Genomic DNA, 110,801 nt, shown 5'->3' with positions numbered 1-110,801 from the left:
CGCCGCGATCCGAAATTCCCGCCGCGTTCTCGTAGTAGTAGGTGGTGCTGAGCTCGACGAGCATGCGAAAGAGCGCAGACACAGCAAGCGGAGTGTCACGGGTTTTCAGCTTCCGCAGTTCAGCCAGGATGTTCGTAACCTTGACTTCGCTCTTCGGCACGGAGAATCCGGGAGAGCCACCTCGAAAGAGCTTGTCTCGATCCCAAGTCGGCTTGGGCGGGGCGCGTGGGCGAGGTGGGGCCGTTGTGGGTGCATCTGCGGAGTCGCCAGGCTCCGTGTCGGGCGCTGTTGGTGTCGCTGGGGCTGGGCTGGTGGGCTTGCCTGGGCCTGCCTTGGGAGGCTTGGGTGCAACCGGTGGGGGCTGTGGCGTACTTTCCGGCACCTGGTCCAAACCAAGCGACACCCGCACCTGGGCGATGTAGGCATCGGCCAGCTTGCTGTTGAAGACGTCGTTCACTTGCTTGGGGCCGCCCGGGCGGAAGTCATCTGCTAGGCGTTGGGCAACCTCGATGGCCTTTTCCAACGGAATGCGTGGCTCCATACCATCGCTCGTTTCCTCGAAGCCGAGCCGCAGCAGGTTTTCCTTGGTCAGAAAACGCATGATGGTGGTGATTGGAAAATCATCGGGTAGACTTACGCCATAATCATCGGCCCAGAGAAACAGTGCGGCAGCGCGGCGGTTTTGCTCGGGCAAGCCATGCGAGGTCATGAAAAAGGTTCGCATCAGCGCGCTCCAGTCCAACTGGCCAGCGCCCTTCAGGCCGCCACCATGACGCGAAACGACCTCCCTGACCAGCGCCCCTTCATCTTGGGACTGGAGCAGATCGATCTGAGTGGCTGCGGCCGGAAAGCGAGCATTGATAGCCTCAATACGCCTCCGAAGAGCCGAACTGGGGGCGAGCGAGGGGTTATCTAGGAGCTTCAGCGCTGTCACGCGTCGATTTCCGTCCCATACGACGTAGCGGCCATCATCCTGGCGCTTTGCAAGGATGGGGGCCGTCGAGAGTCCATGCTCGGCGATGTCGGATGCCAGTGCGACCAGCTGCTCCTCCTGGCCGCTCGCGATGCGGCTAATGCAGTCCGCCTGATCCGCTCCCGAGCGAATTCGGGCATTGCGCACATCTAGCAGCAAGTCCTTTACTGGCACGCTAGTGACTAATTCGAACTTGCTGCGCGTCATGGCTACCCCCTGCGTCCTTGTGGTGGGTGATTCTACAATGAAGGTTGCTTTGCGTGACGGTGGCTGCCAGTTGGGCGGGCTAACGGCGATGGAACCCAGGGCCTAACCCGTGAAGGAGCAGGAACTTCCGTTTTTTCGATCTGCGGCCTCCGCAGGTGCGCGTCGATCCGGATTTCGTCACTGACGGAAGTCGCTTCCGAGGTGCCATCGAGCTCCCCGGTCCTTGAGCATGCGCTAGCAGGTGCGACCCAGCGTGAGAGTGGGTATCTGCCCGTTGCCATCGGCGTAACCAGCGTTACCAGTTGTAACCAGTAGGTCGACCGATGCCCGCGAGGCCGTAAGTATTTGCTTTATATGGAATGTTTTGCTGGTGTAACCAATGTTACCGCCGTAACCAGCGGAGACAACGAGTCAAGAATACTCTTCAGGCGCAGGCGGCAGCAGTGGGCCGCAAATGTCCCGAAGAGCTTTGCGAGACAGGGCTTTCAGGCTTTTCAGAAAGCCCGGTCAGAGGTGCCGTCGTTGTAACCAGAAATGCGTTCCCGTCCATCAATTCATGGCCTCCCCTAAAACACTGTAAGTAGTGGGATTCTTCTTCTTAGACGCTGTTGGACAAATCGTTTTGCCCTTTCTCTGGTCACAGTAAATTTCGCCTCCACCCACCCTCCAATCTCGGTGGCAGATACCGCCTTCGCTGCAGGGATCCGCAGGTAATGTAATGCTGCTCTGATGCCCGCACCCGCCTTTCTGGGTCTGCTCTGAACCCGCGTGCAGGTGGTGCAGAAAAAGCACCCTACGAAGTGAGCAGGCGTGGCGGGGAGACGAGTGCGCTCGCGGATGCTTGAGGACGTTGAAGCGGTGACAACATACGATCTGTCGCCGTAGCGTACGTCTCGCTGGTGGGGCACGATGTTCCATGGGTCGAGGGCTTCTCTGCCGTGCTCTTCGATATGCTCTGCGGCATCCAACCAAGGACAAGGGAAGGAGTTGTGGATGAGCTACCCATTGCGTGCCTTCAAGACCGTCTTGGCATCCCAAGCGGCCCCAGGCTCACTGTTCCGGTGTAAGGGAAGGTGGTCGATCAAGGTGGACGCCGAGCACATTGCTGACCAAGAAGTTGGTCAGATGCTCATGCTGGACGGTCCGGATGCCGGCGCCCTGGCACTCGCTCCCAAGGAGGAGGCCCTGGTCGTGGCTGACGGCTTCGACTGGGCTATCTTTGTGGATGACATTGCAGGCGCCGATATCGTCGAGCACCTGCCGGCAGTTCGCATCAGCCGTGACGGCGCATTGTTGTATGGCCATTTGTGGGGCCACCGGGACGAGTTGCAGGCCGTAACGTCCTTGGGCCAGCCAGTGAAAGACGATGGCGACCGCTTCTACATCCAAGATTTCAGCATATGGCTGGTTGACGAAGCCAAGCACCAGGTAGGTAGCCAGCCCTTGCTGCGGGTATCACGCCCCGCATAGCTTCCGGCCTGACGGTCCCGCCAAACGCAAGAAAGCCGCCCGTAGGCGGCTTTCTTGCAACAGGGCGAACAGACCATTCGCTTATGCGGGAGGCAGTCGGCCCTGTGCCACATCTAAGTAGTGCCCGGTCATCTCAATGCCGGTCCATTGGTAGCCTTCCAGATCCGCGGCTACCGGCGTGGTGTCTGCGCCAGCGAACGGGTCGAGGATGTGGTCGCCTTCTTCGCAGATCCCCACCAACTGGCGCACAAGGTCGGTTGGCTTGCTGGTCATATCGAGCGTGTCGGCCAAAGCTCCGTGTCACGGCCGAGTCACATCGGTGGGCTTCACCAAATCGCACATGCTGTAGGTGCATCAGATGAGGTCGATTAGATACTGTTCGTCTTCTCTTGCTGCGTGCAGACCCAATGCAGCATTCAGAGCGTCGATGGTTGTCCATATCCCACCTTGGCCATCGTACTTGTACCGGATGCCTTGTGATTGGGCCCAACGCTCCATCGTAGACAATCGCGGCGACGGACCATTAGGCGCACACAGTTTGCGTAGATCCTCGAATGTCAGCACTTGTGTGCTCATACTCCCCTGTTCACGGGCCCGCATTGTCGTCTCCTAAAGGAACTCTTGATGGCGGTAACTTTGGCGGTAACAGGAGTGAAGGCTAATCGCGAAAGCATTGCAGGACAATGAATGACGTGTGGTATATCAGTCCTGGTGGGCACCATAAAAAACAGGCACTTAGGCTTTAGCCCAAGTGCCTTTTTTGTGCCGGTGGGAAAATTGCCGGGAAAATTCAACGCTTGCGCGGTGGTTTCACGACTGGCACGTCGTGATCGTAGCGGCCCGTAGTGGTGGGCGATTTGTGCCCGGCCGCATCTTGCTTGTCGCCACGGTTGCCCTCGGTGTCGGTAATGCCTCGGTGCTTAAGTCCGTGCATCGAGAACCGCTCTTCCTCCGCGATCACCCCCTCGCTCATCGCCATGCAGCGATAGCCCAGCTTCTCTGACCGAGAGGCAATCTCTACTTTAGAGGCGGATAGCTCCCAAGAGTCCTGGGACGGTGTGACTTACGAGGTCTTCGCTGCCGAGCGGCAATGCCTGCCTGAGGATTTCGAAGGCCGGATGCAAGTGGCTGCCGCTGCGATTGGCGCCCCTTGGAGGGCCTACGACCTCCACGACGGGCGCTGCCCTGCCTGGACGGGCAGACACTGCCAGTGCGGCCTAGTTAGCTGTTTCAGCAACGCCCGGTGGGTGGCCGAGGTGGACATGTTCCATAGCCTGCAGGCAGTCCACTTGATGCACTAGGGGACGGCAATGGCTGCACGCCACCTACAAATCTGATATACCAGCGAAACCACCGGATTAAGACCTATGTCGGATTACCCAGAACAAGACGCGAATGGCTCGCAAGCTGGGTCGGAAGAGTTCATTCGTATGCGGCTGGCAGGCGGACGATTTGACACTCATCTAGTCCCGTTCGATGTGCTATCAGACCTCGCCGCGTATCGTGAGCTAGTCGTCGATCTGGCGCGCGTGTTGTTTAAGCGATCCCACCCCAATAGGAGAAAGGTCCCCAGCGGCTTCACGGACTCGTTCCAGTTGGGAATCGAGTCCTTAACGCCTGGGAATAGCGTCACACTAGCGAGTCGAACCTTTAGCAATGAAGCATACGCGCCGTTGGAGGACCAGCCATCGTTTCCCTTCCCCGCGCACACGGAGTTCGTCGCTGCGCGGGAGATGATTTTTGAAGTAATCGCGTGTGCGAACAGCGGTCTGCCACTACCTGAGGGCTTTCCGAGAGATCTAGCGTCGAAGTTTAATAGGTTTGGGCGGAACTTTAGGCAGAGTGAGTTTTTAGAGCTGTCCGAAGGTGGCCGGACCCCCGTTCGATATGGGGGTAAGACCCGAAAGGCTATCGTCCTGGAGGTGGGCAACTCCTACGAAGGTCACGTAGATGGCGACTTTAGATTTGATGGCGGGCGCTGCACGGAGGGCTTGATTCACCTAATTGCAGATGACGCTAGAACCATAGACATGGTGGTGTCGAACCGTGATGAGTGGAGCTTTCTGAACTCGAAGGTCGGGCAGACTGCGCGAATTACCGGGCTGGGCCTGTTTGATCGTCAAGATCGTCTGCTGAAAATTACGGAGTATGAAGAAATTCCGTTCGGCCCTTCAGAGCCCATCGCGTCCACTGCAGCCAGACTGCGTGAGATAGAAGGCACCCCGGCCGGTTGGTATAGCGACGGTAATCCGGCGCCGGCATCAAGTGCGGTTGCCTCTATGAGAACCCTACTTGAGGCCATGGAGAGTGCAGGGATTCCTAGGCCGTATATCTACCCGCTTCCGGAGGGCGGGGTTGTAGCGGAGTGGTCTTGGGGAGGGTGGGAAATATCGGCTACTGTGGAGCCTGGCTCTGACGCTGCAGAATTCCTCGCTGTGAATATTGATGGCCCAGGCGAGGTTGAAGACTTCATCTATTTCAATGCAGAAGACTTGGCAGCGACAGCGCTTCGGGTGTGGTCCCAAGTAAACATGGAGGAGTCGCGATAATGCCGGTGGACGAGGCGTCGAAGCTTTCGCACGTCGACGAAATCATGCTTAGACAAGTTCTGCCTCTCTGGATTCAGGAAGGCCGCCCATCTTCGGTGGCCTTCAGTCCCAATAGCAATGATGAAGGGAGCTTGTCTGTAGATCGTCGGACGATCATTGACCCTAAGCTGGCTTTCGAAGCCTACCTCCAGAGAGGCTTGAAATCAGGGGGGGTCTGGGGAGTTTCGGTTGGTGAGTGTCAAAAAGAGGGACTCGACTGCTACAGCGACCCGCTGGACGACAATGCAGCGCATGCATTAGTTAATTTCGGCAGTGCCTCGAGGAATGAGAGCAGGCGGATTGGAAGCCGGTTGCGTGACAAGGCTCATAGTCGGGGTTGTTTGCATCCCGCCCCGGAATCTGCATAGCCAGAATCGCTGCGCCCAGTTTGGACCTGCGTATCAGAGAGTGCAGGATAGCGTTGCAACCTCCAGGAGGATGTATGCGAAAGTTTATGCTCGTGTTCTTCTTATGCTGCTCTTTCCCTGCATTCGCTGACAAGGGGGTTGTGGTCAAAGAGGATGTCTGTGGTTCGGGCAACGCCATTATTGAAACTGCTGACGGTTGGTACATCGCCGCAGAGCACTACTCCGGGGTCTACCTTTATGAGGGCGACGTCGTATACGGGAAGCTAAAGACTTATGGCTCCGAGGAGCTGACCCGCTCAGATGGGCAATCCGGGCGCTTCTACATCGAGAATTGGGTGTCGGACATTGAGGAGGCGCTCGAGGAACTCTGCAGCTAGATCGCATCCCTGAAGGATGTCTCGTTGGTCCGGCACCACACCCTACATTGGGCGAGCTCTTTCGTACCGCTTCTTAGGCCCCTCCCGCCGCAGTCTTCCACCGTGACGTAACGTGTGACGTTATGGTGACGCCTGTCCACGGCTATCAAACTGCGGTTCGCTTCACTTCACGCCTGGCGACCCGCGTGTTCTCCAATGCATTCGTCATGCTCGGAAGATGCGCTCGCAATACGGACGCATTACGAACGCATGCGGTCGTGGACATGATGCGGCAAGCGATCCTTCTGGCTGCCCAGGTGGCTTCTGGACCGTATGGCTAAAGCCAGCCAGTTGCATGCCGATATAGGTCGCTGACTTCGAAAAGGAACTTCATTTATGAATGGGAAACTTGAGAAATCTGCACGGCTGACCATTCTCGCTGGCCTTCTCAGTCAGGGGCACGCTCGTGTCCTAATCGGTTTGGAGCCTGATGACTCCACGTATGTCCAGCCACAGTACCTCGCACAATTGCTGCACTTCAGCTCTCCTCTGGGTACTGCTGTTCTTTACTGGGCGCGCTCGTGTGGCATCGAAGTTGCCACGGATGCCCCGAGTGTGAAGTGGGAAGAGCATCCTTTCACCGACCCAGTGCGTCAACGTGCAGATGAGCTGAAGAAGACTGGCGTGCTTACAGACCGGGCATTCCCTCCGCTCAGCATAGAGGCGGAAGAGCTTCTTCACGCGGTGACGTCGGCGCAAACGGAAGTATCGGTCTGCACGGTGGCATCTAATGACGATCCTGAAAACGACGGCGGCAGTGCCCACGGGATGTAGGCATGGCCGGCAGGCGAAGCGCTACGCCGAGCGTTGGTGCGCTGCCCGGCTGTATCCCGAGCTGCCGCTGCGTGAGGGCGTTGCCCGGCTGACCGACAGCACGCCGATCCAGTTGCCCCCGCCACTGCCCAGCCTGCCGCCTACCCGAGAGCAGCAGCAACAGGCACGGCGTCTGGCCGAGGCCGGGACTGTGGAACTGGCGCGAATCAAGGAAGCGCTGGAACCACGCCGGCCGCCGAAGGAGACCAAGCCCAGGGCGGGGGATCCCATGAAGGCGTGGGTCAGGGCAGGTAGAGAGCAGCTGTCCCGCGCTCGAATCTGATCCCCCGTTCAGGGGAGGCGGTCGCCGCTGATTGCTTGCCACACTTGCCCTTTCACTAGAGAGAGCAACGATGAGCGCCAGCAATCGCAAGACCGCCAGCTTCGGAGTGCCGTGGGAGTCGGCCTATGGGTATGTCCAAGCCGTCCGCGTTAACAACACGATCTTCGTGTCCGGACAGCTGTCCCATACGCCGGAGGGGCAGCTGGTCGCACCCGCAGAGCTGGGGGCGAATGGTAAGCCCGCCAATTTCGACACCATGGAAGCCCAGATGCGGCGCACCTACGAGAACGCGCAGGTGCTGCTGGCAGAGCTGGGTGGGTCCCTCGCGGACGTGGTCGAGGAAACGCTGTTCGTCATCGACGTTCCGGCAGCTTTCGCGGCCAGTGGCAAGGTGCGACCGGTCGTTTACGGCCAGCCTGTGCCGCAGGTTGCCAGCAACCTGATCGGAGTCTCGGCGTTGGCATTCCCCGAGCAGCTGATTGAGATCGCCTTCCGGGCCGAGGTCCAAGACTAGGCGTATACGGGCGCGGCCTTCAGGATTGCCGGACCTTGCTGGCGTTTTGCAGCTCTTCGCTCAGCGTCGGCGGGGGCCCGTCTTGCCCTTAGCACTGATTCCCAGCCTCTTCTCGATTCTCGCCTCCGCCGTATCAAGTGGTGGCGGGGGAATATCACGTATAGATATTCTGGGAGCTGCTACAGGTCGCAGGCGGCATTGGTTCCACCAAGCCTCCAAGTCTTCTCTATGTATGCGATCCGACTTGGCGCTCTGCCCGAGTCTCACTGCGGCGAGTTGCCCGCCATCAATGGCTCTGCGTAGGGTTCTGGTTGAGCAGGCTGAAAGCTCTGCTGCCTCCATCAAGGTCAGCAGCTTGTTGCTCAATTCCATTGCAGCAGCTCCTTCTGATTTGCTGGACAGATTCTTGGTGGCTAGAACCTCAAAGTAGCCACCGCTGCGGCATCTCCATCCGAAGACAAATGCGCGTAGTACTTCTCGGTAGTTGCGTAATCAGCATGCCCGGCCAGGAGCTGCACGCGGCGCAATGGCACGCCAGCCATGACCATGTGGGCGCAGAACGTGTGCCTCAGGCGGTGAAGACTCCCGCCAACACCCGCTGTCGTCGCATCATCCTTGAACCAGTCGCTCACGGTGTCCTTGTGGACGCTCACCAGTGGATCGGGGAGGGAGGCTAGAGCAGCGGCGGCATGGGTGTTCAATGGAACCTCCCGCCACTTCCCTGACTTCGTGCGTCCATCGCCATCCTCGTCGGGATCGCTCTCGACCAGCAGGCGACCAGCAACTACGTTCTCGTGCCTGAGGTGCATCAGCTCGCCGCGCCGGATCCCGGTGTGCGCCATGAACCGCCATAGGTTGGCCCGGGCGGCATTGGCCGCGTAGAGTTGCTGCATTGCATCGGCGGTATAGAACCGGACGGCAACGCTCCGCACCCCTCTTGGCGCCTGGATCCCCTCAAATGGGTTCGTATCCAGTTCCTTCCACTGCACCCCGCACCTCAACGCGGCCTGCAGGCGCCGAACCTCCTTCCCAACTGTCTCCGGCGCCATCTTGTCCTTTACCAGGCGCTGGGTCTTATACGCCTCCAGTTCGATAGGGCGCAGGGTATCGATTGGCCGGTGACCCAGGCTATCCAAGATTAGGCGCAGCTCACTCTTAGCCTTGCCATGCGTGGTCGGGTGTTCGGCCTTGTACCAATCCAGCCAGACGCCTAGAAAGTCGCGCAACAGTGGCGCACGGGAGATGATCCTTACGCCGTGCCTCAGCTCCGCTTCGCGCGCTGATCGTATCTCCTCAGCCTCGCGAGCGCTGACACGACCGATGGATGGGCGGAATCTCTTGCCGCCATCGCGCCAGTTGAGGTAGGCGACCCCGTCCCGCCAGTAGATTGTGACCTTGACCATTGAAGCACATCCCCGTCCGTTGCCATGTTGCTAGCTTGCAGGTAATTATTACGGGCTATGTGCACAACTCCCCACGAATGGAGTCAGGGCTTTGAACGATTCACTGCTAAATTGCGTGTACTGCTTGCCAGGAGATGTCTCGACGTTTCCCGTGGGCAAGGGGTCTGAAGAACATGTTCTGATCGCAGCGCTTGGAGGCAAGAAGGTTACGAGAAATCTCTGCTGCCAAGGCTGTAATAATCGACTTGGTACGGAGCTGGATGCGGAGTTCGCAGAGGTCTTCGCGCCAATTGCGAACATGTTTAACGCCAAGCGTGCGCGGAAAGGCGATGCGCCAACTTTGGCTACCGAAGAGAAGCTAGATGGGCATCCGCTGCAGATCCTTCCGGGATTAAAGTTCTCTCTGCGTGGATCGAAGGTTCAAGAGACGGAGCTTGCCGACGGTAATATAGGCCTGACAGTTAGCGCTAATACTCGAGAAGATGTCGAGAAGCTAATGGCAAATTACCTCAAAAAATTTCCGGATAAGAAATTTTCAATAGAGGGTACTCGCTTCGTTAGCAAGTCTACGGCCGCGCCTCTGTATTCGGCGAGGCTGAAGGTGGGCGAAATTGAAAAGCGATGTGCAGCGAAGATGATGCTGGCGCTGCTAGCAACCTCAGTCGCGCCGGAAAGGCTTCGTTCCGATAGTCTTCGGGACATCGTCTGCTACATCAATGGATCATTGGAGATAGGAGGAAATTTCCAACCTTGGCTTAATATGTCGCTCCCCGAGCGCAAGCCGGAGTACGAGTTCGGGCATGCTCTGATGGTAGTGGCCGATAGAGAACGCTCACTCTTGATTGGTGTGCTGCAGATCTATGGGACGATAGCGATAACCGGGATCATGTCTGAATGTTGGGATGGTCCAGATATCGGAATTGTCTATTGGGTAGATCCGGTTGCAGGGGCTTCTGAAACGATCAAATTTGCCCCGCATGAGATTAGCCGATCCTACCCGCGTCGACGCTCTCCATCGGATCACGAACATAGAGAGTCTCTGATGAGAATGATGCAAGAGATTCAGCGCAGACATCGAGATGCCCGAACGGAGGAGTTTATCGATGGTCTAGTGGCGCTTAAGGAGTCGAGCTTGCCAGATGACCAGAAGAAGAAGGCAGCGGATCAACTGATTGAGAGTTATGTGATGGAAGTGCTGCGCATAGATCACGAACGCGAGTTTCCCTGATGCGTTCCAGGGCCACGGGCTGGCCCTGGCGTGCCTGGAGAAATGTGAGTCCGATTGTGAGTCGTGTTCACGTCATACTCTTATATTTCTCATATAAATCAGTTACTTAAGTTTGTGGTGCGGTTGTTGGTGGGCTCCATCGAATCAGGCACTTTGGATCATCCGCAGTGCCTCCTTCGTCAAACCGACGCGGCCCGATGACCGCTCGGTGAGCGTCCACGCCCCGCTACCGTTGCCGTTGGTCGCGGGCTGCCCCTGCGTCCTGGGGCGTTCACTGCTAAGCGCCCCTGGGTGCGCGAATCCAACGCCTCCAACCTTGCGCTTGGGCGGGAAGATGCCCTTCTCTCTCCCGCGATGGATGTCGATGGGCCTCCTGAGCCGGCATGGCAGGTGCAGGGTGAGCGCTAAAGGGAAGGGCCGGCCGCCTCAAGGTTCACGCGGACATTCTCGATGGAACTGCTGGGGGGCACCGGCGCAGGTGACTCAGGGATTCCGTACCCGGCTGAAGTGCGCGATTATCTGCCCGCGGGACTTCCGCAACCCGACATTGCGTTCCAGCCTTTCCAAACGAATAGAGTCCAGGGGGATCTATGCTTCGTTTAGTGATTGCTGTAGCCGTGCTGCTGTTGCTCGTCACTCCTACCCGAGCCCAGCCTGGGCCAGTGTGGTTCCAGGTCAACATGAGCTGCACCTACACACCCGTTCAAGCGCGATGCGTGATCGTCAACAGCAGCAGCCTGCCCATGTATTGTGACCTGCGCGCAGATGCCAAGCTGATCACGGGCCATTTCCTGTATGCGTACATGAAAGACTGGGTTCAACCGCAGGATTGGCGCCACGTGTTCGTGTACTCGAATCCGCCGAATCCGCCGATACAGGCCGTGGTGGGTGGCGGGATGTGCCGGCACTAGCGCATCGGGGCCATTGATGCGATTGACGCAATCAGAGGCAACAATGGCCCCGTCCGCTTGGATGTTTGCCAAGCGTGATTGACTGCATGCAAGCATCGGGCGCGTCCAGCGAGCGCGATGGCGATACACCGAAGCGGGTGCATTCCAAGTTCTATTGGGGACATCCAGAATGGGCGGAGCGATCAGTGGAGCATGAGGCCGGGTACGATCCGCTCCAGGAGACGCGCGGCGGATACGCCCGATGGGCTCCTGTGCAGACGGTGGTTGTGCAGAAGGTGGCAAGATGCGACATCCGCCGACCCGTACGACAAGGAGCCCGCATGAAGCGCATTGCCTGCACGTTCGTCGTCCTGACTGCTCTTGCGGCATTGCCTGCCGCTGCAGCAGAGCCTTCCGACTCACCCAAGCGCCCGTCCGTTGAAACCCTGCAACGCCTGATCGTCGACAGGGCACCACAGACGCGCGTGGAAGCACCCGACCACGAGCGCATCACTGCACGGCGCATCGACATCGTCGATGACACGGGCGTGATCCGCATGACGCTGTCCGGCAAGACGCCGGCGCCGATCATCGATGGCCTGCAGTACAAGCGCGCCTTCAACGTGGCCGGCATGGTGCTGTACGATGACACGGGCAGCGAGCGTGGTGGCTTCGGTACTGCCGATGTTGACGGTGGCATGGCGGTGCTGGCGCTGGATCACCCGGCGATGGATGCGATTGGCTGGCGGGTATCGCCGGACGGTGCGGTGAGCTTTTCGATCAACCAGGCGCCGAAGCTGATCCGCGAGCCTGCGCTGGGCAACAAGCTGATTCCCGGCGTGCAGGCACCGACCCGAATCGGCCTGGTGGTCGGCTCTGACGGCACGCCGGCCATCGCGTTGAATGACACGGCCGACCGCACGCGCCTGCGCCTGACCATCACGGCCGAGGGTTACGGCGCCATCGAGTTCCTGGATGCGCAGGGAAGAGTGATCCACACGCTGGCGCCGGAGGCCGGACTTCGCCGCTAGCGCGTACGCACCACGGATCGAGGCTTACCCGCGCCGCCCACGCCCATCAATGCTGTAGCGCCCCGCCCCGGTGCAGGCCAGCAGCAGGAACCCGCCGGCCAGCCCCAGATTCTTCAGGAACATGATCTGCTGGGTCTGGTCGGCGAAGTTGTGGTGGAAGATGAACGCGGTGACCAGGCTGAAGCCGGCCAGTACGACCGACACCAGCCGGGTCTGGAAGCCGAGCAGGAGGCACAGGCCGCTGCCGATTTCGAAGGCGATGGTCGGCCACAACAGGATGCCGGGCACGCCCATCGCTTCCATGTAGCCCTGGGTGCCGTTGAGATCGCCGAGCTTGCCCAGCCCGGACACCAGGAACAGCGCCATCAGCAGGAGGCGTGCAAGCAGGTAGGCGAGCGAATGCGATGAGGTGCTCACAGGGATGTCCTCGGGGATGGCCGACGAAGGCGATCGGAGCCCACCGGCAGTGAAGCCCGTGTCTACGCGGAAGGCAAGGCGCCTTGACAGGCGCCGCGCGGCAGTAGACCTTTCCCGCATGACGATCGATATTGAATCGCTCAGCCTTCGGGAGCTGAGCGCCTTGGTGGTTGCCGCTGAACAGCGGAAACAGCTCATTTCAAGCCGGCGTCCGGCCAGCGCCGTGCGGCGGATGCTGAAAGCCGCTGCGGCCGAAGCTGGCTACACCCTTGAAGAACTCTTTGGCGCAGAGGCCATCGAAGCGGCCGCACCCAGCCGCAAACCCGCACGGCGCAGGGCCGGCAAGGTGGCGGCCAAGTACCGCGACCCGGAGTACAAGCAACTGACCTGGTCCGGCCGTGGGCGCATGCCGCGCTGGCTGGCGTCCAAGGTGCAGAAGGGCCACAAGGTTACCGACTTCCTGATTCCCGGGCTGGCACGGCCGACGGCGCGCAAGAGCAGCCCGATCGGCAAGCGCACGGTATTCAAGAAGGATTGACCCTGCCGCGTTGCTACCCTGGCTGGGTCTTTGAACGAAGGAGCGCTGCGTGGCACACGATGGCAGCATGACAATCCCGACCAGAATGCTCTATATCGCAGCAGGCGCCGCGGTGCTGGTCAGCTTGCTGGCCTGGGTGGTGGAATGGAGCGGGATGGCTTATGTCTGCCCGTACTGCCGCGTGCAGCGCACGGGCATCGGCGTGCTGGGCCTGCTGACGCTGTTCGCGCGCCCGGGCGGTCTCATCGTGCCCTGGTTGTCCTACACCGCAGGTGGGTTCGCGTTCGTGGTCGCGGCGATGCAGCACTTCAACGGCTGGAAGCGCATTTCCGCCGGCGACTTCAGCTTCAACACGCAGTGGTACATCGATCCGTGGTTGCTGTCAGGCTGCGCGATGCTGATCCTGGTGGCACAGCTGATGCTGGTGCAGGCCGCCTGCCGGCGTGGTCTACGCTGAGGCCTGCCCACAGGGCGTAGCATCAGGCGTTCTGGAACACGGCCAGCTGCGCAGCGAAGGCGCGCTGGTAGGCGGGGCGCTGTGTTGCACGGCCCACATAGGCGACCACCTGCGGGTGTTCGTCGAGCAGGCCACTGCTCTTCAGGCGCAGCAGTACCGAAACCATCATCAGGTCGCCGGCGCTGAATTCACCATCCAGCCACGACGCCGAGCCCAACCAGGCGGACAGTTGTGACAGCCGCATACGCACACGCTCTTCGAGCATCGGCAGGCGCTGTGCATACCAGGGCTGCTCGCGCTCCAGCACCCAGGCCATCGAGCGCTCGACGATGGGGGGCTCCACCGTATTCAATGCAGCGAACACCCACATGATTGCGCGCATGCGTGCATCCGGATCAGCAGGAAGCAGGCCGGCATGCTGCTCGGCCAGGTGCAGGACGATCGCGCCGGATTCGAACAGGATCTGGCCGCCGTCCTGCCAGGTGGGAATCTGCCCGAAGGGATTGCGCGACAGATGTGCAGGCTGCTTCAGCTCGGCGAAGCTGAGCAACTGCACGTCATAGGGCACGGCCAGCTCCTCCAGCGCCCAGCGTACGCGCATGTCACGGGCCAGGCCCTGGCTGCGGTCCGGGGAAGTGGCGAATGCAGTGAGGATCGGGCGCATCGGGATACTCCTGCGGGCCGAAGGGCCCGCCTTTTCCCCTTCGACGAACGACGGGGCGGGAAATCGACAGCTTTCCCGGGCCACCGGGCGATACACTGTCCATTACCTGTCAACCCTATACCTCCCCATGTGGCAGCGCCGCGCCTCCCTGGCCGAACTGCAGCAGCAACGCGATGTGCTCCAGGCTGAAATGGATGCGGACGCTCTGCGGCTGGTGTCGCAGCTTCCGCCGGATGACCTCGTGGCGGCGCTGATGCCGCAGGCGCGCCGCCTGCAGGAACTCAATCAGCAGATCATGCGGGCTACACCGCCACGCGAACTGATGAAACGCCTGCAAGCGCTTGAACGGCAGCTGCTCGAGCCCGGTGCACAGAGCGCTGGCGTGCGGCAGGGGCTGGAAAGTGAACTGCGCGACCTGCGTCTGTACTTCGGCAATCCGCGCCGTCGCCCATTGACGGCGAAGGTGCTACTGATCCTGTTGGCGGGCGTTGCGGCAGCGTTGTTGCTGCCGAAGCTGCTCGTGGACCTGCTGGTCGCTCTCTAGGCCTTCCTCACCCCGCTCGATGCAGCTTCCGATACTGGTCGGGCGTGCACTGCGCATGCCGCTTGAACATCTCGGCGAAGGCGCTGACCCCTGAGTACCCCAGCTCCTCGGCGATGCGGCTGATCGGCCGTCGCGTGCACAGCGCTTCGGTGGCCCTGACGAACCGCATCCGTCCGCGCCAGTCACCCAACGACATGCCCAGCTCGCTGCGCGCCAGGCGCTCCAGTTTGCGCACGCTCATGTGGTGCCGTTGCGCGATGTCGGCGACCGTTTCGGCGGCGTGCAGATGCTTTTCCATGTATGTCATCACCTGCTTCAATGCGTCGCTGCTGGCGATCGGCAGGAAGCTGGGCAGTACGGCGGCGTTGACGATCTGGTCGATCACTACGGCCGCCATCCGGCGTTGTGCCGGTGATTGCGGATCAGTCACGCCCTGGCGCGCCAGTTCGTGCAGCAGTTCGCGCAGAAGGGGCGTGACCTCCAGCGCCCGGCACCGCGCGGGCAAGCGGCGTGACAATGCTGGTGACAGATAGGCCGATCGATAGGCCAGCACCGAGCGGTTGCGCGAGTAATGGGCCACGCCGGGTGGAATCCAAAGCGCGTAGTGCGGTGGCGACACCATCCACTCGCCCTCGATCTTCATTTCCATCACGCCCTGCGCAACGAAGTTGAACTGACCCCAGGGATGGCTGTGCGTACCCCAGTCGTTGGGTTCCATTGCGCCTTGCCGGAAGTAGATCGGGCCGGGCAGCTGGCGGAAGGTGGGGATGGGTTCCATCGGTTGCCGCAAGCCCGGGTCGGAGTGGCGCATTTTCAGGATGTCCTTGATATGCGCCAAGCCTACGCTGGGCAACCTCCCACGTACACCCACATTCCGTGAACTATCTTTTTCCGATCCTCGCCTGCCTGTTGTGGGGCGCGAACACCATCGTCACCAAGCTTGCCTCGGGCTCGGTCGGCCCCATCGACATCGGCTTCTTCCGCTGGCTGGTTGCTGCCGTTGTCCTGTTGCCGTTCGCGCTGCCGAAACTGCGCCACAACCTGCAGACCGTGCGTGCCAACCTCGGGCGCTTCCTGGTGCTGGGCTGCCTGGGCGGTGTGATGTACCAGTGCCTGGCCTATTACGCGGCGCATTTCACCTCGGCCACCAACATGGGGGTGATCCAGGCCCTGATTCCGCTGATCGCGCTGGCGCTGTCACGCGTGTTCATGGGCCACCCGGTGCGTGGCGCCGCTATCGTCGGTGCGTTGATCTCCACGGCCGGCGTGGTGGCGGTGGTATCGCAGGGCGACCTGGCACGGCTGGCGGCGCAGGGCCTGAACCGCGGCGATGCGATCATGCTGATCGGTGCGTTGGCCTTTGCCGCCTACAACGTGCTGATGCAGCGCTGGAAGATTCCGCTGTCGATGCTGGAGTCGCTGTTTCTGCAGGCCACGGCGGCGTCGCTGATCCTGCTGCCAGTACAGCTGATGGCCGGCACCGGGGTGAACAACCTGACCGCGGTGGGCTGTATCGGTTTCGCCGCGGTGTGCGCGTCGATCCTGGCGCCGCTGACCTGGATGACGGGGCTTTCGCGGCTGGGAGCCGCACGTGTATCCGGCTTCTTCAACCTGGTGCCGATCGTGACCGCTGCACTAGCCGTGCTGCTGCTGGGCGAATCGCTCAGTGGCTGGGTATTGGCCGGCGGCGTGCTCGCAGTGTCTGGTGTAATATTCGCCGAGTACAGCGCCAAGCGTGCGACGGTTGTGAGTGAGGCCGAACCGGTGTGATGCTCCACCTCCCGCGACGGCGCTGTCTGTGAATGCGGCGTCTTCGCGTGCCTGCGGCGACCGCCCTACACGGGGAGTGCACATGCCGTCCACGTTGTGCGATGCGCTTGCGCTTCAGTCTGGCAGCTCCTTTCCCGGCACACACAGGAGGCCGCCGATGAACACGCCTGGCAAGCCGAAACCCAGCTGGAAGCAATGGCACGTGCTGCTGGTGATCCTGGCGATTGCGCTGCTGGTCAGCCTGATCATCGTCATCGCGCCCTGGTGACGTTCGCACTGCACGCTCAGATGCCGTGAAGGCAGGTGGTGCTGGCGATGAAGAAGTCAGCACGTGTTCTGCAGGGTGATGCGCGAATCAATTCGTACTCACCCGACAGGCACATTCGAACCTCCACAGTGGTGTCGAAGGCAACGCACCCGCGCTGCCATTCCCCGCAGAATTCCGAGCAAACAGGAGCGACGCCATGAGCACCCAGTCCACCATCGAACATCGCCTCAACGACCTGATCGAGATCGCCCGTGATGGCAAGTCGTTCTATGAAGAGGCAGCGACCAAGGTAAAGGACGCCGAGCTGTCGGCGCTGTTCACCCGCATTGCCGGCGTCAAGGGCCGCATCGTGGCGGCGCTGAGCGGCTCGGTGGCCGCCAGCGGCGGCAAGCCGGCCGAGCACGGCACTGTGGTTGGTTCCATGCAGCAGTTTTACGGCAAGGTCCGTGCAGCCTTCGGTGACACCAACTATGGCTACGTGGCTGAACTTGAAGAATCCGAAGACCGCCTGCTGGGCGCGTTCAAGGATGTGCTGCAGGACAACGAGCTGCCGCCCGCCGTGCGCCAGGAAGTGACCCAGCTGCTGCCGGAAGTGCAGGAGTGTCACAACGTGATGCGTGCGCGCAAGCATGCGATGAAGGCGGCCTGACGGTTCAAGGCGACCTTCTCCCCGGGGCGCCACGGCCGGGGCAGTATGCTGCCCCGGCCATCTTCTGCGCTCGTTGTGGACACACGTAAAAAAGGGGCGGCCGCGAGGCCGCCCCAATCCGTCAAGCACATGCTGCTTTGGAATCAGAAACGTACTGACCAGCGTGCATTCGCACCATGGTCACGACTCTCGCTGCCGAACTGGCCGCTGTAGCCCAGCTCCAGCTGCTGTCGCGGGGTCAGCCAGGCCGACAGGCCCAGTTCGGCCACCACCGCGTTGTCGGCAATCGGTGCGCCGTTGACCGCGAATGTGGTGCTGCCGTTGGCGAAGGCAAGGTTGGCGACCTGGCTGCGATCCCCCGAGGCACGGCGATAGCCGACGCCACCGCGCAGGTGCAGCCAGCTTTCCTGCTGGAACGAAGCCTTCAACCCCTTGTCGAAGCGCACGCCGGCGGTGGCGATCGTGGTTCCGGTGTCGTCCACCTTGCCCTGCAGCGCCGCTGCTCCACCGCGTTCGTTGATGCGCTTGAGGTCCACTTCCACGCGCGCCACCTGCACGTACGGTTCCAGCCCCGCTTCCGGGCCACCGAAGCGGTAACCGGCTTCGATGAAGGCCTGGCGGGTACGGGCGTCGTAGCGCGCGCTCAGGCTGTCGCTGAAACCTGCGAAGGCGACGTCACGTGTACTCTTCACCTCGTGCTTGCTCCACGCCACGCCACCGCGCAGGCCGAAGCCGCCCCAGGTGTGGCTGGCATAGGCGCCGAAGTGCGTGTTGTCGATCTTCGACTTGGCGCGGCGGTCCTGCTGCTTGACGTCGGTACGGCCGGTGCCGGCCAGCACGCCGACCTGCCAGCCGGACAACTCGCGGTCGATGCCGACCAGCAGGCCGTTGCTGTTGGCTTCGGTACGGGCGGTGTTGAAATCACCATCCAGCTTGCTGTTGCCACCGATGGCCTGCACCCATGCACCCGTCGCATCACCCGCGTCGGTGCCGGGTGCCGCAGCGCCGGCACGGCGTGACAGTGCGGCATCGCGCACGTAGCGGCTGCCCTCGACCAGGGCGATGGCCGTGGCCGGATGCAGCTCGCCGCTGAGACCGTCGAGCACGCCGCCGACCTGCTGCGGGAACAGCTGCGTCAGCGGCTTGGGCAGGCCCTGGGCGATCGGCAGCAGGTCGGCCGCCGCCGCCACTGCGCGCTGGTTGGGGGTGCTGGCAGCCGTGGTCAGCGAGGCGCCACGGGCGACATCGATGCGCGTGCCATTGGCGCCGTAGGCCAGGCTGAACTGCAGGAAGGGCGAGAACGCGCTGAAGTCGGTCTTGGCGAACTGGCCGCTGATGCCTCCGTCGGCACGCAGGAAGTTGAACTGTTCGCCGAGGTAGTACACGCCCGGTTCCGGCAGCGCGACCAGGGTGCCGCCGAGAGTGGCGGTGCCAGTCACGTGCAGCTGGTCACTGCGGCCACCCGGTGCCAGCTCCGCCGCATAGACGCCGGTAGCGCCCTGCACGTAGTTGCCGTTGATGGTCAGCGTGCCGATCGAGTTGCCCGGCGCAATGATGCCGTCCACGCGGGTGTTGCCGAGCGTGCCGACGCCCTTCAGCAGGCCATTGGCGCCGACCGTGGTGGTGCCACCGGTCTGCGTGCCGTTGAAGGACACCACGCCGCCGTTGACCACCAGATTGCTGTTGTTCAGCACGCCGCTGGAACTGACCGTGCTGACGCCACCGGTGGTGGTCAAGGCGGTGGAGACCAGGCCGCCGTTGAGCAGGAACCGGCCGCCCTGGACCTCGACCGCCGACGTGAGCGTGTTCGCACCGTTCAATTCCAGCGTGCCGTCCTGCACCACGGCGCCGTTGAAGCTGTTGTTGCCGCTCAAGCGCAGCCAGCCGATACCGGATTTGGTCAACTTGCCGGGGCCGCCGATGTCATTGGTCCAGTTGTCCCAGGCGTCGCCTTCCCAGACCTTCAGGCCGCCGGCCTTCTGGTTCATCACCACGTTGGTATCCACGCGCAGCGAACCGTAGCCTTCGATGGCCTTGCGCAGGTCGACCATGCCCCAGCCGTAGATTGCGTCGATACCCGGCGCGCCGAGATCGCGTGCGGTGGTCAGCAGCACGTCGCGGACCTGGGCGTTGTCCAGATACGGGAAGCGCTCCATCAGCAGGCCGAGAGCGCCCGTGATGTGCGGCGCGGCCATCGACGTGCCGGTCTTGGTGCCGTAGACGTAGTTGGTGTTCTCGCTGTCGATGATCAGCCGCACGTAGGCGGAGGTGTTCTCGATGCGGCCCTGGATATCGCCGGAGACGATGGTGCTGAGGATGTCGGTGCCGGGAGCCGAGATGCACCAGTTGGCGGCAACGCCGCAGATGCTGGAGCTGCCATCGATCACGTAATCGGTTTCGCCTGCGGCGGCATTGGGACGGCGGACATTGGCGACCGCCAGCCAGTACGGTTCCAGTTCGGGCTTCCAGCGCGGCATCGAGGCGGTGATGCCGGCAACCGCACCGCTACCGTTGCCGGCCGACCACACCTGGATGAGGGTGGAGCCTGGGGTACCGTCGTTGCTGGCGTAGATGCTGCCGTACACGCCGTAGTCGGCACCGATGCTGGCGTACTGCTGGTCCAGCGCGGCGGCGGTCATGTTGCGGGTGGAAATGCCCCAGCTGTGGTTGATGGCGCGTACACCCTGCGCCTGGATCTGCGCATACATGTCCAGCGTAGCGGCATCATCCGGATCGGTGCGGTACACCGCGCGCGGGCGGTAGTAGCCATCCGGGTCGAGGCGCCATTCGTAGTACGTGTCGCCGAATACGCGGGCGGCGGTGAGGTCCGCACCAAAGGCTACGCCGTGCATTCCCGTGCCATCACGGTTGGCGCCGATGGTGCCGAGTACGTGGGTCCCATGATCGGCATAGCTGAAGCCATAGGGCAGGCCAGCCGCGATCAGGCGTGCCGCCAGTGAGGCCGGAACGCCGGCGCCGAGTCCGTAGTAGTTGAAGCCTGGCTGTTCGCCGCGGGTCTGCCCGCAGGCGCCGGTACCTGCGACGACACCCGGCGTCGCGCAGTCGGCGCCAATGGTGATGCTGGAGGTATTGCGTCCTGCAAACTCTGGATGCGCCAGTGCGGAGCCCGAGTCGAACAGCGCCAGGCGCACGCCCTTGCCGGTCAGGCCGCGCGCATAGGCGTAGTCGGCGCCCATCGCACCCAGGCCCCAATCGGCGTTGAATTCATCGCTGCGCCAGCTGGCCGGATCGCCTGGGCTGCCAAGAACGGCGGTGCTGCTGGCGGCTGGTGCAGTGGCCGTGGCTGCAGGTGCCGTGCTGGCAGCGGGCTGCGCCCACGCTGCCTGCAATTGGCGCTGCTGCTGCCAGGCATCAAGTGATTCGCCGGCCATGGCCGGCAATGCGGCGGCCAGCAGCAGCGAACTGGCGACGGCAAGCGCCAGCGGACGGTGCGACAGGGAGCGGGACGAACGGCCGTACAGCGGGTGATTCATCGGACAACTTCCTTGGTTGACGGACAACAAGGCCGTTAACGTCAAGGCGTGGCGGTATCCCCCAGTGATGTGAAGGGAATTTTATGAACGCGTTAATTATGTGTGACGCACACGTTCACCTGGTTTCCCCTTGGCCCCTTTACCGTGGCCGGGCCTGGGCTCACCAGGCTTATCAAGGAGCGATGTCGATGCGTACTTTCAGGAAAGTGATCGCCGGTGCCGTGTTCGCGTTGGCCTGCAGTGGCTCGGTGGCCGTGGCCGGGCCGGTTCAGCCCTGCGATCTGCCCTGCTGGAAGGCCTACCAGGCGTGTGTATCCGGTGGTGGTGATGCCATGGAATGCCAGTACGAATACGATCGATGCATCATGGAGCGCTGCGGCGCGGTGTAACCCCTGCCGTGAACGGCTGAGGGCGGGCCCCGTCTGTGACGGGGCTCTTCTGTTTGTGCGCAGGGTCGGGCAGTCTCGACGCATTCTTCCTGCTGGAGTGGTACATGGCCGTCAAGCGTGTCGTTGCCAACATCGCCACCCCCGACCCCGCGTGTGCCGCAGCGTTCTACGGCGAACTGCTCGGCATGCCGGTGGTGATGGACCATGGCTGGATCGTCACCCATGGCGGGCAGGGCAGTGCGCTGGCACAGGTCAGCTTCGCCAGCGAAGGGGGTTCCGGAGCACCGGTGCCGGACCTCTCGATCGAGGTGGACAACCTGCAGGAGGTGCTGGAGCGCATGCGCGCGGCCGGCGTTGCGCTGGAATATGGTCCGGCTGACGAACCCTGGGGCGTGCGGCGCTTCTTCGTCCGCGATCCATTCGGTCGGTTGTTGAACATCCTCGCCCACGCCTGAGCGACGGCGAGGGCTTTAGCGGCCCGTACCGCCACACTTCGGGGCCGGCGGCACGCCGACCATGCGCAGGCAATCGGCCACCACCGCCGCAATGAAGGTCTCGGCGTCCTGTGCCGGTGCCGCGATCAGATCGTCGGTGGCGCCGTGCACGCCGGCATAGATCAGCGAGGCCGTGACCTGCGGTGCCGGCAGCTGCCACAGGCCTGCACGGGTGCCCGCCTCGAGGATGTTGAGCAGCTGCTGCTGGATGGCGTTGCGCTCGGCATTGCCGCGCTGGTGGTGGTGATGGTTGGCGTAGACGACGTCGTGCAGCGCGTGCGTGCGTACATAGATCTCGATGTTGGCGCGGATCCAGGCGCGCAGGCGCGCCACGTCATCGTGGGCAGGCTGCTGCTGCACGGCGTGGTCGACCTCGGCCATGAACTGCTGCGTGTAGCGCTGTGCCAGCGCCTGCAGGATCTCGGTGCGCGAGGCGAAGTAGGTATAGAACGTGCCCTTGGCCACGTCGGCGGCGGCCACGATGTCGCTGATGGTGGTCGCTTCCACGCCCTGTGACAGGAACAGCGCCTGCGCGGCGTCCATCAGCTCTTCCTGGCGGGTTTCAGCGGGTTTGGTACGGGGCCTAGCGGCAGCGGGGATCTGCATGGGGCGGGGTCCGGGTGCGACGGTGCTCATTCTAGCCGTCCTCCCGCATTGACTGACCGCCAGTCATTGACCGACGGTCAGTCAGTCAACTACGATGCGCCCACATCCTCCCCCGGGATCCGTACATGCAACGCTTCCGACGGCCGGCTTTGGTGCTAGCGGCTTATCTGGGCACCTTCCTTGCCTCGCTGGACATCAGCATCGTCAACGTCGCGCTGCCGACACTGCAGCAGGCACTGCACACCGACATGGCGGGGCTGCAGTGGGTGATCAATGCCTATGCCATCGCCCTGTCGGCGGTGATGCTGTCGGCGGGACCGCTGGGTGACCGCTACGGCCACCGCCGCATGTGGCTGCTCAGCGTGGCGATCTTCACCGTGGGCTCGCTGCTGTGTGCCTGCGCTGGCAGCCTGCCGGCACTGGTGGCGGGGCGGGCGGTGCAGGGCGTGGCCGGTGCCCTGCTGATTCCCAGTGCGATGCCGGTCCTCAGCCATGCGTTTCCCGAAGCACGCCCGCGTGCACGCGCGATCGGTGGCTGGTCGGCGTTCAGCGCGCTGGCGCTGGTGCTGGGGCCGCTGCTGGGCGGTGAACTGGTGCAGCGCGCCGGTTGGCCCAGCATCTTCCTGATCAACCTGCCGCTGGGCCTGCTTGCCCTGGCGTTGGGGGCCTGGGGCATTCCGGAGCGGCGGCATCCGCAGCAGGCCGCGCTGGACCCGGTCGGGCAGCTGCTCAGCATTGTTGCGCTGGGTGCGCTGAGCTACGGCCTGATCGCGATCGGCGAGCACGGCCCGCTGGCACTTGCAACGCTGCTGGCACTCGGCATCGCGGCATTCGGCCTGGCGCTGTTTGCGTGGGTCGAGCGTCGCGTGGCGCGGCCGCTGCTGCCGGTGGACCTGTTGGCGATGCCTGGCTTTGGCATGCTCAACCTGGCCTCGTTCGTCCTTGGATTCACCGCCTATGCCAGCCTGTTCTTCCTGTCGTTGTTCTTCCAGCAGGCGCAGGGCCACGATGCGGCGCAGGCGGGTTCGCAGCTGGTACCGCAGTTCCTGCTGATGGGCGTGGTGTCATTGTTGTTCGGCCGCCTGGTGGCACGCATCGGGCTGCATACCGCGCTGGTGTCGGGGTATGCACTGACCGGCGTGGCCCTGTGTGCGATCGCCACGTTTGCGCCGGGCACGGGGCGTGGCCACGCCAGCGCCCTGCTGACGCTGCTGGGCGTTGGCATGGGCCTGGCGGTGCCGGCGACCGGTATGGCGGTGATGGCCTGTGTCCCCGTGGAGCGGGCTGGCATTGCGTCGGCCACGATGAACGCGCTGCGCCAGGCGGGCATGAGCCTGGGCATCGCGCTGCTGGGCAGCCTGATGGGCCTGCGCGCGGTGCGGCAGTTCGCTGCGACCGCGCAGGCGGCAGGGCAACCCGCAGTGGCCGCACAGGCGCGCGCGCTGATCCTGCAGCCGTCGGCATTGCTGCCAGGGGCGCAGACGCTGGCCTGGTACCGCGGCGCAATCGCCAGCGGTTTCGGCTGGGCGATGGCCGTCGCCGGCGTGCTGGCCCTGCTGGCAGCGCTGGGCCTGTACCGCCAGCGCCAGCGCGCTTGAGTGCGCTGCAGTCAGCCCTGCTGGCGTTGCGGCCCCTCCTCCGTGGTTGGCGAAGGTTCGGCCACGTGCTGCTGTTGCTGCTGCCGTGCATTGGCGTGGCGCGCGTGCCCGCCTTCGCGGCCGATCGCCGCCATGTGCTGGCGATTGCGGCTGATTGCCTCGCCGCCCTTGCGTCCCGCCACGCGTGCCTCGGCCGGGCTGAACTCATGTGCATTGCCGGACGCATGGGCGGCGCGTCCGCCCTTTGCAGCGATCGCGCGCTGCTTGTCCTGGTCCATCGAAGCGAAGCCACGAGGGGAGGTGCCGTGATGCTGGTCAGCCATGTGAAGGCTCCCGTTGCATGGAAGGGACGCTCATCCTTGCCGGAGCCCGGCTAAGGAAGTGTCCGCACCGGCATCGCTGCCTTCACGCCCCACCGCACTGGCATTCACGGCGCAGCTACGCTGCTGCGCGGATTGCGCGGCTTGGCGAGCATGGGCCGTCATGCGCGATGGCCACGCAGAGAGGACAGAACAGCATGAGCACATTCGGGTGGCTCGCACTGCTGGGCTGTGCAGTGCCACACGCTGCAGCTGCGCGTGGCAGATGGCAGCTGGATCTTCCTCAGCGAAGTCGAGATGGCCGCTGAGCAGCAACGCCTCAGCGCCGACGGGCGTCCTGCAGGCGCTGTGCGAAGGGCCGCTGTTCGAGCACCACCAGTGCTTCGCGCAGTACCTGCTCCAGCGACTGGCCGAGATCCGCATCGAGGCTGCGCGCTGCCTGTGCGGTGGCCTGCCACTGTGCCTGCAGCGCAGGCAACGCCCGTCGCGCGCGTGGGCTCAAGTGCAGGATGCGTTCGCGCCCGTCATCGCCGCTGGCTGCGAGCAGCCAGCCAGCGCGCATCATCGCCGCCACTGTCTGGCTGAGCGCCGAGTGGCTGAGCCCGCAGGCCAGCGCCAGGTCCTTGATCCGGCAGGGGCCCTGCGCCATCAGCGTGCGCAGTACTGGCGTGTAGCGGGGCCGGTAGTCCAGTTGCAGATCCTGGTAGGCCTGCTCCACAGCCGGGTCCAGCTGGTCGAGCAGGGCGCGCAGCAGGGTGCCCAGCGTGGCGTGTTGGAGATCCATGACCAGAATGATATATAAGCACTTATATATCTTCAATGCGGGGGTGGATGATGGCGGTCTCCTGGATGCTCGGCGTGCTGCTGGCGGCAGCCTGCCCCGCGCAGGACGGGGTCCTGCAGGCGGCGGCCAGCGCCGTGCAGGCGCAGTACCTGGACGAGGCGGAGGGCGCCCGCATCGCCGACGCCCTGCGCAGCTGGTCGACGCAGCAGCGCTATGCGGGCAGTTGTGCAGATTCTGTTGCGTTCAGCGCACGCCTGAACCAGGACCTGGACACGTTCGATGGCCACTTCCACGTTGAACGCGTAGACGTGGCGGCCGGCCAGGACGACTGGTTGATGGCCTGGCGCGCCGATGCCCGCAGCAATGGCGCCGGCGTGCGCGAGGTGCGGGTGCTGGAGGGCAACGTTGGCTACCTGCGGCTGAGTACCTTCTATCCGCTGGATCTGGCACGGCCGAAGCTGGCGGCGGCCTTCATGCTGCTGGCCGACACTGATGGCCTGGTGCTGGACCTGCGCCAGAACGGGGGAGGTGATGATGCAAGTGCCGATCTGCTGGTACGCACGCTGCTGGACGCGAAGATCGACACAGTGCAGCAGCTGGACCAGCGCGGCCGGCGCACGCCGGTACCGCTGCCACCGGCGAACCTGCCCGCCTACCTGAAACCGCTGGTGGTGCTGATCGACCGCCGCACCGGCTCGGCGGCCGAGTTCGTCGCCTACTCGCTGCAGGCCTTGGGGCGCGCGCGCATTGTCGGCACGCGCAGCGGCGGCGCAGCGCATATGTTCGGCGATCCTGTGCTGCTGCCCGATGGCTATCAGATCAGTATTCCCGATCGGCAACCGATCAACCTGCGCACCGGCGGCAACTGGGAACGTACCGGCGTGAGGCCTGATGTGGCCGGTGGCGACGATCCGCTGTTCATCGCGCGGCAACTGCTGGCGCCTGCGAAGTCGTCAAGATGAACGCACGATTGCATGGCTGTCCTATCGCAGATGCGCGATTGCATGCCTAGAATCGAAGCATCCCGGTAGTTCCCGGGCGCTTCGAGTGAATGGACTCAATGAAGATTCTGTTGACCGGCAGTTCCGGGCGCATCGGGCGCGCGATCTTCGGTGCGCTGGCGGCCGCCCACGAAGTGGTGGGGCTGGATCGCAGTCCGTTCGCCACCACGCGCATCATTGCCGATGTCACCGATCGCCAGGCGGTCACGCGTGCGGTGCAGGGCGTCGACGCGGTCATCCATACCGCGGCCCTGCATGCCCCGCATGTCGGGCTGGTGCCGGACGCGGTGTTCCAGCAGATCAACGTGGAGGCAACCGCGCACCTGCTGCAGGCCGCGCGCGAAGCCGGCGCACGGCGTTTCGTGCTGACCAGCACCACGGCGCTGTACGGTCATGCCGTGGTAGCCGGTGGCTGCCGTTGGATCGACGAAGACACCGAGCCGCTGCCGCGCACGATCTACCATCGCACCAAGCTGCAGGCCGAGACCCTGGCTGAAGCTGCCGCCACGCCGGGCTTCAGCGTTCGCGTGCTGCGCATGGGCCGGTGCTTCCCGGAACCGCCCGAACGGATGGCGATGTTCCGCCTGCACCGCGGCATTGACGCCCGCGATGTGGCCAGCGCACATGCTGCACTGCTGCTCGACGAAGGCGCCCGATTCGCCCGCTACCTCGCCTGCGCACCGACGCCGTTCCGGCGCGAGGACTGCCTGGAACTGGCCACTCACCCGCGCAGCGTGCTGGCCCGTCGCGCGCCGCAGCTGCTGGCCGAGTTCGAACGCCGTGGGTGGCCGCTGCCATTGAGCATCGACCGTGTCTACGACAGTGCCCGCCTGCGCAGCGAGCTGGGCTGGCAACCCTGCTTCGGGCCGGACGACGTGCTGCAGCAGTACGCCGTCGGGAGCATCGAGGTCCTGCCGCGCGCGCAGTGGATCAAGGACCGCGTGGCCGAGTGAGGCCGACGCAAAAGATGGGTAGCTGCCCCGACCCTGAGCGGATTCAGGAATGTGCAGGCCAGCCGCCTCAACCTCGTTGGCGGGCGGCCGCTAACCCGGTGCGCTTCCAGCGCCGGGCCCGTCCCGGCGGCCGGTGGCCTGCGCGGTGCCCTGGTGGCGCCGGTCGTCCTGAACTGCCTTGCGGACCCTCCCATGCCTTCTTCCCGTTCCGCCGCTGCCCGCCGCCCGGGCAGCATCGCCCACAAGCTGATGCTGGGCACCGCCGTGATCGCGCTGCTGTGCTTCGGCCTGACCGCGTTCCTGATCTACCGACAGGCCAGCGCCAGCCTGATCAGCGCATCGCGCCAGACCATGACCAGCGAGGCCACCGCCGAAGCACGCCGGGTTGCGGCCGATCTTGGTACGGCCTTCGCCAGCAACGATGCCATGGTCGAAAGCGTATTGGCCCAGCGCGCCCGTGGTGATGTCACCGATCGCGCCAGCCTGGCCGCCGTGCTGGGTGAGCAGCTGCGCGCCCATCCGGAATGGCTGGGCAAGAGCACCATGTGGGAGGCCGATGCCTTCGATGGCAGGGATGCCGAGTTCGTCAACACCGAAGCGCACGATGCCACCGGCCGCTACATGAGCTACTGGGCCTGGCATGACGGCAAGCCACAGCAGTCGGTGATGACCGACTACACCGAGACTGCCAGCGGTTCCGGTGACTGGTACATGGCGCCCAGCCGCGACAAGCTGCCGAAAGTCAGCGAACCGTACGCCTATGACATCGCCGGGCAGCAGGTGCTGATGAGTACGTTGAGCACGCCGATCGTCGAGAACGGCAGGTTCCTGGGCGTGTTCACCGTGGACTTCTCGCTGGCGGCACTGCAGAAGCACCTGGCCACGCTGAAGCCGATGGGGGCCGGCCGGGTGGAACTGCTGTCGCCGAAGGGCGTGGTGCTGGCCTCGGCCAATGCCACCGAGATCGGCAAGCCGCGCAACGATGCACTGACCCGCAGCATGCTGGCCGACATCGCCGCCGATCGTCCGTTCGAGGCCTTCAGCCCCGATGCGGCCGGCAACGTGCGCGTGTACGTGCCGTTGCGCGTGGGCAACGCCCCGCAGCGCTTTGCGCTGGGCGTGGTGATGCCGCATGCGGTGATCGTGGCCGAAGCGCGCCAGCTGTTGTGGCTGACCCTGCTGGTCGGCGTGATCGCGGCGCTGACCCTCAGCGCCGGTGTCTATGTACTGCTGCGCCGCCTGGCGATCCGCCCGCTCGCCGAAGCGGTGCGAGTGGCCGGCGACGTCGCCGCCGGCAAGCTGGACAGTACGCTGCCGGCGCGCAGCAACGACGAAGTAGGGCGCCTGCTGGATGCAATGCAGGGCATGCGTGGCCAGCTGCAAGCGGTGATGGCCGCGCAGGCCGAAATGGCGCGCCGCCACGATGCCGGTGAACTCAGCTACCGCATGGATGCCGCGGCGTTCCCGGGCGAGTACGGCCGCATGGTGGCCGACAGCAACCAGCTGGTGGCCTCCAGCAACGCGGTCACCCAGCGCCTGGTTGAAGTGATGCAGCGTTATGCCGTGGGCGACCTCAGCGTGGACATGGAAGCACTGCCGGGCGAGAAGGCGGAGTTCACCGCTGCGATGGCGACCACCAAGCACAACCTGGCTGCGATCAACGAGCAGATCCAGCAGCTGGCCGCCGCTGCCGCCGCCGGTGACTTCGCCGTGCGCGGTGATGCACTGCGCTTCGACCATGATTTCCGCCGCATGGTGGAGACCCTGAACAAGATGATGCAGGTCAGCGACCACAACCTGGCTGCGCTGTCGACGCTGCTGCGCGCGATCGCCGCCGGTGACCTCACTGCCCGCATGCAGGGCGACTTCCACGGCGTGTTCGCGGTGATGCGCGACGATGCCAACAGCACCGTGCAGCAGCTGACCCGGATCGTCGGCCAGATCCAGCAGTCGGCAGCCAGCATCCGCCTGGCCGCTGGCGAGATCGCTGCGGGCAACAGTGACCTGTCGCGGCGCACCGAACAGCAGGCCGCCAACCTGGAAGAAACGGCCGCGTCGATGGAGGAACTGACATCCACCGTGCGCCAGAATGCCGACCATGCGCTGCAGGCCAACGCGCTGGCCGGTTCCGCAGCGGGCGTGGCCAGCGAAGGCGGCGAGGTGGTCGGCCAGGTGGTGCACACCATGGAACAGATCGAGGCGTCGTCGCAGCGTATCGCCGAGATCATCTCGGTGATCGATGGTATTGCCTTCCAGACCAACATCCTGGCGCTGAACGCGGCAGTGGAAGCGGCACGCGCCGGTGAGCAGGGCCGTGGTTTCGCCGTGGTCGCCAGTGAAGTGCGCGCGCTGGCACAGCGGTCGGCCGGTGCGGCCAAGGAGATCAAGGCACTGATCGACGCCTCGGTGGCGCAGGTCGGTGCCGGTGCACAGCTGGTGCACGGCGCGGGCCGCACCATGCAGGAAATCGTCGGTCAGGTTGGCCGGGTCAACGAGATCATGGCCGAGATCTCAGCGGCCTCGCGCGAGCAGTCGGCCGGCATCGAGCAGGTCAACCAGACCGTGGTGCAGATGGACGAAACCACCCAGCAGAACGCCGCACTGGTGGAGGAAGCCAGCGCCGCCGCCCGCGCGATGGAGGAGCAGGCCGAGCAGCTGGCGGTGGCGGTGTCGCGCTTCCGCCTGCAGGCCGAGCCGGAGGCCACCGCCCGCCGCGCGGCGTGATCCCGGAAACGAAGACGCCCGGCGGGGGCCGGGCGTCGGGTGCATCCTCGCCGCGCATCCGGCGCAGGTCGGTTGGCTCAGAACATTCCTTCAAACGGGTTCCAGCTGGTGCGTCCTTCCACCTTCTCCAGGTAGTAGCTGTAGTTGGTGCTGGAGGCGACAAGGAGGTTCATGGCGATGAACAGCATGCGCCCGACGATGTCCGGAAGGAACATGGTGACGATGGCCAGCACGATGTTGATGCCGATCACCACCAGGGCTTTGCGCCACATGCCGAGGATCAACAGGTAGATGGCGCCGAAGAACAACGCGAAGAAGTTCAGGTTGATCTTCAGGCGGTCACCAAAGGACAGCGCCTTCCAGGCCTGCTTGAAGCCGGGATTCTTGGGGGCGCCGTGCTGGCGGAAGAAATTGAAGCGGAACTGCCACTTCGGGCTGAATTGGGACAGGTCAGTAGTATTCATTGGGGAAACATCCCTGTGAGAAAACGTTTTCATGATAGGACAAGTCCCATTCAGGATCCATGCTTCACCGTCAAAAATGTGACGCCTACCTTGTTCCGGATGCTGTGGCCGGATGCCGCACCGTCACCCGCCCGCCTTGTTTTTAGGATAGGGTGCGCAGTTCCGCTCTCGTCCCGGTTGGACCCGGACGTCGGCGGGATGTCCATGGAGGTTGCATGACCACACCTGCTACACCGGAAAACGCACCGGGACCGGTGCTCCTGCCGACACCTGAAGTGGTGCAGGCACAACAACTGCTCGCGCGCCAGCAACTGGCGGTGGCGATGGACCGTGCACGCACGGCCGCCACGCGGGATGCGGCACCGGCCGCGCTGGAAAGCGAGTAATCCGCAACACCGTCGATCGCGCTGGCCTGCCGCCAGCGCGATCATGGCGCGCGCCGCCGGTCAGAACCGCGCGGTCATGCTGAGGAAGTAGCTGCGCCCGGCCACGAAGTAGTCGGTGGAGCCTTCGGCATACAGCTTCTTGTCGGCCAGGTTGCTGACGCCGCCACGCAGGGTCAGCACCTCGTTGACGTTCCATGCCGCGGTCAGGTCATACAGGGTGTAGGCCTTGAGGAAGGTCGTGGCGGTGCCGGTCTGCTTGCCGGTGTACTGCGCCGACAGGCTGCTGGAGAACACCGTGTCCGGTGTCCAGTCCAGCGACGAGTAGCCGGAGAATTCCGGCGTATCGATCAGGTTGCGGCCGGTGGTCAGGTTCCTGGCTTCCTTCATCCAGGTGGCCGAGGTGCGCCAGCGCCACTGCTCGCCGAAGCGGACATTGAAGTTGCCTTCCATGCCGCTGGTGCGCGCGCGCTGCACGTTGCTCATGCGCGTCCACCAGATGCCATTGAACCTGCCCAGCGGTGCGTATTCGATCTTGTTCCGGAAGTCGGTATGGAAGTAGGTCACGCCGGCATCGATCAGGTCATTGTCGAAGCTGATGCCGATCTCGCGGTTGGTGCTGGTTTCCGGATCCAGGTCCGGGTTGCCGGCCATGTAGCAGCCGCCGCGGGTATAGCCCAGCGGGATCAGCGAGGTGCAGCCGCGGCCGCCGGACTGGGTGGCCGCAGTGGCCGAATTCTCGGTCAGGCTGGGGGCGCGGAAGCCCTTGGAGACGCCGCCGCGGATCGTCCACTGTTCGGCTGGATGCCAGACCAGGTACGCACGCGGGCTGACGTGGCCGCCGAACTTCTCATGGTGGTCCAGGCGCGCGCCCACGGTCAGGGCCAGGGTGCGGTGCAGCTTCAGTTCGTCTTCCACGAACAGCGCCCACGTATCCACTTCCAGACTGGAGCCGCTGACCGCGTTGCCGGCGTAGTCGATGGGCGCGCGGCCGATGGTGTCGGTGTTGGTCAGCTGCTGCCGCTTCCACTGCCCACCCACGGCGAACTGGTGTTCAACGCCCAGCGTGAACGGTGTGGTCAGGCTGCCTTCGATGATCGTATCGGTGGCCTCGGAACGGCCGGTGGCGCCGATATCGTTCTTGTATTCGGTCCAGTACGCACTGAGCCTGGAGGTGCCGAAGCTCCACTGGCCGTCGTGGTTGAGCGCCAACGAGCTGCGCTTGAGCTCACTGGCGCCCCAGGCGCCTTCGTCCTGCTTTTCCAGCGCGGCATCGATGAAGGCTTGCTGCACGCCATGGCCGGCTTCCAATGACAGTTGCTGGGCGTCGCTCAGCTTCCACTGCAGCAGCGCATCGATATTGCGGTCCTTCTCGCCGGCATAGGCATTGCCATAGACACCGCCATTGGACTGGTCCGAATCGCGGCGCATGCTGTTGGCTCCGATGCGCAGGCCGAAGCGTTCGCCCAGCGGGCCGGAGAAGGTCGCGCCGATCTGCTGGGTGTCGCCACGCTTGCCATCACCGGGACGGGTGTAGCTGTGGGTGGCGCTGCCGTTCCAGTCGTCGCCGATGCGCTTGGTGATGATGTTGATTACCCCGCCCATCGCATCGGAGCCGTACAGCGAGGACATCGGTCCGCGCACTACTTCGATGCGTTCGATCTGGTCGGGCGAGATCCAGTTCAGGTCCTGGCGGCCGAGGTCGGGGCGATAGTTGGTCGCCGCCGAGCTGCCCATGCGCTTGCCGTCCACCAGCACCAGCGTGTAGTTGGAGGGCATGCCGCGCAGCTTGATCTTGGACTGTTCGCCGACCGCGCTGAGGCCACCGGTCACGCCCGGCACGCGGCTGAGCAGGGTGGCCAGGTCGGGCACCGGCTGGCGCTCGATGTCCTCACGGCTGATCACGCTGATGCTGGCCGGCGCATCCTTGATCCACTGCTGGTTGCCCGAGGCGGTGACCACCACGGTATCCAGGTCCTTGGTGGAGGCATCGGCGCTGGCCTCTGCGGCGGCCAGGCTGGGCAGGGCCAGCACGCAGGCGGTGGCCAGGGCATGAGCCAGGCGGGTGCGCGGCAGGCGCGCGGAACGGTAACGGGACGACAGGGACATGACGGCTTCCATGGGAGGTGGGGAGACCCTGTGGAAGCAGCAGGCGCAGGCAGACAGCAGGCAGCCACCCTTCCGTGGGTCGTCGGGCGCGCGGCGTGGGCCGGCGCAGCTGGGTGGGTCGCGGCCGTGCGAGAACGGAGACCTGCCTGGTTAATGAAATGATAACCGTTCGCGTTTGTTACGATCCAGTGCCGGGGGAGATGCAGTGACATCTGGCCATTCCCCGGCGTGATCGCCCGCTATTTGCTGAATGGGGATAAATCCCGGCGTAGACCTTCGCGCGCGGCTTACATTCAGCGCCCTAGACTGGGCCGCATTTTCGATTCCGCCCCGTTGGAGATCGTGTGGGTTCCGGTAGTGACAGACATCGACTGTGCGGCCTGAAGCCGACACAGCCAGGACAAGTGCGGGCGCCGGGAAAGCGCGCCGGGAACCTTGGTGCATGCAGCCCGGCCGGGATGGCCGGCCGTGCCGGCGGCGCGGAGTAGGCGACGATGGGGGTGCAGACCATCCATGCGGAAGCAGAAACGCCCCGGCTCGATGCCGGCTGGGCGCTGTTGCCCACTGAATCACCCTTGCAGATGCCCGAGCAGACCCTGCGCGAAGGCGCACTGAAGGTCCGGCGGCATCGCACGTCGCCGCGCCTGATCGGCCTGCGCCGGCTGTATATCTTCGGTGGCACGCTCGGCATGACCGCCGTGGCCACGCGGATGATGTGGCGGGTGCTGTCGGCCAATGGCATCAGCGTGCTCGAAGCCTGCCTGCTGGTCCTGTTCGTCGGCCTGTTTGCCTGGATCGCCCTGTCTTTCGCCAGCGCACTGGCCGGCTTCCTGACCGCGGTGTTCGACCGTGGCTATCGCCTCGGCATCGATCCGGACAAGCCGTTGCCGGCCGTGCACAGCCGTACCGCGCTGCTGATGCCGACCTACAACGAAGACCCGCGCCGCCTGCTGGCGGGCCTGCAGGCCATCTACGAGTCGGTAGCAGCGACCGGCCAGCTGGAGCGCTTCGACTTCTTCGTGCTCAGCGACACCCGCCGCGAGGACATCGCGCGCGCCGAGGAACAGGTGTTCGCCGAGCTGCGCGAGCGTGTGCCGGACGGCCGGGTGCGCCTGTTCTACCGTCGCCGTGGCGACAACAGCGGGCGCAAGGCCGGCAACATTGCCGACTGGGTCCGCCGCTTTGGCGGTGCCTACCCGCAGATGCTGATCCTCGACGCCGACAGCCTGATGACCGGCGACAGCATCGTGCGCCTGGTGGCCGGCATGGAGCACAACGCCGACGTCGGCCTGATCCAGACCCTGCCGTCGGTGATCGGCGGCCGCACCCTGTTCGCGCGCATGCAGCAGTTCGGTGGTCGCGTGTATGGGCCGGTAATTGCCCGTGGCGTGGCCTGGTGGCATGGCGCCGAGAGCAATTACTGGGGCCACAACGCGATCATCCGTACCCGCGCCTTCGCCGACCACGCCGGCCTGCCGGCGCTGCCGGGGCGCAAGCCGTTCGGCGGCCACGTGCTCAGCCATGATTTCGTCGAAGCGGCGTTGATGCGGCGTGGCGGCTGGGCCGCGCACATGGTCCCCTACCTGGGCGGCAGCTATGAAGAGGGCCCGCCAACGCTGACCGACCTGCTGGTGCGCGACCGCCGCTGGTGCCAGGGCAACCTGCAGCACGGCAAGGTGGTCGGCAGCCGCGGGCTGCACTGGATCAGCCGCACCCACATGCTGATCGGCATCGGCCACTATTTCACCGCACCGATGTGGGCAATGCTGATGCTGATCGGCATCGCCATCCCGCTGTTCCAGGAAGGTATCGATTTCAATGCCCTGCTGCACCTGTCGCCCAGCGTTTACTGGCGCGCCCAGGACGAAGAGCAGGTGGTGCGCCTGTTCGCCGCCACCATGGCGGTACTGCTGCTGCCCAAGGTGCTCGGCTACCTGGCGATGCTGCTGGATCCGGTCGACCGCCGTGGCTGTGGCGGTGCGATCCGTGCGTTCGTCTCGATGCTGGTGGAAACCGTGCTGGCCGCGCTGATGGCGCCGGTGGTGATGTACGTGCAGTCGCGCGGCGTGGCCGAAGTGTTGTCCGGCCGCGATTCCGGCTGGGACGCGCAGCAGCGTGACGACGGTGGCATCTCCTGGCTGGCGCTGATCCGTGGCTATGGCGGCCTGGGCGTCTTCGGTGCCTTCATGGGCGTGCTGGCCTGGGCGGTGTCGCCGTCGCTGGCCGCGTGGATGGCGCCGGTGGTGATCGGCATGGTGTTGGCGGTGCCGGTGGTGGCGCTGACGTCCTCGCGTGGCCCGGGCGCCTTCCTGCACCGTCTTGGCCTGCTCGATATCCCCGAGGAGAACATCCCGCCGCCAGTGCTGGTGCGTGCCGCGCAGCTGCGGCGGGAAGCGGCCGAGCAGCCGCCGCTGTACTGATTGCCCCGCGCCAGCGGCATAATGCGGCTCGAACTTGAAGGAGCCGCATCATGCTGCAAACGGTGGAACAGGAAACCGGCGCGTCGCCGCAGTGGTCGGTGATCTGGCTGCACGGCCTCGGCGCCGACGGCCATGATTTCGCACCGATCGTGCCGGAGCTGGTGCGGCCGCATTGGCCGGCGCTGCGCTTCGTGTTCCCGCACGCACCGGTGCGGCCGATCACGATCAACAACGGCGTGCCGATGCGCGGCTGGTACGACATCGTCGGCATGGACTTCCGTTCACGCGCCGACATGGCCGGCGTGCAGGAATCAGTGGTGCAGCTGGATGCACTGATCGCGCGTGAGATCGAGCGTGGCATTCCTGCGCAGAACATCTTCCTGGCCGGCTTCTCGCAGGGTGGCGCGATCATCCTGAGCGCCGCGCTGTCGCGTACCGCGCCGCTGGCCGGCCTGGTCGCGCTGTCCACCTACCTGCCCGAAGCTGAAAGCGCCAAGCGTGTTGACGGTGCCGTGCAGGTGCCGGTGTTCATGGCCCATGGCAGCGGCGACCCGGTGATTCCGCAGGCGGTAGCCGTACACAGCGCGCAGGCGCTGCAGGCGCTGGGCCTGGAGGTGGAATGGCACAGCTACCCGATGGCCCATCAGGTCTGTGCCGAAGAGATCCAGGCACTGGGTGACTGGCTGCAGGAACGCCTGGGCGCGGGCTGAGCCATGTCCCCGGCCAGTACACCGCCATGGATGCCGGAACTGTGCCGCCTGCCGCGGCTGGCGGCGATGCTGGGCCTGGCCGAGCTGGTGGTGGTGGTGCTGGCCCTGGCCCCGGATGGTAGCCGCCACTGGACCCTCGGCGAGCTGCTGTCGGCCAGTGGCTTCGCCTTGTGGCTGGCGCTGGCGGTGACCGCTAGCCTGTGCCTGCTGCGGCGGGCGCTGTCCAGGCTGCCGCAGGTGCTGGGGGCGGTTGCTGCGATTGCACTGGCGACCCTGATCGCGGTGGTCTGTGCCGGCATCGTGCACGCGTTGTACGCGGTCCTGGGTGACAGCTTCGCCAGTGGCATCAGCTTCTGGCGCTTCACGCTCGGCAGTGCAGCAACCACGGCGCTGATCACCGCGCTGGCACTGCGTTACTTCTATGTCAGCGACCGCTGGGCCGCACAGGTGCAGGCCAATGCACGGGCCCAGGCCGATGCGCTGCAGGCGCGGATCCGCCCGCATTTCCTGTTCAACAGCATGAACCTGATCGCCAGCCTGCTGCATCGTGATCCTTCTGTGGCCGAACGTGCGGTACTCGATCTGTCCGACCTGTTCCGTGCCGCGCTCGGTGCAGGCGAGGGCGATTCCACCCTGCGCGACGAATGCGAACTGGCCGAGCGCTACCTGTCAATCGAATCGCTGCGCCTGGGCGAACGCCTGCAGGTGCGCTGGCAGCGCGACGAGCCGCTGCCGTGGGACCTGCCATTGCCGAGGCTGGTACTGCAGCCGCTGGTGGAAAATGCCGTGCTGCACGGCATCTCGCGCCTGCCAGACGGCGGCATCATCGAGCTGCACCTGCTGCGCGAAGGCAACGAGCTGCAGATCCGCGTGCGCAATCCCGCGCCTGATCCGCAGGCGCCCGGGCTGGCCTTGGCGCGGGGGGCTGGCCATGCCCAGCACAGCATCGGCCATCGGCTGGCCTGGCGCTTCGGCAGCGCCGCGCGGATGACGGCTGGCTGGAGCGAGGGCTACTATGCCTGCCAGGTGACAGTGCCGATCCAGTGAGGGAACGATCGTGAGGGTAGTCATCGCCGATGACGAACCGCTGGCGCGCGAGCGCCTGCGCAGCCTGCTGGCGGCGCAGGACGGCGTGGACGTGGTGGCCGAGGCCGGCAACGGCGAGCAGGCCCTGCACGCATGCGCGGAGCTGCAGCCGGACCTGGTCCTGCTGGATATCGCGATGCCCGGGCTGGATGGCCTGGAAGCAGCCCGCCACCTGGCCAGCTTCGAACCGCGGCCGGCGGTGGTCTTCTGCACTGCCTACGATGCACATGCGCTGTCGGCGTTCGAGGCCGCAGCGATCGACTACCTGATGAAGCCGGTACGCGCAGAGCGCCTGGCCGCGGCGATCGCGCGCGCACGCACGTTTTTGGCCGGCCGCGACGGCCAGCCGCAGGCGCACGGCGGGCAGCAGGCGCGCAGCGTGCTGTGCGCACGCCTGCGTGGCAGCCTGCGGCTGATTCCGCTGGACGATATCCACTACCTGCAGGCCGAAGAGAAGTACGTAGTGGTACACCACGCGCGTGGCGAGGACCTGATCGAGGAATCGCTGAAGTCGCTGGAAGAAGAGTTCGCCAGCCGTTTCATCCGCATCCATCGCAACTGCCTGGTGGCACGCCACGAACTGGTGGAACTGCGCCGTGGCTCGGGCGGGCAGGTGCAGGCAGTGCTGCGGCATGGCCGGCAGCCGCTGGAAGTCAGCCGCCGCTGCGTGGCGACGCTGAAGCAGGAACTGCGGCATCTGTGAGTGGTCCCGCGCGGCCTGCGGCCGCGACTGCTATGAAATCAACAGCAACAGCAACAGCAACAGCGGGTCATGGCTCGTTGTTTCTACGTGCTGGGTTGGGCCGGGGTGGGGCGGCGGGACACGCTGCAAGTACATCCATGTAAGCTCGATGGCGCCATCCATGGCGCCAACGGTCCCGCCGCCCCACCCCGGCCCAACCCTCACATTCGTCCAGCGTCGGACGGCAAAGGCATTGTTGTTATCGGGCGGGGGAAGAAGGGTCAGATCCCTTTTCCTGCGGAAAAGGGATCTGACCCCGGAAGCCTTCATCGGGTGGGGAAAAAGGGATCTGACCCCGGAAGCCGTGGGCTGTTGCTTTTGCTTCTGCTTTTTTCTTTTGATCTTCCGTGGCTGGCGCACACGGAAACTGTCAGAGGCCGGGCGGGGTGGGCTGCGTAGGGGCGTGAGCCGCATGGATGCGGCGACCGAGCTTACATGGACGTACTTGCAGCGGCCCCTGCGTGGTCCACACCGCCCGGCCAAGCGCGGCTGTTGCTTTCACGATCCCCCAGCCACGAGGGGCTCCGCCGTTGGCCGTATCCGCGCCGAAGGCGCGATAATGACCGGATGGAAACCGTCCGCATCGCCACCCGCAAGAGCCCGCTCGCCCTCTGGCAGAGCGAACACGTCGCCGACCGCCTGCGCCAGGCCCATCCCGGCCTGCATGTGGAACTGGTGCCGATGAGCACCCGCGGCGACGAGGTGCTGGACCGCTCGCTCGCCGCCATCGGTGGCAAGGGCCTGTTCCTGAAGGAGCTGGAGCTGGCCATGCTGCGAGGCGAGGCCGACTGCGCCGTGCACTCGCTGAAGGATGTGCCGATGGAACTGGACGAACCCTTCGCACTGCCCGCGATGCTGACCCGCCACGATCCGGCCGATGGCTTCGTCTCCAACCTGTATGCCTCGCTGGACGCGCTGCCGATCGGCGCGCGGGTCGGTACGTCGTCGCTGCGTCGTCAGGCCCAGCTGCGCGCGCTGCGCCCGGACCTGGAGCTGCTGGACCTGCGCGGCAACGTCAACACCCGTCTGGCCAAGCTCGACAACGGTGGCTACGACGCCATCGTGTTGGCCGTGGCCGGCCTGGAGCGCCTCGGCCTGGGCGAGCGCATCGTCGCGCGCCTGCAACCGCCGCAGTGGCTGCCGGCACCGGCGCAGGGCGCGGTGGCGGTGGAGTGCGATGGCGGCAATGCGGGCCTGATGGCATTGTTCGCCCAGCTTGATGACGCGGCCACGCGTGCCTGCGTGGAGGCCGAGCGGGCGATGAACCGTGCGTTGCATGGCAGCTGCCACGTGCCGGTGGCCGCGATCGCGCAGTGGCAGGGTGACGACCTGCACCTGCAGGGCCTGGTTGGCAGCGCCAGCGATGGCCGTGCGGTACGTGCCGAGGCAGTCGGCCCCGCCAGTGATCCGGAAGCGCTGGGCCAGCGCGTGGCGACGATGCTGCTGGATGCCGGTGCCGGTGAACTGCTGAACGTCTGAGCATTGCAGCAGGTGCTGCCGGCCAGCGGCCGGCACTACCCAGAAGCAGAACGGGCGCCTTGGCGCCCGTTCTGTTTATTTGAACTTGTAGACCACGTTCATCGTGGTCAGCGTATCGGTCTTGCGCTTGTCCTCGGCCACGTCACTGTTGTAACGCGCCTGCCAGCCGGCCTTCAGTGCCAGGTGCTCGTTCATGCTCACCGAAACGCCGAAGTCGTTCTGGCCGAAGGTGTTGTAGGAACCCGATTCGACCAGCAGCGTGTTGACTAGGTCGGTGTTGTCGGTCAGCGAGTACTTCATGTCGAACAGGCCGCGGCCGATCATGCCGGTGCGGGTGCGGTCGTCCTCGGTGCTGTGGGTGCGGCGCACACCCGGGCCGATCTGCGCGTCGAACGAGAAGCGCTCGGTGTTCCACAGCCGGGTGCCGTAACCCAGACCGAACGAACTCTGGCGGTCGTAGGTGGCGAAGTCATCGCGCTCGGTACGCACCGTGGCCGTCAGCTGGCGGTGCTCGCCCAGCTGCAGCGCGCTGCCGGCACTGCCGGTGTAGCGGTTGGCGGTGGTGTTGTTGCGGCGGCTGGTGGAGCCGTCGTCGCGGGTCTCGATCACCTTGGAGCTGGAACGCAGGCCGGCCAGGTCCATGCTGTGCACCCAGTCGCCATCGGTGTAACGCAGGCGCAGGCGGCCGTTGAAGCTTTCGGTGCTGCTGTTGCCGCGTGCCGACGCGAAGCCGAGCTCGCCGCCGCTGCCGCTCCACGGCGAGGACATCGCCGCCAGTTCGGAGGCATCCTGCGCATGCGCGAGCGGTGCGCACAGCAGCAGGGGGATCAGCAGGGACACGCGCAGGGACATCGAGGCTTCTCCGAAACGGTTAACAGCCGGTGATGATACTGGAAGCGTGATGGCGGTCCGAATCGATCCAATGCGTGCTTCAGCGAACGTTGCCACGATCGCCTATTCAGGGCAGATCGATACGCAATGCGGGGTCGTTGAAGCGCGAATAGCGCAGGCGCAGCTGGAAGCTGCGGCCATTGCTGCTGCCACTGCGCACGATCTGGCGTGGCAGGCCCTGGGCATCCACCCAGTATTCCAGGCGTTCGCCGGGCTGGGCACCGCGCAGCCGGTAGTGCCGGGTCTGGACCCCGTCCAGCGCCTGGCTGCCAAGGTCTTCAGCCTTCAGGTCGGCGGGCAGGGCATCGGCCGGCAGCGGGTTGCGCCACTGCTCGAGCAGGCCGGGCGGGGTTGGCACCTGGCGGATCGCGCCGTCGCCCTGCAGGAACAGGGTGTCGCCGATGATGGTCTGCGGACCCGCCGGCGTATCCACCCGGAAACGATCGGGCGCCACGAAGTCCATGGCGCTGCGCACCGGCTGCGGTGCGCCCAGCACCTCCAGTTCGGCGTGGAAGCTGCGCAGGGCCGCGAAACGCTGGCTGGCGCCCAGCACCGCCTGCGCCGGATCGGCGACGGGCACCGGGGCGTTGGTGGCGGCCGGCGCTGGCGCGCGATCACAGGCGGCCAGCAGCAGGCAGGCCAGCAGGGACAGGGCGGGCAACCGGCGCATCGGGCATTCCATGGGGGTGGGGGCGACCACGATAGCCCAAACGTCCCACACAAGACCCGCGACTCGGACATAATCGGGGGTATGGACCGATACGAACGCATCACCGCCCTGCATCGTCTGCTCAAGTCCGCGCGCTATCCGGTGACGGTGGCGACCCTGCAGGACAAGCTCGGTTGTTCCCGCGCCACCGTCTACCGCGACCTGGCCTTCCTGCGCGATGCGCTGATGGCACCGATCGAGGGCGACGGCGAGGCGGGCTTCCGCTACCAGGCTGACGAGAGCGACCGTTTCGAGCTGCCAGGCCTGTGGCTCAGCTCGGAGGAGCTGCACGCCCTGCTGGCCTCGCAGCACCTGCTGGCGCGTACCGGCGGCGGTGTGCTGTCGTCGGTGCTGGCGCCGCTGCAGCAACGCATCGAAAGCCTGCTGGCGGCCCAGGCCGGCGTATCCAGCTGGCCGGTCGACCGCGTGCGGGTGATCCCGCACCGTGGCCGCAAGTTCGACGAGGGCAGCTTCCGCAGCGTCGCTTCGGCTGTGCTGGAGCGCCGTCAGCTGGCGTTCGAGTACCGCGCCCGCTCCACCGACGAGCCGACCAAGCGCACCGTCTCGCCGCAGCGCCTGACCCACTATCGCGACAACTGGTACCTGGATGCCTGGGACCATGACCGCGAAGCCCTGCGCAGTTTTGCGGTGGACCGCATCCACAAGGCGCGGGTGGTCGACAGCACCGCGCGCGATGTCGCCGACAGCGAGCTGGATGAGCAGCTTGGTGCCAGCTACGGCATCTTCTCCGGCGCGCCGAAGGGTTGGGCGACCATCCTGTTCAGCGCCAAGGCCGCGCGCTGGGTGGCCGACGAGCACTGGCATTCCAAGCAGCAGGGCCGCTTCCTGGCCGACGGCCGCTATGAGCTGAAGGTGCCGTACAGCGTCTCGCGCGAGCTGCTGATGGATGTGCTGCATTACGGCTCGGATGCCGAGATCGTCGAGCCGATGATGCTGCGCGAGCAGGCCAAGGCGTTGCTTGAGCTGGCCCTGAGCAACTACGAAAAATCCTGACACTCCCCCCGAGAACCCAATCCCCCATGAAGAAGACCCTGTTGCTGCCCCTGCTCGCCGCTGCGCTGGCCCTGACCGCCTGCGGCTCGTCTGGCGAGCCCTCGCAGAAGCTGGTGGTGGCCGCCACGGCCGTGCCGCATGCCGAGATCCTCGAGGTGGTCAAGCCGATCCTCAAGCAGGAAGGCGTGGACCTGGACGTGCGCGTGTTCAATGACTACGTGCAGCCCAACGACCAGCTGGTGCAGAAGCAGGTGGACGCCAACTACTTCCAGACCGAGCCGTACCTGGATGCCTACAACCGCGACCGCAAGACCGACCTGGTGAAAGTGATCGGCGTCCACATCGAGCCGTTCGGTGCGTACTCGCGCAAGGTCAAGTCGCTGGCCGAGCTGCGTGAAGGCGCCGACGTGGTGATCCCGAACGACCCGAGCAACAACAGCCGTGCGCTGATCCTGCTGCACAAGGCTGGCGTGATCGAGCTGAAGGACCCGACCAACGCGCTGTCGACCCAGCGCGACATCAGCGCCAACCCGAAGAACCTGAAGTTCCGCGAGCTGGACTCGGCGATGCTGCCGCGCGTTCTGGACCAGGTCGATCTGGCCCTGATCAATACCAACTACGCGCTGGACGCCGGCCTCAACCCGACCCAGGATGCGCTGGCGATCGAGAGCAAGGACTCGCCGTACGTGAATTTCCTGGTCGCGCGCCCGGACAACAAGGACGACGCTCGCGTGCAGAAGCTGGCCAAGGCGCTGACCAGCCCGCAGGTGAAGGCCTTCATCGAGACCAAGTACAAGGGCGCGGTGCTGCCGGCGTTCTGACCGCGCCGATCCGCTGACGATGCCTGTGGTGGGTGTCGACCTTGGTCGACACCGCCTTAATCCACGTGGAAGGCGAGGGTAGCGGCAACGGCCTGCTGCCATCCGGCATACAGTTTCTCGCGCCAGGCCACCTCCATCTGCGGCTCGAAGCGCCGGTCCAGGCCCCACTGCGCGGCGATCTGTTCGCGGCTGGTCCAGAACCCCACCGCCAGGCCGGCCAGGTAGGCCGCGCCCAGTGCGGTGGTCTCGGTCAGCCGAGGCCGCAGCAGCGGCACGCCGAGGATGTCGGCCTGGAACCCGGCCAGGAAGTCGTTGCCGATCGCACCGCCGTCGGCGCGCAGCTCGGTCAGCGCGATGCCCGCGTCGGACTGCATCGCATCGAGCACATCACGGGTCTGGTAGGCCATCGCTTCCAGCGCGGCGCGCACGAAGTGCGCCTTGCGGGTGCCACGGGTCAACCCGAACATCGCACCGCGTACATCGCTGCGCCAATAGGGCGCGCCGAGGCCGACGAACGCGGGCACCAGGTAAGCGCCGCCACTGTCGGGCACCTGCGTGGCCAGTGCCTGGCTGTCGCTGGCGCGTTCGATCATCCGCAGACCGTCGCGCAGCCACTGCACCACCGAGCCGGCGATGAAGATCGAGCCTTCCAGCGCGTATTCCACGCGCCCGTCCAGGCCCCAGGCGATGGTGGTCAGCAGGCCGTTGCGCGAGCGCACCGCCTGCGCACCGGTATGCATCAGCATGAAACAGCCGGTGCCATAGGTGTTCTTGACCATGCCCGGCCGGAAGCAGGCCTGGCCGAACAGCGCCGCCTGCTGGTCACCGGCGATGCCGGCGATCGGGATCGGGTGGTCGAAGAAGAACTGCGGCCGGGTATGTGCGTAGACTGCGCTGGAGTCGCGCACCTGCGGCAGCATCGCGCGCGGGATGTCGAGCAGCGCCAGCAGGTCGTCATCCCAGTCCAGGGTGTGGATGTTGAACAGCAGGGTGCGCGCGGCGTTGCTGTAGTCGGTCACATGCGTCTGGCCACCGCTCAGGTTCCACACCAGCCAGCTGTCGATGGTGCCGAACAGCAGCTCGCCACGTTCGGCGCGCTGCTGCGCGCCCTCCACGTGGTCGAGGATCCAGCGCACCTTGGTGGCGGAGAAATAGGCATCGATCAGCAGGCCGGTCCGCTCGCGGATCAGCGCTTCATGCCCCTCGGATTTGAGCCGCTCGCAGATGGCGTGGCTCTGCCGCGATTGCCAGACGATGGCGTTGTGGATCGGCTGGCCGGTGGCGCGGTCCCAGACCACGGTGGTTTCGCGCTGGTTGGTGATGCCCAGTGCGGCGATATGGCGCGGGTCGATCTGCCCGCGGCTGAGCAGCTCGGTCAGCGTGGCATAGACGCTGGTAAGGATCTCGCGCGGGTCATGCTCGACCCAGCCGGGCTGCGGGAAGATCTGCGCGAACTCGCGCTGCGCGCTGCCGACGATGTTGCCGGCACGGTCGAACAGGATCGCGCGCGAACTGGTGGTGCCCTGGTCGATGGCCAGCACGTAGCGGGGCGTCATGCAGCGTCTCCGGTAGAGCGGTCAGGGTAATTTACCTTGCTCTCTGTACAGCCGGGCCATGCTCGGCTGCGTTGCATGATGTCCGCCGGGCATGGCCCGGCGCTACCGTTGCGACATCCACGCCTGCAGCCGTGCCACCTGCGCAGCATCCAGCCGCAACCCCAGCTTGCTCCGCCGCCACAGGATATCGTCGGTGCTGTATGCCCACTCGTGTTCGCGCAGGAAGTCCACTTCGCGCGCATGCAGGCCGTCGCCAAACTCCTCGCCAAGATCGTGCACGCCCTGTACACCCTGCAGCAGTTCCGCGCTGCGACTGCCATAGGCCCCGGCCCAGCGTCGCGCGATACCTGCGGGCAACCACGGTGCCAGCGCCAGCAAGCGCGAGCCTGCCTGTGCGGCGTCACCCCAGTCGCTGCCCGGCAGCGGGTCTCCGCGTGCCGTCCACGCCGGTCCCATCTGTGGCAGGGCAGGACGCAGCAGGTCCACTGCCTCTTCGGCCAGCACCCGATAGGTGGTCAGCTTGCCGCCCAGCACATGCAGCGCCGGTGCCGGGTCCGCCTGCAACTGCAGGCGGTAGTCGCGGCTGAGTTTTGCCGCGCGCGGATCCGGGTCAGCCAGCAGCGGACGGACGCCGGCGAACGCCCAGACCACCTCCTCCGGTGCGATGGGTTCGCGCAGGTAGCGATTGGCCGCTTCGCACAGGTACGCCACCTCGGAAGGCAGCACGCTGCAGCGCGCCGGGTCACCGCGATAGTCGGTGTCGGTCGTGCCAACCAGCAGGTGGTCGTGCGCGAAGGGCAGCAGGAACACCACGCGTCCGTCGGGTTGCTGCAGCAGGCAGGCGCTGTCATCGGGCCAGGGCCGGCGCAGCACGATGTGGCTGCCTTGCACCAGGCGCAGTGCGGGGCCGCCGCTGCGCGTCTGCATCCGTTCCAGCAGGCCCCCGGCCCACGGCCCTGCCGCATTGACCACGGCGCGCGCATTCACATGGTGCGACTGGCCATCGGCGGACTCCAGAACAGCCTGCCATCGGCCCTGCGTGGGGCACAGGTCGATGCAGCGACTGCGCACCCGCACCTGTGCGCCTCGCTGCGCGGCATCCAGGGCGATGAGCAGTACCAATCGCGCGTCATCGACCTGCGCATCGGCGTAGCTGAAGGCCTGCCGCAGCGTCGGGGAGAGCCAGTGGCCAAGCGGGTCGCGTTGCAGGTCCAGCGCGCGTGACGCGGGGAAGGCGGGGCCGCGCCGGCCCAGATGGTCGTACAGCCACAGCCCCATGCGCAGCATCCATCGCGGGCGCAGGTGTGGCTCCCAGGGCAGTACGAAGCGCAGCGGATGGACCAGATGGGGCGCCTGCCGGCGCACCACCTCACGTTCGCCGAGCGCCTTGCGCACCAGCCCGAACTGGCCCTGTTCCAGGTAGCGCAGGCCGCCATGGATCAGTTTGCTGCTGGCACTGGAGGTGTGCGCGGCCAGGTCGTGCTGTTCGCACAGCAGCACGCGCAGGCCGCGGCCACTGGCGTCACGGGCAATGCCGGCGCCGTTGATGCCGCCACCGATCACCAGCAGGTCGATTTCGTGCATGGGGCCCCTCGCATCCGCCGGTAGAGTCGAGCCACAGCCGACTCTACACGGGCCTGCGGTGACGGAAACGACGACGGGCCCCGAAGGGCCCGTCGCGTTACATCAGTGAAGCAGCGTTGCCTGGATCAGAAGCGGGCGCCGATGCCGAAGCCGACGGTCCACGGGTCCATCTTGGCTTCGCCGATCTTCTCGCCGCCGACCTTGATGTCCGGGCGGGCGCGCATGTAGCGGGCGTCAGCACGGGCGAACCAGGTGGAGTTGATGTTCATGTCAACGCCGACGGTGCCGATCACGCCCTTGGCATCCTTGAAGCGGATGTCGCTGTCAGCGCCGTTGCCCAGCTTCTCGTTGCTGAAGCTGGACTGGTAGTAGCCGACGCCCACGAACGGGCGGAACACGTTGTCAGCCTGGCCGAAGTGGTACTGGCCGCTCAGCGCGACCGGCTGCTGCTCGACCGAGCCCAGGCGGGCGTTGTTCGGGCCCTTGAACTTGTTGTCGAACTTGTCGGCAGCGCCCCACAGCTCAACGGCCCAGTTGTCGTTGATGTAGTAGCTGAAGCTGACGGTCGGCGCCGGGCCACCGTCGGTCTTCTTCACGCCGGTGATCGGGTCGTTCTTCGGTTCCAGCAGCGAGATGCCGCCAACAACGGCAAAATGCTTGCCCGAAGCGGTATCGGTGGTGCTGCTGTCCTGGGCGAAAGCGGCCGGCGCGAAGGCGGCGGAGGTCAGCAGGGCGAGACTCAGGATACGGATGGAGCGCATGGGGGTATCTCCTAATGTTTCTTGTTTTGGGCCCCCGGTTGCGGGGCGAGCACACCGTAGTCGCCCCAACATGAATCGAATCCGACGCACGTTAAAAAATAGTTTTCCTTGTTCAGCGACCGGAGCGGAAAGCCTGTTTTCATGGGCCTTTCGGCCTTCGGCGACATTCATGCAGTTGGAGGAGATGTGAGCGAGGCAACGATGTGCGTGGGTTTGCAAGCGCAGGTGAACGCGGAGTGCCGGGTGCTGCTGCTGGGCTCGATGCCAGGCGTGGCGTCCCTGCAGGAGCAGCGCTACTACGCGCATCCGCGCAATCGTTTCTGGCCGCTGATGGCGGACATCTGCGGTTTCGATCCAGGTCTGGCCTACGCGCAGCGGCTGCAGGCGTTGGGCGCTGCGGGCATCGGCCTGTGGGATGTGATCGGTCGCTGCGAGCGTCGTGGCAGCCTGGATGCGGGCATCGTGCGTGGCACGGAAGTGGCCAATGCGCTGCCGGAACTGATCGCCACGCTGCCTGAGCTGAAGCTGATCGGCTGCAATGGCGGTGCCTCGCTGCAGGCATTCCAGCGTTGGGTGCTGCCACGGCTGCAGGCCCCGCCAAAGGTGGTCGCACTGCCATCGACCAGCCCGGCCAATGCAGGGTGGTCGCTGCCGCGCCTGCGCCAGGCCTGGCAGCCGGTAGCCGACGTACTGGCGACATCAAGCGGACATCGTCCGGACAATACGCTACCGACTGGTCGCGGCCGCAGCCCATGAGCAACAGCGTGTCCCGGCTGCGTGCGTACTGAAAACACCTGTAACGGTTGGCGCTGGCCCCCGCTGGCCGCACAATAGACGTTTCCCTACACCAGATTGCCGGAGTTATCCCCATGGCCGAAATCAAGGAAGCACTTGTCCCCGATATCGGTGACTACAGCGATATCCCGGTAATCGAGGTGCTTGTCGCCGTCGGCGACACGGTCAAGAAGGACCAGGGCCTGGTGACGCTGGAAAGCGACAAGGCGACCATGGAAGTGCCGTCCTCGGTGGCCGGCGTGGTCAAGGAACTCAAGGTCAAGGTGGGCGACAGCCTGTCCGAAGGCAAGGTCGTGGCGCTGATCGAAGTGGCCGAAGGCGAAGCCGAAGCCGCCAAGCCGGCCGCTGCCGCGCCGGCACCGGCCAAGGCCGCAGCTCCGGCTGCCGCCACCCAGAGCGCGCCGGCCCCGGCCGCGGCTGCGCCGGCCGCTCCGGCTGCCAGCGGTGGTGCGGTTGAAGCCCTGGTGCCGGATATCGGCGACTATTCCGGCATTCCGGTCATCGAAGTGCTGGTCGCCGTCGGTGACACGGTCAAGAAGGACCAGGGCCTGGTCACGCTGGAAAGCGACAAGGCGACCATGGAAGTGCCGTCGTCGGTGGCTGGCGTGGTGAAGGAACTGAAGGTCAAGGTCGGCGACACTCTGTCGCAGGGCAATGTGGTCGCCATCATCGAAGCCGAGGGCGCTGCCGCGCCGGCGCCGACCAAGGCTGCCGCTGCTGCCGCTCCGGCTGCCGCCGAGACCGCCACCAAGGTCGAGCCGGTCGCCGTGCCGGCGCAGCCGGACAAGCTGGCGGCCCGCGAGATCGCCTCGGCCGGTACCCCGTCCAGCCCGCCGGTGCAGTTCAACGCCGATGGCGTGCTGCCGGCCAAGGTGCCGTATGCCACCCCGGCGGTGCGCGTGTTCGCCCGCGAACTGGGCGTGGACCTGCTGCAGATCAACGGCACCGAGAAGGGTGGCCGCATCACCAAGGGTGATGTGCAGAAGTTCGTCAAGGCCGCACTCAGCGGCGGCGTGCCGGCTGCCGGCGGTGCTGCTGTCGCTGCCGGTGGTGGCCTGAACCTGCTGCCGTGGCCGAAGGTCGACTTCAGCAAGTTTGGCGAGACCGAAGTCCAGCCGCTGTCGCGCATCAAGAAGATCTCGGGTGCGAACCTGGCGCGCAACTGGGCCATGATCCCGCACGTCACCCAGTTCGAACAGGCCGACATCACCGACCTGGAAGGCCTGCGGGTGGCGCTGAACAAGGAAAACGAGAAGGCCGGCATCAAGCTGACCATGCTCGCCTTCCTGATCAAGGCCAGTGCCGCGGCGCTGAAGAAGTTCCCGGAATTCAACGCCTCGCTCGATGCCAGCGGTGAAAACCTGACCCTGAAGAAGTACTTCCACATCGGCTTCGCCGCCGACACGCCGAACGGCCTGGTCGTGCCGGTCATCCGCGACGTGGACAAGAAGGGCGTGGTGCAGATCGCGCAGGAAACCGGCGAACTGGCCAAGAAGGCGCGCGACGGCAAGCTGGGCCCGGCCGACATGAGCGGCGGCTGCTTCTCGATCAGCTCGCTGGGTGGCATCGGCGGCACCGCGTTCACCCCGATCGTCAATGCACCGGAAGTGGCCATCCTCGGCGTTTCCAAGTCGTCCATCCAGCCGGTCTGGAACGGCAAGGAATTCGCACCGAAGCTGATGCTGCCGCTGTCGCTGAGCTACGACCACCGCGTCATCGACGGCGCACTGGCCGCACGCTTCACCACGTACCTGTCGCAGGTACTGGCCGACATGCGCCGCGTGCTGCTGTAAGGCACCGCTTCGCCCCCACCGTGCGGCCGCCGCCCCTGGCGCGGCCGCGTGAACAGATGCAGTGACAGCCCGCCGGCGCCGCCGGGCGGGCACGAGGAAACCCCACCATGGCCACGATTGAAGTCAAGGTTCCCGACATCGGCGATTACAGCGATGTGCCGGTGATCGAAGTGTTGGTCGCCGTCGGCGACACGGTGAAGAAGGATCAGGGTCTGGTGACCCTGGAGTCGGACAAGGCCACCCTGGAAGTGCCGTCCTCGGCCGCCGGCGTGGTCAAGGAAATCAAGGTCAAGCTGGGCGACACCCTGTCCGAAGGCGCCGTGGTCGTGGTGCTGGACGCTGAAGGCGCCGCCGCCGCGCCGGCCAAGGCCGCCGCGCCGGCTCCCGCTGCGGCCGCCCCAGCCAGCAAGCCGCCGGTGACCCCGTCGCATCGCGCCCCGGCTGAACCGGCGGCACCGAAGCCGGCGCTGTCCAGCGGCAAGCCGGCCGATATCGAATGCGAGATGGTCGTGCTGGGTTCCGGCCCGGGCGGCTACACCGCCGCCTTCCGCGCCGCCGACGTCGGCCTGGATACGGTGCTGGTCGAGCGCTACGCCAGCCTCGGCGGCGTCTGCCTCAACGTGGGCTGCATTCCGTCCAAGGCGCTGCTGCATGCTGCTGCGGTGATCGACGAAGTGGCCCACGCCGGTGATTTCGGCGTCGCGTTCGGCAAGCCGACCATCACCCTGGACAAGCTGCGCGAGTACAAGGAAAAAGTCGTCAACCAGCTGACCAAGGGCCTGGCCGGCATGGCCAAGCAGCGCAAGGTCCGCAATGTGCAAGGCGTCGGCAAGTTCCTGTCGGCCAACGAGCTGGAAATCACCGCCGCGGACGGCAGTACCCAGCTGCTGCGTTTCCAGAAGTGCATCATCGCCGCCGGTTCGCAGGCAGTGAAGTTGCCGAACTTCCCGTGGGACGACAAGCGCGTGATGGACTCCACCGACGCGCTGGAGCTGGCCGAAGTGCCGGGCTCGCTGCTGGTCGTCGGCGGCGGCATCATCGGTCTGGAAATGGCCACCGTGTACAGCGCACTGGGCAGCAAGGTCACCGTGGTCGAGTTCATGGACCAGCTGATGCCGGGCGCCGACAAGGACCTGGTCAAGCCGCTGGCCGACCGCCTGAAGAAGCAGGGCATCGAAGTCCACCTGAAGACCAAGGCCTCGGGCGTCACCGCCGATGCCAAGGGCATCACCGTGAGCTTCGACGCCGCCGAGGAAGGCCAGGCGCCTGCGCTGGCGCAGGGCACCTTCGACCGCGTGCTGGTGGCCGTGGGTCGCTCGCCGAACGGAAAGAAGATCGATGCCGAAAAGGCCGGCGTGCAGGTCACCGACCGTGGCTTCATCCCGGTCGATCGCCAGATGCGCACCAACGTGCCGCACATCTTTGCCATCGGCGACATCGTCGGCAACCCGATGCTGGCCCACAAGGCCACGCATGAGGGCAAGCTGGCGGCCGAAGTGGCTGCCGGCCACAAGAAGGAGTGGGTGGCCCGCGTGATTCCGTCGGTGGCCTATACCAACCCGGAAATCGCCTGGGTTGGCGTCACCGAAACCGAAGCCAAGGCCAAGGGCCTGAAGGTGGGCGTGGCCAAGTTCCCGTGGGCCGCCAGTGGCCGCGCGATCGGCATCGGCCGCACCGAGGGCTTCACCAAGCTGATCTTCGACGAAGAGACCCACCGCATCATCGGTGGTGCCATCGTTGGCGTGCATGCCGGTGACCTGCTGGCCGAGATCGGCCTGGCGATCGAGATGGGTGCGGAAGCCGAGGACATCGGCCACACTATCCATGCGCACCCGACGCTGAGCGAATCGGTGGCGATGGCCTCGGAAATCTACGACGGCACGATCACCGATCTGTACATGCCGAAGAAGAAGTAAGGCGTTCGCGCCATTCCGTACAAAAAGCCCCGGCCTCTGCCGGGGTTTTTTGTTGGCTGCGGGGATACCTTCGGCAGCACATCGCGAGGGTCTGGGCCGCTGCGCGGGTGGCAGGCGTTTGGACAAATGTCCCCCGCCGTCCGCCTGCGGCGGTCGCCTCCGCCTTTACTTTGTCCAAACGCCTGCCACCCGCGCAGCGGCTCGGCTTGCGGATAGCCGGGAGCTACCGCCTGGATGCCTGAAACGCGGAGGGAGCGGGGGCTGGGGGCGAAGCAAAGGAGGAGGTGCCGGCCGCAGGCCGGCGCCGGGGGACATTCGCGCCCAGCCCCCGCTCCCTCAAGCGCTCGACCCAGCTGCACTTGCTCCTGCACGCAGGGAAAAACAGCACAAAAAAGCGCGGCCCCGATGTTCCGGAGGCCGCGCCAGGAGAGAGTGCCGTGGAAGGGGTGGGGGATCAGAACACGAAGCTGACGCCGGCCACCGGGCCCTTGAATTCCTGCTTCAGGCCGATGGTGCCGTCGCTGCCCTTCTTGTCCGCGTCGAGCTTGAACCAGTCGTAGCCGGCGAACACGCCGAAGTTCTTGGTGAAGCGGTAATCGACGATGGCGTTGGCGCGGCTCAGGTCGCCCTTGTAGTCATCGAAGCTGCCCCAGCGCGTGTTGAGGTACTGGCCCTGCAGCGTGATCATCCACTTCTCCGACGGGGTGAAGCTCAGCCGCGCACCGACCACCGGCGCCACGCCGTCGGTCTTCTCGTTGAGGAACTGGCCTTCGTAGACGGTACCCAGATCGGCGTAGGCCTTGGTGCTGACCTTGGCGTACTCGGCGCCCAGCTGCAGGCCGAGGTCGAAGGTATCGGTGTCCACCACCGAGTAGTCATAGACCAGGCTGGCGACCTGGTACTTCAGCTCGCCCTTGACGAAGCTGCCCGACGGCACGTTGACGTCACCGAAGGAGATGTCCTGGCCGAGGGTCTCGCGGCGGTCCTTGTCGTACTTGAAGTAGTTGAACAGCAGGCGCTGGCGGTTGCTGATGCGGAACATGCCGTCGATGCGCGGCTCCCATTCCTTGCCACCCAGCTTGAAGTCCTCGGAGAAGCCGATGTCCTGGCCGGCCACGTTGGTCTTGCCGCGGAGGGTATTGTCCGAGTCGATGTTCATTGCACCCAGGCGCAGGGCGAAGCGGTCATCGCCTTCGGCGGCATGGGCGGCAGTGGCGAACGAGGCCCCGGCGGCGAGCAGGGAGAGGGCGAGCAGGGTGGGTACGGAGCGCATCGAAGAGTCCTTGCAGTGGTTCATCAGAATGAAGATCACTGTGCAGGACAGGCCCGTCCACCATCCGTGAACGTATGGTCCACAGGGTGTGCACGGTTCAGCGCTGTCGCGATGATGCAAAGAGATGGCCCCGGAGCCGGGCTTCGGGGCCATCGTGGGACCTGCGGGGCGGAGCGTCGACGAGGTTGCTGCAGGCAGGTCGAAAGATCGGACCGGCGCCTGCGGCGAAAGTTCCGCGGCCTGCGACCAAAGTTCAATACTGCAGTGCAGCATCATGCGGACGTCATTGTCCCCTGGGTGGCACGCAAAAATGTAACCGTTACCGCAACTTGCGGCCTCCTGGGATGAACAGGGAGCGGTTGTCTCGCAAATTGTCCCATTGCTATAATTTGGCGGCTCGATGAGGCCCCCCTGCTGTAGCCGCCTCAGCCCTCCACTTGCAACCACGCGGGACGTCCTGTGCTGAACTCCGTTGATGCGGGTCGGCGACTGATGCTGCGCGCCGCGGTCTACCCGCTGGCCGCAGTGGCTGTCCTGGCCCTGGCCTTCCTGCTGGTGGGTCCGAAATATGCCCTCGGCGCGCTGGCGTCCGGTGTGGCCATTTCGGCCGGTGGTTGGGTGGCGGCACGGATGGCACTGGGCGGAGGGGCGGTGGCCGCAGGATCGGCGATGGCGCGCCTGATCATTGCGATCGTGGCCAAGTGGGTGGTGGTTTTCGGCGTCCTGCTGGTGGGGTTCCTGGTCTTCAAGCTGCCTGCACTGGCGCTGTTGGCCGGTATCGCCGTCGGCTTGATGTTCCAGGTCCTGGCCATGGCCAGGCGTTGACAGAATTCAATTAACTGAAGGTTCCGGACACATGGCGGGCGAGGCTCTAACCCCTACCAGCTACATCCAGCATCACCTGCACAACCTGACCGCACCGGTCGGCAAGGGTGAGGGTATGTTCTGGCATATCCACGTCGATACCTTCCTCACCGCGGTCCTGATGGGCCTGGTGATCGTTGTCGCGTTCTGGCTGGGGACCCGCAAGGCCACTGCCGGCGTGCCGGGCAAGTGGCAGGCCTTCGTCGAGATCTGCCTGGAGTTCGTCGACCGCCAGGCCAAGGACACCTATCACGGCAAGAGCAAGCTGGTCACGCCGATCGCCATCACGATCTTCTTCTGGATCCTGATGATGAACCTGATCAAGATGATCCCGGCCGACTTCATCGCCAAGCCGCTGGAATGGGCGGGCATCCACTACTGGAAGCCGGTGCCGACCGCTGACGTCAATGCCACCCTCGGCATGGCCATCAGCGTGTTCTTCCTGATGCTGTTCTTCGCGCTCAAGTCCAAGGGCCTGCTTGGCTTCATCAAGGAATTCCTGACGGCGCCGTTCGGCAAGTGGATGATGCCGTTCAACCTGATCCTCAACATCGTCGAGTGGCTGAGCAAGCCGATCTCGCTGGCGATGCGACTGTTCGGCAACATGTTCGGCGGCGAAATCGTGTTCCTGCTGATCTGGGTGCTGGGTGGTGCCGGTTTCTTCGGTGCCATTGCCGGTGGTGCGTTCGGCCTTGGCTGGATGCTGTTCCACCTGCTGGTGATCCCGCTGCAGGCCTTCATCTTCATGATGCTGTCGATCGTGTACCTGAGCCTGTCGGAAGACGCTCACTGAGTTTCAAGCTTCAACGCGTTTCAACCTTCATCCGTTTCATCACCCTTAGCAACTTAAGTTCCTGGAGATAACCATGTACTTCGCCGTCCTGACCAACTTCGCGCAGATTCAGAGCTCCACCGCCCTTGCCGTCGGCATCATGATCGGCCTGGCCGCGCTGGGCGCCGGTCTGGGTCTGGCCATCATGGCTGGTAAGTTCCTGGAGTCGGCCGCCCGCCAGCCGGAACTGATCCCGGTCCTGCAGGTCCGCATGTTCATCACCGCCGGCCTGATCGACGCCGCGTTCATCATCTCGGTCGCCGTTGGCCTGCTGCTGGCCTTCGCCAACCCGCTGTCGGCTGCCTTTGCTGGCGCCGTCACCAAGGCTCTGGCCGGCTGATACAGCGGTTTGAGACGACCGGGTGCTGCTGCACCCGGTTTCGGATGAAGGCCGGATGCGCCGCTACGGCGGCGCGTCCACCCCGAAACCAGCGATCGAGCTAACCATGAATATCAATTTCACCCTTCTTGCGCAGGCGCTGGCCTTCGCTGGTCTGATCTGGATCATCGCGACCAAGATCTGGCCGCCGCTGATGAACGCGATCGAAGAGCGCCAGCAGAAGATTGCTGAAGGCCTCGCTGCTGCCGACCGCAGCCAGAAAGATCTGGCCCAGGCGCAGGAGAAGGTCAACGAAGCGCTGAAGGAAGCCCGCACCAAGGCCAACGAGATCATCGATCAGGCCCACGCGCGTGCCAACCAGATCGTTGATGCTGCCCGTAACGAAGCAATCACCGAAGCCACCCGTCAGAAGGAGCTGGCCCAGGCTGAAATCGACGCCGCCGCCAACCGTGCCCGTGAAGATCTGCGCAAGCAGGTGTCCGCGCTGGCCGTGACCGGTGCCGAAAAGCTGCTCAAGCGCGAAATCGACGCCAACGCCCACAAGGCGCTGCTCGACGAGCTGGCCTCGGAGATCTAAGGATGAGCCAGGCCCTCACGCTTGCCCGCCCGTACGCCCGCGCCGCGTTCGCGACCGCGCGCGACGAAGGCGCGTTCGCGCCGTGGTCGGACGCCCTGGCGTTCTCCGCCCACGTCGCCGCCGACCCGCGCGTGGCGGCCCTGCTCGCCAACCCGGAGCTGGGTCGTGACGACGCCGTCGCCCTGCTGGCGCCGGTGTCCCACGGCGAGACCTACTCGCGCTTCCTGGCCATCCTGGCCGAATCGCATCGTCTGCCGCTGCTGCCGGAAATCTCCGGCATGTTCGACGCCCTGCGCGCCGAAGCCGAGCACGTGGTCAAGGCCACGGTGACCTCGGCGGCCGATCTGTCGGCCGGTGAACTGGACGCGATCAAGGCTGCGCTGCGCAAGCGCTTCAACCGCGAGGTCGAAGTGACCACCGCGGTCGATGCCTCGCTGATCGGCGGCGCCGTGATCGATGCCGGCGACGTGGTCATCGATGGTTCGCTGAAGGGCAAGCTGGCCCGTCTGCAGACCGCGCTCGCTAACTGAATTCATTTAACGTCCGGCCCCGCTGCCGGCACTAGGACTTGACGATGGCAACCACGCTCAACCCCTCCGAAATCAGCGAACTGATCAAGAACCGCATCGAGAAGGTCAAGCTGGCCGCGGAATCGCGCAACGAAGGCACCGTGACCAGCGTGTCCGACGGCATCGTGCGCATCTTCGGTCTGGCCGACGTGATGCAGGGCGAAATGATCGAACTGCCGAACAACACCTTCGCACTGGCCCTGAACCTGGAGCGCGACTCGGTCGGCGCCGTGGTCCTGGGTGACTACGAGCACCTGCGCGAAGGCGACGTCGCCAAGACCACCGGCCGCATCCTGGAAGTGCCGGTCGGTCCGGAACTGCTGGGCCGCGTCGTGAACGCGCTGGGCGAGCCGATCGACGGCAAGGGCCCGCTGGGCACCGACCTGACCGCTCCGGTGGAGCGCGTTGCTCCGGGCGTGATCTGGCGCAAGTCGGTCGACCAGCCGGTGCAGACCGGTTACAAGTCGGTCGACTCGATGATCCCGATCGGCCGTGGCCAGCGCGAGCTGATCATCGGCGACCGCCAGACCGGCAAGACTGCCATGGCGATCGATGCGGTGATCAACCAGAAGGGCACCGGCATCAAGTGCGTGTACGTTGCGATCGGCCAGAAGGCTTCGACCATCGCCAACATCGTGCGCAAGCTGGAAGAGAACGGCGCTCTGGCCCACACCATCGTTGTGGCCGCGACTGCTTCCGAATCGGCTGCCATGCAGTACATCAGCGCCTACTCGGGCTGCACCATGGGTGAGTACTTCATGGACCGCGGCGAAGACGCGCTGATCGTGTACGACGATCTGTCCAAGCAGGCCGTCGCCTACCGCCAGATCTCGCTGCTGCTGAAGCGCCCGCCGGGCCGCGAAGCCTACCCGGGTGACGTGTTCTACCTGCACTCGCGCCTGCTGGAACGCGCTGCGCGCGTGTCCGAGGAATACGTCGAGAAGTTCACCGAAGGCAAGGTCACCGGCAAGACCGGTTCGCTGACCGCGCTGCCGATCATCGAAACCCAGGCTGGCGACGTGTCCGCCTTCGTTCCGACCAACGTGATCTCGATCACCGACGGCCAGATCTTCCTGGAAACCGACCTGTTCAACGCCGGCATCCGCCCGGCCGTGAACGCCGGTATCTCGGTGTCGCGCGTCGGTGGCTCGGCCCAGACCAAGATCATCAAGAAGCTGTCGGGCGGCATCCGCATCTCGCTGGCCCAGTACCGTGAGCTGGCTGCGTTCGCGCAGTTCGCCTCGGATCTGGACGAAGCGACCCGCAAGCAGCTGGAGCGTGGCCAGCGCGTCACCGAGCTGATGAAGCAGAAGCAGTACGCGCCGATGTCGATCGCCAACCAGGCGCTGTCGATCTACGCCGTCAACGAGGGTTACCTCGACGACGTGCCGGTCAACAAGCTGCTGGCGTTCGAGGAGGGCCTGCACGCCCACTTCGCCAACACCCAGGGCGAGCTGGTCAGCAAGGTCAACGCCACCGGCGGTTGGGACAACGACATCGAAGGTGCCTTCAAGAAGGGCATCGCCGAGTTCAAGACCACCGGCAGCTGGTAATCGCGGTCCTGTAGAGCGGAGCGCTGGCTCCGCTGGACCAGATGACAAACGGTTGAACAACGCGGGGCATCTGCCCCGCGCCACGGGAAACAAGAGATGGCAAGCGGACGCGAAATCAAAACCAAGATCAAGAGTGTGCAGAACACCCGCAAGGTGACGCGCGCCCTGGAAATGGTCTCGGCCTCCAAGATCCGCAAGGCGCAGGATCGGATGAAGACCTCGCGTCCGTACGCGCAGGCGATGAAGCAGGTGATTGGGCACCTGGCCCAGGCCAGTACCGATTACCAGCATCCGTTCCTGGTCGAGCGCGAGCAGGTCAAGCGGGTCGGCTTCATCGTGATCTCCTCCGATCGCGGCCTGGCCGGTGGCCTGAACAACAACCTGTTCCGCAAGATGCTGGGCGAAGCCAAGGCATGGCAGGACAAGGGTGCGGAAGTTGACCTGGTGACCATCGGCCAGAAGGCGTCGACCTTCTTCCGCCGCGTGAAGGTCAACATGGTCGGCAGCGTGACCCACATCGGCGACGTGCCGAAGCTGGAGTCGCTGATCGGTGTGATCAAGGTGATGCTCGACGCCTTCACCGAGGGCAAGATCGACCGCGTGTACCTGGTCTACAACCGCTTCGTGAACACCATGGTGCAGAAGGCCAGCTTCGATCAGCTGCTGCCGCTGCCGCCGGCTGAGAAGCAGGTCGCTCACCACGACTGGGACTACCTGTACGAACCCGATGCCGCGACCGTGCTCGAGCACGTGATGACGCGTTACATCGAGTCGCTGGTGTACCAGGCACTGCTGGAAAACGTCGCCTCCGAGCATGCGGCACGCATGGTTGCGATGAAGGCGGCGAGCGACAACGCCAACAAGCTGATCGGCACCCTGCAGCTCGTCTACAACAAGGCGCGCCAGGCAGCGATCACCCAGGAAATCTCCGAAATCGTCGGCGGCGCGGCAGCAGTCTGACCGCGTTCGTTCAAAGCACACATTTAGAGGATGCAGCAATGAGTCAGGGCAAGATCGTTCAGATCATCGGCGCGGTCGTCGACGTCGAATTCCCGCGTGAGTCGGTGCCGAAGGTGTACGACGCACTGAAGGTCGACAACACCGAAATTACCCTTGAAGTCCAGCAGCAGCTGGGCGACGGCGTGGTGCGTACCATCGCCCTCGGTTCCACCGACGGCCTGAAGCGCAACCTGGTTGCCACCAACACCAACCGCGGCATCTCCGTGCCGGTCGGTGCTGGCACCCTGGGCCGCATCATGGACGTGCTGGGCCGCCCGATCGACGAAGCCGGCCCGGTGGCCGCCAGCGACAGCTGGGAAATCCACCGTGCGGCTCCGTCGTACGAAGACCAGTCCCCGGCCACCGAGCTGCTGGAAACCGGCATCAAGGTCATCGACCTGATGTGCCCGTTCGCCAAGGGCGGCAAGGTCGGCCTGTTCGGCGGCGCCGGCGTCGGCAAGACCGTCAACATGATGGAACTGATCAACAACATCGCCAAGGCGCACAGCGGCCTGTCCGTGTTCGCCGGCGTGGGTGAGCGTACCCGTGAGGGCAACGACTTCTACCACGAAATGAAGGACTCCAACGTCCTGGACAAGGTGGCGATGGTGTACGGCCAGATGAACGAGCCGCCGGGCAACCGTCTGCGCGTCGCCCTGACCGGCCTGACCATGGCCGAGTACTTCCGCGACGAGAAGGACGAAAACGGCAAGGGCAAGGACGTCCTGCTGTTCGTCGACAACATCTACCGCTACACCCTGGCCGGTACCGAAGTGTCGGCACTGCTGGGCCGCATGCCGTCCGCCGTGGGTTACCAGCCGACCCTGGCCGAGGAAATGGGCGTCCTGCAGGAACGCATCACCTCGACCAAGAACGGTTCGATCACCTCGATCCAGGCCGTCTACGTTCCCGCGGACGACCTGACTGACCCGTCGCCGGCGACCACCTTCGCCCACCTGGACTCGACCGTGACCCTGTCGCGTTCGATCGCCTCGCTGGGTATCTACCCGGCCGTCGATCCGCTGGACTCCACCAGCCGCCAGATGGACCCGCTGGTCATCGGCCACGAGCACTACGACACCGCCCAGCGCGTCCAGCAGACCCTGCAGAAGTACAAGGAACTGAAGGACATCATCGCGATCCTGGGCATGGACGAGCTGTCCGAAGAGGACAAGCAGGCCGTGTCGCGCGCCCGTAAGATCGAGCGCTTCTTCAGCCAGCCGTTCCACGTGGCCGAAGTGTTCACCGGTTCGCCGGGCAAGTACGTGCCGCTGAAGGACACCATCCGTGGCTTCAAGGCCATCGTCGATGGCGAGTACGACCACCTGCCGGAGCAGGCGTTCTACATGGTCGGCGGCATCGAAGAAGCGGTCGAGAAGGCCAAGAAGATGGCCGAGAAGGCCTGATCCGGGACGGGCGGGAGCGATCCTGCCCGACCTGACGCCGGCGCCGGGCAACCGCCCGCGCCGGTGGACCCCCACGGTGGCATTGCGCCGCCGCGAACAGCGAAGAGATTTGCATGAGCACGATCCGTTGCGACATCGTCAGCGCCGAGCAGGAAATCTTCCGTGGCGAAGCGACCCTGGTCGTGGCCACCGGTGAGCTGGGCGAACTGGGCATCGCGCCCAAGCACGCGCCGCTGATCACCCGCCTGAAGCCGGGCAAGGTGGTGGTGACCACGCCGAACGGCGAGCAGCTGGATTTCGCCATTTCCGGCGGCATCCTGGAAGTGCAGCCGCAGGTGGTGACCGTGCTGGCCGACACCGCGATCCGCGCACAGGACATCGACGAAGCCTCGGTCCGCAAGGCCAAGGAAGAAGCCGAGCGCATCCTGGCCAACCGCGGCGAAGCGATGGAAGTGGCTGAAGCCCAGCAGAAGCTGGCCGAAGCCGTCGTCCAGCTGCAGGCGCTGGAGCGCCTGCGCAAGGCCCTCAAGCACTGAGGTTCGCGCGTCATCAAGCAGAAACGCCGGCTTGCATGCCGGCGTTTTTGTTTGTTCTCCACAGGAGCAGGGAATGCAGCAGTATTCGACAACGATAGAGGGCGGCAGCTGGCAGCGGCAGTGGCGCACACCGGCGGGCGCATTCCTGGTTGCCTGGATGGTCCTGTGCCTACCATGGCTCAGTGGCATCAAGACCATTCCCTTCGACGCCGTGCAGCAGTTCTTCCCGGCTGTCAGCTTCAGTGCCGAGCAGCTGCGTCATCTGCAGGCCCCCTGGTGGAATCCCTATCTCTACGGTGGCTACCCGCAGGTGGCCGACCCGCAGATGATGACGCTGCAGCCGACGATGCTGCTGCCGATGCTGCTGGCACCCAGCTCCCTGCACCTGTTTACGGTGGTGGTGCTGCTGCATGTGCTGGCAGGCGGCCTGGGTGCGCTGCGGCTGGGCCGCCTGCAGGGCATGGCGCCGCCCGCGCAGCTGCTGTTCGCACTCACGTTGATGTTCGGGGGCGTGGCCGCTTCGCGCCTGCAGCACACGCCGATGATCATCAGTTACTGCCTGCTGCCCTGGCTGTGGCTGGGCCTGGAGCAGGTCCGCCGGCGGGGACGGATGCGCGACATTCTGCTGGCCGGTGTGGCCGGCGGCCTGTGTGCGCTGCAACTGACCCAGGTCACCTATTTCATCATCCTCGCGTGCGCGATCTACGCCGTGGGTGCTGTCCTGCTGGCACAGGGGCAGCGCGTGCGCCTGCTGTGGCAGCTGGGCGTGGTGGCCATTCTCGCCGGCGCTGTGAGTGCGCCGCAGTGGCTGTCCACGCTGGCCTGGCTGGACCAGACCAATCGCAATGGCTTGTCGCTGGAAGCCGCGCTGCCCGGTGCCATCCACTGGCAGACACTGGTGACACTGCTGTCGGGCAACGTGTTCTCGCAGGGGCGCGGCGATAGCTGGGCCTTCGGTGACATCAGCGCCGACTACCTCTATCTGGGGGCAGTGCCGCTGGCGCTGTGGCTGCTCTGGGGCGGTGAGGTGCTGCGGCGCAGGCCGGCGGCGGCCCGCATCGCGCTGTGTGCGCTGACGCTGGCGATCCTGGTCGCGGTGGGTGGCGCGACGCCGCTGTTCCCCTGGCTGTTTGGCTGGCTTCCGGGGCTGGACCTGTTCCGGCGCCCATCCGATGCGCTGTTCCTTACCGTGCCCGCGGCGGCGTGGTTGGGTGCCAATGCGCTGCAGGTTGCCCTGCAGCGGCAACCGTTGCGATTGCACTGGGTGTCTGTGTCGGCCGTCGCGATGCTGGCTGCGTGTGCCGCATGGCTGGCGATCGATCATGGCCATCCGCTCGCCTTCGCCTGGCTTGCCGTCAGCGCCGCGCTGGGCGTGGCCGCAGTGCAGGTGCTGCGCCGCCACCCGGCGCCTGCGCGCTGGGTGCTGGCACTGGTGCTGCTGGACCTGCTGTTGTTCAACGTCGGCACCAGCTTCAACGCGGGCAGCGGCACCAAATCGGTGCTCACCGCCGATCGTGCGGGTCCTGCGCAGCGCGCCTATGCGTTGCTGGCGGCAGAGCGGCATATCGGCATACCCGAGCGCGCGGTGGTCTTCGGCATCGGTGGACTCACCAACGGTGCGGCGGTGCATGCCATTGCGCTGGCAAATGGCTACAACCCCCTGCTGGCAAGCGACTATCTGCAGATGACCGGGATGCCGGGCGAACCGGTCGATACCTTCCAGCAGAAAGCTCCCACTGCCTGGATGCCAGACACCGCTGCTCCCCTGTACGACCTGCTGGGCGTGCGTTGGCTGCTGGCCCAGGAGCCATTCCCGGGCTCCAGTGCGCAGGGCAACCAGGTGGAACTTGCGCGGCGCGGCAGCGTGCTGCCACGCGTACTGAATCCGCGGCAGGTGCGCCGCCATGACGAGCGTCTACCGCCTGCACCGCTGTTCAACCAGACCGATTTCAAACGGCAGCTGTGGCTGCCCGCCGCCGCCAGCAGCCTCTGCGCCGAACAGGATGCTGGTGAGGCCACGGTGCAGGTGCTGCAGTACCTGCCCGGACGCATCGAGCTGACGGTGGTGGCCGACCGTGCGGCGTGGGTGGTGATCAACGAAACCACCGGCCGTGGCTGGCAGGCGCAGCTCGAGGATGGCCAGGTGCTGCCGCTGCTGCGCGGTAATGGCCTCTTCCATGCGTTGTGCGTGCCGGCCGGGCAGCATCAGGTGCGGTTGCGCTACAGCGCGCTGCAGCTGTGGCGTGAGGGAGTGAGCGCGCGCCTGCACGGCGCCGGTGATCGCTGACCCCGATCAGCGGTACACAAGGTAGCGCATCAACAGGAACGACACGCACGCCAGCCCGCCTTCCACCAGCGGCTTGGCCAACCAGGCGTACTGCAGGCCAAGCGCGTGGTCGACCACGCTCACCAGCAACGTGCTTGCCGCGGTCAGCAGCAGCCACAGCGCGAAAAAGCGTGCGAAACGCCTCCAGCCCAGCTTGTGGGCGCCGGCCTCGGCAAAGGTGTAGCGGCCATTGAGCCAGAAGCCCAGCAGCATGCCCGCCAGGCGTCCGGCGACGTTGGCCGGTGCCACCGCCATGCCCAGCGCGGTGGCGACCACGAACACCAGCCAATCGACGAGCAGCTGCACGAGCCCGATGAGGAGGTAGGCGCTTCCCTGGCGGACAAGGCTCATCGGCATGGTGAAGGAGGAGGGATGCCCATGTTAACGGCCCACGCTCTAGAATCACCGGCAACGAACCACGGACCGCCGCTCCTATGACCCAAGCCCTGCACGTCATCATCCTCGCCGCCGGCGCCGGCAAGCGCATGAAGTCGGCGCTGCCGAAGGTGCTGCAGCCGATCGCCGGCCAGCCGATGCTGGCGCACGTGATCGATGCAGCCCGCGAGCTGCAGTCGGCTGCCATCCACGTGGTCTATGGCCATGGCGGTGAGGCAGTGCGGCAGCAGTTCGCCGACCAGCCCGACCTGCAGTGGGCTGAACAGGCGCAGCAGCTGGGTACGGGCCACGCGGTGGCGCAGGCAATGCCGCAGGTGCCGGATGCCGTACAGGTGCTGGTGCTGTACGGCGATGTACCGCTGATCCGCGCGCAGACCCTGCGCGACCTGCTGGCGCAGCCGGGGCGGTTGGCGGTGCTGGTCGCCGAGGTTGATGACCCGACCGGTTACGGCCGCGTGCTGCGCGATGCCGAAGGCAAGGTGGGTGCGATCGTGGAGCAGAAGGACGCCACCGACGACCAGCTGCGCGTGCGTACGATCAACACCGGCATCATCGCTGCGGAGTCGACCGCGCTGCGCCGCTGGCTGTCGCAGCTCTCCAACCGCAATGCACAGGGCGAGTACTACCTGACCGACGTGTTCGCGTTTGCCGCGCATGAGTACACCCCGGCCGAAATGGCGCTGGTGGCCGACGCGCAGGAAGCCGAGGGGGCGAACGATCCCTGGCAGCTGTCGCAGCTGGAACGCGCCTGGCAGCGCCGCGCGGTGCGGGCGCTGTGCGCACAGGGCGCACGCGTGCGCGACCCGGCACGACTCGACATCCGTGGCACCGTCACCGTGGGCAGTGACGTGCTGATCGATGTCGATGTCGTTCTTGAAGGCAATATCGTGCTCGGCGACGGCGTCACCGTTGGCCCGTTCAATCGCCTGAAGGACGTCACTCTCGGTCCGGGTACCGAAGTGCGCGCGCATTGTGACCTGGAAGGCGTGGTCACCGAAGGCGCGGCACTGGTCGGTCCGTTCGCGCGCCTGCGCCCAGGCACTGTGCTGGCCGATGGCGTGCACGTCGGCAACTTCGTTGAAACCAAGAAGGTCACCCTCGGCGTCGGCAGCAAGGCCAATCACCTCACCTATCTGGGCGATGCGGTGATCGGCAGCAAGGTGAACATCGGTGCCGGCACCATCACCTGCAACTACGACGGCGTGAACAAGTCGACCACCACCATCGGCGACAACGCGTTCATCGGCTCCAACAGCTCACTGGTGGCGCCGCTGACGATCGGCGAGGGCGCGACCATCGCCGCAGGCTCGGTCATCACCCGCACCGCCCCGGACGGCAAGCTGACACTGGCACGTGCACGACAGGAAACCATCGATGGCTGGAAGCGCCCGGTCAAGAAATCCTGAGCCACGCCTTCCGCACGCCGACGAGCTCGGCGTGCTGCCGGCGATCGAACAACGCGCCGGTGAACTGCTGAAGGGTCACCAGGCCTACCCGGTGTTTGCCGGGCACGGCCTGGACCTGCAGACGCTGCAGGACGGCCTTCGGCGTGGCCAGTTGTGGGTGGTCGATGCCGCCGAAGGCGGTATTGCGGGCTACCTGCTGGCTGGCGAGTTGTGCGGCGAGTTCCATGTCCTGCAGATGGATGTGGACCCGGCGCGTGCGCGTCGCGGCCATGGCCGTGCATTGCTGCGCCATGCCTTGGCACAGGCCAGGGCCGCCGGCTTCGCTGCAGCGGTGCTGACCACGTTGAGCGATGTGCCGTGGAATGCGGCCTTCTATGCCAGCGAGGGCTTCGTTGAAGTGCCGGAGGCAGAGTGGGGCGACGGCCTGCGCGCAGTCATGGCCGAAGAGGCTGCGCTTGGGTTTCCGATGCACCTGCGGGTCGCGATGCGGCGATCCATCTCTTCGCTGGGTGGCTGAAGGTCGGCCACCGGTCATGGGCGTTACTTTTCTTTGTGCGCAAAGAAAAGTAACCAAAAGAAACGCTCCGCCGGTCGCGAGCCGATGCTGCGCATCGGTGCCCTGCGCTTCTCGGTGAATCAGGGGACGGCGCCGAACTCGCTGCGCTCAAACATCGGCGCCTCTGCGCCCCGGATTCCCCTGCGATGCTCGGCTCGCTCAAGGCGGAACCAACATCCAGAGCCACAGCTGCACCCAGTCGATTCAAACTACGCGTGGATCTCGTTGCATTTGCTCTTGATGCTCCCGTTCCCCTGGAGCGCAGGATGCCGATGCCGCAGCTTTGGCAGGTGCCAACCTTGATCGGCACATCCACGCATGGCGTGGATCTACCTGATCGACCTACTCAACCCACCGGCAACAGGATCGACACGCACAACCCGCCATCACCGCGGTTCTGCAGCGACACGCGCCCGCCATGTGCCTCCACGATCTCGCGGGTCAGCGCCAGCCCCAGCCCGGTGCCGTTGCGCTTGGTCGAATAGAACGGCATCAGCGCGTTCTGCAGCACCTGTTCGTTCATGCCCTTGCCGCGGTCCAGCACATCCAGGCGCAGCCACTGCGGCAACCGCGTCAGCTGTACCTGCACGTCATCGTTGGGTGGATCGGCTTCGGCGCAGGCTTCATGGGCGTTCTTCAACAGGTTCAACAGTGCCTGCCCGAACTGCGCGATGTCGATGCGGCTGCTCAGTTCCTCGTCCGGCTCGCGCTCCATGGTGAACGGGATCTGCTGGCGGAGGCTGGACAGGAACGGCGCCCAGTGCACGGTCTGCAGTTGCGGCTGCGGCAGCTTGGCGAAGCGTGCATAGCCACGGATGAAGCCTTCCAGGTGGCGTGCGCGATCCTCGATGGTGGTGAAGATCTCCGGCAGCCGGTCAAAGCGTTCACGCTGCACCAGTACACCGCCGGAGTGGGCCAGCGAGGCAATCGGCGCCAGCGAATTGTTCAGTTCGTGGCTGATCACCCGGATCACCTTCTTCCAGGTCTGTACTTCCTGGCGGCGCAGCTCGGCGGTCAGCAGGCGCACCAGCAGCAGATCGTGCGGACGACCATTGAGCTGGAAGGCGCGGCGCGAGAGGTGGTAGACCTGTTCGTCATCCTCATCGCCGTCTTCGCCTTCGGCATGCACCGCGAACAGGCTGTCACCGCCGCGGGCGATCGCGTCGCGCAGCTCCACCGGCACCTGTTCGAGGACATCCTCCAAGCGCTGGCCCTCCAGCTTCCAGCCCCCGTGCAGCAGCTTGCGCGCAGCCAGATTGGAGAACACTACGCGGGCGATGCCATCACCACCCGAGGCGATCAGCAGCATCGCCACCGGCGTGTTCTGCACCATCGTGTCCAGAAGCAGTTCGCGTTGCACCAGGCCCTGCCGCTGTGCACGCAGCACATCGCCCAGTTCGCGGTGTGCCTGCACCAGGTCGCCGAGCTCGTCATTGCCGGGCCAGTGCACGCCGAAGTTGTATTCGCCGTCGCGATAGCTGCTGGTGGTGCCCGCCAGGGCCCGCATCAGTGACCGCACCGGGGCGGTAGCCCGACGCAGGGTCCACCACATCAGCGATAGCAGGATCAACGCCGACACCGTGGTCACCACCCAGCCATGGTTCATCCAGTACGCCAGCAACCACGGCAACGCGGCGGCCAGCGCCAGCACCGGCAGCAGGCGCAGGAACAGGCGGAAAGTGAACGAGCGCCGTTTCATTCGCGCGGAATGCCGTGGCGGTCCATGCGCCGGTACAGGGCCTGGCGGCTCAGGCCCAGTTCGGCGGCCGCCTGGGCGATGACGCCGTGATTGCGTGCCAGCACATCCTCGATGCGCTCGCGGTCGGGATCGTTGCCAGCACTCGGTGCCGGTCGCGGCGTCGGTGCAGCCCGCGGCAGGTTCAGGTCGGCCACCTCGATGCGATTGCCGGCCGCCAGCAGTTCTGCACGCTGGATCACGTTGCGCAGTTCGCGCACGTTGCCCGGCCACGGGTGCCGTTGCAGGGCCGCGCTGGCAGCGCTGGACAATGGCTTGCCGGCCGTCAGGAAGCGCTCGGCCAAGGGCAGGATGTCGCCCGCGCGCTCGGCCAATGGTGGCAGCACCAGTTCCACCGTATTGAGGCGGTAATAGAGATCTTCGCGGAACGTGCCGTCGCGGATCATCGCCGGCAGGTCGGCATTGGTCGCGCTGACCACGCGGACCTTGACCTGGCGTTCGCGATTGGAGCCCAGGCGCTCGAAGCGGCCGGTTTCCAGCACGCGCAGCAGCTTCATCTGCCCGCCGAGTGACAGGTTGCCGATCTCATCCAGGAACAGCGTGCCTCCGTCGGCAGCTTCGAACTTGCCCTCGCGCGCCTTGTTGGCGCCGGTGTAGGCGCCGGCATCGGCACCGAACAATTCGGCCTCGATCAGTTCCGACGGCAGCGCGCCACAGTTGACCGTGACGAATGGGCCCTTGGCCACCAGCGAGTTGGCCTGGATGATCTGCGCGATCTTTTCCTTGCCGGCGCCATTGGGGCCGGTGATCAGCACCGGCAGCTCGGAGCGCGCGACCTGGCAGGCCAGGGCGATGACGCGCTCGCTGGCCGGATCGGCGAACACCGCACCGCACAGGTCGTACTTTTCTTCCAGCGCATTGCGCTGGCGCAGCTCACGGCTGCGGCGGCGGTCCAGTTCGCGCCGCGCCTCGGACAACTCCAGCAGGTTGTTGACCGTGGTCAGCAGCTTGCGGTCGTCCCACGGCTTGGCCAGGTAGTCGGCGGCGCCGGCCTTGACCAGGTCCACCGCGCTGCTCAGGTGGGTCCAGGCGGTCAGCAGGATCACCGGCAGGTCCGGGTGGCGCGCGCGGATCTGCGCGAACAGGTCTTCGCCTTCCTCGCCGGAGGTGGTGTCCTCGCTGAAGTTCATGTCCTGGATCACCAGGTCGACCGGCTGCGACTCGAGCAACGCCAGCCCCTCGGCCGGGCTCTGCGCCTGCAGGGTGTCGATGTCGTGCAGGGAGAACAGCACATCCAGCGCGGTGCCCACGCTGGCGTTGTCGTCGATGATCAGGATCGAAGGCATCAAGCGGTTCTGCAGAAAGGGATGGGCGGCGCCGATGGAGCCGTGTTCGTGTCCATACGCCGGGAGAGCCCGGCGCCACCCATCAAGCATAGCCAAACCCGTAGCCGTAGGGGCAGCGGGCTCAGCTTCGGGGCGGAGGCGGTGGTGCCGGAGGCGGCGGGGTGACCAGGGCCAGGCGCCAGGCAGCCGCATTCACCGGAACAGTCAATTCACGTCTGTCGCGGCGCAGCAACAGATAGACGGTTCGGCCCGTGGAGTGGCGAAGGGCATCGACAAGATGCTCGACCCGGCGCACGGCGGTGTCGTCCATGCGCAGGATGCGATCGCCGCTGCGCACGCCGAAGCGGGCTTCGGGACTGGCAGCCTCCACATGCACCTGTCCCTCGGTCGAGCGCAACGCCAGTCGCGCATCATCCTGGCGCCATTCCAGTGCCTGCGAGCTGCCACCGCCGGCCTGTGCCGGCAGTGGCAGGAGCACCATCATCAGCAGCATCCAGCGGATGCGCATCTCACGCGCCCCGCGTGGCAACCGCAGGCGGTACCGCTGCTGCACGCCGGGCCGGTCCGAACACCGCGATCTGGCCGAGCACCCACAGCAGCAGCGCGCCCAGCGGCAGGTAGTGCAGCGGCATGCGCGGCAGCTCGTACATGTTCATCAGTGCCAGGTTGATCGCGTAGGCGGCCAGCATGCCCAGCACGATGCCCAGCGTGGCCAGCAGGAAGTTCTCGGTCTGGAAGTAGCGCAGGATCTGCCCACGCGTGGCACCCAGCGCACGGCGGATGCCGATCTGCTTGCTGCGCTGCTGCACCCAGAAGCTGGCCAGGCCGATGATGCCCAGTGCGGTAACCACCAGCAACGAGATGCTGACCGTGATCAGCAGGCCGACCATTGCGCGGTCGTTCTTGAAGAAGTCCTTGCGCTGGTCTTCATAGGTCAGCTTGTCGCGCATCAGACGGTTTGGATCATTGCGCTCCAGTGCGGCGGCGGCGGCATCGAGCACTTCCTTGCGGCGCGCCGGGTCGGTGCGCAGCACATAGGTGCCACCTTTATCGAACGTGCTCCGGGTGGGCAGCAGCATCGAGTTGGTCCAGTTGTCGTTCCAGCCATTGGGCGTGCTGAGCGTGTCGACGATGCCGACTACGTGCAGCGACTGCTTGCCCATGTAGTAGGACTTGCCCAGTGCGCTGCCATCGGGTTCCATCTTGGCGGCGGTGGCCTGGGTGAGGAGAATCGGGATGGCCTTTTCCTTGCCGCCGCCCGTGCTGACGTCCTCGAAGTTCTGGTACTCGTCGGGCAGGAAATCGCGGCCTGCAATCAGGTTGATGCCCATCGTGGCCAGCCCGTTCTCGGACAGGTTGTACATCGAGGCGTTGGTGGTCGGCCGTTCCTGGTCGATCACGCGCGAGATGCTGCTGCTGGAGGAGCCGTTGCGGAAGGGGACCTGGTTGATGATGGTGACGTTGCTGACGCCGGGGATGGCGCGCAGCGATGCCAGGTCCTCGCGGGTGCGGGCCAGGGCGTCGGTCTGCTTGCCGATGCCACTGACGCGCAGCATCACCAGTTCGTTCTCGGCGATGCCACTGGGCATGCTGATCTTCTCCACGCGCTGGCTGACCAGGAACAGCGCGTTGCAGACGATGGCGCAGGTCAGTGCGACTTCCAGCACGATCAGGGCAGCGGCGGTCTTGTGCCGGCGCAGCGTGCTGAGGATGGGGCGGATGTCCATGGGAGTCCTCGTTCGGATGCTTACTGCGACTTGAGCTGGATGGCCGGTGTGACCTGCATCGCGCGCCAGGCGGGCAGGAAACCGGCGGCGAGGCTGGCGAACAGGGTCAGGCCCAATGCGAGCAGCAGCATGCTGCCGTCCAGGTGGGCGAGCTTGGCGTACTCCACCGGCTGCTGGCGCACCGCGAACAGGCCGAGCAGGGCCAGGCCGATGCCCAGCACGCCACCGACCACGCCGACCGCGCCGGCTTCGACCAGGCACTGCAGGAAGATCTGCCCGCGGCTGGCACCCAGTGCACGGCGCACACCGATTTCACCACTGCGACGCAGGAACTTGGCCAGCAGCAGGCCCACCGTATTGACCAGGCAGACGCCGAGAAAGCCCAGCGCCAGCCACAGCTGCAGGCGGACATCGCTGGGTACTGCGCCGTTGAAGTCCAGCCATTCCATCACGGTGCGCAGGCGAACGTTCGGCGGGTGCTTGAAGCGGCCGGCTTCACGTTGCTGCGTCGAATAGTTCTCCAGGTAGCGGCGATAGTCGGCGGCCTTGGCCGGGTCCAGTTCCACCCAGTACTGCAGCCACGCGCACGGTGCATTGAGCGAGTAGCTGTTGCCGTCGGGGTTCTCGCCGAAGCAGTTCATGTTGCCGTTATTGCCAAGCTTGAGATCGAAGGAGGTCGAGATCGGCAGCAGCAGGTCTTCGTCCTTGCCGTAGCTGCCTGTGGTCAGGTCGTAGAAGTGCGGCTCTGGGCTCCACTCCTTCATCACACCGACGATGCGGAAGCTCTGGCCTTCCATGCGCAGGTCGCGGCCCACGCTGTTGGCGCCCTGGAACAGCTTGTCGTTGAGTGCCTTGGAGATGACCACCACGCGGGCACGGGCTTCGTCATCCTCGTGGCTCCACGGGCGGCCGTACTGCATGGGCACCTCGAACATGGGGAAGAAGTCGGCCGACGTCCAGCGGGTATCAATGCTGAAGGGCTTGAGGGTGCTGCTGGCGGGCTCAATGGTCCCACCGCCACCGCTCATCAGCGCCTGGCGCTCACCCTTGGCTTCGCGCAGCAGTGCTTCACCATCGAAGCGGGTCAACTGGGTTTCCGGCTCTTCGCCGGCGACGTAGGCACCGGTCGCGGCGTCGAGCTGCACGTAGAACAGGCGGCCGCTCTTGCTGGGAATCGGGTCGCCGGACAGCACATGGAACACGGTCAACGTGGTCATCGATGCGCCGATGCCCAGCGCGATGGCGATCACCATCAGCGCGGTCAGTACCTTGTTGCGGCGGAAGCTGCGCACCGCCAATCGGGCGTAGTAGGCGAACATGGTCGGGCCCTCACTCGTTGACGGCGACGATGTGGCGCGGCGGGGTGGCCAGCACCGGCTCGCGCACCAGGTCGGTCACCTGGCCGTCGACGATGTGCACGTTGCGCTGCGCGCGCGCGGCCAGTTCCGGGTCATGGGTGACCATCACGATGGTGGTGCCGGCGGCATTGATCTCCTCCAGCAGTTCCATCACGCCGCGGGCCATCTGCGTATCCAGGTTGCCGGTCGGTTCGTCGGCCAGCAGCAGGCGCGGGCTGCCGGCCAGGGCACGCGCGATCGCGGCGCGCTGCTGCTGGCCACCGGACAGCTCATTCGGGTAGTGCTTCATGCGCGAGCCCAGGCCGACCTGGGTCAGCGCCTTCTCGATGCGCTCGCGGCGCTCGTTGGCGCTCATCTTGCGGTAGCGCAGCGGCACGTCGACGTTGTCGAACAGGTTCAGGTCGGGGATCAGGTTGAAGCCCTGGAAGATGAAGCCGATCTTCTGGTTGCGCAGTCGGCTGCGGGCATCGTCGCCCAGCGTGCTCACGTCCTGGCCGTCGAGCATGTAGGTGCCGCTGGTGAAGGTTTCCAGCAGGCCGGCGATGTTGAGGAAGGTGGTCTTGCCGGAGCCGGACGGACCGGTGACGGCGACGAACTCGCCTTCCTTGACCTGCAGTTCCAGCGAGCGCAGTGCGTGGGTTTCCACCTGTTCGGTGCGGAAGACCTTGGCGACCGAGCGCATTTCGAGCATGTACATGGGGTGTCCTCTCTCCAGGATTCAGGTATCAGGTATCAGTTGACGGAGACGCGTTCGGCGTCCTTGAACAGGTCGCTGCCGGAGACCACGATGCGGTCGCCCGGCTGCACGCCCGACTTGATTTCCACTTCGCCCAGGCTGCTGACGCCCAGTTCCACCGGACGCCGTACCGCAGTGCGGCCATCCATTACGTAGGCGATGCCGTTGCCCTGTTCGACGAACGGGCCGCGCTCGACCTTCAGCACGTCCTTACGGGTATCGAGCAGCACGCGCACCGACATCCGCTGGCTCTGGCGCAGGCCTTCCGGCTGCGCGCTGGCGAAGCGCACGCGGGCGTTGACCTCGCCGTTGACCACTTCCGGCGACACCGCACTGATCTCGCCCGGGAACGGCTTGCCGTTGCCGCCGGTCAGCTGCGCCGGCATGCCGATCGCCAGGTCACGGGCGAAGCTCTCCGGTACCTTGATCTCGACCTCGAACTTGGACAGGTCGACCACGCCCAGCACTGGCGCATTGGCGGCCAGGTTGGTGGACTGGACGGCCTGCACCTGGCCGACCTGGCCGTCGAACGGCGCGCGCAGGGTCAGCGCGTCCACCTGGCGCTGCACCTCGGCCACCACCGCCTTCTGGCGGTCGGCCAGCAGGCGCTTGTTGCGGGCGTCCAGGTCAGCGCCCTGGCTCTGCAGGCGTGCATCGGTGGTGGCGTTGGCCAGGGTGATGTCGGCCTTCTTCAGCGAGTCCTTGGCCTTGGCCAGATCGATCTGCGGCACCGCGCCGCCGTCGTAGCCACGCTGGTAACGCTGCAGGTCGCGGTCGGCGGCCTGGCGCTCGATGGTGGCTTGGTCGGTTTCCTTGCGCGACTTGGCGCGGGCCAGGGTGGCGTCCAGCGCGGCGCGGCTGGCCTCGGCTTCCAGGCCGGCCAGGGTGGCCTGTTCCTGGGCCAGCTTGCTGCGCAGTTCCGGGCTGTCGATGACCGCCAGTTCCTGGCCCTTCTTGACCACGTCGCCGGCGACCACCTTCAGGTCCACGGTGCCGGCCGAGATGGCGTACAGGATCGGGCTGTTGGCGGCGATCACGCGGCCGTCGGCGGCGATGTCGCGGACCAGGTCCCCGCGCTTCACTTCGGCGATGCGCACGCGGCTGCTGTCGTAGGAGCGGCTGGCGTTGGACCAGGCGTACACGGCCCAGCCGATGCCGGCCAGCAGCGCGATGGCGCCCAGTGCCGGCCAGCGGTAACGCTGCCAGTTGGCGCGGGTGGTGCCGGACGGGGCGGAGGAAACGATCTGGTCCTGTGCGGAGGTGTCGCGGATCATCGGGTGCGTGCCTGACGGTGGTAGTGGGTACCAAGCACGTAGCGTGCCAACTTTATTTCCTTGTGGGTCAATGGGTTGGGAAGCACCCTGGAGTGTCCGGGTGTCCGCGGACACCTTTCCGGACACTTTCATTAAGCGGACAGGAGGGGGAAGCGGGGCACGCAGGCTAGAATGCGCCGATCGTCTTCAAGGAATCGCGTGACATGTGTGGAATCGTGGGTGCAATCGCCGATCGCGACGTAGTGCCGGTGCTGATCGAGGGTCTGAAGCGCCTTGAGTACCGCGGTTACGATTCCTCCGGCATCGCGGTGATCGACCACGCCGAGCGCCCTGAGGTACGCCGGGTGCGTCGCACGGGTCGCGTGTCGGAAATGGCCACGGCGGCCGAGGCCGAAGGCTTCAATGCGGTGCTGGGCATCGGCCACACCCGCTGGGCCACCCACGGGGGCGTCACCGAGGCCAACGCGCATCCGCACATCAGCCACGGCGTGGCGCTGGTGCACAACGGCATCATCGAGAACCACGAAGCGCAGCGCGAGAGGCTGCGCGCGATGGGCTACACCTTCGAATCGCAGACCGATACCGAAGTGATCGCGCACCTCATCCATCACCACCTGAAGGACGGCGACGACCTGCTGGTGGCGCTGCAGCACACGGTGAAGGAGCTGACCGGCGCCTACGCGCTGGCCGTGGTCAGCCGCGCCGAGCCGGAGCGCTTCGTCTGCGCGCGCATGGGCTGCCCGTTGCTGGTGGGCCTGGGCGAGGGCGAGAACTTCGTCGCCTCCGACGTTTCGGCGGTGATTTCGGCCACCCGCAAGGTGATCTTCCTGGAAGAGGGCGACACCGCCGAGATCCGCCGCGAGGGCGTGCGCATCTTCGACGAGCATGACCAGCCGATCGAGCGCGAGGTGCACCTGTCCGACGTATCGCTGGCATCGCTGGAGCTGGGCCCGTACCGCCACTTCATGCAGAAGGAAATCCACGAGCAGCCGCGCGCGCTGGGCGACACCATCGAGGCGGCGATCGACGCCGGTGGTTTCCCGGCCGAGCTGTTCGGCAAGAATGCCGAGGCCGTGCTGTCAGGCATCGAAGGCGTGCAGATCATCGCTTGCGGCACCAGCTATTACGCCGGCCTGACCGCGCGTTACTGGATCGAAGCCATCGCCGGCCTGCCGTGCAGCGTGGAGATCGCCAGCGAGTACCGCTACCGCGCCGCCTATGCGAACCCGAAGCACCTGATCGTCACCATCTCCCAGTCCGGCGAAACGCTGGATACGATGGAAGCGCTGAAGTACGCCAAGTCGCTGGGCCACACGCACACGCTGTCGATCTGCAACGTGCCGGAGAGCGCGATTCCGCGCGCCAGTGAGCTGGTCTGCTACACCCGTGCCGGTGCCGAGATCGGCGTGGCGTCGACCAAGGCCTTCACCACCCAGCTGGCCGCACTGTTCCAGCTGACCGTGGTGCTGGGCAAGCTGCATGGACGTATCGACGCGGCGCAGGAAGCGGACTACCTGGAGCAGCTGCGCTTCCTGCCGGGCAGCGTGCAGCACGCGCTGAACATGGAGCCGCAGATCGCCGCCTGGGCCGAGCGTTTCGCGCGCAAGAGCAGCGCGCTGTTCCTGGGGCGTGGCCTGCATTACCCGATCGCGCTGGAAGGCGCGCTCAAGCTCAAGGAAATCTCCTACATCCACGCCGAGGCCTACCCGGCGGGCGAGCTGAAGCACGGCCCGCTGGCGCTGGTGGACGAGGACATGCCGGTGGTGGTGATCGCGCCCAACGACAGCCTGCTGGAGAAGGTGAAGTCGAACATGCAGGAAGTGCGTGCGCGCGGAGGCGAGCTGTTCGTGTTCGCCGACCAGGACAGCAACTTCAACGAGTCCGAAGGCGTGCATGTGATCCGTACGCCGCGCCATGCCGGCGTGCTCAGCCCCATCGTGCACACCATCCCGGTGCAGTTGCTGGCTTACCACACCGCGCTGGCGCGCGGCACTGACGTGGACAAGCCGCGTAACCTGGCCAAGAGCGTGACGGTGGAGTAAGCCCGTCGGATCCATTGGATGCTGCATGCGAAAGGGGCCCACGTGGCCCCTTTCGTTTGTGCCGACGGGAGTGCGAAGTGGGACAGCCGCCAGGTGTTCTGTCCGCCATCGGCAGCAGGCAATCAATCTTTAATGCATGGCATCGGCTGTATTCAGCGGCGGTTTCAGCCGCGGTGCCATTCTCTGGATCGTCAGTTGGTTCCCACGACGAACTGTCCTATCGATGCCGGTAGTGACCGATGGTCGCAGTCGTAGAATCGATTTGTCCGAGGTCCGGGTTGAGCGGTTGAGCCCACCTCGTTCGCGTTGCAGCACATCGTCTGCCGATCCGTTCCAAGCGGCAGCCGGGTGCGCCAGACGTGCGCTGAAAGGTCTGTTCCCGGGGAGGGGGCGTATCGGAAGAGCACACTTTTTGACTTCAGTGACCTGCACCAGGAAACAAGAATGAACGTCCGCGAACTCCTGCAATCCAAGAAAGAAGCTGTCATCACCATCGACGCCGAAGACACCATCGGTGCCGCCGCCCACAAGATGAGCGCGAACAAGATCGCTGCGCTGGTGGTGATGAAGGACGATGCCCCGGTCGGCATCATTTCCGAAAAGGACATCGTGCGCACCCTGGCCGACGACGGCCCGCAGGCCGGCCGCCGGGTGATCTCCAGCCTGCCGTCCACCGGCCTGGAAGGCATTGCGCCGGACGCCACGCTGAAGCAGGCCATGTCGCTGATGACATACTCGCGGCGCCGTCATCTGATGGTTACCGAAGGCACCCGACTGGTTGGCATCCTCAGCCTGGGTGACATCGTGAAGAACCTGCTGGGCGAGCTGGAACTGGAAAAGGCCGTGCTGCAGGACATCTACATGGCCGCCCACTGAGGGCTTGACCCTTGGATGCAGAGAAGCCGGGCATTGCCCGGCTTCTTCGTTCACGGTTTCGGTGATATCAGAAAGTGACCTTCACCGAGTCGGCGCTGTAGTTCGCTGGGCCGTGGTAGACCACTTCGATGTTGTTGCCATCCGGATCAATCACGAACGCGCCGTAGTAGCCCGGATGGTAAGGGCGTTCGCCCGGCGCGCCGTTGTCGGTGCCGCCGGCGGCGATCGCGGCGGTATGGAAGGCGTCGACGGTGGCGCGGTCGCGCGCCTGGAAGGCCAGATGGTGGCGGCCGGTCAACTGGCCGGCGGCGGCCTCGCTGCTGGCGTTGGAAATGAACAGCTCGTCGGCCCAGAAGTAATCATCACCTTCGCCGGCGATCGGGATGCCGATCGTCTCGAACACCGCCTGGTAGAAGCGGCGGCTGGCGGCCAGGTCGCGTACGACCAGCTGGATGTGGTCGATCAGTCGTCCGCGGTGCAGTTCCATCGTTTCCATACCAACCTCGCAAAAAAAGGGGACGGAGGGGATTAAGTCGCTTGCGGCCTAATAGTGCCAGAAACGGCTTAATCCCCTCCGTCCCCTTTTTGTCAGTTGGCGATGATCTCGACCCAGTAGCCGTCCGGGTCCTTGATGAAGGCCAGGTTCTTCATGCGGCCGTCGGTCAGGCGCTTCTGGAAGGCCACGCCGAGGTCTTCGAAGCGCTGGCAGGCGGCCTCGATGTCCGGCACCGACACGCAGATGTGGCCGAAGCCGCGCGGATCGCTGTTGCCGTCGTGGTAGACCGCGCCGTCCTGGCTCTCGGTACCGTGGTTGTGGGTCAGTTCCAGGACGCCCGGCAGGCCGGCCATCCACACGCGGCGCTGGTTGTCGTCTTCCGGTACGACCGCACCGGCCGGCATGTAGGCCAGGAAGTACAGGCTGAACCGGGCGTCCGGGAAGTCGCGCTTGTCGATCAGCTGGTAGCCGAGCACGCGGGTGTAGAAGTCCAGCGAGGCGGTGATGTCCTTCACCCGCAGCATGGTGTGGTTGAACACGAAGCCAGTGGTTTCGGCCGGGGCTTGGGCGGCGACGCCAGGGACATCGCGCAGGGCGGGAATGGTCATGGGGGAGGTCCTTCAGACGGGGCCGTTGCCGGCCGGATGGGGCTATTCTACCGGCCGTCAGCTGACGGCACCGCGACGTACAATGGGCGGATCGCACCGTTCCGTTCTGAGCATTGCCCGCCATGTCGCAGCGTGAATGGGTGGCCGCCGCCATCCGCAAGATCGAAGCCGATTTCAACCGTTCCGCCGATACCCACCTGATCCCGCTGGCGCTGCCCGGGTTCGAGGGCATCGATCTGTACCTCAAGGACGAATCGAGCCATCCCACCGGCAGCCTCAAGCACCGGTTGGCACGCTCGCTGTTCCTGTATGCGTTGACCAACGGCTGGTTGCGCGAGGGCCGGCCAGTGATCGAGGCTTCCAGCGGCTCGACCGCGGTGTCCGAAGCCTATTTCGCGCGCCTGCTCGGCCTGCCATTCATTGCCGTGATCCCGGCGACCACCTCGCCGGAAAAGATCGCCGCGATTGAGTTCCACGGGGGACGCTGCCACCTGGTCGAGCGTGCCTGCGAACTCAACTGTGAATCGGAGAAGCTGGCCCGCGAAACCGGTGGCCACTTCATGGACCAGTTCACCTATGCCGAGCGCGCTACCGACTGGCGTGCCAACAACAACATCGCTGAATCCATCTTCAAGCAGATGGCCGAAGAACCCAGCCCGGTTCCCGAATGGATCGTGTGCAGCCCCGGTACCGGCGGTACCGCAGCCACGCTGGGCCGTTATGTCAGCTACCGCCGGCATGACACCCGCATCCTGTGCGCGGACCCGGAAGTGTCGGTGTTCTTCGACGGCTACAAGGCGGCCGTGGCCGGTGAACTGGACTGGCGTGGACTGACCTGCAGCGGCGGTTCGCGCGTGGAAGGCATCGGACGGCCACGGGTGGAGCCGAGTTTCATCCCGACCAGTGTCGATGCGATGGTGAAGGTGCCTGACGCGCTGAGCCTGGCCGCGATGCGTCATGTCAGCCGCCAGCTCGGCCGCCGTGTCGGCGGCTCTACCGGCACCAACTTCATCGGCGTGCTGCAGGCCGCGCAGTGGATGCGTGAGGCTGGCCACCAGGGCAGCATCGTCAGCATCCTGTGCGACAGCGGCGAGCGCTACGCGCAGAGCTACTACGATCCGGCGTGGTACGCGCGGCAAGGGATCGATGTCGACGGCGCCGATGCGCAGCTGGCGGCGGCGGTGGCCGGGCAGGGGCTGCCGGAACTGCCGTGGTGCAGCCTGGAAGCGCTGTAGCCGGCTGGCATTTCCGCCGGGCCATGCCCGGCGGCGGCCGCGGCGGTGTGTCGTACCCCCGATCAATACCCTGCTGCGGTGAACGCGTCCAGCACCACATCGCGCAGTGCATCGGGCAAGGCCTCGATGTCCATCGCACGGTCATCCAGGTGCAGGCTCGGGTCCAGGATGCTGGCGCGGCCCTGGGCCAGGGCCTGCAGCCACAGCAGCACGCAGATCACGAACTCGCGCTCGTGGCCCAGCTGCAGTTGGCTGGCGCCGCGCTCGACCACTTCGAACGGGTACCACTCCTGGGCGTCATTGAACGTGCCGCCCTGCTGCAGCACCGCCTGCAGCTGTTGCAGGTGGCGCGGGGCGTCATCGCCGGCATCGCACAGCGCGGCGATCCAGGTCAGTTCGGCCGGGCTGGCAGACAGCGCCAGCGACCGCGCCGGTGAGGCGGATGCAACTTCAGCCAGACCTTCCATGTGGGGCCTCGTTCGGTACCTGCTGCTGCGGACTCCCCCGCAGCCAGAGCTTCGGTGCGCGACCGTAAGGCCGATGTGAATGCCGTGCCCCCTTGTCAGTCACGCCTGCCAGCGCCATATCTACAGGGCTGCCCGCCTGCCGGGCCCGTTCCCTGGAGATCTGCCGTGACCGTTGCCAACCCCCTGCTCGATTTTTCCGGCCTGCCGCGCTTCGAGGCGATCCGCCCCGAGCATGTCGCACCGGCGCTGGATGTGCTGCTGGCCGAGGCCGAAGCCGCCGTCAGCAAGGCCGAGCAGGTGCAGTCGGTGCGCTGGGAGACCTTCGTCGCCCCGCTGGACGATGCCACCGAGCGCCTGTGGCGCGCCTGGGGCCTGGTCGGCCACCTGCAGGCCGTGGTCAACACCCCGGAGCTGCGCGAGGCCTACAACAGCAACCTGCCGCGGGTGACCCGCTTCGCCAGTGCGCTGGGCCAGAACCTGGCGCTGTACCGCCAGTACCAGGCACTGGCCGCAAGCCCCGAGGCTGCGGATTTCGACGAGGCCCAGCGCAAGGTACTGGACAACACGCTGCGTGATTTCCGCCTGGGCGGTGCCGAGCTGGCGCCCGAGGCGCAGCAGCGCTTTGCTGCGATCAAGGAAGAACTGTCGGCGCTGTCGGCGAAGTTCTCGCAGAACGTGCTCGACGCTACCGATGCCTGGTCGCTGATCATCGAGGACGAAGCGCGACTGAAGGGCGTGCCGGAAGACGTGAAGGCCGCCGCGCACGCCGCAGCACAGAAGGACGGCCAGACCGGTTGGAAGCTGACCCTGCAGATGCCGTGCTACCTGCCGGTGCAGACCTGGGCCGAAGACCGCGACCTGCGCGAGATCCTGTACCGCGCCAGCGCGCAGCGAGCCTCCGAATTCGGCGATGACGCGCTGGACAACAGCGGCAACATCGACCGCATCCTCGCCTTGCGCGCGGAACTGGCAACGCTGCTCGGCTTCGCTTCGTACGGCGATTATTCGGTGGCGACCAAGATGGCGCAGGACCCGGCCGAAGTGCTGGGTTTCCTGCGCGACCTGGCCTCGCGCGCCAAGCCGTTTGCCGCCAAGGATCGTGCCGAGCTGGAGCAGTTCGCGCGCGAACAGTTGGGCATCGAGACACTGCAGGCCTGGGACCTGGCATTCGCCGCCGACCGCCTGAAGCAGGCGCGCTACAGCTATTCCGAGCAGGAGGTGAAGCAGTACTTCAGCGAACCGAAGGTGCTGGGCGGCCTGTTCTCGGTGATCGAGCAGCTGTACGGCCTGCGCGTGCAGGAAGACAGTGCGCCGGTCTGGCATGAAGACGTGCGCTTCTTCCGGCTGGTCGATGCGCAGGGCGCGCTGGTCGGCCAGTTCTACCTGGACCTGTACGCACGCGAGGGCAAGCGCGGCGGTGCGTGGATGGACGATTGCCGCAACCGTCGCGTGCGTAGCGACGGCAGCGTGCAGACCCCGCTGGTCTACCTGGTGTGCAACTTCGGCCGTGGTGCCAACGGCAAGCCGGCGACTTTCAGCCACAACGAAGTGACCACTCTGTTCCACGAGATGGGCCACGGCCTGCACCAGCTGTTGACCCGCATCGGCGAGCTGGGCGTGGCCGGCATCAACGGCGTGGAATGGGACGCGGTGGAGCTGCCCAGCCAGTTCATGGAGAACTTCTGCTGGGAATGGGACCACCTGCAGGGCATGACCGCGCACGTGGACAGTGGCGAGCCGCTGCCGCGCGCGCTGTACGAGCGCATGCTGGCCGCGCGCAATTTCCATAGCGGCATGGCCACGGTGCGCCAGCTGGAGTTCGGCCTGTTCGACATGCTGCTGCACAGCCAGTTCGAACCGGCGCAGGACAGCGTGCTGGCGCTGCTCGACCGCGTGCGCGCGGAAGTGGCGGTGAACCACCCGCCGGCCTGGAACCGCTTCCCGCACCAGTTCAGCCACATCTTCGCCGGTGGTTACGCTGCGGGTTACTACAGCTACAAGTGGGCCGAAGTGCTCAGTGCCGATGCCTATGCTGCGTTCGAGGAAGCGCCGCAGGCACTGGCTGAAACCGGTGCACGCTTCCGCGATGAAATCCTGTCGCGCGGTGGCAGCCGCCCGGCGGCGGAGAACTTCAAGGCCTTCCGCGGCCGCGCACCGCAGATCGACGCGCTGCTGCGCCATTCGGGCATGGCGTAAGCGCAAAAAAAAGGGGACGGAGGGGATTAAGTCGTTTGTGCACAAACGACTTAATCCCCTCCGTCCCCTTTTTCTATTCGGCGTAGATCATCTTCCGGGTCATGCCGCCGTCGACGATGAAATCCTGGCCAGTGCTGAAACCGGACAGCGACGACAGCAGGTACACCGCCAGCGCGCCGATGTCCTCGGGGCGGCCGACACGGCCGACCGGGTGTTGCGCATGGTCGATGGCCGAGTACTCCGGCGCGTGCCGTCGCGAGGAGGCCTGCCAGGTGGTGGTGCCGATCCAGCCCGGACTGATGCTGTTGACCCGCACCGCCGGGCCGGCACTGATCGCCAGTGCATGGGTGAAGGCCACCAGCCCACCCTTGGCCGCAGCATAGGCCTCGCTGTGCGCTTCGGATTGCCAGGCGCGGGTGGAGGCGATGTTGATGATCGCACCAGCGGCACTGGCCGCCAGCGCCGGTAGTGCGTGCTTGCTGCACAGGAACGCACCATGCAGCGAGGACAGGCGGCGCTGCCACTCGTCCCAGTCCATGTCCTGCAGCAGCGTGCCATGCGGGCCGGCGATGCCCGCGTTGTTGGCCAGCCCGTCGATGCGGCCGAAACGCTGCAGGGCCATGGCGATGAAATCGCGCACGCTGGCTTCGTCGGTGATATCCAGGCGCTGGAATGCGGCATCCTCACCGCGCTGCCATTCCGCCAGACATGCCTCGCCGGCCTCCACGTCCAGGTCGCCGATCAGCACGCGTCCACCGGCACCGAGCACGGCCTGGGCAATACCGCGGCCGATGCCGTTGGCACCGCCGGTGACCAGCACCACCTTGCCCGACAGCGGCGCGGCCGGCCATGCGGCAATCGGCGGCACCGTGCTCACGTCAGGTCTTCGCCACGCAGGCGGCGATGCCAGCCGTCCACGCCGATGCGGTCCAGGGTCTGGATGTTGCGCTCGACGATCACGTCAGGGTCCGGATAGACATCCACCGCGCGCGCCACGCTGTCTTCGCGCAGCAGGTGCAGGGTGGGGAAGGGCGCGCGATTGGTGTAGTTGCTGGCGTCGTCCGCGGCCACGCCATCGAACTGGTAGTCCGGGTGGAAGCTGGCCACCTGCAGGATGCCCTGCAGGTCCAGCGCCTCGATCGCCGCGTCGGCGTTGTCGAGGAAGTCGTTGTAGTCGAGGAACTCGGTCAGCACCTGCGGATGCACGATCAGCGTGGTATCGATCTGTTCGGCCGGCGTATCGCGCAGCAGCACCAGTTCCTCGGCCAGCTGCTCAACCAACGCTTCCGGCGTGGTCGCATCGCTGAGCACGATGCGTACCTGGTCCTTCACATACACCGCCTTGGCGAACGGGCACAGGTTCAGGCCGATGACGATGCGCTCCAGCCACAGGCGGGTGGCGGCGATCGGGTCATCAGTGGGCAGGTGGGCATCGGTCATGGCGGGCACGTCGGCTGGCGGGGCCGCCATTGTAGGCGCCTCGCCAGCAACGCGCCGTCGTACCTGCCGCTGGCAGCGCCGGGGCGTGCCCGGCGGATGCCTCAGTCGCGGAAGTTGTTGAACTGCAGCGGCAGCTCGAACTTGCCGGCCTTGAGCACGGCGATGGCGTCCTGCAGGTCGTCGCGCTTCTTGCCCTGCACGCGCAGCTTGTCGCCGTTGATCTGGCTTTCCACCTTCAGCTTGGCCTCCTTCAGCGCCGCGGCGATCTTCTTGGCGATCTTCTGCTCGATCCCCTGCTTGACGGTGATCTTCTGCCGGGCCTGGGCCAGGTTGGTCTCGATGTCGCCGAACTCCAGGCTGAGCACGTCGATGCCGCGTGCGGCCAGGCGTGCGCGCAGGATGTCGTTCATCTGCTTGAGCTGGAACTCGGTTGGTGCGGTCTGGTTGATGACATCGCCATCGCGCTCGAACTTGGCGTCCACGCCCTTGAAGTCGAAGCGGGTGCTCAATTCGCGGTTGGCCTGGTCGATGGCGTTGGTCAGCTCGTGGGTGTCGACTTCGGACACGACGTCGAAGGAAGGCATGGGCGATGCTCCGCAGGATTCAGTGGTGGCCATTCTATCGTGCCGGCCTGCATGCCTGCTTTCTGTAGCCGAGCCATGCTCGGCTGTCCTGTGAAGAGGCGTCGGTCCTGGCTCGACTCTACAGGTCCGCCCGTTGAGCAATCTCGACTCTACAATCCGGTGCGGTCGGCGATAATGGGTCATGAACGTGCAACGCTCCCCCTCGCGTGCGGTGGCCTGGATGGTCGCTGCGGTCGCCTGCTTCTCGCTGATGGACGCTGGCATGAAGCAGCTGTCGGCCAGCTATCCAACGTTGGAAGTGACCTTCCTGCGCGGCGCTGCCTCGTTGCCGTTCGTGCTGGTCTGGGTGCTGGCCAGCGCCGGGCCGCGTTCGCTGGTGCCGCGCCGCTGGGGCCTGCACCTGCTGCGTGGCGCGCTGGGCATGGCGATGATCGGCTGTTTCGTGTTCGCCCTGCGCGACCTGCCGCTGTCCACCGCCTATACCATCTATTTCGTCGCCCCGCTGCTGATCGCTGCGCTGTCGGTGCCGCTGCTGGGTGAGCGGGTCGGGCCGCGGCGCTGGGTCGCCATCGGCATCGGCCTGGTCGGCGTGCTGGTGGTGCTGCGGCCGGGTGTGGACGGTTTCATTTCGGTGCCCGGGTTGATGGTGCTGGCCGCGGCCACTGCCTATGCCGTGGCGGCGATCACGGTCAGCCTGCTGACCCGGACCGATTCCTCGCAGTCGATGGTGGTCTGGTTCCTGGTGATCATGGCCATCGGCGCCGGCCTGCTGTCGATTCCCGGCTGGGTACCGCTACAGCTGGCGCATGCGCCGCTGATCGCCGGCATGGGCCTGGCCGGGGCGCTGGGCCAGATCGCGCTGACCAGGGCGTTCCAGCTGGGCGAGGCGTCGATGATCGCGCCCCTGGAGTACAGCGGACTGGTCTGGGTGATCGGCTGGGATCTGGCCTTCTGGGGGCAGCTGCCCGATGGCTATACCTGGGTGGGCGCGGCGATCATCGTCGCCTCGGGCCTGTACCTGCTGCATCGCGAGCGCCTGAACCGGGTGCAGCCGCCGAAGCCGCTGGATCATCCGTGATCAGTGGCCGACCAGCAGCCGTCATGACCGGGGACGGCGCCTTAGAACCAAAAGGAATAACATTCTGGCCCATGGCGCGGGCGCGCGACCGCCCGCGCTGGTAGGCTGCACGCCCCCTTCCGTCACCCAGCCGGTGAGCCACGCCCGTGATCGAGTTCCAGCGCCTGCACAAATCCTATGCCGTTGCCGGCCGCGAAGTCAGCGCGCTGCAACCGCTGGACCTGACCATCGAGGCCGGGGAGGTATTCGGCATCATCGGCCATTCCGGCGCCGGCAAGTCGACCCTGATCCGCATGATCAACCGCCTGGAAGAACCCAGTGGCGGGCGGCTGCTGATCGGCGGTGAGGATGTCACCGCGCTGGACGCGGATGGCCTGCGCGCGCTGCGCAGGCGCATCGGCATGATCTTCCAGCACTTCAACCTGCTGTCGTCGCGCACAGTGGCTGGCAATGTCGCCTTCCCGCTGGAGCTGGCCGGCACGCCGAAGGCGGAGATCGACGCGCGCGTGGCCGAGCTGCTGCAGACCGTGGGCCTGGAAGCGCATGCGCAGAAGTATCCGGCGCAGCTGTCCGGTGGCCAGAAGCAGCGCGTCGGCATCGCCCGTGCGCTGGCGACTCGACCGCAGATCCTGCTGTGTGACGAAGCCACCAGTGCGCTCGACCCGCAGACCACGGCCTCGGTGCTGTCGCTGCTGTCGAAGATCAACCGCGAGCTGGGCCTGACCATCGTGTTGATCACCCACGAGATGGATGTGATCCGCCGTGTCTGCGATCGCGTTGCTGTGCTCGATGCCGGCCAGATGGTCGAGACCGGACCGGTTACCCGGGTGTTCCTGCATCCGCAGCACCCGACCACGCGCCGTTTCGTCAGCGAATCGGAGCACGTGGATGAAGGGGCATTGCACCGCGATTTCGACGTGGTGGGCGGTCGCATCGTGCGCCTGACCTTCCTCGGTGGCGACACCTACGAACCCCTGCTCGGCAGCGTCGCGCGCCAGACCGGGGTCGACTACAACATCCTGTCCGGCCGTATCGACCGGATCAAGGACACCCCCTATGGCCAGCTGGTGGTCGCCCTGGTGGGCGGTGACCAGTCCGCCGCGCAGGCCGCCTTCGTGGCTGCCGGCGTGCACGTTGAGGAGCTGCGTCGATGATCATCGCCACTGCCGGCGGTTTCTTCCGCCACCTGGATGCGGGCAAGTGGGCCGACATCGGCCAGGCCACCATCGACACCCTGCTGATGCTGCTCGGTTCGTTGCCGCTGACCTTGGCCATCGGCCTGCCGCTGGGCGTGCTGCTGTACCTGTTCGGCGCGCCGCAGATGAAGCGCCGTCCGTTTGCCTACGGTGTGCTGGCGTTGGTGGTGAACCTGCTGCGCTCGGTGCCCTTCATCATCCTGATGATCGTGCTGATCCCGGTCACGCTGTTCCTGATGGGAACGTCGCTGGGCGTGCGCGGTGCAATCGTGCCGCTGGTGATCGGCGCGGCGCCGTTCTACGCGCGCCTTGTCGAGACCGCGCTGCGCGAAGTGGATCGTGGCGTGATCGAGGCGACCCAGGCGATGGGCGCCACCACCTGGCAGCTGGTCACCCGGGTGCTGCTGCCGGAGGCACGTCCGGGCCTGATTGCCGGTGCGACCGTCACCACCGTGGCCCTGATCGGCTTCACTGCGATGGGCGGTGCGATCGGTTCCGGTGGCCTTGGTGACCTGGCGTTCCGCGATGGCTACCAGCGTTCGCACACCGACGTGGCCCTGGTCACCGTGGTCCTGCTGCTGGTCCTGGTGCAGCTGCTGCAGATGCTCGGCGACCGCCTGGTCGCGCATTACAGCCGCAGATAACAGAGCGCCGGGCGGCGCCCGGCATCTCGTTCGGGTAGTGCCGGCCGCTGGCCGGCAAGCCGGCAGCCTGCAGAGTGTCGGCAGTGTGCCTGTCATAGCGCCAGGCTCTGGAAGCGGCCACGCCCATCAGGAATCGATATCGTCAGACTGGGACTGGCAGCACAACGCGTTCCTTGGTATGTTCCGCTCAACGTAATACGTTTTGCGGAATGATCCGTTCATTCCGCTGCAAGCAGACCCGCGCCCTGTTTGAAGGAACCTGCCCACGCGCCTGGCGCCAGATCCGGCGAGTGGCGGAACGCAAACTGCAACTGCTCGACTCGGCACAGACGTTGGCCTTCCTCCGCAGCCCGCCCGGGAACCGCCTCGAGGCGCTTTCAGGCGATCGAAGAGGCCAGTACAGCCTTCGCATCAACGATCAATGGCGGCTCTGCTTTTCCTGGACCGACCGCGGCGCCGATGCCGTGGAAATTGTTGACTATCACTAGAGGTGTCCGCCATGAAGCGTCCCCATAACGGCATGCGCGCCATCCATCCTGGCGAGATCCTGCGCGAAGAGTTCCTGCTGCCCCTGGCGCTGAGCGTGAATGCGCTGGCGAAGGCCCTGGATGTGCCCGCAACGCGACTGCACGCCATCGTGCACGGCCAACGCAGCATTTCGGCGGACACTGCAGCGCGGCTGGCGCGGCATTTTGGTGGGGATGCCGCGTCCTGGCTCGCGATGCAGGCGGCCTACGATCTCAAGACATTGCCAACGCGCAGCGAAATCGAACGCCGGGTGCAGCCACGCGCGGCGTGAAGTCCGGGCGCTCGGACCCGGCTCCGCACCCGCGATCCGATCAACGCGCGTTCGGTACTTCGTAGCCCAGCTTGCCGACCTGTTCCGGACGCTGCGGTACGCGCTTGAGCTTGTCGGTGTTCACGCCGTACTCGTCGCGCAGGCGCTCGGCCAGCTCCTTGTACAGGGCTTTGTCCATGTCCGGCTTGCGCGCGAAGATCCAGGCCATCTCGCGGCCCGGATAACCGATCAGTGCCCATGAATAGTCCGGGGCCACTTCCAGTACCCGCGAGTGGGTCGGCACGACGCGATAGAACCAGGTTCGCCAGCCATGGTTGCCGCTGTCGGGATCGACGCTGGCACGTGCGCGTATTTCCTGCAGCGGTTCACCAAAGCCATCACGGTAGCGGTAGGTGATGCCGACCTTGTGCTCGTCACGCAGCTCGTACTCGTTGACGCTGGCGACATGCCCGCGTTCGATGAAGTTCGGCACGCGGCCGATCACATACCAGGTGCCCATGAAGCGCTTCAGGTCGATCGGCGCCCCCGGGTCGGCCGCGTCGGTGGCGCTGGCGCGGGGCGACGGCGGCTCACTGGCGGCCATGGCAGGACCTGCCAGGGACAGAGCCAGCAGCACGGCGCAGAACGGGCGGATCGAAGTCATGCGGGAGCGGGCTCCAGTGGGCTTGCACGCGCATGGTCGACTGTGTGCACGCGATCCGTCAATGGTGTCGCATCCTGTGAGAAGGGGCTTGCCCAAGCTGTGTTGCATTGTCTACCGGAGAAGCCCCATGAACGCTCGTTCCGTCCGTCGTCCTGCAACTGAACGCGTCATCGAATGCGCCGACCCACGCCTGCTCCGCGGCGTGCGGCAGCTGGCCCTGGCCGGGCTGGCGCTGGTACTGGTCTGGCCGGCGGCACGTGGCAGCAGTGCGTGGCTGGGCTGGCTGCCGATGTGGCTGGTGGGCATGCCGTTCGCGGCCTGGTGGGCGCTGCTGCGCTTTCCGCTGCCGCACCTGTCATGGCGGCGGCGGGCGCGGCGTACCGGTGGACAGGCACGCCGCCGGCTGGCTACCGCCGCACGCAGCCGGCGCAGTCCGGCGGCCACGGCCTGACCTTCGACACGGGGGAGGCCGCGGCATTCCGTGCTAGCGTTCCACGGCTTATGACTGCCTGGAGCTGCAATGTCACGACTCGCTTCCGCCTGCCTGTTGGCCGGCATGATGACCGCTGCCTCGGTGGGGACCGCCGTGGCCGCTGAAGACACCGATCGCTACGCATGGCTGGAGGACGTCACCGGCGACAAGCCGCTGTCCTGGGTCAAGGAACAGAATGCCAAGTCCGAGGCGCGCCTGGCGCAGACCCCGGCCTTCAAGCAGATGGAGACCAGCATCCGCGAGGTGCTCGACTCCGATGCCAAGATTCCCGGCGTGCAGAAGATCGGCGACTACTACTACAACTTCTGGAAGGACCAGCAGCACGAGCGCGGCCTGTGGCGCCGCACCACCCTGGCCGAGTACCGCAAGGCCTCGCCGCAGTGGGAGACCGTGCTCGACCTGGATGCACTGAACAAGGCCGAGGGTGAGAACTGGGTCTGGCACGGCGCTGATTGCCTGCGCCCGGATTACAGCCGCTGCCTGATCGCGCTGTCGCGCGGCGGCGCCGACGCCGACGTCACCCGTGAGTTCGACCTGGCCAACAAGACCTGGATCAAGGACGGCTTCTTCCGTCCGGAGTCGAAGGGTGGCCTCAACTGGGTCGACCGCGACACCGTGTTCGTCTACACCGACTTCGGTGCCGGCTCGATGACCACGTCCGGCTATCCGCGCGTGGCCAAGCTGTGGAAGCGTGGCACGCCGATGGCCTCGGCCACCGTGGTGTACGAAGGCAAGCCGGAAGACATGTACATCGCGGCGATGCACGATGACACCCCGGGCTTCGAGCGCAACCTGGTCAGCCGCACGCTGGCGTTCTACAACAACGAGCTCTACCTGCGTGGCGACGACGGCACGCTGACCAGGATCGACGCGCCGAACTCGGCCGAGAAGGGCCTGCACAAGCAGTGGCTGACCCTGGAACTGCGCGATCCGTGGACCGTGGGCGGCAAGACCTACGCGTCCGGTTCGCTGCTGGCGACCAAGCTGGACGACTTCCTGGCCGGCAAGCGTGACTTCGAGGTGCTGTTCACCCCGACCGCGACCACCTCGCTGGCCAGCGCCACCTGGACCAAAAACCATCTGGTGCTGAACGTGCTGGATGACGTCAAGAACCGCCTGTCGGTGCTGACCCCGGGCGCCGATGGCTGGCAGACCAGCCGCTTCGTTGGTGCCCCGGCCTTCGGCACGCTGGGCGTGGCCGCAGTAGACAGCAACGACAGCGACGCGGTGTGGCTGACCGCCACCGACTACCTGACCCCGACCACGCTGGCCCTGGCCGAGATCGGCCAGGCGCCGGAAACGTTGAAGACCATGCCGGCCTTCTTCGATGCCAAGGGCAAGGTGATCGAGCAGCACTTCGCCACCAGCAAGGACGGCACCCGCGTGCCGTACTTCGTGGTGCACGACAGGGCGATGAAGCTCGATGGCTCCAATCCGACCCTGCTGTACGGCTACGGTGGTTTCGAGATTTCGCTGACGCCGAGCTATTCCGGTGGCATGGGCCGCGCCTGGCTGGAGAAGGGCGGCGTGTACGTGGTCGCCAACATCCGTGGCGGCGGCGAGTACGGCCCGCGCTGGCACCAGGCGGCGCTGAAGCAGAACCGCCACAAGGCCTATGAAGACATGGCCGCCGTGGCGCGCGATCTGGTCAAGCGCAAGATCACCTCCGCCAAGCACCTGGGCGTGCAGGGCGGCAGCAATGGTGGCCTGCTGACCGGCAACATGCTGACCCAGTACCCGGACCTGTTCGGTGCAGTGGTGGTGCAGGTGCCGCTGCTGGACATGAAGCGCTACAGCCACTTGTTGGCCGGCGCTTCGTGGATGGCCGAGTACGGCAACCCGGATACCAGCGACTGGGACTTCATCAAGACCTTCTCGCCGTACCACCTGTTCAACGCGAAGAAGAACTACCCGCCGGTGCTGTTCACCACCTCCACCCGCGATGACCGCGTGCACCCGGGCCACGCCCGCAAGATGGCGGCGAAGATGATCGACGCCGGCAAGGACGTGACCTACTACGAGAACATCGAAGGTGGCCACGGCGGCGCAGCCAACAACGCGCAGGCCGCGCATATGTCTGCGCTGGCCTACAGCTTCCTGTGGGAGCGGTTGGGCGGCAAGTGATGGAATGAAAAACGCCGCCCCAGGGCGGCGTTTTTCTTTACCGGTAGTGCCAGCCGGCACTACCGTCAACGTGATCCTTGCCAGCGCTTCAACCCGCGCGAAATCCGCGCCACCGCCTCCTGCAACCGCGGCACTTCCTGGGTATAGGCCAGCCGCACATGCTGGTTGGCGCGGTGGAAGCCGAAGTCCAGGCCCGGGGTGAACGCCACGTGCTCGGTTTCCAGGAAGTGCGCGCAGAACGCCTGCGCGTCGTCGGTGAACGCGCTGACATCGGCGTACAGGTAGAACGCACCCTGCGGCTCGACTTCAATCCGGAAGCCCAGCTCGCGCAACGCGGGCAGCAGGAAGTCGCGGCGCTGGCGGAACGCTTCGCGGCGCTGCTCGAAGATCGCCATTGATTCCTCGCTGAAGCAGGCGAGCGCGGCGTGCTGGGCGATGCTCGAGGCGCTGATGTACAGGTTCTGCGCCAGCTTTTCCAGGTCCGGGACTGCGGCCGGCGGTGCCACCAGCCAGCCCAGCCGCCAGCCGGTCATGCCGAAGTACTTGGAAAAACTGTTCAGCACGAACGCGCTGTCGTCCACCTGCAGCACGCTGGGTGCATCCAGGCCGTAGGTCAGGCCATGATAGATCTCGTCCACCACCAGGTGGCCGCCGCGCGCGTGCAGGGTCTGCGACAGCGCGGCCAGTTCATCGGCGGACAGCACGGTGCCGGTCGGGTTGGCTGGGGACGCGACCAGCGCGCCGACGCTGTCGGCATTCCAGTGCTGTTCCACCAGCGCCGGGGTCAGCTGGTAGGCAGTGTCCGGGCCGACCGGTACCAGTTGTGCGCCGCCTTCAACAAGGCGCAGGAAGTGGCGGTTGCACGGGTAACCGGGGTCGGCCAGCAGCCAGTGGCGGCCGGGATCGACCAGCAGGCTGCTGGCCAGCAGCAGCGCACCGGACCCACCCGGGGTGACCAGGATGCGTTCGGGATCGATATCCAGCCCATAGTGGCTGCGATAGAAGCCGCTGATCGCCTGGCGCAACGCGGGCAGGCCACGCGCGGCGGTGTAGCGGGTGTGGCCGGCAGCCAGCGCGGCCTGACCGGCACGCACGACGGGTTCGGCGGTAGTGAAGTCCGGTTCGCCGATTTCAAGGTGGATCACATCGTGGCCGGCCTGTTCCAGCGCCTGCGCGCGGGCCAGCAGGGACATCACGTGGAACGGAGCGATTTCATGGCTGCGCCGGCTGTAGCCCGGCGTGTGGGGCAGGGTACTCATGGAGCCCATGGTACGCCGGTCGACCTGGCCCATGACGATCCGCAGGGTTGCCGCTTGGCCGCGATTGGGGTCAGATCCCTTTTCGGGAAAAGGGATCTGACCCCGCCGAAGACCATTGCATTGATGCGCCTGGAACCTTATCTCATGAAATCCACCCTCTGCCTGTTACTCGCCAGCCTGATGACCACGACTGCTACCGCCGCCACGCCGCCCGTTCCGCCGGATGCCGCCAGGCATCCGCATGTGGTCAAGGCGCCGTTCGGCGCGACCCGTAACGATGACTATTACTGGCTGCGCGACGACAAGCGCGAGAACAAGGACATGCTGGCCTACCTGCAGGCCGAGAATGCCTATGCCGACCAGCTGCTGGCACCGCTGAAGCCGCTGGAAGACACCCTGTACGCGGAGATCGTCGGCCGCATCAAGCAGGACGATTCCAGCGTGCCGGCGCGCGAGCGCGGCTACTGGTACTACAGCCGCTTCGAGACCGGCCAGGACTACCCGATCCATGCGCGCCGCAAGGGCGGCATGGATGCGACCGAGGAAATCCTGCTGGATGTCAACGCGATGGCCGCCGGCAAGGGCTACTTCAGCGTCGGCGCGATGGAAGTAAGCCAGGACAACCAGCTGCTGGCCTGGGCCGATGATGACGTCGGCCGCCGCCAGTACACGATCCGCTTCAAGGACCTGCGCACCGGCCAGGTGCTGCCCGACGTGATCACCGGCAGCTCCGGCGACCTGGTCTGGGCCGACGACAACCGCACCGTGCTGTACGTCGAGAACGATCCGGAAACGCTGCTGACCGTGCGGGTGAAGAAGCACGTACTGGGCACCCCGGCCAGCGCCGACACCGTCGTCTACGAAGAGAAGGACGACAGCTTCTACATGGGCATCGGCCGCACCCGCGACGATCGCTTCATCACCATCGGCGTGCACAGCACCGTGTCCTCGGAAGAGCGCTACGCGCCGGCCAGCGACCCGACCACCTTCACCGTGCTGGCGCCGCGCCAGCGCGATGTCGAGTACGACGCCGACCACTACGATGGCCGCTGGGTGATCCGCACCAACGACGGTGCCAAGAACTTCAAGCTGGTCACCGCGCCGACCGACGCCACCTCGCGTGCGCAATGGAAAGACTGGATCGCGCATGACGATGCGGTGTTCATCGAAGGTTTCGAGCTGTTCGATGGGTACACGGCCATCGCCGAACGCTCCGAGGGCCTGGAGCGCATCCGCCTGCTGTTCAAGGATGGCCGCAGCGACTACGTGAAGGCCGATGAGCCGGTGTATTCGATGGGCCTGGGCGACAACACCGAGGCCGATACGCCGTGGCTGCGCTACGTCTACACCTCGATGACCACCCCGACCACGGTGTTCGAGCTGAACACCGCCACCGGCGAGCGCCGCCAGCTGAAGCAGCAGCCGGTGATCGGCTATGACGCCTCGAAGTACGAGACCGACCGCGTCTGGATCACCGCGCGCGATGGCGTGAAGGTGCCGGTGTCGCTGGTCTACCGCAAGGGCTACCAGAAGGACGGCAAGGGCGCACTGTTCCAGTACGCCTACGGCAGCTACGGCATGTCGATGGATCCGTACTTCAACCAGACCGCGGTAAGCCTGCTTGATCGTGGCGTGGTGTATGCCATCGCCCACATCCGCGGCGGCCAGGAAATGGGCCGCGACTGGTACGAGAACGGCAAGCTGCTGCACAAGCAGAACACCTTCAACGACTTCATCGACGTTACCCGTGGCCTGGTCGCACAGGGCTGGGCGGCGAAGGATCGCGTGGCCGCGTCCGGTGGCAGCGCCGGTGGCCTGCTGATGGGTGCAGTGGCCAACCAGGCACCGCAGGATTACCGGGTGATGGTGGCGCAGGTACCGTTCGTCGACGTGGTCACCACCATGCTTGACCCGACCATTCCGCTGACCACCAACGAGTACGACGAATGGGGCAACCCGGAACAGAAACCGTACTACGACTACATGCTGTCCTACTCACCCTACGACAACGTGAAGCAGCAGGCGTATCCGGCGCTGTTCGTGGGCACCGGCCTGTGGGATTCGCAGGTGCAGTACTGGGAGCCGGCCAAGTGGGTGGCCAAGCTGCGTGACGACAACATCGGCCACTACCCGATCCTGTTCCGCACCAACATGGAAGCCGGCCACGGCGGCAAGTCGGGGCGCTTCCAGCGCTACCGCGAGCTGTCCGAGTCGTACGCGTTCGTGCTGCAGCAGCTGGGCATCGCCCAGCCGTAATGGCGAAGGGGGGCCGGGCGTAGCCTGGCACCCCGAACCGGTATCCTTGCGGCCATGAGCCTGCCCGAGCCGTCCGCACCGCGCGATAGCGCCACGCCACCGCGCGTGGTGCGTTTCCGCTGGGCATGGTGGCTGCTGGCGTATGTCAGCCTCGGTACCGGCATCGTCGGCATCTTTGTGCCGGGCCTGCCGACCACCGTATTCATCCTGATCTCGGCCTGGGCCGCCTCGCGCGGCTCCGAGCGCCTGCACACCTGGCTGCTGAAGCATCCGCGCTTCGGCCCGGCCATTGCCAACTGGCAGGCGCACGGAGCGGTCAGCCGCTACGGCAAATGGATGGCCACGATCACCATGGCGGTGTGTGCCGGCATCATGCTGTGGTGCGTGCCGATCGCCTGGGTGAAGTGGTTCTCGATCGGCAGCATGACCGTGGTGGCGATCTGGCTGTGGACCCGGCCGTTGCCACCGCCGGAGCGGTAGTGCCGGCCGCTGGCCGGCGACCCGATCCCCTGCACCAACCGCTCAGCCGCCAATGGCTATACTCGGGGCATGAAGATCCCCCATCGAAACGCCATCCTGATTCCGTTGGCAGCGGCCTCGCTGCTGCTCCTCGCCGCCTGCGGCAACAAGGGCCCGCTGGTGCTGCCGCAGAAGCCGGTGCCGGTGGAAGAAACCGTCGAACCCGCTGCCGAGCCCGCCACCGAGGCAACCCCGGTGGAGACCCAGGGCAGCGGCACCCCGGCCACGACCCTGGAGCCGGCCGCACCGACCACCCAGCCGGCACCCGCGCCAGCGAAGAAGGCGGGCAGCGGGAATGAGTAAGGCCGGTTCCGAGGCCCTGCGCTTCAGCAAGATGCATGGCGCGGGCAATGATTTCGTAGTGATCGACCTGCGTGACGGCACCGCACCGCCCACGCCCGAGCTGGCCGCACGCCTGGCTGATCGCCATACCGGCGTTGGCTGTGACCAGATCCTGACCATCGAGGCGCCGCGTGCGGAAGGCTCGGTGGCCTCGTACCGCATCTGGAATGCCGACGGTTCCAATTCCGAGCAGTGCGGCAACGGCGCGCGCTGCATCGCGGCCTGGCTGGTGCGCGAGGGCAGTGCGCAGGGCGATGCATTCGTCATCGACAGCCCGCTGGCCAGCCATGAAGTGAAGGTGATCGGTGATGGGCAATTCGCGGTAACCATGGGCGTGCCCGCCTTCGAGCCGGCCAACGTGCCGCTGATGGGCTTTGCGCACCCGCGCGAGGAATACCTGCTGCCGCTGCAGGGCGAGAGCGTACGCTTCGCCGCGGTGTCGATGGGCAACCCGCATGCGGTGATCGAAGTGGGCCTGATCGATGCCGCACCGGTCGAGCGCGTCGGTGCGCTGCTGCAGCAGCATGCGTCGTTCCCGCGCTCGGTGAACGTGGGCTTCGCCCAGGTGATGAGCCCGGCGCATGCCCGCCTGCGCGTGTTCGAGCGCGGCGTCGGCGAGACCCTGGCCTGCGGCAGTGGTGCCTGTGCCGCCGCGGTGACCCTGATGCAGCGCGGCCGCCTGCAGCGCGATGCACGCATCAGCCTGCCCGGTGGTGACCTGCGCATCCAGTGGCCGGGCGATGGCCAGCCGGTGGTGATGGCTGGCCCGACCGCATTCGTATTCGAAGGGGAGTGGATGGCATGACCGAAACCGTCGACAAGCTCGGGGCCCATGAAGTCGCTGCCTGGTTGCGGCGTCATCCCGGCTTCCTCAAGCAGTTCCCGGACCTGGCCCTGACCCTGGTGGTGCCGCGCGATGATGGCCCGACCGCATCGCTGGCCAGCTACCAGCTGGAAGTGCTGCGCGAGAAGAACCGCGAGCTGGCACGACGGTTGGCCGACCTGGGGGCCACCGCCCAGGTCAATGAACGCCTGGCAGTGCGCACGCATCAGCTGACGTTGGCGCTGATGAAGCAGGACAACGCCGCCGACACCCTGCGTGCGATGGCGGCATCGCTGCAGGAAGATTTCGCCGGCGACCTGGTGCGATTGGTGGTGCACACGCCGGTGGCCGGACTGGAACAGGCCGACTGGCTGCAGGTAATCGCCGCCGATGATGCGCAGCTGGGCCCGTTCCGCGATTGCCTGAACGACGGTGAGCCGATCTGCGGCCGCCTGCAGCCTGAAAAGAACGCCGTGCTGTATGGCGTGCGCAGCGAGGAGGTGCAGACCACTGCACTGCTGCCGCTGCCGGGCGTCGGTCTGATCGCCGTGGGCAGCCACGATCCGAACCGCTTCTATCCGGGCATGGGGACGCTGTTCCTGCGCATGATGGGTGACGCCCTGGTTACCGGCTTGAAGCGATTCCAGGACTGAGCAGGGCACGACGGCGATGAGCGCGGTACAGGCCTTCCTGCAGCACCTGCAGGTGGAGCGGCGGATGTCGGCACATACGCTCGACGCCTACCGCCGCGACCTGGACGCGCTGTCGGCCTGGGCCGGGCCGCGTGGCATGGCAGTGGAGGCACTGGATGCTGACGCGCTGCGCCAGTTCGTCGCCGATGAGCACCGTCGCGGCCTGTCGGCCAAGAGCCTGCAGCGCCGCTTGTCGGCCTGCCGCAGCTTCTATGCCTGGCTGCTCAAGCATGGCCGCATCGAGGTCAGTCCGGCGGCGACGCTGAAGGCGCCGCGCGCACCGCGCCGCTTGCCCCAGGTGCTCGATGCCGATGAAGCCGTGCAGCTGGTCGAACTTGAGCCGGAAGGTGAACTCGGCCGCCGCGACCGCGCGCTGCTGGAACTGTTCTATTCCTCCGGCCTGCGCCTGAGCGAAGTCTGCGCGCTGACCTGGCGTGACCTGGATTTCGACAGCGGCCTGGTCAACGTGCTGGGCAAGGGCAACCGCCAGCGCCGGGTACCGTTCGGCCGGCCCGCACGCGAAGCACTGCAGGCGTGGCGCGCGGAAAGTGGCGGCGGCCCGGCCGCGCCGGTGTTCCCCGGCCGCAACGGGCCGATCAGCCAACGCGCGGTGCAGATCCGCATCCGCCAGTTGGCGCAGCGCCAGGGCCTGTTCAAGCACGTGCACCCGCACATGCTGCGGCACAGTTTCGCCAGCCACATCCTGGAATCGTCCGGCGACCTGCGCGGCGTGCAGGAGCTGCTGGGCCACGCCGACATCGCCACCACGCAGATCTACACCCACCTCGACTTCCAGCACCTGGCCAAGGTCTACGACGCTGCGCATCCGCGCGCCAAGCGCCGCAGCAAGGACGACAAGGCCGAATAGCCCGCCCTTGATCTGGATCAGGGCAGGTCGGATGCAACCGGCGCACCGTGGCCGCAGGCCACGAGGACACCGCCGCCATGGCGAAGCCCATACCGTTGCATCCCAAACACCCCGAGCGCATCTGCTGGGGCTGCGACCGCTACTGCGCGGCCGACGCGCTGGCCTGCGGCAATGGCTCCGGCCGCACCCAGCATCCGATCGAGACGCAGGGTGAAGACTGGTACATCGCCTGGGGCATCGAGCCGAATCCGGACCGGCCATCGCACGCCAAGCGCTGAACGGCAGCCATCCGCGCAGGCTTGATCGCACCCGGCGCTGTCCCCATGTCCCGTGAACAGCTATCGGAGGCCGCATGGACCCCAGTCAGAACCCCAACGTTTTCCACGCCACCACCATCGTCTGCGTCCGCCGCGGCGAGCACGTGGCCATTGCCGGCGACGGCCAGGTCACGCTGGGCCACACCGTGATGAAGGGCAATGCGCGCAAGGTGCGCCGCCTCGGCCGTGATGGCCAGGTGCTGGCCGGCTTCGCCGGTGCCGCGGCCGATGCCTTCACCCTGTTCGAGCTGTTCGAGGCCAAGCTGGAAAAGCACGGCCAGCTGCAGCGCGCTGCGGTCGAACTGGCAAAGGATTGGCGCACCGAGCGCCGCCTGGGCAAGCTGGAGGCCCTGCTGGCGGTGGCCGACAAGGAAACCTCACTGATCATCAGCGGCACCGGCGATGTGATCGAGCCGGAGGACGGCATCATCGCCATCGGTTCCGGTGGTTCCTACGCACTGTCGGCCGCCCGCGCGCTGATGGCGCACACCGAGCTGGACGCGCGCACCATCGCCAGCGAAGCGATCGGCATTGCCGGCGACATCTGCATCTACACCAACCGCAACGTGGTGGTCGAGGAGCTGTAACGCCTCCCGATCCGTCGGGCATGGCCCGGCGCTACCGACAACGAATCCGTGAGCACATCCATGTCGAAGATCGAAGTTTCCTCCGCCACCATGACCCCGCGCGAGATCGTGCAGGAACTGGACCGGCACATCGTCGGCCAGCACGACGCCAAGCGTGCAGTGGCCATCGCCCTGCGCAACCGCTGGCGCCGCATGCAGCTGGTGCCCGAGCTGCGCAATGAAGTGATGCCGAAGAACATCCTGATGATCGGCCCGACCGGCGTCGGCAAGACCGAAATCGCGCGCCGCCTGGCCACGTTGGCCAACGCACCGTTCGTGAAGGTCGAAGCCACCCGCTTCACCGAAGTGGGCTATGTCGGCAAGGACGTCGAGCAGATCATCCGCGACCTGGCCGATACCGCGGTCAAGCTGTACCGCGAACAGGCCAAGGTGCGCGTGCGGACCCAGGCCGAAGAGCGTGCCGAAGACCGCATCCTCGATGCGCTGCTGCCGCGTCGCAGCGGTGGCATCGGGTTCGATCCGGAGGTCGCCCGCAACGAACCGTCGGCGCAGGACAACGAGACCCGCATCAAGTTCCGCAAGATGCTGCGCAATGGCGAGCTGGACGAGCGCGAGATCGAGCTCGACCTGGCCGCCAACGTCAGCATGGACATCATGACCCCGCCGGGCATGGAGGAAATGGGCCAGCAGCTGAAGTCGATGTTCGCCAACCTCGGCGGCGGCGCCAAGGCGCATAAGCGAACGCTGACCATCAAGGCCGCGCGTCCGCTGCTGATCGAGGAGGAAGCCGGCAAGCTGGTCAACGAGGACGATATCCGCACTGCGGCGATCGAAGCCTGCGAGCAGCACGGCATCGTCTTCATCGACGAGATCGACAAGGTCGCCAAGCGTGGTGACAACGTGGGGGGGGGCGACGTGTCGCGCGAAGGCGTGCAGCGCGACCTGCTGCCGTTGGTGGAAGGCTCCAACGTGTCGACCAAGTACGGCACGATCAAGACCGACCACATCCTGTTCATTGCTTCGGGCGCGTTCCACCTGGCCAAGCCCAGCGACCTGATTCCGGAGCTGCAGGGCCGCTTCCCGATCCGCGTGGAACTGGGTGCACTGAGCAAGAACGATTTCGTGCGTATCCTGACCGAGCCGAAGGCTGCGCTGACCAAGCAGTACGAAGCGCTGCTGGCCACCGAGGGCGTCAAGGTCAGCTTCACCGCCGATGCCATTGATCGTCTGGCCGAGATCGCCTTCCAGGTGAACGAGCGCCAGGAGAACATTGGTGCGCGCCGCCTGCACACGGTGCTGGAGCGCCTGCTGGATTCGCTCAGCTACGAGGCACCGGACCGCGATGGCGAAACCCTGGCCATCGACAGTGCCTACGTCGATGCGCACCTGGGTGAGCTGGTGCAGGATCCTGACCTGAGCCGCTACATCCTGTAATCCCCGGCTCTGCAAAGATCGAGGCCGCCGCAAGGCGGCCTTTTTTTATGCCGTCAGCGCGTGTGCCGGGTGCGGTAGGCCTGCAGTACCTGATCCATCACCGCACTGGTGCGGGCGGCGCTGACGCCATTCGACGGCGAGTGGCCGCTGCCGCGCAACTCATCCACCAGGGTCGCGATCAACGGCTGCTGGATCGATGGCGGGTTGGGGATGTCGAACCTTTGCACGCCGGCTTCGGTTTCCAGTACCACCGGAACATCCTCGAAGGTGGCAAAGCGCAGCTGGCCGCGGTCGCCGGTGATCTCGATCTCATCCTGGCGGCGGAACGCGCAGAAGCTCCACTGCGCGATGCCGTGCGCACCCGTCCCGGTGCGGAAGCACATCGAGACGCTGTCCTCGGCGGCGTAGGCGCCGGTCAACGAACTGGCCAGGCCACGCACATCGCTCAGCGGTCCCAGCAGATGGTCGAGCAGGTCCAGGGTATGCGAGCCCAGGTCGACGAACAGCCCGCCGCCGGCGATGGCCGGATTCGTCCGCCAGAAGTCCGGCGATGCGGCATTCGCCGAATGCGGCCGATGCAGGGTCGCGCGCACGCTGCGCGCTGTGCCGATCGCGCCGCGGTCCAGCAGCTGCTTCACCTGTGCGAAGCGGGGCAGGGCACGGCGGTAATAGGCCACGTACACCGGCACGCCGCTGCGGGCGCTGGCCGCGATGATGCACTGGCACTCGCCGTGGTCCATGGCCATCGGCTTTTCGATGTAGACCGGCTTGCCCGCGGCGATCGCCTGCAGCGCGTACTGCATGTGCGTGGAGGGCGGCGTAGCGACGTACACCGCGTTCACTTCCGGATCGGCGATGAGCGCATCGGCGTCCGCGTACCAGCGGGGAATCGCGTGGCGCCGTGCGTAGTCCTCGGCCAATGCGGCAGTGCGGCGCATGACCGCTGCCACCCGTGAGCCGGGCGTGCTGGCCAGGGCGGGGCCACTCTTCTTCTCGGTGACGCTGCCGCAGCCGATGAAGCCCCACACCACGTTGTCCAGGATCATCACGATGCGTCCAGAGAAGGAAAGGTCCGCCGGGTTCAACCCAGCAGTGAGCGTAATCGATCACCGGCGGAGGCGGAGATATCGGCACCGGTGGGCAGGAAGCAACGCAGCTGCCACTGCCGGGTCCGGATCGCGTCCTTTGCTGTCGGCGTGCTCCACGGCGGATAGACACGGAGGGCGCGCTTTCCGCCCTTGCCATCGCGCGACATCACGCCGCGCTTGATCAGCAGGTCGCGGCTGAAGATGAACTGCCCGCGCTGTGTTCCGTCGAAGACCGCGATCACCACGAACTGCACAGCATCGGCTGCATCCAGTGGAGCGATATCAGCACCGGGAACGGGGCGTTTCCACAGGGTTACGAACTGGCCGGTCTTGGTGGGGGTGATCTTCGCGACGCGGAACACGATGCTGTGACCCTCAAGGGCAAAGCGGCAGGCACCGTACTCTGCGCTTTCCGCTTCCGCCACGATCGGTCCGGTCAACTGCAGCCCTGCGGGCAGGTAGAGTTCGTGCAGTGCCGCGGTGGCGGCAGCAATGCCGCTCACGCTTCCGGCAACGGCTCGGGCACCGTTCCGGGCACGAATACGCCTTCCTTCACGTAGGCGGCCAGGGTCATGTCCAGCGCGAGCATGCCGTCGCGCTTGAGGTCCATCAGTTCCGGTTCGACCATCGCGCCGTGCAGCACGCCCAGCACGGTGGCATGCAGCATGCGCGCGGCGATCTTCGGGTCGGCACCCTCGCGCAGCTGGCCCAGATCGCGGGCACGGCGCAGGGCGCGCTCCATCCGGTCCAGCGCATCGCGGAAACCGGCCTGCTGCATTTCGGTCAGCACCTTGGTGTCAGCCGAGGCATCGCTGCGCAGCATGATCTCCATGGTCTTGCGCAGGCGCTCGTCCTCGGACAGCTCGATGAACGAGTGGATCATCACCGCGCGCAGGTCGTGCACCGGGGTATCGCGCTGCTCGGTGGAGGTACGCTCCAGTTCCTGCATGAAGGGCAGGTGCACGCGCTCGACGATCGCGGCCAGCACCTCGCTCTTGTTCTTGAAATGCCAGTAGACCGCGCCACGGGTATAGCCGGCGCGGGCACCGATCATCTCCAGCGTGGTACGGGCCACGCCGTGTTCATGGAAGCAGGCTTCGGCGGCGTCAAGGATGCCTTCCCGGGTTGCCTGGGTGTCCTCTTTGGTCTTGCGGGCCATGGGTGTGGGTACGAGTGCGGGTGAAACGTGGCTGAATTGTACCGGTTTACAAACAAACAAGCATGTATGTATATTTCGCACCCATCATTCCCGTCGTGTGCGTGGCAGGCCGGTCCGGCTCCCGCTCCGCCCGGGTGGGCGCGATCTGCGGGGCTTTCACCGGAACAACGGGAAGCCTCGTCGTATCGGCGCTCTCTGAGATTCCTTCCTCCAAGAGCCTTTCCGTCATGTTGCTGAGCCGAATCCGACCCTTTGCACTGTCGCTGGCGATCGCCGCGACCGTGGCTGCCTGTGGCGGCCAACCCCAGGCCCCCGAGCAGGGCCCGGGCGAGGTCACCGTGGTCACGCTGAAGTCCGAGACCGTGGGCCTGACCCGCGAGCTGCCGGGCCGTACCAACGCCTTCCTGGTCGCCGAAGTGCGTCCGCAGGTCAACGGCATCGTCGCCAAGCGCCTGTTCACCGAGGGTGGCATGGTCAAGGCCGGCGAGCCGCTGTACCAGATCGAGGACGCCAGCTACCGCGCGCAGGCCAACAGTGCCCGTGCCCAGCTGGCGCGGGCCGAGGCCACCGCCAACGCCGCGCGCCTGAGCGCCAAGCGCATCACCGAGCTGGCCAAGGTCGATGCGGTCAGCCAGCAGGACCTGGAAAACGCCGTGGCCGCGCAGAAGCAGGCCGAGGCAGACGTCGGCGCCGCCAAGGCAGCGCTGGACGCGGCCAACGTCACCCTGGGCTACGCCCGCATCACCGCCCCTATCAGTGGCCGCATCGGCAAGTCCAGCGTCACCCAGGGTGCGCTGGTCAGCGCCGGCCAGGCCAACGCACTGGCCACCGTGCAGCAGCTGGACCCGATCTATGTCGACCTGACCCAGTCCTCGGCCGAGCTGCTGCAGCTGCGCCGTGAGCTGGCCGCGGGCCGCCTGCAGGACAACCAGGCGCTGCCGGTCAGCATCCTGATGGAAGACGGCAGCACCTTCGAACACAAGGGCACGCTGGAATTCTCCGAAGTCAGCGTCGACCCGGCCACCGGCAGCTTCGGCCTGCGCGTGAAGGTGGACAATCCGGACGGCCTGCTGATGCCGGGCACGTACGTGCGCGCGGTGATCGGTGGCGGCGTGCGCAGCGATGCGGTGCTGGTGCCGATGCAGGGCATCGCCCGCGATCCGAAGGGCGACACCACGGCGATGGTGGTCGGCAAGGACAACAAGGTCGAAGTGCGCCCGGTCAAGGTCAGCCGCACGGTCGGCGACAAGTGGCTGGTCGAGGATGGCCTGAAGGCCGGCGACAAGGTCATTGTCGAAGGCCTGCAGAAGATCGGCCCCGGCATGCCGGTCAAGGCCACCGAGAAGGGCGCTGCTCCGGCCAAGCCGGCGGCCACCGCCCAGCCTGCCGCCCCGGCCGGCGACGCGAAGTAAGCGGAGAACCCCATGGCACGCTTTTTCATCGATCGACCCATCTTTGCATGGGTGATCGCCATCATCATCATGCTCGCCGGCGGCCTGGCCCTGTTCAAGCTGCCGGTCTCGATGTATCCCAACGTCGCGCCGCCGGCGGTGGAAATCAGCGCCACCTACCCGGGTGCATCGGCCAAGGTGGTCGAGGACTCGGTGACGCAGATCATCGAGCAGAACATGAAGGGCCTTGATGGCCTGATCTACTTCTCCTCCAACAGCTCGTCCAACGGCCAGGCCACCATCACCCTGACCTTCGAGAGCGGCACCAACCCGGACATCGCCCAGGTGCAGGTGCAGAACAAGCTGCAGCTGGCCATGCCGCTGCTGCCGCAGGAAGTGCAGCGCCAGGGCATCAACGTGGCCAAGTCCAGCTCGGGCTTCCTGAACGTCATCGCGTTCGTGTCCGAGGACGGCAGCATGGACGCCAACGACATCGCCGACTACGTCGGTTCCAATGTCGTCGACCGTCTGAGCCGCGTGCCGGGCGTAGGCAACATCCAGGTGTTCGGTGGCAAGTACGCCATGCGTATCTGGCTGGACCCGAACAAGCTGCACACCTACGGCCTGTCCGTTGCGGAAGTGACCGCCGCGGTCAAGGCGCAGAACGCACAGGTGGCGATCGGCCAGCTCGGCGGCGCGCCGTCGGTGAAGGGCCAGCAGCTCAACGCCACCATCAATGCGCAGTCGCGCCTGCAGACCCCGGAACAGTTCCGCAACATCATCGTGCGCGGCGCGCAGGATGGTGCCGAGCTGCGCCTGGGTGATGTTGCCCGCGTCGAACTGGGTGCCGAGTCCTACGACTTTGTCACCCGCTACAACGGCCAGCCGGCCAGCGGCCTGGCGGTCACCTTGGCTACCGGCGCCAACGCGCTGGACACTGCGGCCGGCGTGGATGCCGCGCTGCAGGACATGAAGGGCTTCTTCCCGGCCGGCCTGAAGGCCGAGATCCCGTACGACACCACCCCGTTCGTGCGCGTGTCGATCAAGGGCGTGGTGCAGACCCTGATCGAAGCGATCGTGCTGGTGTTCGTGGTGATGTACCTGTTCCTGCAGAACTTCCGCGCCACCCTGATCCCGACCATCGCCGTGCCGGTGGTGCTGCTGGGTACCTTCGGCGTGCTGGCGATGCTGGGCTTCTCGGTGAACATGCTGACCATGTTCGCGATGGTGCTGGCGATCGGCCTGCTGGTGGACGATGCCATCGTGGTGGTGGAGAACGTCGAGCGCATCATGTCCGAAGAAGGACTGTCGCCGCTGGAGGCCACCCGCAAGTCGATGGGCCAGATCACCGGTGCGCTGGTGGGCATCGGCTTGGTGCTGTCGGCGGTGTTCGTGCCGATGGCCTTCATGAGCGGCTCCACCGGCGTGATCTATCGCCAGTTCTCGGCCACGATCGTCTCGGCGATGGCGTTGTCGGTGCTGGTGGCGATCGTGCTGACCCCGGCGCTGTGCGCGACCATGCTCAAGCCGCTGAAGAAGGGTGAGCACCACGTGGCCCACCGTGGCCTGGCCGGTCGTTTCTTCAACGGCTTCAACCGCGGCTTCGACCGCACCAGCGATAGCTACCAGCGCGGCGTGCGTGGCATCATCCACCGTCCGTGGCGCTTCATGGGCATCGTGGCGGCGCTGTTCGTGCTGATGGGCGTGCTGTTCGTGCGCCTGCCCAGCTCGTTCCTGCCCAACGAGGACCAGGGCGTGCTGATGGCGTTGGTGCAGGCCCCGGTCGGTGCCACCCAGGAACGTACGCTGGAATCGATCGCGGCGCTGGAAAACCACTTCCTGCAGAACGAGAAGGATGCGGTGGACTCGGTGTTTTCGGTGCAGGGCTTCAGCTTCGCCGGCATGGGCCAGAACGCCGGCATGGCATTCGTCAAGCTGAAGGACTGGAGCGAGCGTGACGCCGACAACGGCGTGATGCCGATCACCGGCCGCGCCATGGCGGCCCTGGGCCAGATCAAGGATGCCTTCATCTTCGCCTTCCCGCCGCCAGCCATCCCGGAACTGGGTACCGCTTCGGGCTACACCTTCTTCCTGAAGGACAACAGCGGCCAGGGCCACGAGGCACTGGTGGCCGCGCGCAACCAGCTGCTCGGCCTCGCTGCCGGCAGCAAGAAGCTGGCCAACGTGCGCCCGAATGGCCAGGAAGACACGCCGCAGTTCCGCATCGACATCGATGCGGCCAAGGCGACTTCGCTGGGGCTGTCGATCGACCAGATCAACGGCACGCTGGCCGCCGCGTGGGGCAGCTCGTACATCGACGACTTCGTCGATCGTGGCCGCGTCAAGCGTGTGTTCGTGCAGGCCGACCAGGCGTTCCGCATGGTGCCGGAGGACTTCGATCTCTGGTCGGTGAAGAACGACAAGGGTGAGATGGTGCCGTTCAGCGCCTTCGCCACCAAGCACTGGGACTACGGCTCGCCGCGCCTGGAACGCTACAACGGCGTGTCGGCGATGGAAATCCAGGGCGAACCGGCCCCGGGTGTCGCCTCCGGTGACGCCATGACCGAGATCGAGCAGCTGGCCAAGCAACTGCCGGCGGGCTTTGGTATCGAGTGGACGGCGATGTCCTACCAGGAACGACAGGCCGGCTCGCAGACGCCGCTGCTGTACACGCTGTCGCTGATGATCGTGTTCCTGTGCCTGGCCGCGATGTACGAAAGCTGGAGCGTGCCGACCGCGGTGCTGCTGGCGGCCCCGCTGGGTATCCTCGGCGCGGTGCTGGCCAACACCTTCAAGGGCCTGGAACGCGACATCTACTTCCAGGTGGCGATGCTGACCACGGTGGGCCTGACCAGCAAGAACGCGATCCTGATCGTCGAGTTCGCCAAGGAAAACCTGGAGAAGGGTGCAGGTCTGATCGAATCGATCATGCACGCCGTGCGTGACCGCCTGCGCCCGATCGTGATGACCTCGCTGGCCTTCGGCATGGGCGTGGTGCCGCTGGCGATCTCCACTGGTGCCGGTTCCGGCGCAAAGCAGGCGATCGGCACCGGCGTGCTCGGTGGCATGATCGTCGGCACCGTGCTCGGCGTGTTCTTCGTACCGCTGTTCTTCGTAGTGGTGCAGCGCGTGTTCAAGCGCAAGACCGCCGAGTGATGAAATCCGGTCGCGCCGGGCCGTGCCCGGCGGATGTCTCACCGCGTAGCCGCCGGGCATGGCCCGGCGCTACCACCGTGACCCCCAAGGTGTTGCCATGAAGCTTCATTCCATTGCTGTTTCCATTGCCGCTGCGCTCGCGCTGGCCGGCTGCTCCACCCTGGTGCCGAAGAACACCGCCGTTGCTCCGGCCATTCCGGCGCAATGGCCGGCCGAGGCCGCGCAGGGTGAGGTGGCCGATGTTGCCGCCGTCGGCTGGCGCGACTTCTTCACCGATGCGCGCCTGCAGCAGGTGATCGACCAGTCGCTGCAGAACAACCGCGACCTGCGCGTGGCCGTGCTCAATGTTGAACGTGCGCGCGGCCAGTATCGCGTACAGCGCGCCGATCGCGTGCCGGGCGTAGCCGTCACCGGCCAGATGGATCGCCGAGGTACCGACGCCGGTGTCACCGAGCAGTTCACCGCCGGTGTTGGCGTGGCCGAGTTCGAGCTCGACCTGTTCGGTCGCGTGCGCAACCTCAGCGAGGCGGCACTGCAGCAGTACTTTGCTGTGGCCGCCAACCGTCGCAACGCGCAGTTGAGCCTGGTCGCCGAGACTGCCACGGCGTGGTTGACCTACGGGGCTGATGCGCAGCGGCTGAAGATCGCCGACGCGACGCTGAAGACCTACGAGGATTCGCTGCGCCTAGCCGAGGCCCGCCACGAACGGGGCGGCAGTTCGGGGCTGGAACTGACCCAGACCCGTACCCTGGTCGAGACCGCGCGCACCGATGCCGCCCGGCTGCGTGGCCAGCTGGCCCAGGACCGCAATGCGCTGGCGCTGCTGGCCGGTGGCCAGCTGGATCCGGCGCTGCTGCCTGACAGCATCGAACCGCAGCTGCTTGCACTCGCACCGCCGCCAGCCGGCCTGCCCAGCGACGTGCTGCTGCAGCGCCCGGACATCATGGCCGCCGAGCACCAGCTGCTGGCGGCCAACGCCAACATCGGCGCGGCACGTGCCGCCTTCTTCCCGAGCATCTCGCTGACCGGCAGCATCGGCAGTGGCTCGAGCGAACTGTCCAATCTGTTCGACAGCGGCACCCGTGTGTGGAGCTTCCTGCCGAAGATCACGCTGCCGATCTTCCAGGGCGGCAAGCTGCGCGCCAACCTCGCCATCGCCAATGCAGACCGTGACATCGCGCTCGCGCAGTACGAAAAGGCGATCCAGGTGGGCTTCCGCGAAACCGCCGACGCACTGGCGTTGAACGTCAGCCTGGATGAGCAGGTGAGTTCACAGCAGCGCTTGGTGGAAGCGGCCGAACAGGCCAACCGCCTGTCGCAGGCACGCTACGACGCTGGGCTGGACAGCTTCGTGACCCTGCTCGATGCGCGGCGTACCGCCTACAACGCGCAGCAGACCCAGCTGCAGGCGCAGCTGGCCCAGCAGGCCAACCGCATCACCCTGTACAAGGTGCTGGGCGGCGGCTGGCACGAGCGCGGGTGAGCAGCGCTTCTGGTAGGTGCCAACCTTGGTTGGCACAGGGCCAGCCGCCTGCGCTGACGCATCCGTGCCAACCAAGGTTGGCACCTACCCTGATGATCGATGGTAGTGCCGGCCGCTGGCCGGCATTGTCATTTCAGGGCCTGCTACACCGCTTCATCATCGCGGCGCGCGGCATGGCAGGCGCGAACGCGTGCCAGCGCGTCGCCGGCTTCGCGCGCCATCTGCTCGTACTCACGGCGGATTTCTTCCAGCCGCTCCTCGTCCAGTTCTTCCAGATCCAACAGTTCGTTGTTGGCTTCGGCCGTCGCGCGGATCAGCTCGTCCAGCTTGATCTGCATTGCGGCGGTATCCGCGTTCTGCGTGTGCTGGATCAGGAACACCATCAGGAAGGTGATGATGGTGGTACCGGTGTTGATCACCAGCTGCCAGGTGTCGTTGAAACCGAACACCGGACCACTGATGCCCCAGATCACCACGATCGCCACCGCAGCCAGGAAGGTCCACGGCGAACCGGTGGCGGCCGCAGCCTTCTTGGCGATCGTATTGAACAGGTTTCGTGCTTTCATCGTCGTCGTCCCACTCAGGTGACGAGGATGATCGGCGGTGGCTCGTGCAGGGGCCGTGCAGCCGTCGCGCCGCAGCTCAGGCACGCAGGCGCGGAGCGTCCTGCAGGCGCACCGGGCTGGTCTGGTAGACGTGCTGCCAGCAACGGTCGACGAATTCGCGGGCCTGGGCTTCGCTCAGGCGCGGCATGATCTGCAGCGCGTACTGGGTCTGGAACATCTCGTCGCGCTGCGCATTGCTGGCGCGCGGCTGGGTAATCAGCGAGTCGCAGGCGAACTTGATCCACGGCACGTAGGAGCCGAACGAGTTGTGCGGCAGTGCGCCGTCGGCATGCTGGCGGCGCCAGTGGTCAAGTTCGGCGTCAACATTGATGACCGGGGGAATGGTGGGGACTTCAGCGTGCATGACAATCCAGTTCGGTTGAGTGGAAAGGGAGTGGGGGTTCATCCGAGTGTGGCCGATGAGGCAGTGGATGCCGCGTCAGCGAGATGTGGAGCCGGCGTTGCGATTGCCTATCAACTGCGCATGCTGGACCGCGCCGAGGTCTTCGGCCATGTTGGCCATCGCATTGCACAGGCGCTCATGGTCGAGCGGATGGCCACGCACCAGTTCCAGCTGCAGGCCCTGGTAGGCGGTCCAGAACAGCGCGCCGCGCTGGTGCAGCGCGTACTGCTGCTGCAGGCGCTCGCGGATGGCATCAAGCATCGGGTCGGGCGTGAGGCGGACGGCATGCGCGCACATGGCTGGCTCCGCCGGGGGAGAGAAGGCCCCGGTAACCCCACCCTAGGCGCCTCGGCCGGGTGGGGTGTTACCGCAGCGTATGCACGCAGCGCAGCTGACTGTGCGCGGGTTCACAGCAATGGCCGCAAACGCTGCCGGCACTAGGGCAGGCCGGCACTGAAGCGTTCATTAAGCGGGTTCAACAGGACACTGCGCGGTGTTCATTCACCGATGTCTTCGTTCCAGATCTCCGGATGCTGCGCAATGAAGCCGCCCAGCAGGTCCACGCATTCCTGGCTGTCCAGGTCGATCACGTTGACGCCGTTTTCGCGCAGCCAGTCGATGCCGCCCTGGAAGGTGCGCGATTCGCCCACCACCACGGTGCCGATGTTGAACTGGCGCACCAGGCCCGAGCAGTACCAGCACGGGGCCAGGGTGGTGACCATGATGGTGTCCTGGTAACGGCGCTGGCGCCCGGCCTTGCGGAAGGCGTCGGTTTCGCCGTGCACCGACGGGTCGCCTTCCTGCACGCGGCGGTTGTGGCCGCAGCCGAGCAGGCGGCCATCGTTGTGGTACAGCGCCGCGCCGATCGGCACGCCGCCTTCGGCCAGGCCCTGGCGGGCTTCGGCGATGGCGGTCTGCAGCAGGGCCTGGTAGTCGGGCGTGGTGATCATGCGGGGCTCCGGTAAGTCGTGGCCCGCCATGATACGGGCAGGGGGTGCCGCTGGCCCCCGGCGGTGCGATAATCGGGGGCATGAGCGAATCCCCCTACAAAGCCGGTACGACCCATTTCGGGTTCCGCGACGTCGCCGCCAAGGACAAGCAGAAGCTGGTCGGCCAGGTGTTCACCTCGGTCGCGCGCAACTACGACCTGATGAACGACCTGATGAGCCTGGGCGTGCACCGGGCGTGGAAGCGCTACTACGTGGCGACCGCGCAGGTGAAGCCGGGCGACCGCGTGCTCGACCTGGCCGGCGGCACCGGCGACATCGCCGCCCTGCTGAAGGAGCGCGTCGGCGCCGAGGGCTCGGTGGTGCTGGGCGACATCAACGCCGGCATGCTGTCGGTTGGCCGTGACCGCCTGACCAACCGCGGCCTGGTGCTCGGCCTGGACTACGTGCAGTGCAACGCCGAAGCCCTGCCGTTCCCGGACAACAGCTTCGACCTGGTCACCATCGCCTTCGGCCTGCGCAATGTCACCGACAAGGACGCTGGCCTGCGCGAGATGTACCGCGTGCTGAAGGTCGGCGGCCAGGCCCGCGTGCTGGAGTTCTCAGAAGTCACTGCGGACTGGTTCAAGCCGATCTACGACTTCCACTCGTTCAAGATCCTGCCCAAGCTGGGCAAGCTGTTCGCCAATGATTCGGACAGCTACCAGTACCTGGCCGAGAGCATCCGCAAGCACCCGCCGCAGGACGAGCTGAAGGCGATGATGGGACAGGCCGGTTTCGAGCGCTGCCACTACAAGAACCTGACCGGCGGCATCGTTTCGATCCACTCCGGCTACAAGCTGTAAGCCCTGGACGGGGGAAACCCCGGTACCTGCTCTGGTGGGTGCCAACCTTGGTCGGCAAAGCAGCTGCCGGTATCTGCTCTGGTGGGTGCCGACCTTGGTCGGCACCGGCTTGACGCGAGCGTTGATGGATCCGTGCCAACCAAGGTTGGCACCTACCTGTGGATGCCAACCTTGGTTGGCATGCGCCGGAGGCGCAGGATCGGCCCGCCCGCCATTACCCCGCACCGCGCAACGCCTGCCGGGCCGGAGGGAGGTACCATTGGGGTTTGATCCCCGTAACGGTCCCGATTCATGCGTAATCCGCTGATGCTCCTTCCGCTGGCCGTGGCCCTGGCCGCCGGCTGCTCCCAGGAGGCGGCCGCGCCCGCCGCCGCCCCGACTGCCGCAAAGGCCCCCGCCGCCCCCGTGAACGCCGAGAACCGCAGCCACGACGAAAGCTCGTACGCCGAGCCGGACAAGGTCGTCATCAAGGACATCGCGCTGGATCTGAAGCTGGACTTCGACCAGAAGCAGATCGGCGGTACCGCCACCTACACCCTGGAATGGAAGCAGAAGGACGCCAAGCAGCTGGTGCTCGACACCCGCGAGCTGACCGTGTCCAAGGTGGAGGCCGTCGCCGCCGATGGCGCGCGCAGCGCGCTGAAGTTCGAGCTGGCCCCGGTCGACAAGGTGTTCGGCAGCAAGCTGACCATCGAGGCCCCGGAACAGCCGGCCAAGGTGGAAGTGACCTACCACACCGCACCGACCGCCTCGGGCCTGCAGTGGCTGGCGCCGTCGATGACCGAGGGCAAGAAGCTGCCCTTCATGTTCAGCCAGTCGCAGGCCATCCACGCCCGTTCCTGGGTGCCG

General features: G+C 65.7%; 109 protein-coding genes and 1 pseudogene (2 of these 110 only partly in view). 67 read left to right on the top strand and 43 right to left on the bottom strand.

Translation table 11 applies throughout. The features are described 5' to 3' along the window. A protein-coding gene (locus B9Y82_RS16255; protein WP_100474033.1) for a ParB/Srx family N-terminal domain-containing protein crosses the window boundary here: on the bottom strand, positions 1-1,180 show its 5' portion. Its footprint begins 233 nt before the window's first position; the window shows 1,180 of its 1,413 coding nt (coding positions 1-1,180); its start codon is at positions 1,178-1,180; the stop codon falls past the left edge of the window. 993 nt (positions 1,181-2,173) lie between these two features. Between B9Y82_RS16255 and B9Y82_RS16250 the strand changes: the two genes are divergently transcribed. Then, positions 2,174-2,650, top strand: coding sequence for a hypothetical protein (locus B9Y82_RS16250; RefSeq protein ID WP_100474032.1), 477 nt, complete (start codon positions 2,174-2,176; stop codon positions 2,648-2,650). 81 nt (positions 2,651-2,731) lie between these two features. Here the strand turns inward: B9Y82_RS16250 and B9Y82_RS16245 are convergent. After that, positions 2,732-2,920, bottom strand: a pseudogene (locus B9Y82_RS16245) (DNA methyltransferase); the annotation flags it as partial. Positions 2,921-3,440: 520 nt separating this feature from the next. Next, positions 3,441-3,629, bottom strand: a complete 189-nt coding sequence (locus B9Y82_RS16235) for a hypothetical protein (RefSeq protein ID WP_238381624.1) — start codon at positions 3,627-3,629, stop codon at positions 3,441-3,443. A 388-nt stretch (positions 3,630-4,017) separates the two neighbouring features. Here B9Y82_RS16235 and B9Y82_RS16225 point away from each other — a divergent pair, with 388 nt between their 5' ends. The 4 genes from B9Y82_RS16225 to B9Y82_RS16210 all read left to right on the top strand — a co-directional run bounded on the left by B9Y82_RS16225 (position 4,018) and on the right by B9Y82_RS16210 (position 7,632). Beyond that, positions 4,018-5,199, top strand: coding sequence for a hypothetical protein (locus B9Y82_RS16225; RefSeq protein WP_157804650.1), 1,182 nt, complete (start codon positions 4,018-4,020; stop codon positions 5,197-5,199). Positions 5,200-5,680: 481 nt separating this feature from the next. Further along, positions 5,681-5,983: a hypothetical protein gene (locus B9Y82_RS16220; RefSeq protein WP_100474029.1), complete on the top strand. Its 303-nt coding sequence runs from the start codon at positions 5,681-5,683 to the stop codon at positions 5,981-5,983. Positions 5,984-6,752: 769 nt separating this feature from the next. After that, positions 6,753-7,118, top strand: coding sequence for a hypothetical protein (locus B9Y82_RS16215; protein ID WP_100474028.1), 366 nt, complete (start codon positions 6,753-6,755; stop codon positions 7,116-7,118). A gap of 70 nt (positions 7,119-7,188) precedes the next feature. Then, complete coding sequence (locus B9Y82_RS16210) at positions 7,189-7,632, top strand: RidA family protein (RefSeq protein ID WP_100474027.1); 444 nt, start codon at positions 7,189-7,191, stop codon at positions 7,630-7,632. A 60-nt stretch (positions 7,633-7,692) separates the two neighbouring features. Here B9Y82_RS16210 and B9Y82_RS21065 read toward each other — a convergent pair whose 3' ends face one another. Both B9Y82_RS21065 and B9Y82_RS16200 read right to left on the bottom strand, forming a co-directional pair. Next, positions 7,693-7,974, bottom strand: a complete 282-nt coding sequence (locus B9Y82_RS21065; RefSeq protein ID WP_428993189.1) for an excisionase family DNA-binding protein — start codon at positions 7,972-7,974, stop codon at positions 7,693-7,695. Between the two features lie 71 nt (positions 7,975-8,045). Next, positions 8,046-9,035, bottom strand: coding sequence for a tyrosine-type recombinase/integrase (locus tag B9Y82_RS16200; RefSeq protein WP_100474025.1), 990 nt, complete (start codon positions 9,033-9,035; stop codon positions 8,046-8,048). 91 nt (positions 9,036-9,126) lie between these two features. Here B9Y82_RS16200 and B9Y82_RS16195 point away from each other — a divergent pair, with 91 nt between their 5' ends. The 3 genes from B9Y82_RS16195 to B9Y82_RS16185 all read left to right on the top strand — a co-directional run bounded on the left by B9Y82_RS16195 (position 9,127) and on the right by B9Y82_RS16185 (position 12,184). Then, on the top strand, positions 9,127-10,263 hold the full coding sequence (locus B9Y82_RS16195) for an HNH endonuclease (protein ID WP_100474024.1): 1,137 nt from the start codon (positions 9,127-9,129) through the stop codon (positions 10,261-10,263). Between the two features lie 680 nt (positions 10,264-10,943). Further along, the gene (locus tag B9Y82_RS16190; RefSeq protein WP_157804647.1) at positions 10,944-11,174 is read left to right on the top strand and encodes a hypothetical protein; all 231 of its coding nucleotides are present in this window, start codon (positions 10,944-10,946) and stop codon (positions 11,172-11,174) included. A gap of 320 nt (positions 11,175-11,494) precedes the next feature. Continuing rightward, positions 11,495-12,184, top strand: coding sequence for a hypothetical protein (locus B9Y82_RS16185; protein ID WP_100474022.1), 690 nt, complete (start codon positions 11,495-11,497; stop codon positions 12,182-12,184). A 24-nt stretch (positions 12,185-12,208) separates the two neighbouring features. On the opposite strand, the gene B9Y82_RS16180 is transcribed toward B9Y82_RS16185, so the two are convergent. After that, entirely contained in the window at positions 12,209-12,601 is a 393-nt protein-coding gene (locus B9Y82_RS16180) for a DoxX family protein (RefSeq protein WP_100474021.1), read from the bottom strand. A 118-nt stretch (positions 12,602-12,719) separates the two neighbouring features. Here B9Y82_RS16180 and B9Y82_RS16175 point away from each other — a divergent pair, with 118 nt between their 5' ends. Together B9Y82_RS16175 and B9Y82_RS16170 are read left to right on the top strand one after the other, a co-directional pair. Then, complete coding sequence (locus tag B9Y82_RS16175) at positions 12,720-13,139, top strand: H-NS family nucleoid-associated regulatory protein (RefSeq protein WP_100474020.1); 420 nt, start codon at positions 12,720-12,722, stop codon at positions 13,137-13,139. 49 nt (positions 13,140-13,188) lie between these two features. Next, the gene (locus B9Y82_RS16170; protein WP_100474019.1) at positions 13,189-13,596 is read left to right on the top strand and encodes a hypothetical protein; all 408 of its coding nucleotides are present in this window, start codon (positions 13,189-13,191) and stop codon (positions 13,594-13,596) included. Positions 13,597-13,618: 22 nt separating this feature from the next. Here the strand turns inward: B9Y82_RS16170 and B9Y82_RS16165 are convergent, their stop codons facing one another. After that, entirely contained in the window at positions 13,619-14,260 is a 642-nt protein-coding gene (locus tag B9Y82_RS16165; protein WP_100474018.1) for a glutathione S-transferase family protein, read from the bottom strand. A gap of 127 nt (positions 14,261-14,387) precedes the next feature. On the opposite strand from B9Y82_RS16165, the gene B9Y82_RS16160 reads away from it, so the two are divergent. Further along, a complete protein-coding gene (locus B9Y82_RS16160; RefSeq protein ID WP_100474017.1) occupies positions 14,388-14,804 on the top strand; it encodes a hypothetical protein in 417 nt (138 codons plus the stop codon). Positions 14,805-14,811: 7 nt separating this feature from the next. On the opposite strand, the gene B9Y82_RS16155 is transcribed toward B9Y82_RS16160, so the two are convergent. Continuing rightward, a complete protein-coding gene (locus tag B9Y82_RS16155; protein ID WP_100475256.1) occupies positions 14,812-15,615 on the bottom strand; it encodes an AraC family transcriptional regulator in 804 nt (267 codons plus the stop codon). Between the two features lie 65 nt (positions 15,616-15,680). Here B9Y82_RS16155 and B9Y82_RS16150 point away from each other — a divergent pair, with 65 nt between their 5' ends. Beyond that, entirely contained in the window at positions 15,681-16,574 is an 894-nt protein-coding gene (locus tag B9Y82_RS16150; RefSeq protein WP_100474016.1) for a DMT family transporter, read from the top strand. A 464-nt stretch (positions 16,575-17,038) separates the two neighbouring features. Then, positions 17,039-17,491, top strand: coding sequence for a PA2169 family four-helix-bundle protein (locus B9Y82_RS16145; protein WP_014648535.1), 453 nt, complete (start codon positions 17,039-17,041; stop codon positions 17,489-17,491). 143 nt (positions 17,492-17,634) lie between these two features. Here the strand turns inward: B9Y82_RS16145 and B9Y82_RS16140 are convergent, their stop codons facing one another. Beyond that, complete coding sequence (locus B9Y82_RS16140; RefSeq protein WP_100474015.1) at positions 17,635-20,985, bottom strand: autotransporter domain-containing protein; 3,351 nt, start codon at positions 20,983-20,985, stop codon at positions 17,635-17,637. Positions 20,986-21,173: 188 nt separating this feature from the next. Here B9Y82_RS16140 and B9Y82_RS16135 point away from each other — a divergent pair, with 188 nt between their 5' ends. Then, on the top strand, positions 21,174-21,374 hold the full coding sequence (locus B9Y82_RS16135; RefSeq protein WP_087923722.1) for a hypothetical protein: 201 nt from the start codon (positions 21,174-21,176) through the stop codon (positions 21,372-21,374). A 104-nt stretch (positions 21,375-21,478) separates the two neighbouring features. Next, on the top strand, positions 21,479-21,829 hold the full coding sequence (locus tag B9Y82_RS16130; protein WP_100474014.1) for a VOC family protein: 351 nt from the start codon (positions 21,479-21,481) through the stop codon (positions 21,827-21,829). 15 nt (positions 21,830-21,844) lie between these two features. Here B9Y82_RS16130 and B9Y82_RS16125 read toward each other — a convergent pair whose 3' ends face one another. Further along, positions 21,845-22,474 (bottom strand): TetR/AcrR family transcriptional regulator, encoded by a 630-nt coding sequence (locus B9Y82_RS16125; RefSeq protein WP_100474013.1) that lies wholly within the window; start codon positions 22,472-22,474, stop codon positions 21,845-21,847. A 125-nt stretch (positions 22,475-22,599) separates the two neighbouring features. On the opposite strand from B9Y82_RS16125, the gene B9Y82_RS16120 reads away from it, so the two are divergent. After that, a complete protein-coding gene (locus B9Y82_RS16120) occupies positions 22,600-24,072 on the top strand; it encodes an MFS transporter (protein ID WP_100474012.1) in 1,473 nt (490 codons plus the stop codon). Between the two features lie 11 nt (positions 24,073-24,083). Here the strand turns inward: B9Y82_RS16120 and B9Y82_RS16115 are convergent, their stop codons facing one another. Beyond that, positions 24,084-24,395: a KGG domain-containing protein gene (locus tag B9Y82_RS16115; protein ID WP_100474011.1), complete on the bottom strand. Its 312-nt coding sequence runs from the start codon at positions 24,393-24,395 to the stop codon at positions 24,084-24,086. Positions 24,396-24,711: 316 nt separating this feature from the next. Further along, positions 24,712-25,176 carry a MarR family transcriptional regulator gene (locus tag B9Y82_RS16110; RefSeq protein WP_100474010.1) on the bottom strand — a complete coding sequence of 155 codons (465 nt, stop codon included), beginning with the start codon at positions 25,174-25,176 and terminating at the stop codon, positions 24,712-24,714. A 50-nt stretch (positions 25,177-25,226) separates the two neighbouring features. On the opposite strand from B9Y82_RS16110, the gene B9Y82_RS16105 reads away from it, so the two are divergent. The 3 genes from B9Y82_RS16105 to B9Y82_RS21000 all read left to right on the top strand — a co-directional run bounded on the left by B9Y82_RS16105 (position 25,227) and on the right by B9Y82_RS21000 (position 29,854). Next, positions 25,227-26,138 carry a S41 family peptidase gene (locus B9Y82_RS16105; RefSeq protein ID WP_100475255.1) on the top strand — a complete coding sequence of 304 codons (912 nt, stop codon included), beginning with the start codon at positions 25,227-25,229 and terminating at the stop codon, positions 26,136-26,138. 98 nt (positions 26,139-26,236) lie between these two features. After that, on the top strand, positions 26,237-27,130 hold the full coding sequence (locus B9Y82_RS16100) for an NAD-dependent epimerase/dehydratase family protein (RefSeq protein WP_014648518.1): 894 nt from the start codon (positions 26,237-26,239) through the stop codon (positions 27,128-27,130). A 192-nt stretch (positions 27,131-27,322) separates the two neighbouring features. After that, positions 27,323-29,854, top strand: coding sequence for a methyl-accepting chemotaxis protein (locus B9Y82_RS21000; RefSeq protein WP_100474009.1), 2,532 nt, complete (start codon positions 27,323-27,325; stop codon positions 29,852-29,854). A 77-nt stretch (positions 29,855-29,931) separates the two neighbouring features. Here the strand turns inward: B9Y82_RS21000 and B9Y82_RS16090 are convergent, their stop codons facing one another. Beyond that, on the bottom strand, positions 29,932-30,318 hold the full coding sequence (locus tag B9Y82_RS16090; protein ID WP_100474008.1) for a DUF2628 domain-containing protein: 387 nt from the start codon (positions 30,316-30,318) through the stop codon (positions 29,932-29,934). 215 nt (positions 30,319-30,533) lie between these two features. On the opposite strand from B9Y82_RS16090, the gene B9Y82_RS20770 reads away from it, so the two are divergent. After that, positions 30,534-30,704 carry a hypothetical protein gene (locus B9Y82_RS20770; protein ID WP_005419553.1) on the top strand — a complete coding sequence of 57 codons (171 nt, stop codon included), beginning with the start codon at positions 30,534-30,536 and terminating at the stop codon, positions 30,702-30,704. 60 nt (positions 30,705-30,764) lie between these two features. On the opposite strand, the gene B9Y82_RS16085 is transcribed toward B9Y82_RS20770, so the two are convergent. Further along, positions 30,765-32,810, bottom strand: coding sequence for a TonB-dependent receptor domain-containing protein (locus tag B9Y82_RS16085; protein WP_100474007.1), 2,046 nt, complete (start codon positions 32,808-32,810; stop codon positions 30,765-30,767). A 494-nt stretch (positions 32,811-33,304) separates the two neighbouring features. Here B9Y82_RS16085 and mdoH point away from each other — a divergent pair, with 494 nt between their 5' ends. From mdoH to hemC, 5 genes are all read left to right on the top strand, one after another. Then, entirely contained in the window at positions 33,305-35,230 is a 1,926-nt protein-coding gene (gene mdoH, locus B9Y82_RS16075) for a glucans biosynthesis glucosyltransferase MdoH (RefSeq protein ID WP_100474005.1), read from the top strand. A 50-nt stretch (positions 35,231-35,280) separates the two neighbouring features. After that, positions 35,281-35,940 (top strand): alpha/beta hydrolase, encoded by a 660-nt coding sequence (locus B9Y82_RS16070; RefSeq protein ID WP_100474004.1) that lies wholly within the window; start codon positions 35,281-35,283, stop codon positions 35,938-35,940. 3 nt (positions 35,941-35,943) lie between these two features. After that, positions 35,944-36,987: a sensor histidine kinase gene (locus tag B9Y82_RS16065; RefSeq protein ID WP_202908130.1), complete on the top strand. Its 1,044-nt coding sequence runs from the start codon at positions 35,944-35,946 to the stop codon at positions 36,985-36,987. A 10-nt stretch (positions 36,988-36,997) separates the two neighbouring features. Further along, positions 36,998-37,729 (top strand): LytR/AlgR family response regulator transcription factor, encoded by a 732-nt coding sequence (locus tag B9Y82_RS16060; RefSeq protein ID WP_100474003.1) that lies wholly within the window; start codon positions 36,998-37,000, stop codon positions 37,727-37,729. A 606-nt stretch (positions 37,730-38,335) separates the two neighbouring features. Further along, entirely contained in the window at positions 38,336-39,247 is a 912-nt protein-coding gene (gene hemC, locus B9Y82_RS16055; RefSeq protein WP_100474002.1) for a hydroxymethylbilane synthase, read from the top strand. 75 nt (positions 39,248-39,322) lie between these two features. Here the strand turns inward: hemC and B9Y82_RS16050 are convergent, their stop codons facing one another. Then, entirely contained in the window at positions 39,323-40,099 is a 777-nt protein-coding gene (locus B9Y82_RS16050; protein ID WP_100474001.1) for a DUF481 domain-containing protein, read from the bottom strand. Positions 40,100-40,205: 106 nt separating this feature from the next. Then, positions 40,206-40,808 carry a LolA family protein gene (locus B9Y82_RS16045; RefSeq protein WP_100474000.1) on the bottom strand — a complete coding sequence of 201 codons (603 nt, stop codon included), beginning with the start codon at positions 40,806-40,808 and terminating at the stop codon, positions 40,206-40,208. 81 nt (positions 40,809-40,889) lie between these two features. Between B9Y82_RS16045 and B9Y82_RS16040 the strand changes: the two genes are divergently transcribed. After that, on the top strand, positions 40,890-41,861 hold the full coding sequence (locus tag B9Y82_RS16040; RefSeq protein ID WP_100473999.1) for a helix-turn-helix transcriptional regulator: 972 nt from the start codon (positions 40,890-40,892) through the stop codon (positions 41,859-41,861). A gap of 26 nt (positions 41,862-41,887) precedes the next feature. After that, a complete protein-coding gene (locus B9Y82_RS16035) occupies positions 41,888-42,682 on the top strand; it encodes a MetQ/NlpA family ABC transporter substrate-binding protein (RefSeq protein WP_100473998.1) in 795 nt (264 codons plus the stop codon). A gap of 56 nt (positions 42,683-42,738) precedes the next feature. Here B9Y82_RS16035 and glpK read toward each other — a convergent pair whose 3' ends face one another. From glpK to B9Y82_RS16020, 3 genes are all read right to left on the bottom strand, one after another. After that, positions 42,739-44,238, bottom strand: a complete 1,500-nt coding sequence (gene glpK, locus B9Y82_RS16030) for a glycerol kinase GlpK (RefSeq protein WP_100473997.1) — start codon at positions 44,236-44,238, stop codon at positions 42,739-42,741. Between the two features lie 102 nt (positions 44,239-44,340). Next, positions 44,341-45,822: a glycerol-3-phosphate dehydrogenase gene (glpD, locus tag B9Y82_RS16025; protein ID WP_100473996.1), complete on the bottom strand. Its 1,482-nt coding sequence runs from the start codon at positions 45,820-45,822 to the stop codon at positions 44,341-44,343. A gap of 125 nt (positions 45,823-45,947) precedes the next feature. Next, complete coding sequence (locus B9Y82_RS16020) at positions 45,948-46,583, bottom strand: OmpW/AlkL family protein (protein WP_100473995.1); 636 nt, start codon at positions 46,581-46,583, stop codon at positions 45,948-45,950. A 186-nt stretch (positions 46,584-46,769) separates the two neighbouring features. Between B9Y82_RS16020 and B9Y82_RS16015 the strand changes: the two genes are divergently transcribed. The 3 genes from B9Y82_RS16015 (at position 46,770) to lpdA (ending at position 51,087) form a co-directional block, all read left to right on the top strand. Further along, the gene (locus B9Y82_RS16015; RefSeq protein ID WP_100473994.1) at positions 46,770-47,339 is read left to right on the top strand and encodes a DNA-deoxyinosine glycosylase; all 570 of its coding nucleotides are present in this window, start codon (positions 46,770-46,772) and stop codon (positions 47,337-47,339) included. A gap of 113 nt (positions 47,340-47,452) precedes the next feature. Then, positions 47,453-49,171: a dihydrolipoyllysine-residue acetyltransferase gene (gene aceF / locus B9Y82_RS16010; RefSeq protein WP_100473993.1), complete on the top strand. Its 1,719-nt coding sequence runs from the start codon at positions 47,453-47,455 to the stop codon at positions 49,169-49,171. 107 nt (positions 49,172-49,278) lie between these two features. Then, positions 49,279-51,087, top strand: a complete 1,809-nt coding sequence (gene lpdA / locus B9Y82_RS16005; RefSeq protein WP_100473992.1) for a dihydrolipoyl dehydrogenase — start codon at positions 49,279-49,281, stop codon at positions 51,085-51,087. A gap of 454 nt (positions 51,088-51,541) precedes the next feature. On the opposite strand, the gene B9Y82_RS16000 is transcribed toward lpdA, so the two are convergent. Next, positions 51,542-52,360 carry a hypothetical protein gene (locus tag B9Y82_RS16000; RefSeq protein ID WP_049429263.1) on the bottom strand — a complete coding sequence of 273 codons (819 nt, stop codon included), beginning with the start codon at positions 52,358-52,360 and terminating at the stop codon, positions 51,542-51,544. Between the two features lie 459 nt (positions 52,361-52,819). Here B9Y82_RS16000 and B9Y82_RS15995 point away from each other — a divergent pair, with 459 nt between their 5' ends. The 10 genes from B9Y82_RS15995 (at position 52,820) to B9Y82_RS15950 (ending at position 62,323) form a co-directional block, all read left to right on the top strand. Beyond that, positions 52,820-53,185 (top strand): hypothetical protein, encoded by a 366-nt coding sequence (locus tag B9Y82_RS15995; RefSeq protein WP_014648497.1) that lies wholly within the window; start codon positions 52,820-52,822, stop codon positions 53,183-53,185. Between the two features lie 31 nt (positions 53,186-53,216). After that, complete coding sequence (gene atpB, locus B9Y82_RS15990; RefSeq protein ID WP_049466592.1) at positions 53,217-54,017, top strand: F0F1 ATP synthase subunit A; 801 nt, start codon at positions 53,217-53,219, stop codon at positions 54,015-54,017. A 73-nt stretch (positions 54,018-54,090) separates the two neighbouring features. Next, on the top strand, positions 54,091-54,396 hold the full coding sequence (gene atpE / locus B9Y82_RS15985) for a F0F1 ATP synthase subunit C (protein ID WP_005411133.1): 306 nt from the start codon (positions 54,091-54,093) through the stop codon (positions 54,394-54,396). Positions 54,397-54,502: 106 nt separating this feature from the next. Then, on the top strand, positions 54,503-54,973 hold the full coding sequence (locus tag B9Y82_RS15980) for a F0F1 ATP synthase subunit B (RefSeq protein WP_005419512.1): 471 nt from the start codon (positions 54,503-54,505) through the stop codon (positions 54,971-54,973). A gap of 2 nt (positions 54,974-54,975) precedes the next feature. Then, positions 54,976-55,503, top strand: a complete 528-nt coding sequence (locus B9Y82_RS15975; RefSeq protein WP_100473991.1) for a F0F1 ATP synthase subunit delta — start codon at positions 54,976-54,978, stop codon at positions 55,501-55,503. Between the two features lie 44 nt (positions 55,504-55,547). Then, positions 55,548-57,095 (top strand): F0F1 ATP synthase subunit alpha, encoded by a 1,548-nt coding sequence (atpA, locus tag B9Y82_RS15970; protein ID WP_005411130.1) that lies wholly within the window; start codon positions 55,548-55,550, stop codon positions 57,093-57,095. Positions 57,096-57,191: 96 nt separating this feature from the next. Further along, positions 57,192-58,055, top strand: a complete 864-nt coding sequence (gene atpG / locus B9Y82_RS15965) for a F0F1 ATP synthase subunit gamma (RefSeq protein ID WP_005411129.1) — start codon at positions 57,192-57,194, stop codon at positions 58,053-58,055. Between the two features lie 38 nt (positions 58,056-58,093). Further along, entirely contained in the window at positions 58,094-59,500 is a 1,407-nt protein-coding gene (gene atpD, locus B9Y82_RS15960) for a F0F1 ATP synthase subunit beta (RefSeq protein WP_010481327.1), read from the top strand. A 113-nt stretch (positions 59,501-59,613) separates the two neighbouring features. Beyond that, positions 59,614-60,036 carry a F0F1 ATP synthase subunit epsilon gene (locus B9Y82_RS15955; protein ID WP_100473990.1) on the top strand — a complete coding sequence of 141 codons (423 nt, stop codon included), beginning with the start codon at positions 59,614-59,616 and terminating at the stop codon, positions 60,034-60,036. A 73-nt stretch (positions 60,037-60,109) separates the two neighbouring features. Next, positions 60,110-62,323: a hypothetical protein gene (locus tag B9Y82_RS15950; protein WP_100473989.1), complete on the top strand. Its 2,214-nt coding sequence runs from the start codon at positions 60,110-60,112 to the stop codon at positions 62,321-62,323. A gap of 6 nt (positions 62,324-62,329) precedes the next feature. Here B9Y82_RS15950 and B9Y82_RS15945 read toward each other — a convergent pair whose 3' ends face one another. Beyond that, positions 62,330-62,713, bottom strand: coding sequence for a GtrA family protein (locus B9Y82_RS15945; protein ID WP_100473988.1), 384 nt, complete (start codon positions 62,711-62,713; stop codon positions 62,330-62,332). A gap of 83 nt (positions 62,714-62,796) precedes the next feature. Here B9Y82_RS15945 and glmU point away from each other — a divergent pair, with 83 nt between their 5' ends. Next, positions 62,797-64,164, top strand: a complete 1,368-nt coding sequence (glmU, locus tag B9Y82_RS15940) for a bifunctional UDP-N-acetylglucosamine diphosphorylase/glucosamine-1-phosphate N-acetyltransferase GlmU (RefSeq protein ID WP_100473987.1) — start codon at positions 62,797-62,799, stop codon at positions 64,162-64,164. Further along, complete coding sequence (locus B9Y82_RS15935; RefSeq protein ID WP_100473986.1) at positions 64,133-64,681, top strand: GNAT family N-acetyltransferase; 549 nt, start codon at positions 64,133-64,135, stop codon at positions 64,679-64,681. The genes glmU and B9Y82_RS15935 overlap by 32 nt, the downstream gene beginning before the upstream one ends. A gap of 385 nt (positions 64,682-65,066) precedes the next feature. On the opposite strand, the gene B9Y82_RS15930 is transcribed toward B9Y82_RS15935, so the two are convergent. The 7 genes from B9Y82_RS15930 to B9Y82_RS15900 form a co-directional block, all read right to left on the bottom strand. Next, entirely contained in the window at positions 65,067-66,419 is a 1,353-nt protein-coding gene (locus B9Y82_RS15930) for a sensor histidine kinase (protein ID WP_100473985.1), read from the bottom strand. Beyond that, positions 66,416-67,762 carry a sigma-54-dependent transcriptional regulator gene (locus B9Y82_RS15925; protein ID WP_100473984.1) on the bottom strand — a complete coding sequence of 449 codons (1,347 nt, stop codon included), beginning with the start codon at positions 67,760-67,762 and terminating at the stop codon, positions 66,416-66,418. The genes B9Y82_RS15930 and B9Y82_RS15925 overlap by 4 nt, the downstream gene beginning before the upstream one ends. A 121-nt stretch (positions 67,763-67,883) precedes the next feature. Then, positions 67,884-68,252 carry a PDZ domain-containing protein gene (locus tag B9Y82_RS15920; RefSeq protein WP_238381669.1) on the bottom strand — a complete coding sequence of 123 codons (369 nt, stop codon included), beginning with the start codon at positions 68,250-68,252 and terminating at the stop codon, positions 67,884-67,886. Positions 68,253-68,271: 19 nt separating this feature from the next. Further along, positions 68,272-69,489 (bottom strand): ABC transporter permease, encoded by a 1,218-nt coding sequence (locus B9Y82_RS15915; RefSeq protein ID WP_100473982.1) that lies wholly within the window; start codon positions 69,487-69,489, stop codon positions 68,272-68,274. Between the two features lie 20 nt (positions 69,490-69,509). Next, a complete protein-coding gene (locus tag B9Y82_RS15910) occupies positions 69,510-70,808 on the bottom strand; it encodes an ABC transporter permease (RefSeq protein ID WP_100473981.1) in 1,299 nt (432 codons plus the stop codon). A 10-nt stretch (positions 70,809-70,818) separates the two neighbouring features. Further along, the gene (locus B9Y82_RS15905; RefSeq protein ID WP_014038558.1) at positions 70,819-71,544 is read right to left on the bottom strand and encodes an ABC transporter ATP-binding protein; all 726 of its coding nucleotides are present in this window, start codon (positions 71,542-71,544) and stop codon (positions 70,819-70,821) included. 35 nt (positions 71,545-71,579) lie between these two features. Further along, complete coding sequence (locus tag B9Y82_RS15900; RefSeq protein WP_100473980.1) at positions 71,580-72,857, bottom strand: efflux RND transporter periplasmic adaptor subunit; 1,278 nt, start codon at positions 72,855-72,857, stop codon at positions 71,580-71,582. Between the two features lie 203 nt (positions 72,858-73,060). Between B9Y82_RS15900 and glmS the strand changes: the two genes are divergently transcribed. Both glmS and B9Y82_RS15890 read left to right on the top strand, forming a co-directional pair. Further along, entirely contained in the window at positions 73,061-74,899 is a 1,839-nt protein-coding gene (gene glmS / locus B9Y82_RS15895; protein WP_100473979.1) for a glutamine--fructose-6-phosphate transaminase (isomerizing), read from the top strand. A 444-nt stretch (positions 74,900-75,343) separates the two neighbouring features. Next, complete coding sequence (locus tag B9Y82_RS15890) at positions 75,344-75,775, top strand: CBS domain-containing protein (protein ID WP_100473978.1); 432 nt, start codon at positions 75,344-75,346, stop codon at positions 75,773-75,775. Between the two features lie 67 nt (positions 75,776-75,842). Here the strand turns inward: B9Y82_RS15890 and B9Y82_RS15885 are convergent, their stop codons facing one another. Together B9Y82_RS15885 and gloA are read right to left on the bottom strand one after the other, a co-directional pair. Then, entirely contained in the window at positions 75,843-76,271 is a 429-nt protein-coding gene (locus tag B9Y82_RS15885) for a VOC family protein (protein ID WP_100473977.1), read from the bottom strand. Positions 76,272-76,363: 92 nt separating this feature from the next. After that, positions 76,364-76,879, bottom strand: a complete 516-nt coding sequence (gene gloA / locus B9Y82_RS15880) for a lactoylglutathione lyase (protein ID WP_100473976.1) — start codon at positions 76,877-76,879, stop codon at positions 76,364-76,366. A 122-nt stretch (positions 76,880-77,001) separates the two neighbouring features. Between gloA and B9Y82_RS15875 the strand changes: the two genes are divergently transcribed. Next, complete coding sequence (locus tag B9Y82_RS15875; RefSeq protein WP_100473975.1) at positions 77,002-78,114, top strand: PLP-dependent cysteine synthase family protein; 1,113 nt, start codon at positions 77,002-77,004, stop codon at positions 78,112-78,114. Positions 78,115-78,176: 62 nt separating this feature from the next. Here B9Y82_RS15875 and B9Y82_RS15870 read toward each other — a convergent pair whose 3' ends face one another. Next, a complete protein-coding gene (locus B9Y82_RS15870) occupies positions 78,177-78,581 on the bottom strand; it encodes a hypothetical protein (protein ID WP_100473974.1) in 405 nt (134 codons plus the stop codon). 165 nt (positions 78,582-78,746) lie between these two features. On the opposite strand from B9Y82_RS15870, the gene B9Y82_RS15865 reads away from it, so the two are divergent. Beyond that, the gene (locus B9Y82_RS15865; protein ID WP_100473973.1) at positions 78,747-80,777 is read left to right on the top strand and encodes a M3 family metallopeptidase; all 2,031 of its coding nucleotides are present in this window, start codon (positions 78,747-78,749) and stop codon (positions 80,775-80,777) included. A gap of 73 nt (positions 80,778-80,850) precedes the next feature. On the opposite strand, the gene B9Y82_RS15860 is transcribed toward B9Y82_RS15865, so the two are convergent. The 3 genes from B9Y82_RS15860 to B9Y82_RS15850 form a co-directional block, all read right to left on the bottom strand. Continuing rightward, complete coding sequence (locus B9Y82_RS15860; RefSeq protein WP_100473972.1) at positions 80,851-81,654, bottom strand: SDR family oxidoreductase; 804 nt, start codon at positions 81,652-81,654, stop codon at positions 80,851-80,853. After that, on the bottom strand, positions 81,651-82,217 hold the full coding sequence (locus tag B9Y82_RS15855; protein WP_100473971.1) for a DUF1415 domain-containing protein: 567 nt from the start codon (positions 82,215-82,217) through the stop codon (positions 81,651-81,653). The genes B9Y82_RS15860 and B9Y82_RS15855 overlap by 4 nt, the downstream gene beginning before the upstream one ends. A gap of 101 nt (positions 82,218-82,318) precedes the next feature. After that, a complete protein-coding gene (locus B9Y82_RS15850; RefSeq protein WP_100440053.1) occupies positions 82,319-82,801 on the bottom strand; it encodes a YajQ family cyclic di-GMP-binding protein in 483 nt (160 codons plus the stop codon). Between the two features lie 181 nt (positions 82,802-82,982). Between B9Y82_RS15850 and B9Y82_RS15845 the strand changes: the two genes are divergently transcribed. The 5 genes from B9Y82_RS15845 to B9Y82_RS15825 all read left to right on the top strand — a co-directional run bounded on the left by B9Y82_RS15845 (position 82,983) and on the right by B9Y82_RS15825 (position 86,518). Further along, positions 82,983-83,879, top strand: a complete 897-nt coding sequence (locus B9Y82_RS15845; protein ID WP_100473970.1) for a DMT family transporter — start codon at positions 82,983-82,985, stop codon at positions 83,877-83,879. Positions 83,880-84,025: 146 nt separating this feature from the next. After that, positions 84,026-85,033, top strand: coding sequence for a methionine ABC transporter ATP-binding protein (locus B9Y82_RS15840; RefSeq protein ID WP_010481369.1), 1,008 nt, complete (start codon positions 84,026-84,028; stop codon positions 85,031-85,033). Next, positions 85,030-85,719, top strand: a complete 690-nt coding sequence (locus tag B9Y82_RS15835; protein ID WP_032961215.1) for a methionine ABC transporter permease — start codon at positions 85,030-85,032, stop codon at positions 85,717-85,719. Before B9Y82_RS15840 ends, B9Y82_RS15835 begins: the two co-directional genes overlap by 4 nt. A 209-nt stretch (positions 85,720-85,928) precedes the next feature. Continuing rightward, positions 85,929-86,207, top strand: a complete 279-nt coding sequence (locus B9Y82_RS15830; protein WP_100473969.1) for a type II toxin-antitoxin system RelE/ParE family toxin — start codon at positions 85,929-85,931, stop codon at positions 86,205-86,207. 11 nt (positions 86,208-86,218) lie between these two features. After that, the gene (locus tag B9Y82_RS15825; RefSeq protein WP_006471116.1) at positions 86,219-86,518 is read left to right on the top strand and encodes a HigA family addiction module antitoxin; all 300 of its coding nucleotides are present in this window, start codon (positions 86,219-86,221) and stop codon (positions 86,516-86,518) included. Between the two features lie 40 nt (positions 86,519-86,558). Here the strand turns inward: B9Y82_RS15825 and B9Y82_RS15820 are convergent, their stop codons facing one another. Next, on the bottom strand, positions 86,559-87,161 hold the full coding sequence (locus B9Y82_RS15820; RefSeq protein ID WP_100473968.1) for a lipocalin family protein: 603 nt from the start codon (positions 87,159-87,161) through the stop codon (positions 86,559-86,561). A gap of 127 nt (positions 87,162-87,288) precedes the next feature. On the opposite strand from B9Y82_RS15820, the gene B9Y82_RS15815 reads away from it, so the two are divergent. Together B9Y82_RS15815 and B9Y82_RS15810 are read left to right on the top strand one after the other, a co-directional pair. Next, on the top strand, positions 87,289-87,612 hold the full coding sequence (locus B9Y82_RS15815) for a hypothetical protein (RefSeq protein ID WP_100473967.1): 324 nt from the start codon (positions 87,289-87,291) through the stop codon (positions 87,610-87,612). A 69-nt stretch (positions 87,613-87,681) separates the two neighbouring features. Further along, positions 87,682-89,778, top strand: coding sequence for a prolyl oligopeptidase family serine peptidase (locus B9Y82_RS15810; protein ID WP_100473966.1), 2,097 nt, complete (start codon positions 87,682-87,684; stop codon positions 89,776-89,778). A gap of 65 nt (positions 89,779-89,843) precedes the next feature. Here B9Y82_RS15810 and B9Y82_RS15805 read toward each other — a convergent pair whose 3' ends face one another. Continuing rightward, a complete protein-coding gene (locus B9Y82_RS15805; protein ID WP_202908129.1) occupies positions 89,844-91,037 on the bottom strand; it encodes a pyridoxal phosphate-dependent aminotransferase in 1,194 nt (397 codons plus the stop codon). 144 nt (positions 91,038-91,181) lie between these two features. On the opposite strand from B9Y82_RS15805, the gene B9Y82_RS15800 reads away from it, so the two are divergent. From B9Y82_RS15800 to hslU, 9 genes are all read left to right on the top strand, one after another. Then, positions 91,182-93,293 (top strand): S9 family peptidase, encoded by a 2,112-nt coding sequence (locus B9Y82_RS15800; RefSeq protein WP_100473965.1) that lies wholly within the window; start codon positions 91,182-91,184, stop codon positions 93,291-93,293. Positions 93,294-93,347: 54 nt separating this feature from the next. Further along, positions 93,348-93,773 carry a YbaN family protein gene (locus tag B9Y82_RS15795; RefSeq protein ID WP_100473964.1) on the top strand — a complete coding sequence of 142 codons (426 nt, stop codon included), beginning with the start codon at positions 93,348-93,350 and terminating at the stop codon, positions 93,771-93,773. A gap of 69 nt (positions 93,774-93,842) precedes the next feature. Then, positions 93,843-94,115, top strand: a complete 273-nt coding sequence (lptM, locus tag B9Y82_RS15790) for an LPS translocon maturation chaperone LptM (RefSeq protein ID WP_100473963.1) — start codon at positions 93,843-93,845, stop codon at positions 94,113-94,115. Next, positions 94,108-94,959, top strand: a complete 852-nt coding sequence (gene dapF, locus B9Y82_RS15785; RefSeq protein WP_100473962.1) for a diaminopimelate epimerase — start codon at positions 94,108-94,110, stop codon at positions 94,957-94,959. The genes lptM and dapF overlap by 8 nt, the downstream gene beginning before the upstream one ends. After that, positions 94,956-95,630, top strand: coding sequence for a DUF484 family protein (locus B9Y82_RS15780; protein WP_100473961.1), 675 nt, complete (start codon positions 94,956-94,958; stop codon positions 95,628-95,630). Before dapF ends, B9Y82_RS15780 begins: the two co-directional genes overlap by 4 nt. A gap of 16 nt (positions 95,631-95,646) precedes the next feature. Further along, positions 95,647-96,537 (top strand): tyrosine recombinase XerC, encoded by an 891-nt coding sequence (xerC, locus tag B9Y82_RS15775; protein ID WP_100473960.1) that lies wholly within the window; start codon positions 95,647-95,649, stop codon positions 96,535-96,537. A 77-nt stretch (positions 96,538-96,614) separates the two neighbouring features. Beyond that, the gene (locus B9Y82_RS15770) at positions 96,615-96,815 is read left to right on the top strand and encodes a DUF3079 domain-containing protein (protein ID WP_024957056.1); all 201 of its coding nucleotides are present in this window, start codon (positions 96,615-96,617) and stop codon (positions 96,813-96,815) included. 74 nt (positions 96,816-96,889) lie between these two features. Then, on the top strand, positions 96,890-97,441 hold the full coding sequence (gene hslV / locus B9Y82_RS15765; RefSeq protein WP_005411093.1) for an ATP-dependent protease subunit HslV: 552 nt from the start codon (positions 96,890-96,892) through the stop codon (positions 97,439-97,441). A 60-nt stretch (positions 97,442-97,501) separates the two neighbouring features. Beyond that, entirely contained in the window at positions 97,502-98,875 is a 1,374-nt protein-coding gene (gene hslU / locus B9Y82_RS15760; RefSeq protein ID WP_100473959.1) for an ATP-dependent protease ATPase subunit HslU, read from the top strand. A gap of 53 nt (positions 98,876-98,928) precedes the next feature. Here the strand turns inward: hslU and B9Y82_RS15755 are convergent, their stop codons facing one another. From B9Y82_RS15755 to smeT, 3 genes are read right to left on the bottom strand one after another with little or no spacing between them, the layout of a single operon-like run. Further along, on the bottom strand, positions 98,929-99,921 hold the full coding sequence (locus tag B9Y82_RS15755; RefSeq protein WP_100473958.1) for a Gfo/Idh/MocA family protein: 993 nt from the start codon (positions 99,919-99,921) through the stop codon (positions 98,929-98,931). A gap of 35 nt (positions 99,922-99,956) precedes the next feature. Continuing rightward, the gene (locus tag B9Y82_RS15750) at positions 99,957-100,466 is read right to left on the bottom strand and encodes a MepB family protein (protein WP_100473957.1); all 510 of its coding nucleotides are present in this window, start codon (positions 100,464-100,466) and stop codon (positions 99,957-99,959) included. Then, entirely contained in the window at positions 100,463-101,122 is a 660-nt protein-coding gene (gene smeT, locus B9Y82_RS15745) for an efflux transporter SmeDEF transcriptional repressor SmeT (RefSeq protein ID WP_100473956.1), read from the bottom strand. The genes B9Y82_RS15750 and smeT overlap by 4 nt, the downstream gene beginning before the upstream one ends. Positions 101,123-101,349: 227 nt before the next feature. Between smeT and smeD the strand changes: the two genes are divergently transcribed. The 3 genes from smeD to smeF all read left to right on the top strand — a co-directional run bounded on the left by smeD (position 101,350) and on the right by smeF (position 107,152). Next, a complete protein-coding gene (smeD, locus tag B9Y82_RS15735) occupies positions 101,350-102,534 on the top strand; it encodes a multidrug efflux RND transporter periplasmic adaptor subunit SmeD (RefSeq protein ID WP_100473954.1) in 1,185 nt (394 codons plus the stop codon). Positions 102,535-102,546: 12 nt separating this feature from the next. Then, positions 102,547-105,669 (top strand): multidrug efflux RND transporter permease subunit SmeE, encoded by a 3,123-nt coding sequence (smeE, locus tag B9Y82_RS15730; protein ID WP_100473953.1) that lies wholly within the window; start codon positions 102,547-102,549, stop codon positions 105,667-105,669. 97 nt (positions 105,670-105,766) lie between these two features. Further along, positions 105,767-107,152: a multidrug efflux RND transporter outer membrane subunit SmeF gene (smeF, locus tag B9Y82_RS15725; RefSeq protein ID WP_100473952.1), complete on the top strand. Its 1,386-nt coding sequence runs from the start codon at positions 105,767-105,769 to the stop codon at positions 107,150-107,152. Between the two features lie 143 nt (positions 107,153-107,295). Here smeF and B9Y82_RS15720 read toward each other — a convergent pair whose 3' ends face one another. The 4 genes from B9Y82_RS15720 to B9Y82_RS15705 all read right to left on the bottom strand — a co-directional run bounded on the left by B9Y82_RS15720 (position 107,296) and on the right by B9Y82_RS15705 (position 109,110). After that, complete coding sequence (locus tag B9Y82_RS15720; RefSeq protein WP_032129005.1) at positions 107,296-107,718, bottom strand: low affinity iron permease family protein; 423 nt, start codon at positions 107,716-107,718, stop codon at positions 107,296-107,298. 76 nt (positions 107,719-107,794) lie between these two features. Further along, positions 107,795-108,121, bottom strand: a complete 327-nt coding sequence (locus tag B9Y82_RS15715) for a hypothetical protein (RefSeq protein ID WP_014038526.1) — start codon at positions 108,119-108,121, stop codon at positions 107,795-107,797. Positions 108,122-108,196: 75 nt separating this feature from the next. After that, on the bottom strand, positions 108,197-108,457 hold the full coding sequence (locus tag B9Y82_RS15710) for a hypothetical protein (RefSeq protein ID WP_100473951.1): 261 nt from the start codon (positions 108,455-108,457) through the stop codon (positions 108,197-108,199). Positions 108,458-108,657: 200 nt separating this feature from the next. Further along, positions 108,658-109,110 carry a nucleoside deaminase gene (locus B9Y82_RS15705; RefSeq protein ID WP_005411083.1) on the bottom strand — a complete coding sequence of 151 codons (453 nt, stop codon included), beginning with the start codon at positions 109,108-109,110 and terminating at the stop codon, positions 108,658-108,660. Between the two features lie 80 nt (positions 109,111-109,190). Here B9Y82_RS15705 and ubiE point away from each other — a divergent pair, with 80 nt between their 5' ends. Further along, positions 109,191-109,952 carry a bifunctional demethylmenaquinone methyltransferase/2-methoxy-6-polyprenyl-1,4-benzoquinol methylase UbiE gene (gene ubiE, locus B9Y82_RS15700; protein WP_005411082.1) on the top strand — a complete coding sequence of 254 codons (762 nt, stop codon included), beginning with the start codon at positions 109,191-109,193 and terminating at the stop codon, positions 109,950-109,952. Between the two features lie 291 nt (positions 109,953-110,243). Continuing rightward, positions 110,244-110,801, top strand: partial view of a M1 family metallopeptidase gene (locus tag B9Y82_RS15695; protein ID WP_100473950.1) — the 5' end (the start) only. The gene runs 1,371 nt beyond the window's last position; only the first 558 of its 1,929 coding nucleotides appear in the window; the start codon lies at positions 110,244-110,246; its stop codon lies beyond the right edge, outside the window.

Source organism: Stenotrophomonas maltophilia (genome assembly GCF_002799155.1).
GTDB lineage: Bacteria > Pseudomonadota > Gammaproteobacteria > Xanthomonadales > Xanthomonadaceae > Stenotrophomonas > Stenotrophomonas maltophilia_R.
Note: the sequence above shows the minus strand (reverse complement) of the source record. Positions and strands in the feature narration are given on the sequence as shown.

Bases quoted from the DNA above. Each gene is read 5' to 3' on its own strand.
- B9Y82_RS16090 (WP_100474008.1), bottom strand. From the start codon at position 30,318: ATGAATACTACTGACCTGTCCCAATTCAGCCCGAAGTGGCAGTTCCGC.
- B9Y82_RS16175 (WP_100474020.1), top strand. From the start codon at position 12,720: ATGACGATCGATATTGAATCGCTCAGCCTTCGGGAGCTGAGCGCCTTG.
- B9Y82_RS16105 (WP_100475255.1), top strand. From the start codon at position 25,227: ATGGCGGTCTCCTGGATGCTCGGCGTGCTGCTGGCGGCAGCCTGCCCC.
- B9Y82_RS15955 (WP_100473990.1), top strand. From the start codon at position 59,614: ATGAGCACGATCCGTTGCGACATCGTCAGCGCCGAGCAGGAAATCTTC.
- B9Y82_RS16065 (WP_202908130.1), top strand. From the start codon at position 35,944: ATGTCCCCGGCCAGTACACCGCCATGGATGCCGGAACTGTGCCGCCTG.
- B9Y82_RS16200 (WP_100474025.1), bottom strand. From the start codon at position 9,035: ATGGTCAAGGTCACAATCTACTGGCGGGACGGGGTCGCCTACCTCAAC.
- lptM (WP_100473963.1), top strand. From the start codon at position 93,843: ATGAAGATCCCCCATCGAAACGCCATCCTGATTCCGTTGGCAGCGGCC.
- B9Y82_RS16115 (WP_100474011.1), bottom strand. From the start codon at position 24,395: ATGGCTGACCAGCATCACGGCACCTCCCCTCGTGGCTTCGCTTCGATG.
- smeT (WP_100473956.1), bottom strand. From the start codon at position 101,122: ATGGCCCGCAAGACCAAAGAGGACACCCAGGCAACCCGGGAAGGCATC.
- B9Y82_RS16120 (WP_100474012.1), top strand. From the start codon at position 22,600: ATGCAACGCTTCCGACGGCCGGCTTTGGTGCTAGCGGCTTATCTGGGC.
- aceF (WP_100473993.1), top strand. From the start codon at position 47,453: ATGGCCGAAATCAAGGAAGCACTTGTCCCCGATATCGGTGACTACAGC.
- smeD (WP_100473954.1), top strand. From the start codon at position 101,350: ATGTTGCTGAGCCGAATCCGACCCTTTGCACTGTCGCTGGCGATCGCC.
- B9Y82_RS15910 (WP_100473981.1), bottom strand. From the start codon at position 70,808: ATGTTCGCCTACTACGCCCGATTGGCGGTGCGCAGCTTCCGCCGCAAC.
- B9Y82_RS15850 (WP_100440053.1), bottom strand. From the start codon at position 82,801: ATGCCTTCCTTCGACGTCGTGTCCGAAGTCGACACCCACGAGCTGACC.
- B9Y82_RS15720 (WP_032129005.1), bottom strand. From the start codon at position 107,718: ATGAAAGCACGAAACCTGTTCAATACGATCGCCAAGAAGGCTGCGGCC.
- B9Y82_RS15820 (WP_100473968.1), bottom strand. From the start codon at position 87,161: ATGACTTCGATCCGCCCGTTCTGCGCCGTGCTGCTGGCTCTGTCCCTG.
- smeF (WP_100473952.1), top strand. From the start codon at position 105,767: ATGAAGCTTCATTCCATTGCTGTTTCCATTGCCGCTGCGCTCGCGCTG.
- glmU (WP_100473987.1), top strand. From the start codon at position 62,797: ATGACCCAAGCCCTGCACGTCATCATCCTCGCCGCCGGCGCCGGCAAG.
- B9Y82_RS16235 (WP_238381624.1), bottom strand. From the start codon at position 3,629: ATGGCGATGAGCGAGGGGGTGATCGCGGAGGAAGAGCGGTTCTCGATG.
- B9Y82_RS15945 (WP_100473988.1), bottom strand. From the start codon at position 62,713: ATGAGCCTTGTCCGCCAGGGAAGCGCCTACCTCCTCATCGGGCTCGTG.
- glmS (WP_100473979.1), top strand. From the start codon at position 73,061: ATGTGTGGAATCGTGGGTGCAATCGCCGATCGCGACGTAGTGCCGGTG.
- B9Y82_RS15770 (WP_024957056.1), top strand. From the start codon at position 96,615: ATGGCGAAGCCCATACCGTTGCATCCCAAACACCCCGAGCGCATCTGC.
- hemC (WP_100474002.1), top strand. From the start codon at position 38,336: ATGGAAACCGTCCGCATCGCCACCCGCAAGAGCCCGCTCGCCCTCTGG.
- B9Y82_RS15875 (WP_100473975.1), top strand. From the start codon at position 77,002: ATGTCGCAGCGTGAATGGGTGGCCGCCGCCATCCGCAAGATCGAAGCC.
- B9Y82_RS16155 (WP_100475256.1), bottom strand. From the start codon at position 15,615: ATGCGCCACTCCGACCCGGGCTTGCGGCAACCGATGGAACCCATCCCC.
- B9Y82_RS15705 (WP_005411083.1), bottom strand. From the start codon at position 109,110: ATGATCACCACGCCCGACTACCAGGCCCTGCTGCAGACCGCCATCGCC.
- B9Y82_RS15710 (WP_100473951.1), bottom strand. From the start codon at position 108,457: ATGTGCGCGCATGCCGTCCGCCTCACGCCCGACCCGATGCTTGATGCC.
- B9Y82_RS16130 (WP_100474014.1), top strand. From the start codon at position 21,479: ATGGCCGTCAAGCGTGTCGTTGCCAACATCGCCACCCCCGACCCCGCG.
- B9Y82_RS16000 (WP_049429263.1), bottom strand. From the start codon at position 52,360: ATGCGCTCCGTACCCACCCTGCTCGCCCTCTCCCTGCTCGCCGCCGGG.
- B9Y82_RS16045 (WP_100474000.1), bottom strand. From the start codon at position 40,808: ATGCGCCGGTTGCCCGCCCTGTCCCTGCTGGCCTGCCTGCTGCTGGCC.
- ubiE (WP_005411082.1), top strand. From the start codon at position 109,191: ATGAGCGAATCCCCCTACAAAGCCGGTACGACCCATTTCGGGTTCCGC.
- B9Y82_RS16250 (WP_100474032.1), top strand. From the start codon at position 2,174: ATGAGCTACCCATTGCGTGCCTTCAAGACCGTCTTGGCATCCCAAGCG.
- B9Y82_RS16210 (WP_100474027.1), top strand. From the start codon at position 7,189: ATGAGCGCCAGCAATCGCAAGACCGCCAGCTTCGGAGTGCCGTGGGAG.
- smeE (WP_100473953.1), top strand. From the start codon at position 102,547: ATGGCACGCTTTTTCATCGATCGACCCATCTTTGCATGGGTGATCGCC.
- B9Y82_RS15980 (WP_005419512.1), top strand. From the start codon at position 54,503: ATGAATATCAATTTCACCCTTCTTGCGCAGGCGCTGGCCTTCGCTGGT.
- B9Y82_RS16070 (WP_100474004.1), top strand. From the start codon at position 35,281: ATGCTGCAAACGGTGGAACAGGAAACCGGCGCGTCGCCGCAGTGGTCG.
- B9Y82_RS15830 (WP_100473969.1), top strand. From the start codon at position 85,929: ATGATCCGTTCATTCCGCTGCAAGCAGACCCGCGCCCTGTTTGAAGGA.
- B9Y82_RS16085 (WP_100474007.1), bottom strand. From the start codon at position 32,810: ATGTCCCTGTCGTCCCGTTACCGTTCCGCGCGCCTGCCGCGCACCCGC.
- B9Y82_RS15715 (WP_014038526.1), bottom strand. From the start codon at position 108,121: ATGCACGCTGAAGTCCCCACCATTCCCCCGGTCATCAATGTTGACGCC.
- B9Y82_RS16225 (WP_157804650.1), top strand. From the start codon at position 4,018: ATGTCGGATTACCCAGAACAAGACGCGAATGGCTCGCAAGCTGGGTCG.
- B9Y82_RS15870 (WP_100473974.1), bottom strand. From the start codon at position 78,581: ATGGAAGGTCTGGCTGAAGTTGCATCCGCCTCACCGGCGCGGTCGCTG.
- lpdA (WP_100473992.1), top strand. From the start codon at position 49,279: ATGGCCACGATTGAAGTCAAGGTTCCCGACATCGGCGATTACAGCGAT.
- B9Y82_RS15925 (WP_100473984.1), bottom strand. From the start codon at position 67,762: ATGCCTTCGATCCTGATCATCGACGACAACGCCAGCGTGGGCACCGCG.
- hslV (WP_005411093.1), top strand. From the start codon at position 96,890: ATGGACCCCAGTCAGAACCCCAACGTTTTCCACGCCACCACCATCGTC.
- B9Y82_RS16110 (WP_100474010.1), bottom strand. From the start codon at position 25,176: ATGGATCTCCAACACGCCACGCTGGGCACCCTGCTGCGCGCCCTGCTC.
- B9Y82_RS16140 (WP_100474015.1), bottom strand. From the start codon at position 20,985: ATGAATCACCCGCTGTACGGCCGTTCGTCCCGCTCCCTGTCGCACCGT.
- B9Y82_RS16190 (WP_157804647.1), top strand. From the start codon at position 10,944: ATGAGCTGCACCTACACACCCGTTCAAGCGCGATGCGTGATCGTCAAC.
- B9Y82_RS15950 (WP_100473989.1), top strand. From the start codon at position 60,110: ATGCAGCAGTATTCGACAACGATAGAGGGCGGCAGCTGGCAGCGGCAG.
- B9Y82_RS16035 (WP_100473998.1), top strand. From the start codon at position 41,888: ATGAAGAAGACCCTGTTGCTGCCCCTGCTCGCCGCTGCGCTGGCCCTG.
- hslU (WP_100473959.1), top strand. From the start codon at position 97,502: ATGTCGAAGATCGAAGTTTCCTCCGCCACCATGACCCCGCGCGAGATC.
- B9Y82_RS15930 (WP_100473985.1), bottom strand. From the start codon at position 66,419: ATGAAACGGCGCTCGTTCACTTTCCGCCTGTTCCTGCGCCTGCTGCCG.
- B9Y82_RS16050 (WP_100474001.1), bottom strand. From the start codon at position 40,099: ATGTCCCTGCGCGTGTCCCTGCTGATCCCCCTGCTGCTGTGCGCACCG.
- B9Y82_RS15780 (WP_100473961.1), top strand. From the start codon at position 94,956: ATGACCGAAACCGTCGACAAGCTCGGGGCCCATGAAGTCGCTGCCTGG.
- B9Y82_RS15835 (WP_032961215.1), top strand. From the start codon at position 85,030: ATGATCATCGCCACTGCCGGCGGTTTCTTCCGCCACCTGGATGCGGGC.
- B9Y82_RS15825 (WP_006471116.1), top strand. From the start codon at position 86,219: ATGAAGCGTCCCCATAACGGCATGCGCGCCATCCATCCTGGCGAGATC.
- B9Y82_RS16020 (WP_100473995.1), bottom strand. From the start codon at position 46,583: ATGCGCTCCATCCGTATCCTGAGTCTCGCCCTGCTGACCTCCGCCGCC.
- B9Y82_RS15800 (WP_100473965.1), top strand. From the start codon at position 91,182: ATGAAATCCACCCTCTGCCTGTTACTCGCCAGCCTGATGACCACGACT.
- B9Y82_RS16125 (WP_100474013.1), bottom strand. From the start codon at position 22,474: ATGCAGATCCCCGCTGCCGCTAGGCCCCGTACCAAACCCGCTGAAACC.
- B9Y82_RS15885 (WP_100473977.1), bottom strand. From the start codon at position 76,271: ATGGAAACGATGGAACTGCACCGCGGACGACTGATCGACCACATCCAG.
- B9Y82_RS15845 (WP_100473970.1), top strand. From the start codon at position 82,983: ATGAACGTGCAACGCTCCCCCTCGCGTGCGGTGGCCTGGATGGTCGCT.
- B9Y82_RS15890 (WP_100473978.1), top strand. From the start codon at position 75,344: ATGAACGTCCGCGAACTCCTGCAATCCAAGAAAGAAGCTGTCATCACC.
- atpE (WP_005411133.1), top strand. From the start codon at position 54,091: ATGTACTTCGCCGTCCTGACCAACTTCGCGCAGATTCAGAGCTCCACC.
- B9Y82_RS16220 (WP_100474029.1), top strand. From the start codon at position 5,681: ATGCGAAAGTTTATGCTCGTGTTCTTCTTATGCTGCTCTTTCCCTGCA.
- dapF (WP_100473962.1), top strand. From the start codon at position 94,108: ATGAGTAAGGCCGGTTCCGAGGCCCTGCGCTTCAGCAAGATGCATGGC.
- atpB (WP_049466592.1), top strand. From the start codon at position 53,217: ATGGCGGGCGAGGCTCTAACCCCTACCAGCTACATCCAGCATCACCTG.
- B9Y82_RS15905 (WP_014038558.1), bottom strand. From the start codon at position 71,544: ATGTACATGCTCGAAATGCGCTCGGTCGCCAAGGTCTTCCGCACCGAA.
- B9Y82_RS15935 (WP_100473986.1), top strand. From the start codon at position 64,133: ATGGCTGGAAGCGCCCGGTCAAGAAATCCTGAGCCACGCCTTCCGCAC.
- gloA (WP_100473976.1), bottom strand. From the start codon at position 76,879: ATGACCATTCCCGCCCTGCGCGATGTCCCTGGCGTCGCCGCCCAAGCC.
- B9Y82_RS16160 (WP_100474017.1), top strand. From the start codon at position 14,388: ATGTGGCAGCGCCGCGCCTCCCTGGCCGAACTGCAGCAGCAACGCGAT.
- B9Y82_RS15975 (WP_100473991.1), top strand. From the start codon at position 54,976: ATGAGCCAGGCCCTCACGCTTGCCCGCCCGTACGCCCGCGCCGCGTTC.
- xerC (WP_100473960.1), top strand. From the start codon at position 95,647: ATGAGCGCGGTACAGGCCTTCCTGCAGCACCTGCAGGTGGAGCGGCGG.
- B9Y82_RS16100 (WP_014648518.1), top strand. From the start codon at position 26,237: ATGAAGATTCTGTTGACCGGCAGTTCCGGGCGCATCGGGCGCGCGATC.
- atpD (WP_010481327.1), top strand. From the start codon at position 58,094: ATGAGTCAGGGCAAGATCGTTCAGATCATCGGCGCGGTCGTCGACGTC.
- B9Y82_RS15810 (WP_100473966.1), top strand. From the start codon at position 87,682: ATGTCACGACTCGCTTCCGCCTGCCTGTTGGCCGGCATGATGACCGCT.
- B9Y82_RS16040 (WP_100473999.1), top strand. From the start codon at position 40,890: ATGGACCGATACGAACGCATCACCGCCCTGCATCGTCTGCTCAAGTCC.
- glpK (WP_100473997.1), bottom strand. From the start codon at position 44,238: ATGACGCCCCGCTACGTGCTGGCCATCGACCAGGGCACCACCAGTTCG.
- B9Y82_RS16185 (WP_100474022.1), top strand. From the start codon at position 11,495: ATGAAGCGCATTGCCTGCACGTTCGTCGTCCTGACTGCTCTTGCGGCA.
- B9Y82_RS21000 (WP_100474009.1), top strand. From the start codon at position 27,323: ATGCCTTCTTCCCGTTCCGCCGCTGCCCGCCGCCCGGGCAGCATCGCC.
- B9Y82_RS16215 (WP_100474028.1), top strand. From the start codon at position 6,753: ATGACGATCCTGAAAACGACGGCGGCAGTGCCCACGGGATGTAGGCAT.
- B9Y82_RS15900 (WP_100473980.1), bottom strand. From the start codon at position 72,857: ATGATCCGCGACACCTCCGCACAGGACCAGATCGTTTCCTCCGCCCCG.
- B9Y82_RS16165 (WP_100474018.1), bottom strand. From the start codon at position 14,260: ATGCGCCCGATCCTCACTGCATTCGCCACTTCCCCGGACCGCAGCCAG.
- B9Y82_RS16135 (WP_087923722.1), top strand. From the start codon at position 21,174: ATGCGTACTTTCAGGAAAGTGATCGCCGGTGCCGTGTTCGCGTTGGCC.
- B9Y82_RS21065 (WP_428993189.1), bottom strand. From the start codon at position 7,974: ATGGAGGCAGCAGAGCTTTCAGCCTGCTCAACCAGAACCCTACGCAGA.
- B9Y82_RS15915 (WP_100473982.1), bottom strand. From the start codon at position 69,489: ATGGACATCCGCCCCATCCTCAGCACGCTGCGCCGGCACAAGACCGCC.
- atpG (WP_005411129.1), top strand. From the start codon at position 57,192: ATGGCAAGCGGACGCGAAATCAAAACCAAGATCAAGAGTGTGCAGAAC.
- mdoH (WP_100474005.1), top strand. From the start codon at position 33,305: ATGGGGGTGCAGACCATCCATGCGGAAGCAGAAACGCCCCGGCTCGAT.
- B9Y82_RS15815 (WP_100473967.1), top strand. From the start codon at position 87,289: ATGAACGCTCGTTCCGTCCGTCGTCCTGCAACTGAACGCGTCATCGAA.
- atpA (WP_005411130.1), top strand. From the start codon at position 55,548: ATGGCAACCACGCTCAACCCCTCCGAAATCAGCGAACTGATCAAGAAC.
- B9Y82_RS15755 (WP_100473958.1), bottom strand. From the start codon at position 99,921: ATGATCCTGGACAACGTGGTGTGGGGCTTCATCGGCTGCGGCAGCGTC.
- B9Y82_RS16145 (WP_014648535.1), top strand. From the start codon at position 17,039: ATGAGCACCCAGTCCACCATCGAACATCGCCTCAACGACCTGATCGAG.
- B9Y82_RS15805 (WP_202908129.1), bottom strand. From the start codon at position 91,037: ATGAGTACCCTGCCCCACACGCCGGGCTACAGCCGGCGCAGCCATGAA.
- B9Y82_RS15855 (WP_100473971.1), bottom strand. From the start codon at position 82,217: ATGACCGATGCCCACCTGCCCACTGATGACCCGATCGCCGCCACCCGC.
- glpD (WP_100473996.1), bottom strand. From the start codon at position 45,822: ATGCACGAAATCGACCTGCTGGTGATCGGTGGCGGCATCAACGGCGCC.
- B9Y82_RS15795 (WP_100473964.1), top strand. From the start codon at position 93,348: ATGAGCCTGCCCGAGCCGTCCGCACCGCGCGATAGCGCCACGCCACCG.
- B9Y82_RS20770 (WP_005419553.1), top strand. From the start codon at position 30,534: ATGACCACACCTGCTACACCGGAAAACGCACCGGGACCGGTGCTCCTG.